104 protein-coding genes and 4 tRNA genes (1 of these 108 only partly in view) are annotated in these 115343 nt (G+C 57.3%); 41 read left to right on the forward strand and 67 right to left on the reverse strand.

Translation table 11 applies throughout. The annotated features are described in order from the left end of the window. Positions 1 to 31 precede the first annotated feature (31 nt). On the forward strand, positions 32 to 1447 hold the full coding sequence (locus M3P88_RS09520; protein WP_249615815.1) for a cryptochrome/photolyase family protein: 1416 nt from the start codon (positions 32 to 34) through the stop codon (positions 1445 to 1447). A 15-nt stretch (positions 1448 to 1462) separates the two neighbouring features. On the opposite strand, the gene M3P88_RS09525 is transcribed toward M3P88_RS09520, so the two are convergent. Beyond that, complete coding sequence (locus M3P88_RS09525; protein ID WP_249615816.1) at positions 1463 to 2308, reverse strand: cytochrome C assembly family protein; 846 nt, start codon at positions 2306 to 2308, stop codon at positions 1463 to 1465. Positions 2309 to 2391: 83 nt separating this feature from the next. Here M3P88_RS09525 and ffh point away from each other — a divergent pair, with 83 nt between their 5' ends. The 4 genes from ffh (at position 2392) to M3P88_RS09545 (ending at position 7629) form a co-directional block, all read left to right on the forward strand. After that, entirely contained in the window at positions 2392 to 3744 is a 1353-nt protein-coding gene (gene ffh / locus M3P88_RS09530) for a signal recognition particle protein (RefSeq protein ID WP_249615817.1), read from the forward strand. A 203-nt stretch (positions 3745 to 3947) separates the two neighbouring features. Then, positions 3948 to 5318 carry an adenylosuccinate lyase gene (gene purB, locus M3P88_RS09535; RefSeq protein ID WP_249615818.1) on the forward strand — a complete coding sequence of 457 codons (1371 nt, stop codon included), beginning with the start codon at positions 3948 to 3950 and terminating at the stop codon, positions 5316 to 5318. 225 nt (positions 5319 to 5543) lie between these two features. Beyond that, entirely contained in the window at positions 5544 to 6695 is a 1152-nt protein-coding gene (locus M3P88_RS09540; protein ID WP_249615819.1) for an aromatic ring-hydroxylating oxygenase subunit alpha, read from the forward strand. Beyond that, positions 6682 to 7629 carry a PDR/VanB family oxidoreductase gene (locus M3P88_RS09545; protein WP_249615820.1) on the forward strand — a complete coding sequence of 316 codons (948 nt, stop codon included), beginning with the start codon at positions 6682 to 6684 and terminating at the stop codon, positions 7627 to 7629. The genes M3P88_RS09540 and M3P88_RS09545 overlap by 14 nt, the downstream gene beginning before the upstream one ends. Positions 7630 to 7632: 3 nt before the next feature. Here the strand turns inward: M3P88_RS09545 and M3P88_RS09550 are convergent, their stop codons facing one another. Further along, positions 7633 to 9063, reverse strand: coding sequence for a sigma-54 interaction domain-containing protein (locus M3P88_RS09550; RefSeq protein WP_249615821.1), 1431 nt, complete (start codon positions 9061 to 9063; stop codon positions 7633 to 7635). 273 nt (positions 9064 to 9336) lie between these two features. Between M3P88_RS09550 and M3P88_RS09555 the strand changes: the two genes are divergently transcribed. From M3P88_RS09555 to M3P88_RS09580, 6 genes are all read left to right on the forward strand, one after another. After that, positions 9337 to 10140 carry an ABC transporter ATP-binding protein gene (locus tag M3P88_RS09555; RefSeq protein ID WP_283773163.1) on the forward strand — a complete coding sequence of 268 codons (804 nt, stop codon included), beginning with the start codon at positions 9337 to 9339 and terminating at the stop codon, positions 10138 to 10140. 72 nt (positions 10141 to 10212) lie between these two features. After that, a complete protein-coding gene (locus M3P88_RS09560) occupies positions 10213 to 10992 on the forward strand; it encodes a transporter substrate-binding domain-containing protein (RefSeq protein WP_249615822.1) in 780 nt (259 codons plus the stop codon). 64 nt (positions 10993 to 11056) lie between these two features. Continuing rightward, positions 11057 to 11767 carry an ABC transporter permease gene (locus M3P88_RS09565; protein ID WP_249615823.1) on the forward strand — a complete coding sequence of 237 codons (711 nt, stop codon included), beginning with the start codon at positions 11057 to 11059 and terminating at the stop codon, positions 11765 to 11767. A gap of 19 nt (positions 11768 to 11786) precedes the next feature. Continuing rightward, entirely contained in the window at positions 11787 to 12482 is a 696-nt protein-coding gene (locus tag M3P88_RS09570; protein WP_249615824.1) for an ABC transporter permease, read from the forward strand. A 21-nt stretch (positions 12483 to 12503) separates the two neighbouring features. Then, the gene (locus M3P88_RS09575) at positions 12504 to 13709 is read left to right on the forward strand and encodes a pyridoxal phosphate-dependent aminotransferase (RefSeq protein ID WP_249615825.1); all 1206 of its coding nucleotides are present in this window, start codon (positions 12504 to 12506) and stop codon (positions 13707 to 13709) included. Continuing rightward, entirely contained in the window at positions 13706 to 15298 is a 1593-nt protein-coding gene (locus M3P88_RS09580; protein WP_249615826.1) for a 5-guanidino-2-oxopentanoate decarboxylase, read from the forward strand. Before M3P88_RS09575 ends, M3P88_RS09580 begins: the two co-directional genes overlap by 4 nt. A 111-nt stretch (positions 15299 to 15409) precedes the next feature. Here M3P88_RS09580 and M3P88_RS09585 read toward each other — a convergent pair whose 3' ends face one another. Together M3P88_RS09585 and M3P88_RS09590 are read right to left on the reverse strand one after the other, a co-directional pair. Beyond that, positions 15410 to 16438 (reverse strand): zinc-binding alcohol dehydrogenase family protein, encoded by a 1029-nt coding sequence (locus tag M3P88_RS09585; protein ID WP_249615951.1) that lies wholly within the window; start codon positions 16436 to 16438, stop codon positions 15410 to 15412. A gap of 18 nt (positions 16439 to 16456) precedes the next feature. Further along, on the reverse strand, positions 16457 to 16741 hold the full coding sequence (locus tag M3P88_RS09590) for a putative quinol monooxygenase (protein ID WP_249615827.1): 285 nt from the start codon (positions 16739 to 16741) through the stop codon (positions 16457 to 16459). Between the two features lie 106 nt (positions 16742 to 16847). Between M3P88_RS09590 and M3P88_RS09595 the strand changes: the two genes are divergently transcribed. Beyond that, a complete protein-coding gene (locus M3P88_RS09595; RefSeq protein WP_249615828.1) occupies positions 16848 to 17753 on the forward strand; it encodes a LysR family transcriptional regulator in 906 nt (301 codons plus the stop codon). A gap of 202 nt (positions 17754 to 17955) precedes the next feature. Here the strand turns inward: M3P88_RS09595 and M3P88_RS09600 are convergent. The 9 genes from M3P88_RS09600 to M3P88_RS09640 all read right to left on the reverse strand — a co-directional run bounded on the left by M3P88_RS09600 (position 17956) and on the right by M3P88_RS09640 (position 22551). Further along, positions 17956 to 18032, reverse strand: a tRNA-Met gene (locus M3P88_RS09600). Between the two features lie 45 nt (positions 18033 to 18077). Beyond that, positions 18078 to 18154 (reverse strand) — tRNA-Met (locus tag M3P88_RS09605). 45 nt (positions 18155 to 18199) lie between these two features. Continuing rightward, a tRNA-Met gene (locus M3P88_RS09610) sits at positions 18200 to 18276 on the reverse strand. Positions 18277 to 18318: 42 nt separating this feature from the next. After that, positions 18319 to 18395: transfer RNA gene (locus tag M3P88_RS09615), tRNA-Met, on the reverse strand. Between the two features lie 80 nt (positions 18396 to 18475). Then, the gene (locus M3P88_RS09620; protein ID WP_249615829.1) at positions 18476 to 19306 is read right to left on the reverse strand and encodes an undecaprenyl-diphosphate phosphatase; all 831 of its coding nucleotides are present in this window, start codon (positions 19304 to 19306) and stop codon (positions 18476 to 18478) included. An 84-nt stretch (positions 19307 to 19390) separates the two neighbouring features. After that, the gene (locus M3P88_RS09625) at positions 19391 to 19999 is read right to left on the reverse strand and encodes a thiol:disulfide interchange protein DsbA/DsbL (protein WP_249615830.1); all 609 of its coding nucleotides are present in this window, start codon (positions 19997 to 19999) and stop codon (positions 19391 to 19393) included. Positions 20000 to 20030: 31 nt separating this feature from the next. Next, complete coding sequence (locus M3P88_RS09630) at positions 20031 to 20648, reverse strand: SPOR domain-containing protein (protein ID WP_249615831.1); 618 nt, start codon at positions 20646 to 20648, stop codon at positions 20031 to 20033. 111 nt (positions 20649 to 20759) lie between these two features. Beyond that, a complete protein-coding gene (locus M3P88_RS09635; RefSeq protein WP_249615832.1) occupies positions 20760 to 22265 on the reverse strand; it encodes a YifB family Mg chelatase-like AAA ATPase in 1506 nt (501 codons plus the stop codon). A gap of 4 nt (positions 22266 to 22269) precedes the next feature. Beyond that, positions 22270 to 22551 carry an accessory factor UbiK family protein gene (locus M3P88_RS09640; RefSeq protein ID WP_249615833.1) on the reverse strand — a complete coding sequence of 94 codons (282 nt, stop codon included), beginning with the start codon at positions 22549 to 22551 and terminating at the stop codon, positions 22270 to 22272. A gap of 279 nt (positions 22552 to 22830) precedes the next feature. Here M3P88_RS09640 and glnK point away from each other — a divergent pair, with 279 nt between their 5' ends. Both glnK and M3P88_RS09650 read left to right on the forward strand, forming a co-directional pair. Then, positions 22831 to 23169, forward strand: a complete 339-nt coding sequence (gene glnK / locus M3P88_RS09645; protein ID WP_249615834.1) for a P-II family nitrogen regulator — start codon at positions 22831 to 22833, stop codon at positions 23167 to 23169. A gap of 26 nt (positions 23170 to 23195) precedes the next feature. Further along, positions 23196 to 24497, forward strand: coding sequence for an ammonium transporter (locus tag M3P88_RS09650; RefSeq protein ID WP_249615835.1), 1302 nt, complete (start codon positions 23196 to 23198; stop codon positions 24495 to 24497). Positions 24498 to 24628: 131 nt separating this feature from the next. Here M3P88_RS09650 and M3P88_RS09655 read toward each other — a convergent pair whose 3' ends face one another. The 8 genes from M3P88_RS09655 to groES form a co-directional block, all read right to left on the reverse strand. Beyond that, entirely contained in the window at positions 24629 to 25060 is a 432-nt protein-coding gene (locus M3P88_RS09655; RefSeq protein WP_249615836.1) for a ClpXP protease specificity-enhancing factor, read from the reverse strand. Between the two features lie 10 nt (positions 25061 to 25070). Beyond that, positions 25071 to 25673 carry a glutathione S-transferase N-terminal domain-containing protein gene (locus M3P88_RS09660; RefSeq protein WP_249615837.1) on the reverse strand — a complete coding sequence of 201 codons (603 nt, stop codon included), beginning with the start codon at positions 25671 to 25673 and terminating at the stop codon, positions 25071 to 25073. A gap of 151 nt (positions 25674 to 25824) precedes the next feature. Then, positions 25825 to 26583 carry a cytochrome c1 gene (locus M3P88_RS09665; RefSeq protein ID WP_249615838.1) on the reverse strand — a complete coding sequence of 253 codons (759 nt, stop codon included), beginning with the start codon at positions 26581 to 26583 and terminating at the stop codon, positions 25825 to 25827. A gap of 14 nt (positions 26584 to 26597) precedes the next feature. Next, complete coding sequence (locus M3P88_RS09670) at positions 26598 to 27917, reverse strand: cytochrome b (protein ID WP_249615839.1); 1320 nt, start codon at positions 27915 to 27917, stop codon at positions 26598 to 26600. A gap of 17 nt (positions 27918 to 27934) precedes the next feature. Then, complete coding sequence (gene petA, locus M3P88_RS09675; protein WP_249615840.1) at positions 27935 to 28519, reverse strand: ubiquinol-cytochrome c reductase iron-sulfur subunit; 585 nt, start codon at positions 28517 to 28519, stop codon at positions 27935 to 27937. A gap of 117 nt (positions 28520 to 28636) precedes the next feature. Beyond that, positions 28637 to 29383, reverse strand: coding sequence for a Nif3-like dinuclear metal center hexameric protein (locus tag M3P88_RS09680; protein ID WP_249615841.1), 747 nt, complete (start codon positions 29381 to 29383; stop codon positions 28637 to 28639). Positions 29384 to 29541: 158 nt separating this feature from the next. Beyond that, on the reverse strand, positions 29542 to 31185 hold the full coding sequence (gene groL, locus M3P88_RS09685; protein ID WP_124735213.1) for a chaperonin GroEL: 1644 nt from the start codon (positions 31183 to 31185) through the stop codon (positions 29542 to 29544). Between the two features lie 60 nt (positions 31186 to 31245). Beyond that, complete coding sequence (gene groES, locus M3P88_RS09690; protein ID WP_249615842.1) at positions 31246 to 31533, reverse strand: co-chaperone GroES; 288 nt, start codon at positions 31531 to 31533, stop codon at positions 31246 to 31248. Between the two features lie 422 nt (positions 31534 to 31955). Here groES and M3P88_RS09695 point away from each other — a divergent pair, with 422 nt between their 5' ends. The 19 genes from M3P88_RS09695 to galU all read left to right on the forward strand — a co-directional run bounded on the left by M3P88_RS09695 (position 31956) and on the right by galU (position 54797). Then, positions 31956 to 32186, forward strand: coding sequence for a hypothetical protein (locus tag M3P88_RS09695; protein WP_249615843.1), 231 nt, complete (start codon positions 31956 to 31958; stop codon positions 32184 to 32186). A gap of 75 nt (positions 32187 to 32261) precedes the next feature. Beyond that, the gene (locus tag M3P88_RS09700; RefSeq protein ID WP_249615844.1) at positions 32262 to 35087 is read left to right on the forward strand and encodes a YjbH domain-containing protein; all 2826 of its coding nucleotides are present in this window, start codon (positions 32262 to 32264) and stop codon (positions 35085 to 35087) included. 64 nt (positions 35088 to 35151) lie between these two features. Beyond that, entirely contained in the window at positions 35152 to 37674 is a 2523-nt protein-coding gene (locus M3P88_RS09705) for an SLBB domain-containing protein (RefSeq protein WP_249615845.1), read from the forward strand. Next, on the forward strand, positions 37671 to 38633 hold the full coding sequence (locus M3P88_RS09710) for a Wzz/FepE/Etk N-terminal domain-containing protein (RefSeq protein WP_249615846.1): 963 nt from the start codon (positions 37671 to 37673) through the stop codon (positions 38631 to 38633). Before M3P88_RS09705 ends, M3P88_RS09710 begins: the two co-directional genes overlap by 4 nt. Positions 38634 to 38691: 58 nt before the next feature. Continuing rightward, positions 38692 to 39696, forward strand: coding sequence for a UDP-glucose 4-epimerase GalE (gene galE, locus M3P88_RS09715; RefSeq protein WP_249615847.1), 1005 nt, complete (start codon positions 38692 to 38694; stop codon positions 39694 to 39696). Between the two features lie 389 nt (positions 39697 to 40085). Next, positions 40086 to 41201 (forward strand): dTDP-glucose 4,6-dehydratase, encoded by a 1116-nt coding sequence (gene rfbB, locus M3P88_RS09720; RefSeq protein WP_249615848.1) that lies wholly within the window; start codon positions 40086 to 40088, stop codon positions 41199 to 41201. Positions 41202 to 41278: 77 nt separating this feature from the next. Beyond that, positions 41279 to 42154, forward strand: a complete 876-nt coding sequence (gene rfbA, locus M3P88_RS09725) for a glucose-1-phosphate thymidylyltransferase RfbA (protein WP_249615849.1) — start codon at positions 41279 to 41281, stop codon at positions 42152 to 42154. A 257-nt stretch (positions 42155 to 42411) separates the two neighbouring features. Next, positions 42412 to 42927 carry a transcription/translation regulatory transformer protein RfaH gene (gene rfaH / locus M3P88_RS09730; protein ID WP_249615850.1) on the forward strand — a complete coding sequence of 172 codons (516 nt, stop codon included), beginning with the start codon at positions 42412 to 42414 and terminating at the stop codon, positions 42925 to 42927. Positions 42928 to 43147: 220 nt separating this feature from the next. Next, entirely contained in the window at positions 43148 to 43507 is a 360-nt protein-coding gene (locus M3P88_RS09735) for a MarR family EPS-associated transcriptional regulator (RefSeq protein ID WP_249615851.1), read from the forward strand. 232 nt (positions 43508 to 43739) lie between these two features. Then, the gene (gene rfbC, locus M3P88_RS09740; RefSeq protein WP_249615852.1) at positions 43740 to 44282 is read left to right on the forward strand and encodes a dTDP-4-dehydrorhamnose 3,5-epimerase; all 543 of its coding nucleotides are present in this window, start codon (positions 43740 to 43742) and stop codon (positions 44280 to 44282) included. 575 nt (positions 44283 to 44857) lie between these two features. Beyond that, complete coding sequence (locus M3P88_RS16085; protein ID WP_502798955.1) at positions 44858 to 46054, forward strand: oligosaccharide flippase family protein; 1197 nt, start codon at positions 44858 to 44860, stop codon at positions 46052 to 46054. Beyond that, complete coding sequence (locus tag M3P88_RS09750) at positions 46041 to 47072, forward strand: glycosyltransferase family 2 protein (protein WP_249615854.1); 1032 nt, start codon at positions 46041 to 46043, stop codon at positions 47070 to 47072. Before M3P88_RS16085 ends, M3P88_RS09750 begins: the two co-directional genes overlap by 14 nt. A 31-nt stretch (positions 47073 to 47103) precedes the next feature. Further along, on the forward strand, positions 47104 to 48189 hold the full coding sequence (locus M3P88_RS09755) for a glycosyltransferase family 4 protein (protein WP_249615855.1): 1086 nt from the start codon (positions 47104 to 47106) through the stop codon (positions 48187 to 48189). A 2-nt stretch (positions 48190 to 48191) separates the two neighbouring features. After that, positions 48192 to 49334 (forward strand): EpsG family protein, encoded by a 1143-nt coding sequence (locus M3P88_RS09760; protein ID WP_283773164.1) that lies wholly within the window; start codon positions 48192 to 48194, stop codon positions 49332 to 49334. A gap of 4 nt (positions 49335 to 49338) precedes the next feature. Next, positions 49339 to 50439, forward strand: a complete 1101-nt coding sequence (locus M3P88_RS09765) for a glycosyltransferase (protein ID WP_249615857.1) — start codon at positions 49339 to 49341, stop codon at positions 50437 to 50439. A gap of 13 nt (positions 50440 to 50452) precedes the next feature. Beyond that, positions 50453 to 51616, forward strand: coding sequence for a glycosyltransferase family 4 protein (locus M3P88_RS09770; RefSeq protein ID WP_249615858.1), 1164 nt, complete (start codon positions 50453 to 50455; stop codon positions 51614 to 51616). Further along, on the forward strand, positions 51600 to 52931 hold the full coding sequence (locus tag M3P88_RS09775) for a UDP-glucose dehydrogenase family protein (RefSeq protein ID WP_249615859.1): 1332 nt from the start codon (positions 51600 to 51602) through the stop codon (positions 52929 to 52931). Before M3P88_RS09770 ends, M3P88_RS09775 begins: the two co-directional genes overlap by 17 nt. A gap of 16 nt (positions 52932 to 52947) precedes the next feature. Beyond that, entirely contained in the window at positions 52948 to 53916 is a 969-nt protein-coding gene (locus tag M3P88_RS09780) for an NAD-dependent epimerase (protein WP_249615860.1), read from the forward strand. A 2-nt stretch (positions 53917 to 53918) separates the two neighbouring features. Then, positions 53919 to 54797, forward strand: coding sequence for a UTP--glucose-1-phosphate uridylyltransferase GalU (gene galU, locus M3P88_RS09785; RefSeq protein WP_249615861.1), 879 nt, complete (start codon positions 53919 to 53921; stop codon positions 54795 to 54797). A 162-nt stretch (positions 54798 to 54959) separates the two neighbouring features. Here galU and M3P88_RS09790 read toward each other — a convergent pair whose 3' ends face one another. From M3P88_RS09790 to M3P88_RS09880, 19 genes are all read right to left on the reverse strand, one after another. Beyond that, positions 54960 to 55199 (reverse strand): DUF2442 domain-containing protein, encoded by a 240-nt coding sequence (locus tag M3P88_RS09790; RefSeq protein WP_249615862.1) that lies wholly within the window; start codon positions 55197 to 55199, stop codon positions 54960 to 54962. 7 nt (positions 55200 to 55206) lie between these two features. Next, positions 55207 to 55644 (reverse strand): DUF4160 domain-containing protein, encoded by a 438-nt coding sequence (locus tag M3P88_RS16005; protein ID WP_249615863.1) that lies wholly within the window; start codon positions 55642 to 55644, stop codon positions 55207 to 55209. Between the two features lie 169 nt (positions 55645 to 55813). After that, the gene (locus M3P88_RS09800; protein WP_249615864.1) at positions 55814 to 56962 is read right to left on the reverse strand and encodes an MraY family glycosyltransferase; all 1149 of its coding nucleotides are present in this window, start codon (positions 56960 to 56962) and stop codon (positions 55814 to 55816) included. A 229-nt stretch (positions 56963 to 57191) separates the two neighbouring features. Then, positions 57192 to 58517: a glycosyltransferase family 61 protein gene (locus M3P88_RS09805; protein WP_249615865.1), complete on the reverse strand. Its 1326-nt coding sequence runs from the start codon at positions 58515 to 58517 to the stop codon at positions 57192 to 57194. 3 nt (positions 58518 to 58520) lie between these two features. Continuing rightward, positions 58521 to 59273 (reverse strand): ABC transporter ATP-binding protein, encoded by a 753-nt coding sequence (locus tag M3P88_RS09810; RefSeq protein WP_249615866.1) that lies wholly within the window; start codon positions 59271 to 59273, stop codon positions 58521 to 58523. A gap of 8 nt (positions 59274 to 59281) precedes the next feature. Then, complete coding sequence (locus M3P88_RS09815) at positions 59282 to 60232, reverse strand: glycosyltransferase family 2 protein (RefSeq protein WP_249615867.1); 951 nt, start codon at positions 60230 to 60232, stop codon at positions 59282 to 59284. A 5-nt stretch (positions 60233 to 60237) separates the two neighbouring features. After that, a complete protein-coding gene (locus M3P88_RS09820) occupies positions 60238 to 61077 on the reverse strand; it encodes an ABC transporter permease (RefSeq protein ID WP_249615868.1) in 840 nt (279 codons plus the stop codon). Beyond that, positions 61074 to 61904 carry a glycosyltransferase gene (locus M3P88_RS09825; protein ID WP_249615869.1) on the reverse strand — a complete coding sequence of 277 codons (831 nt, stop codon included), beginning with the start codon at positions 61902 to 61904 and terminating at the stop codon, positions 61074 to 61076. Before M3P88_RS09825 ends, M3P88_RS09820 begins: the two co-directional genes overlap by 4 nt. A gap of 88 nt (positions 61905 to 61992) precedes the next feature. After that, positions 61993 to 63096, reverse strand: coding sequence for a DegT/DnrJ/EryC1/StrS family aminotransferase (locus M3P88_RS09830; RefSeq protein ID WP_249615870.1), 1104 nt, complete (start codon positions 63094 to 63096; stop codon positions 61993 to 61995). 52 nt (positions 63097 to 63148) lie between these two features. Next, positions 63149 to 63550: a MaoC family dehydratase gene (locus M3P88_RS09835; RefSeq protein WP_502798954.1), complete on the reverse strand. Its 402-nt coding sequence runs from the start codon at positions 63548 to 63550 to the stop codon at positions 63149 to 63151. Then, positions 63547 to 64284 (reverse strand): N-acetyltransferase, encoded by a 738-nt coding sequence (locus M3P88_RS09840; RefSeq protein ID WP_249615872.1) that lies wholly within the window; start codon positions 64282 to 64284, stop codon positions 63547 to 63549. The genes M3P88_RS09835 and M3P88_RS09840 overlap by 4 nt, the downstream gene beginning before the upstream one ends. Continuing rightward, positions 64281 to 64676, reverse strand: a complete 396-nt coding sequence (locus tag M3P88_RS09845; RefSeq protein WP_249615873.1) for a sugar 3,4-ketoisomerase — start codon at positions 64674 to 64676, stop codon at positions 64281 to 64283. Before M3P88_RS09845 ends, M3P88_RS09840 begins: the two co-directional genes overlap by 4 nt. 17 nt (positions 64677 to 64693) lie before the next feature. Beyond that, positions 64694 to 65242 (reverse strand): dTDP-4-dehydrorhamnose 3,5-epimerase, encoded by a 549-nt coding sequence (gene rfbC, locus M3P88_RS09850; RefSeq protein WP_249615874.1) that lies wholly within the window; start codon positions 65240 to 65242, stop codon positions 64694 to 64696. Next, complete coding sequence (rfbA, locus tag M3P88_RS09855) at positions 65239 to 66135, reverse strand: glucose-1-phosphate thymidylyltransferase RfbA (RefSeq protein ID WP_249615875.1); 897 nt, start codon at positions 66133 to 66135, stop codon at positions 65239 to 65241. The genes rfbC (M3P88_RS09850) and rfbA (M3P88_RS09855) overlap by 4 nt, the downstream gene beginning before the upstream one ends. Positions 66136 to 66158: 23 nt before the next feature. Further along, positions 66159 to 67076: a dTDP-4-dehydrorhamnose reductase gene (rfbD, locus tag M3P88_RS09860; protein WP_249615876.1), complete on the reverse strand. Its 918-nt coding sequence runs from the start codon at positions 67074 to 67076 to the stop codon at positions 66159 to 66161. Between the two features lie 76 nt (positions 67077 to 67152). After that, positions 67153 to 68211, reverse strand: coding sequence for a dTDP-glucose 4,6-dehydratase (gene rfbB / locus M3P88_RS09865; RefSeq protein WP_249615877.1), 1059 nt, complete (start codon positions 68209 to 68211; stop codon positions 67153 to 67155). Between the two features lie 16 nt (positions 68212 to 68227). After that, complete coding sequence (locus M3P88_RS09870) at positions 68228 to 69157, reverse strand: glycosyltransferase family 2 protein (protein ID WP_249615878.1); 930 nt, start codon at positions 69155 to 69157, stop codon at positions 68228 to 68230. A 43-nt stretch (positions 69158 to 69200) separates the two neighbouring features. Beyond that, positions 69201 to 69821, reverse strand: coding sequence for a glycosyl transferase family 4 (locus M3P88_RS09875; protein WP_249615879.1), 621 nt, complete (start codon positions 69819 to 69821; stop codon positions 69201 to 69203). Beyond that, entirely contained in the window at positions 69812 to 70123 is a 312-nt protein-coding gene (locus M3P88_RS09880) for an MraY family glycosyltransferase (RefSeq protein ID WP_249615880.1), read from the reverse strand. Before M3P88_RS09880 ends, M3P88_RS09875 begins: the two co-directional genes overlap by 10 nt. 135 nt (positions 70124 to 70258) lie before the next feature. On the opposite strand from M3P88_RS09880, the gene M3P88_RS09885 reads away from it, so the two are divergent. Next, the gene (locus tag M3P88_RS09885; RefSeq protein WP_249615881.1) at positions 70259 to 72139 is read left to right on the forward strand and encodes a polysaccharide biosynthesis protein; all 1881 of its coding nucleotides are present in this window, start codon (positions 70259 to 70261) and stop codon (positions 72137 to 72139) included. A gap of 240 nt (positions 72140 to 72379) precedes the next feature. Here M3P88_RS09885 and M3P88_RS09890 read toward each other — a convergent pair whose 3' ends face one another. From M3P88_RS09890 to gltB, 4 genes are all read right to left on the reverse strand, one after another. Further along, complete coding sequence (locus M3P88_RS09890; protein ID WP_249615882.1) at positions 72380 to 72745, reverse strand: ComEA family DNA-binding protein; 366 nt, start codon at positions 72743 to 72745, stop codon at positions 72380 to 72382. 171 nt (positions 72746 to 72916) lie between these two features. Next, positions 72917 to 74335, reverse strand: a complete 1419-nt coding sequence (locus tag M3P88_RS09895; protein WP_249615883.1) for a glutamate synthase small subunit GltD family protein — start codon at positions 74333 to 74335, stop codon at positions 72917 to 72919. A 103-nt stretch (positions 74336 to 74438) separates the two neighbouring features. Next, complete coding sequence (locus M3P88_RS09900) at positions 74439 to 74819, reverse strand: four helix bundle protein (protein WP_249615884.1); 381 nt, start codon at positions 74817 to 74819, stop codon at positions 74439 to 74441. A gap of 28 nt (positions 74820 to 74847) precedes the next feature. Then, positions 74848 to 79296, reverse strand: a complete 4449-nt coding sequence (gene gltB / locus M3P88_RS09905) for a glutamate synthase large subunit (protein ID WP_249615885.1) — start codon at positions 79294 to 79296, stop codon at positions 74848 to 74850. Positions 79297 to 79532: 236 nt separating this feature from the next. Here gltB and M3P88_RS09910 point away from each other — a divergent pair, with 236 nt between their 5' ends. Beyond that, positions 79533 to 80999 (forward strand): phospholipase D-like domain-containing protein, encoded by a 1467-nt coding sequence (locus M3P88_RS09910; RefSeq protein ID WP_249615886.1) that lies wholly within the window; start codon positions 79533 to 79535, stop codon positions 80997 to 80999. 526 nt (positions 81000 to 81525) lie between these two features. After that, a complete protein-coding gene (locus M3P88_RS09915; protein WP_249615887.1) occupies positions 81526 to 83781 on the forward strand; it encodes an arginine/lysine/ornithine decarboxylase in 2256 nt (751 codons plus the stop codon). A gap of 125 nt (positions 83782 to 83906) precedes the next feature. Here the strand turns inward: M3P88_RS09915 and M3P88_RS09920 are convergent, their stop codons facing one another. Beyond that, positions 83907 to 85667: an AMP-dependent synthetase/ligase gene (locus tag M3P88_RS09920; protein ID WP_249615888.1), complete on the reverse strand. Its 1761-nt coding sequence runs from the start codon at positions 85665 to 85667 to the stop codon at positions 83907 to 83909. Positions 85668 to 85880: 213 nt separating this feature from the next. Here M3P88_RS09920 and M3P88_RS09925 point away from each other — a divergent pair, with 213 nt between their 5' ends. Next, entirely contained in the window at positions 85881 to 87023 is a 1143-nt protein-coding gene (locus tag M3P88_RS09925) for a trans-sulfuration enzyme family protein (protein WP_249615889.1), read from the forward strand. A 145-nt stretch (positions 87024 to 87168) separates the two neighbouring features. Further along, positions 87169 to 87345 (forward strand): hypothetical protein, encoded by a 177-nt coding sequence (locus M3P88_RS09930; RefSeq protein WP_249615890.1) that lies wholly within the window; start codon positions 87169 to 87171, stop codon positions 87343 to 87345. Between the two features lie 57 nt (positions 87346 to 87402). Here M3P88_RS09930 and M3P88_RS09935 read toward each other — a convergent pair whose 3' ends face one another. After that, positions 87403 to 90234: an FAD-binding and (Fe-S)-binding domain-containing protein gene (locus M3P88_RS09935; protein ID WP_249615891.1), complete on the reverse strand. Its 2832-nt coding sequence runs from the start codon at positions 90232 to 90234 to the stop codon at positions 87403 to 87405. Positions 90235 to 90366: 132 nt separating this feature from the next. Here M3P88_RS09935 and M3P88_RS09940 point away from each other — a divergent pair, with 132 nt between their 5' ends. Further along, positions 90367 to 90918 (forward strand): hydrolase, encoded by a 552-nt coding sequence (locus M3P88_RS09940; protein ID WP_249615892.1) that lies wholly within the window; start codon positions 90367 to 90369, stop codon positions 90916 to 90918. A gap of 219 nt (positions 90919 to 91137) precedes the next feature. On the opposite strand, the gene M3P88_RS09945 is transcribed toward M3P88_RS09940, so the two are convergent. From M3P88_RS09945 to M3P88_RS09970, 6 genes are all read right to left on the reverse strand, one after another. Continuing rightward, positions 91138 to 91464, reverse strand: coding sequence for a hypothetical protein (locus M3P88_RS09945; RefSeq protein WP_249615893.1), 327 nt, complete (start codon positions 91462 to 91464; stop codon positions 91138 to 91140). Positions 91465 to 91611: 147 nt separating this feature from the next. Then, positions 91612 to 91902: an ATP-binding cassette domain-containing protein gene (locus tag M3P88_RS09950; protein ID WP_349629054.1), complete on the reverse strand. Its 291-nt coding sequence runs from the start codon at positions 91900 to 91902 to the stop codon at positions 91612 to 91614. A gap of 82 nt (positions 91903 to 91984) precedes the next feature. Next, a complete protein-coding gene (locus tag M3P88_RS09955) occupies positions 91985 to 94765 on the reverse strand; it encodes a hypothetical protein (RefSeq protein ID WP_249615895.1) in 2781 nt (926 codons plus the stop codon). 316 nt (positions 94766 to 95081) lie between these two features. Next, positions 95082 to 95762 (reverse strand): ABC transporter ATP-binding protein, encoded by a 681-nt coding sequence (locus M3P88_RS09960; RefSeq protein ID WP_249615896.1) that lies wholly within the window; start codon positions 95760 to 95762, stop codon positions 95082 to 95084. After that, positions 95755 to 96969 (reverse strand): ABC transporter permease, encoded by a 1215-nt coding sequence (locus M3P88_RS09965; protein WP_249615897.1) that lies wholly within the window; start codon positions 96967 to 96969, stop codon positions 95755 to 95757. The genes M3P88_RS09960 and M3P88_RS09965 overlap by 8 nt, the downstream gene beginning before the upstream one ends. Further along, entirely contained in the window at positions 96969 to 98036 is a 1068-nt protein-coding gene (locus M3P88_RS09970) for an efflux RND transporter periplasmic adaptor subunit (RefSeq protein WP_249615898.1), read from the reverse strand. Before M3P88_RS09970 ends, M3P88_RS09965 begins: the two co-directional genes overlap by 1 nt. A 63-nt stretch (positions 98037 to 98099) precedes the next feature. Between M3P88_RS09970 and M3P88_RS09975 the strand changes: the two genes are divergently transcribed. Continuing rightward, a complete protein-coding gene (locus M3P88_RS09975; protein WP_249615899.1) occupies positions 98100 to 98441 on the forward strand; it encodes a DUF2322 family protein in 342 nt (113 codons plus the stop codon). A gap of 70 nt (positions 98442 to 98511) precedes the next feature. Here M3P88_RS09975 and dcuC read toward each other — a convergent pair whose 3' ends face one another. The 7 genes from dcuC to flgA form a co-directional block, all read right to left on the reverse strand. Next, entirely contained in the window at positions 98512 to 99888 is a 1377-nt protein-coding gene (gene dcuC, locus M3P88_RS09980) for a C4-dicarboxylate transporter DcuC (protein WP_249615900.1), read from the reverse strand. Between the two features lie 101 nt (positions 99889 to 99989). Then, positions 99990 to 100511, reverse strand: coding sequence for a GNAT family N-acetyltransferase (locus M3P88_RS09985; RefSeq protein ID WP_249615901.1), 522 nt, complete (start codon positions 100509 to 100511; stop codon positions 99990 to 99992). Between the two features lie 72 nt (positions 100512 to 100583). Next, positions 100584 to 102107, reverse strand: coding sequence for a DEAD/DEAH box helicase (locus M3P88_RS09990; RefSeq protein ID WP_249615902.1), 1524 nt, complete (start codon positions 102105 to 102107; stop codon positions 100584 to 100586). Positions 102108 to 102216: 109 nt separating this feature from the next. Next, positions 102217 to 103137 carry a CobD/CbiB family protein gene (locus M3P88_RS09995; RefSeq protein WP_160798287.1) on the reverse strand — a complete coding sequence of 307 codons (921 nt, stop codon included), beginning with the start codon at positions 103135 to 103137 and terminating at the stop codon, positions 102217 to 102219. An 82-nt stretch (positions 103138 to 103219) separates the two neighbouring features. Then, positions 103220 to 103681, reverse strand: coding sequence for a flagella synthesis protein FlgN (locus tag M3P88_RS10000; RefSeq protein ID WP_249615903.1), 462 nt, complete (start codon positions 103679 to 103681; stop codon positions 103220 to 103222). A gap of 10 nt (positions 103682 to 103691) precedes the next feature. Then, a complete protein-coding gene (flgM, locus tag M3P88_RS10005; protein WP_249615904.1) occupies positions 103692 to 103991 on the reverse strand; it encodes a flagellar biosynthesis anti-sigma factor FlgM in 300 nt (99 codons plus the stop codon). Between the two features lie 67 nt (positions 103992 to 104058). After that, on the reverse strand, positions 104059 to 104736 hold the full coding sequence (gene flgA / locus M3P88_RS10010) for a flagellar basal body P-ring formation chaperone FlgA (RefSeq protein WP_249615905.1): 678 nt from the start codon (positions 104734 to 104736) through the stop codon (positions 104059 to 104061). Positions 104737 to 104860: 124 nt separating this feature from the next. On the opposite strand from flgA, the gene M3P88_RS10015 reads away from it, so the two are divergent. Next, positions 104861 to 107146 carry an autotransporter domain-containing protein gene (locus M3P88_RS10015; RefSeq protein ID WP_249615906.1) on the forward strand — a complete coding sequence of 762 codons (2286 nt, stop codon included), beginning with the start codon at positions 104861 to 104863 and terminating at the stop codon, positions 107144 to 107146. 451 nt (positions 107147 to 107597) lie between these two features. On the opposite strand, the gene astB is transcribed toward M3P88_RS10015, so the two are convergent. From astB to M3P88_RS10055, 8 genes are all read right to left on the reverse strand, one after another. Continuing rightward, positions 107598 to 108941 (reverse strand): N-succinylarginine dihydrolase, encoded by a 1344-nt coding sequence (gene astB / locus M3P88_RS10020; RefSeq protein WP_249615907.1) that lies wholly within the window; start codon positions 108939 to 108941, stop codon positions 107598 to 107600. 37 nt (positions 108942 to 108978) lie between these two features. Further along, the gene (locus M3P88_RS10025) at positions 108979 to 109971 is read right to left on the reverse strand and encodes an arginine N-succinyltransferase (RefSeq protein WP_249615908.1); all 993 of its coding nucleotides are present in this window, start codon (positions 109969 to 109971) and stop codon (positions 108979 to 108981) included. Beyond that, positions 109971 to 111008 carry an arginine N-succinyltransferase gene (locus tag M3P88_RS10030; protein WP_249615909.1) on the reverse strand — a complete coding sequence of 346 codons (1038 nt, stop codon included), beginning with the start codon at positions 111006 to 111008 and terminating at the stop codon, positions 109971 to 109973. The genes M3P88_RS10025 and M3P88_RS10030 overlap by 1 nt, the downstream gene beginning before the upstream one ends. Positions 111009 to 111106: 98 nt before the next feature. Then, a complete protein-coding gene (locus tag M3P88_RS10035; protein ID WP_249615910.1) occupies positions 111107 to 112072 on the reverse strand; it encodes a GlxA family transcriptional regulator in 966 nt (321 codons plus the stop codon). Between the two features lie 8 nt (positions 112073 to 112080). Beyond that, entirely contained in the window at positions 112081 to 112926 is an 846-nt protein-coding gene (locus tag M3P88_RS10040) for an ABC transporter ATP-binding protein (RefSeq protein ID WP_249615911.1), read from the reverse strand. Positions 112927 to 112982: 56 nt separating this feature from the next. Further along, positions 112983 to 114101, reverse strand: a complete 1119-nt coding sequence (locus M3P88_RS10045; protein ID WP_249615912.1) for a succinylglutamate desuccinylase/aspartoacylase family protein — start codon at positions 114099 to 114101, stop codon at positions 112983 to 112985. An 8-nt stretch (positions 114102 to 114109) separates the two neighbouring features. Further along, a complete protein-coding gene (locus tag M3P88_RS10050; RefSeq protein ID WP_249615913.1) occupies positions 114110 to 114811 on the reverse strand; it encodes an ABC transporter permease in 702 nt (233 codons plus the stop codon). After that, on the reverse strand, positions 114811 to 115343 hold the 3' portion of the coding sequence (locus tag M3P88_RS10055) for an ABC transporter permease (RefSeq protein ID WP_249615914.1). The gene runs 154 nt beyond the window's last position; only the last 533 of its 687 coding nucleotides appear in the window; the start codon falls outside the window, past its right edge; it ends in the stop codon at positions 114811 to 114813. Before M3P88_RS10055 ends, M3P88_RS10050 begins: the two co-directional genes overlap by 1 nt.

The raw sequence follows: 115343 nt of genomic DNA on the forward strand, positions 1-115343 counted from the left end.
AAAAACACCAAAACTTCATGAAAGCCCCCGCATGAACCCATCCCCCGTACTGTGCTGGCTGCGCCGTGATTTACGCCTGAGCGACCATGCCGCCTTGTCCCGCGCACAACAATGCGGCCCGGTGCTGGCGGTGTTCGTGTTTGATCCGGCCTTGCTCGCCGGCCTGCCCCGGAACGACAAGCGTGTCACGTTTATCTGCGCCGCACTCGATGAAATCCGTGCCGGCTTGCGAGCCTTAGGTAGTGAACTGGTGGTGTGCTATGGCGACCCGTTGCAACAACTGCCACGCATCGCCCAGGATTGCGCGGCCCGCCAGCTGTTTTTTGCCCGCGACTACGAACCGATGGCGCTGGCGCGCGATGCGGCAGTCACTCAAGCACTACAAGCGCTGGGAGTGGAAGTGGAAGCAGTCAAGGATCAGGTGGTTTTCGAGCAGGATGAGCTACTGACCAAGGCCGGCCAGCCTTACTCCGTATTCACCCCCTACGCGCGCGCCTGGCGTGCGAGGCTCACGCCGGCAAGCTATGCGCCGTGGCAGGTGAAATTGGACAGCCGCCATTTTGCCGCGCGTAGCGGCCTACCGGCGCAGTGGCTAGGCGATGAAAAGCCGATTGGCGTAACGGGGTTTACCCGCGCCGATCTTGCCGCCCTGAATATCCAGAGCGGCGAGCGCGGTGCCCGGGTTTTGCTAAAAGACTTTGCCACGCGCATCGCGCGCTATAGCGAGCTACGCGATTATCCGGCGCGCAAAGGCGTGTCTTATCTGTCTGCCCATTTGCGCTTCGGTACGGTTTCGATCCGTGAGCTGGTACGCCTGGCGCTGGGGGACGGCAGCGCGGGCGCGATGGTGTGGCTGAACGAATTGATCTGGCGCGAGTTTTACCAGCAATGGCTGTGGCACTTCCCCACCGCAGCCCACACCAGCTTCAAGCCGGCTTATCGCACTTTGCGCTGGCCGGGCGAAGACAGCCATTTTGCAGCCTGGTGCGCCGGGCAAACCGGCTACCCGCTGGTGGATGCGGCCATGCGCCAGCTCAATGAGACCGGCTATATGCACAACCGGCTACGCATGGTGGCAGCAAGCTTTCTGGTCAAGGATCTGCTGATAGACTGGCAACGCGGCGAGCGCTACTTTGCCAGCCAATTGCTGGACTACGATATGGCGGCCAATTGCGGCGGCTGGCAATGGGCGGCTTCTACCGGCTGTGATGCGCAACCGTGGTTCCGCATCTTTAACCCGGTGACGCAATCACAAAAGTTCGACGCCGACGGCCAGTTTATCCGCCGCTATGTGCCCGAGCTGGCAATGCTCGACGCGCAAGCCATCCATGCACCGTGGCTGGCCAAGACGCTGCCGGCCAGTTTCCAGCTTGGCCGCGACTACCCTGCCCCCATTGTCGAGCATGCCAGCCAGCGCGAAAAAGCGCTGGCCTTGTTCGGGCGCTGAGCACACGGGCGCAAATCAGCGCCCGAGCAACAACTCCAGCACAATTTTGCTGCCGATATAGCCCACCAGCAGCAGGCCAAAGCCGGAGAGCGTCCAGCGCACCGCCAGACGGCCGCGCCAGCCGTGGCGGACACGCCCCAGCAGCAAGCCGCCGAACACCAGCCAGGCGGCACAGGCGAAGACTATCTTGTGGTTGAGGGTAAAGGGCGTCGCGAACATCTGCTCGGAAAACAGGATGCCGGTCAGCAAGGACACCGTCAGCAGCGCGAAGCCAACCGCAATCACCTGGAACATCATCGCTTCCAGCGACAGCAAAGGCGGCAGCTGGCGGGTAAAGGCGGTCGCGCGGCGCGCATGCAAGGCCCTGTCCAGCACCAGCATCAGCATGGCCAACAGCGCGGCAATGGCAAACAGGCTGTAAGCCAGCATGGACACCAATAAATGCAGTGCAAACAAGGGATTCGCCAGCTCATAACTTAAATGATGGCCCGGCAGCAGCAACTCGACGCCCAGCGCGACCACCGCCAGCGGCAACATCAGCAGCTGCAAGCCCTCGACGCGATAGAAGAAGCTGCTGGTCCAGTAAATCAGCAGCATCAGCCACACCACGGTCGACAGCGCACGCCCCAGACCCAAGTCCAGATGCGCGCCGGACAGCAGCGGCAATAGCACCAGCACGGCATGCGCCAGCAGCACCAGACCCAGCACGCCGTGCTCGATACGCGGCGCGCGGGGCAAGACCGCATGGCCTTTCCAATGCCCTATGTGGTGCCAGGACAGGGCGAAATAAGCCAGTAAAAGACATAAAGACAAAGCAAACAGGAAACCACTCATCGTCATCAGGCCGTCAATGCCGGGCATGTACCCGGCCTCTTGTGTAAAATAGGCAGTTTGAAAGTCTACACCAAAGCTGCATTGCCGTTGGCAGACATGAAGGATGGCCCATGCTTGACAACCTGACGACACGCCTGACGGGCGTGATCAAGACGCTGCGCGGAAACGCGCGCCTCTCCGAATCCAACATCCAGGACGCGATGCGCGAAGTACGCATGGCGCTCTTGGAAGCCGACGTGGCTCTGCCCGTGGTCAAGTCCTTTATCGCCCAGGTCAAAGAGCGCGCGCTCGGCCAGGACGTCATGGGCAGCCTGACCCCGGGGCAGGCGCTGGTCGGCGTGGTCAACGACGAGTTGACCCGCCTGATGGGCGAGAAAAACGACGCCCTGAATCTGGCGGCCCAGCCGCCGGCAGTGGTACTGATGGCCGGCCTGCAAGGTGCGGGTAAAACCACCACCGTTGGCAAACTGGCCAAGCTGCTGAAAGAAACACAGAAGAAAAAAGTCCTGGTGGTCTCGGCCGACGTTTACCGTCCGGCCGCCATTGAGCAGCTGAAACTGCTGGCCGAACAGGCCGGCGTCGAGTGGTTCCCGTCCGAGGGTTCGCAAAAACCGGTCGATATTGCCCTGGCTGCCATCGATTACGCCAAGCGTCATTTCTTCGATGTGCTGATGGTCGATACTGCCGGCCGTCTGGCCATCGACGAAGCGATGATGGCCGAGATCAAGGCGCTGCACGCTGCGGTCAAGCCGGTGGAAACGCTGTTTGTCGTGGATGCGATGCAGGGTCAGGATGCGGTCAATACCGCACAGGCCTTTGGCGAAGCATTACCGCTGACCGGCGTGATACTGACCAAGATGGATGGCGACTCGCGCGGCGGCGCAGCCTTGTCGGTACGCCACGTCACCGGCAAGCCGATCAAGTTTATCGGTGTCGGCGAGAAACTGACCGGCCTTGAGCCCTTCCACCCTGACCGTATCGCCAACCGCATCCTGGGCATGGGCGATGTACTGAGCCTGATCGAGGATGTGCAAAAAGGCATCGATCAGGACGAAGCGGCCAAGATCGCCAAGAAGCTCAAGTCGGGTAAGGGCTTCGACCTGGAAGACTTCCTCGGCCAGATGCAACAGATGAAAAAGATGGGCGGCGTCACCAGCATGCTGGAAAAGATGCCGGGCCAGATGGGCCAGATGGCCAAAGGCATCAAGGGGGATGAAGCCGAGAAGTCGATGCGCCGCATCGAAGGCATTATCTACTCGATGACACCGCTGGAACGGCGCAAGCCCGAGCTATTGAAAGCCAGCCGCAAGCGCCGCATCGCCACCGGTGCCGGCGTCTCGGTACAGGAAGTCAATAAGCTGCTCAAGCAGTTCGAGGAGATGCAGAAGATGATGAAGCAGTTCTCCAAGGGCGGCTTGTCCAAGATGATGCGCGGCATGAAGGGCATGTTGCCCGGCATGTAAAACCGCGAAACAAGGGCCCGCAGAGGCCTGGCGCGAACAACAAGGGAAGCCCATGCCGCCGGAGGCCGTATTTCTGCAGCAACGGCGCGCTGCGCTGCCCGCACCGCGACACCCCGAGCATTTTGCCGCCGGCTTGCGCCGCTGGCACTGATTGACCATGAAACGCCGGCACCGCAGCCGGCACCAGCCTGGAAATACGCGTTATGACTTTGAATGCACTCACCGCACTGTCCCCGCTTGATGGCCGCTACGCAGGTCAAGTCGAGCCTTTGCGCAATCTGTTCTCCGAATACGGCCTGATGAAGTTCCGCATCAAGGTGGAACTGGAATGGCTGAAAATGCTGGCGGCAGAGCCGGGCATCAGCGAAGTAAAGCCGTTCTCCGCCGCCACCTTGCACGAGATCGATGATGTCATCGCCCACTTCAGCGTGGCGCATGCCGAAGAAGTCAAAGCCATTGAGTCGCGCACCAACCACGATGTCAAAGCCATCGAGTACTGGCTGAAAGAGCGCCTGTCCGGCAACCCGGAAGTGATGGCAGCCAGCGAGTTCATCCACTTTGCCTGCACCAGCGAAGACATCAACAACCTCAGCCATGCGCTGATGCTGAAAACCGCGCGCAATACCGTAATCCTGCCGGCACTGAACGAAGTCATCGCCCGCCTGAGCGCACTGGCACACGAACTGGCCGCGGTTCCGATGATGAGCCGCACCCACGGCCAGCCGGCCACGCCGTCGACCCTGGGCAAGGAGTTGGCCAATGTGGTGTATCGCCTCAAGCGCCAGCATGAACAACTGGTGAAGCAGGAAATCCTCGGCAAGATCAATGGCGCCGTCGGCAACTACAACGCCCATCTGGCCGCCTACCCCGATGTGGACTGGGAAAGCCTGTGCGGCCGCTTTGTTTCGGGCCTGGGCATTACTTTCAACCCGTACACCATCCAGATCGAGCCGCACGACTATATGGCCGAGCTGTACCAGAACCTGTCGCGCGTCAACACCATCCTGATCGACCTGAACCGCGATGTCTGGGGCTATATCTCGCTGGGCTACTTCAAGCAGAAGGTCAAGGCCGGCGAAGTGGGCAGCTCGACCATGCCGCACAAGGTCAACCCGATCGACTTTGAAAACTCGGAAGGCAACCTCGGCCTCGCCAATGCCGTCATGGGCCACCTGGCCGACAAGCTGCCGCTCAGCCGCTGGCAGCGCGACCTGACCGACTCCACCGTACTGCGCAATATGGGCGTGGGCATGGGCTACTCCCTGCTGGGCTTCAAGTCCTGCCTCAAGGGTCTGAACAAGCTGGAAGTCAACCCGGCCATGCTCGCCGCCGATCTGGACGCGACCTGGGAACTGCTGGCCGAGCCTATCCAGACCGTGATGCGCCGTTACGCCATCGAGAACCCGTACGAGCAGCTGAAAGACCTGACCCGTGGCAAGGGCGGCGTGACCAAGGCGACACTGGCGGCCTTTATCAACACGCTGGCCATCCCCGAGCATGAAAAGACCCGTCTGCTGGACATGTCGCCGGCCAGCTACGTAGGCAAGGCCGAAGAGTTGGCACGCCGCATCTAAGCCGGTCCACTCTCCACAGAAACGCCACCCGATGGGTGGCGTTTTTTTACGCCCGCCGAAAAACCGGCATCCCAACCAAAAACCGGCGCACGGCCTGAAACCTCCCGCCCCGACCGGCCAGAATCCCCACCATTTCAGGCCTTTGCGGGTGATTTTACGCTGGCACGCCTCCTGCTAAGCCTTGCGTACTTTCCCGTTTCGCACCGACAGCACAGGAGTGCAGCCATGCAGCCCATACCATCTTTCACGCTCTCCCAAGACTTTGGCCGTAACCACGACAACGCCTACACGCTGCCGGCCAACTATTACACCAGCGAGGCGGTCTTCGAATACGAGAAGGAGCACATCTTCGCGCATGCCTGGTTGTGCCTGTGCCACACCAGCGAACTGGCCGAGATCAACGCCTATGTGACCCGGCGTATCGTCGGCGAAAATCTGGTGGCGCTACGTGACCGCGAGGGCACGCTGCGCGCGTTCTACAATGTCTGCCCGCACCGCGGCCACGAACTGCTCAAGGGTAGCGGCGTCGCCCGCAACACGATCAGCTGTCCCTACCACGCGTGGACGTTCAAGCTCGACGGCGAACTCGCCTTCGCGCGCAACTGCGAGAACGTCGAGCACTTCAACAAGGCCGACTACGGCCTGACCCCGCTGCGCGTCGCCGAGTACGCCGGCTTCGTATTCGTCAATATGGATATGGACGCACCGCCCATCGAACAGGCGCTCGCCGGGCTGGATGCCCACCTGAAGTCGGTCTGCCCGAACGTCGAACGTCTGCAGGTCGCCTCGCGCACCATTACCGACACCCCGGCCAACTGGAAGGTGATCGTCGACAACTATATGGAGTGCTACCACTGCGCACCCGCCCACCCCGGTTTCTCCAGCTCGGTGGACACCCGTGGATATACCCACACCTTCCATGGCAACTGGACGTTGCAGCATGGCCCGGGCCAGTCATCCGAACGGGGCTACAGCTTCGATACACAAGTCCGCAACCGGGCGTTCAGCGGCTACTGGGTCTGGCCTTGCGTGATGTTCAACGTGGTGCCCGGCGACGATACCATGACCGTCATCTACGAATACCCGGTTAGCGCCGGGCTGACCGTGCAGTACTACGAGGTACTGATGAAGAGCAAGGACGTCACCCCCGAACAGCGTGACTTCATCACCTGGGCCACGCAGACCTTCCGTCCGGAAGACCTGAGCCTGGTGGAAAGCGTGCAGCGCGGCCTGCAGTCGCGCGGCTACCGTGGCCAGGGTCGGATCATGGTCGATGCCGAGCGCAGCGGCATCAGCGAGCACGGCATCGCCTACTTCCACCGCAAGGTCGCCGATTATTACGAGCAACAGGCAGGCAAGTCCGATGAGCGCGCCTGAATGGCTGATGGCCACCCTAGGCGAGAGCAGGCCGCTCGCCCCGCGTATTCGCGAGCTCACCTTGCTGCCGGATGCTGCGTACCCGGCGTACGCTTCCGGCAGTCATCTGCTGGTACAGGTGGGCGAGCGCGCGGATAGCCCGGCCAACGCGTACTCGCTACTCGGCGCCCCCCGGGCGGATGGCCTGCGCATCGCGGTCGCGCAGGCCGAACCGTCCCGTGGCGGTTCGGCCTGGCTACACAGCCTCGCGCCGGGCGACCGCGTCCGCCTGACCCTACCACGCAATCTCTTTCCACTGCATGAGGGTGCCCGCCGCCACCTGTTTATTGCCGGCGGCATCGGCATCACGCCGTTTGTCTCGCACCTCGCCGCGCTGGACGCCGCGGGCGGTGACTACCACCTGCACTACGCCTTTCGCGGCGTGGAGGACGCGGCCTTCGTCGACGCGCTCGCCGGCCATTCGCGGGTCACCCTGTACGACAGCCGGCGAGGGCAGCGACTCGATGTCCCGGCTCTGCTCGCTGATGCCGCCCCCGCCGAACATGTCTACGCATGCGGCCCGCGCCGCCTGCTCGACGCCGTCTGGCAGGCGGGCAGCCGCCTGCGCGCGGATAACCGGCTGCATATCGAGGCGTTCGACGCGGCGCCTGAGGGCGCCAACGGGCAGGCGTTCTCGGTCCACCTGGTGCGCAGCGGCATGACCGTCGAGGTTGGCCGCGACGAATCCATCCTCGACGCCATCCAGCGGCAGACCCCGGTCAGGGTCGACAGCCTGTGCCGCGAGGGGTATTGCGGTACCTGCGAGACGCGTCTGCTCTCGGGTCTGGCCGATCACCGCGACCGCTACCTGAGCGACGCCGAGCGGCTGGCGCAGGACCGCATCCTGCCCTGCGTGTCGCGCGCAGCCTGCGAACGGCTGGAGCTCGACCTGTAAGCGCTAGCCGTCGATGACCTGCTGCGCCAGCCTGATCCCGTACTTCTTCATCTTGTACTGCAAGGTGGCGCGCGGCAGCCCGCTCCTGCGCGCCGCCTCGGACAGGTTGGGGTAGCGGCGCAGGTAGTCGACCAGCAGCCGGCGCTCGTAAGCGGCGACCTGCTCGTCCAGCGGGCAGTCGGTGTCGCCGGCCTCGGCTGGCGCTGCCGCCGCGGCTGCGGCCGCCGGCAGCGCACGCGGCACCTCCAGCGCCTGCTCGTCGTCCTCCAGCAGCACGAAGTCCAGCTCGTCGCCGTCCTCGCAGAAAATCAGGCTGCGCAGGATGACGTTCTCGAGCATGCGCACGTTGCCCGGCCAGCGGTGGCGCTGCAACCTCGCGAGCACGGCCGCGCTGATGCGTGCCACCCGGTGTCCGGTCAGCCTGCCGTGCCGTGCGAGGAAGTCCTGCGCCAACAGCGGGATGTCCTGCTTGCGCTCGCGCAGCGGCGGGATGGCCAGGTAGCCGACGTTCAGCCGGTACAGCAGGTCTTCGCGGATGCGCTGGCGGGCCAGCATCTCCTGCGGCGACTCGTTGGTGGCGGCGATGATGCGCACGTCGACCCGGATCTCCTTGCTCGCACCGACCCGCCGGAAGGTCTTTTCCTGCAGCGCCCGCAACAGCTTGGCCTGCACCGGCATCGGCATCGAGTTCAGCTCGTCAAGGAACAACGTCCCGCCGTGCGCGCTCTCCAGCAGGCCTGCCCTGTCCTCCGCCCCGGTAAACGCGCCCTTTACCGTGCCGAACAGTGCGCTCTCGAACAGCGGCTCGGGGATCGCCGCGCAGTTGAGCACCAGGTAGGGCTGGTCGGCGCGATCGCTTTGTCGATGTAACAGGCGGGCGAACAACTCCTTGCCCGTCCCGGTCTCACCGTAGATCAGCACTTGTACATCCGTCTTGGCCAAACGCAAGGCCTGCTGGAGCAGTTTTTGCATTGCAGGATCGCCGGTCAGAATGCCTTCGCTTTCGCGTGCCTGCCGTGCGTGCAATCGCTGCTGCAAGTCAACGAAACGTTCGTGCAGTTGGTTGGACTCGGAGAGGTCGCGCGCGATCTCGGCCGCACCGACCACCCGCCCCTGCGCATCGCTCAGCGGCAGCGTGGTATGCACCTGGTGCACCGGCTTGCCCTGCGAGTTATGGTAGAGCTGGTACTGGTTGTGGTAACGCTTGCCGTGGCGTACCGCCTGCAACAGGGTGCTGCTGTGCGGGCTCATACCGGGATAGACCTGCAACAGCGGCCCCCCCAGTGCACGCTCGGCCAGGCAGTCATCCTGGCGTGCACTCTCCGCGTTGTAATACACATAGTTGCCATCGGCGTCGACGATCGCGACTGCCAGCGGCAAGTTGTCCAGAAATTCCGTGAACAGGCCAATGGCGGCCTTGAGATGCGGGTCCATGCGGGTGTCTCTCCTCTGTCTACTTTTTATCCGCTATTCATATCACGCCCTTGCCGGCTGTGCATACAAACCGCAACGTCCTGCCGGATATCCGTCATTTGCGCAACATTCCGCAGGCCTGCCTGAAAATCACCATCTTCCCGCTTGATCCAAATCAATATTTTGCTTGCACATTCGGCGGCCTCAGCCAGTGGCACGCTTCATGCTTTTCTCAACAGGCACCAAAGAGCCAAGCAGTAGCTCGCTGCGGCCAAACCGACATGAGGAACAACCTTGCCGCTTACATCTGACGCTTTGCCCGCTGGGCAGCCCATCATTGAGATCCGCGACCTGCACAAGCGCTTTGGTCAGCAGCATGTGCTGCAGGGCGTGTCCTTCACGGCAAGTCAGGGCGAAGTGGTGTCGCTGATCGGTGCCAGCGGCTCCGGCAAGAGCACCCTGCTGCGTTGCATGAACTTGCTGGAAATCCCGGATAGCGGCCAAATCGCGATCGCGGGCGAACAGATTGGCCTCCAGCACAACCGCAAGGGACAGACCGTACTGGCCGATCTGCAACAGGTCGAGCGCATCCGCAATCGCTTGGGCATGGTGTTCCAAAACTTCAACCTGTGGCCACACATGACGGTGCTGGAAAATGTGATCGAGGTTCCCATACGCGTACAACACGTGCCGCGGGTACAGGCTATCGAACAGGGCGAAGCCCTGCTAGCCAAGGTCGGTATCGCCGACAAGCGCCATAGTTATCCGGCGTTTCTGTCCGGCGGACAGCAGCAGCGCGTGGCGATCGCCCGCGCACTGGCGACCCGTCCGGCAGTCATGCTGTTTGACGAGCCGACCTCCGCACTCGACCCCGAACTGGTCACCGAAGTGCTCAAGGTGATCCGCGAACTGGCCGAGGATGGCTGCACCATGGTGTTGGTTACTCACGAGATGGCCTTCGCCCGCGACGTTTCGAGCAAGGTGATGTTCCTGCACCAGGGCCGGATCGAGGAGGCGGGGACGCCGCGCGAGGTCTTCGTCAGCCCCAGCAGCGAGCGCTGCCGGCAGTTCATCAACGCCCAACTCTGCCGGGCCTGAGCACGGCGTGGCTGCACCGCTTTACACGCGACCCGACATTCGGCCGGGTCACACCATTAGGAGGTCAGGAAGATGAAATCCGGAATGCGCATACTCGGCGGCATGCTCGCCCTTGCCGTGCTGGCGAACACCAACGCACTGGCGGCTCCCGCGCTAAAGATCGGACTCGCAGCGGAGCCCTACCCGCCGTTTTCGATGAAGAGTAGCAGCGGCCAGTGGAGCGGCTTCGAAGTGGACCTGCTCAATAGCCTGTGCAAGGAAATGAAGGTGCAATGCCAGATCACCGAAGTGGCGTGGGACGGCATCATCCCTTCCTTGCAGGGCAAGAAGATCGACGTGATCTTCAACTCGCTATCAATCACCCCCGACCGGCAGAAGGTGATCAGCTTCAGCAAGCCCTACTACTACACCGACGCGATGTTCGTCGGCACCAAGGGGCAGAAACTCGACCCCAGCCCGGCCGGCCTGCGCGGAAAGATCCTCGGTGTGCAAGGGTCAACCTCCCACGCTAGCTTCATCGCCAAGCGCTATGCCCAGAGCGGTGCCAACGTTAAATATTACAACACCCAGGACGAACTGAATGCGGATACGGCCGCAGGCCGCGTCGACGTCATGCTGCTGGACGCACTGGCCGCCAGCGAGTTTATGGCCAGCAAGGCTGGCGCCAATCTGGAGTCCAAGGGACTGGCGCCACGCGACCCGATCTTCGGGCCCGGTGTCGGCGCCGGCCTGCGCAAGCAGGACGCTGCACTCAAGCAGCAGTTCGACACAGCCATCGACAAGCTGATCAAGTCGGGCCAGTACGACACTATCCAGAAAAAGTATTTCAAGGTCAGCGTCGCACCCAAGTAGCCCCCACCCACCCCGGCGCCCGACGGGCGCCGCCCCCTGACCCTGCCTGCAAGGGAGGCCCGTCATGCCGTGGCTGCAACAAGCGTTTGAAACTGTCATTCTCGAGTGGGGAACGCCCCTGTTCGAGGGCGCGCTGGTTACCCTGCAAATCTCGCTGGGCGCCTTTGTCGTCGGTCTGGCCATCGGTGTCACGGTCGCCATGGTCAAACTCTCCGGCCCGCGCGTACTGATCCACCTCGCCGATCTGTACACGACCCTGTGCCGCGCAATTCCCGAGTTGCTGCTGATCTTGCTGCTTTATTATGCCGGCGGCGATCTGATCAACCTTGCGCTGGCCCAGTTCGGGCTGGACCCGGCCCCCATCAACGGCTTCATGGCCGCGGTTGTGGTGCTCGGCATCGTGCAGGGCGCCTACGCCGGCGAAATCATCCGCGGCGCAATCCAGGCCATTCCACCCGGCCATATCGAGGCGGCCCGCGCCTTTGGCTGCCCACGTTTGCTCGTTCTCAGACGGATCATTCTGCCCGAGATGTTGCCGCACGCACTGGGCGGACTGTCCAACCTGTGGCTGGTGCTGATCAAGGACAGCGCACTGATCAGCGTCGTCGGCTACAGCGAACTGCTGTTCACTGCCAAGCAGGCGGCGGGCAGCAGCCGGGAGTACTTGCTGTTCTACCTGTCGGTCGCCGCGGTCTATCTGGTGATCACCCTGATCTCCAACCTCTTGTTCAGCCGGATCGATCGCCGCATCGCCCGCTGGATGCCCGCCCACTGAACGCGAAGGAGCACCGGACATGGATTTCTCCTGGTTCGCCGAATTCCGGCAGCCGCTCTGGCTGGCCCTGCTGACCACGCTGCAATTGCTGCTGATTTCCGCCAGCGCAGGCTTCCTCTTGGCGGTGCTGGTCGGCTTCGGACGGCTGTCGCGCCAGCCCTTCATCGCCTGGCTCAGCCTGTCGTACACCAACCTGATCCGCGGCACGCCGCTGCTGGTGCAGATCTACGTGATGTACTACGGGCTGGGCAGCCTGTTCCAGGACATGCCGGCCTTACGCGAGAGCTGGCTTTGGCCCTATTTGCGCGAAGGTTTCTGGTACGTCGCGTTAGCACTGACGCTCAGCGTCGGCGGCTATCTGGGCGAAGTCATCAGGGGCGGCCTGCGCGCGGTACCCAAAGGCGAACTCGAGGCGGCGCGCGCGCTGGGCATGCCGCACCGGCTGATCGTGCGCCGCATCTGGCTGCCGCGCACGCTTTACGCGCTGTTGCCCACTCTGTCCGGCGAGGCGGTGATGCTGCTCAAATCGACCGCACTAGCGTCGACCGTCGCCGTCATGGACGTGTTGGGCATCGCCAACCTGATCCGCAACCAGACCTTTCTGACCTACGAGCCGCTGCTCCTGATCGCCACGCTCTACCTTGTGCTGGCCATCCTGATCGAACGGGGCTTCAAGCGTCTGGAAAATCGTCTGCCCTTTCGCAATGCGCTTTGATTTACCAAACAAGGAGCCCGCATGCATTACTCGAGTCTGGTTGACCGTCTGGCCGGCAAGCGCACAGACGCCTGGTCCATCCACTACGCCGCACTGGATGCGCAAGCCGCCGGCCAGGAGGTGTTCATCCTCAGCGTAGGCGATCCCGACTTCGCCACACCGGCGGCCATCACAGAATGTGCAGCTGACGCCTTGCGCGCCGGCGACACGCACTACACCGAAGTCAACGGTCGCGCGGGCCTGCGCCGTGCGATCGCCGACATGCACACATCGCAAACCGGGCAAGCCGTCGACGCCGAACAGGTCACCGTCGTCGCCGGCGCACAGAACGGCCTGTTCGCGACGGCCCTGTGCCTGTGTGAGGCCGGCGACGAAGTATTGGTGCCAGAACCGATGTACCTCACCTACGAGGCCTGCATCCGGGCCAGCGGTGCCACACTGGTCGCGGTACCGGTCAGCGCTGACGATGGTTTCCATATCCGGCCGGAAGCCTTCGCCGCCGCCATCACCCCGCGCACCCGCGCTATTTTCCTGGCTACGCCGAACAACCCGACCGGAACGGTGATGCGCCACGACGAACTGGAGGCGATCGCCCGCCTGGCGCAAGAACACGGACTATGGGTCGTCGCCGACGAAGTCTACGCCGGCCTCACTTTCGAGCATCCGCACGTCAGCATGGCCAGCCTGCCGGGCATGAGTGAACGAACCGTCACCATCGGCAGCCTATCCAAGTCGCACGCGATGGCCGGCTGGCGTGTCGGCTGGGTCGTTTCCCCACCCAAACTGGCTACCCATCTGGAACATCTCGCACTGTGCATGCTGTACGGCCTGCCAGGCTTCGTGCAGGCGGCCGCCCAACTAGCCATCGAGCAACGCGCGTCGATAGTGGACACCATGCGCGAGGCCTACCGCCACCGCCGCGATGTCTGCCACCGCCTGCTATCGGAAGTGCCGGGCCTGAAGTGCGCACTGCCGGAGGCGGGCATGTTCATGCTGCTCGACGTGCGTGGTAGCGGACTGTCGGCGACCGACTTCGCCTGGCAGCTATTCCTGCAGACCGGCGTATCGGTGCTGGACGCCGGCGCCTTCGGCGACAGCGCCGCAGGGTTCGTCCGTCTGGGCTTCGTGCTGGACGAGACGCGGCTTGCCGAGGCGTGCCGGCGCATCGCCGACTTTGCTGCGAGCCTGCACCACCACACGTCCACCACCTGCCGGAGCATCGCATGAAAACCCTGGGTGTCTACCTCATGGAACTGCTGGCCGCCTACGGCGTCGAGACCGTATTCGGCATCCCCGGCGTGCACACCATCGAGCTTTACCGCGGACTGGCGCACAGCCCGATCCGCCATATCAGCGCCCGCCATGAGCAGAGTCTGGGCTTCATGGCCGACGGCTATGCCCGCGTCAGCGGCAAACCCGGCGTCTGTCTGGTCATTTCGGGGCCGGGGCTGACCAACATCCTCACCGCGATGGGGCAGGCATACGCCGATTCGGTGCCGATGCTGGTCATCTCGGGCGTCAACGCGCAGGGCAAGGCGGGTTCCGGCAACGGTCACCTGCACGAGTTACCCGACCAGCAGGCGCTGGCTCGTCAGGTCTCGGCATTCAGCCACAGCCTCGCGCGAGCCGAAGAGCTGCCACAGGTGCTCGCCCGCGCCTTCGCGGTGTTCGATGGCGAACGGCCAAGGCCGGTCCATATCGAAATCCCGCTTGACCTGATGGCCTGTCCGGCCGACCACCTGCCGCTGCCGACCCGACCCGCGCGACTGCGCCGCAGCAGCGCCGACACGCAGGGACTGCAACAGGCCGCCCGCTGGCTTGAAGAAGCGCGCCGCCCGCTGATCCTGGCCGGTGGCGGCGCCTGCCACGCTAGTACCGCCATCACCCGGTTGGCCGAGCAGCTGGACGCACCGGTGCTGATGACGATCAACGCACGCGGCCTGCTGCCCGCCGACCACCCGCTGGCGCTCTCGTGCAGCCCCTCGCTTCCGGCCGCGCGCACGCTGATCGAAGATAGCGACGTGGTGCTGGCACTGGGAACCGAACTGGGGCCAACCGACTACGACATGTACGCAAATGACGGTTTCAGGCTGCCCGGCCGGCTGATCCGCGTCGATATCGATCCCCAACAACTGTTCCGCAACCGCATGGCCGACCTGCCGCTACTGGGCGACACCGCCGTGACGGCCGAAGCGCTATGCACACGGCTCGCTGGCCATCAGGGCGACACCCATGGTGCGCAGCGCGCCGCCGGGGCACGCGCGGCATTCCAGCGCGAACTGGATCCGCAAAGCTGCACCGACCTCGCCTTGCTGCGACAGATCCGCGATGCGCTGCCCGCTGCGCGCTGGGTGGGTGACTCCACCCGCCTGGTCTACGCGGGCAACCTTGGCTTCGAAGCGCATGCCCCGCGCAGCTGGTTCAACGCATCGGTCGGCTTCGGATCGCTAGGTTACGGGCTACCGGCAGCAATCGGAGCAGCGCTGGCCGACCCTGCGCGACCGGTGATCTGCCTAGTCGGCGACGGTGGCCTGCAGTTCACCCTCGCCGAACTGGGCAGCGCAATGGAGCATGACATCCCCCTCATCGTCCTGCTGCTGAACAACCACAGTTACGGCGAGATCAAATCGGCGATGCAGGCAGCCAGCGTCGAGCCGGTCGGCGTCGACCTGTTTACGCCAGACTTCGTGTCCATCGCCCGGGCTTACGGCTGGCACGCTCAGATCGCGTGTAACGAAGCGGAGGTCGTGCAGGCGGTACTGGCCGCCTGCCGCCGCCATGGTCCCACGCTGCTCGAGATTCCGGCAGCCCTTTAGTTTCCAAGTCCCGGATGATCGCCAAACGCAAGAAACCCGGCGGCAGGGCGCCGGGTTCCTGATAGCGGGCCGGGGCAACTGCGCCATTGGAAATGGGCCCCCGGGCGATGGCTACGATGTCCAGTGATCGAACCCGGCCAGCACGACCTTGCCGATCACGGCATTGCCTTCCAGAAGCGCGTGCGCACGGCGCAGGTTCGCCGCATTGATGCTGCCCAACGGTACCGACACCGTGCTGCGAAGACGCCCAGCATCGACCATGTCAGCCACTTCCTGCAACAACCGGTGCTGCGCGATCATGTCGTCGGTAGCGAACAGCGCGCGGGTAAACATCAGCTCCCAGTGCAGCGATAGGCTCTTGCGCTTGAGCAGGCGCACGTCGATCAGTTCCGGATCGTCGATCAGCGCCAGTTTGCCCTGCGGCTTCAGCACTTTGACAATCTCCTCGAAATGACGGTCGGTCTGGTTCAGGCTGATCACGTAATCGACTGCCGGCACCCATAGCGCGTCAAGCCCGGCCGACAGCGGTTCGCGATGGTTGATCACCTGCTGCGCCCCCAGCTCGCGCACCCAGCCCTGGCTCTCCGGCCGCGAAGCGGTCGCGATCACCTGCAAGCCGGTCAACGTCCGCGCCAGCTGGATCAGGATGGAGCCCACCCCGCCGGCCGCGCCGACAATCAGCAAGCGTTCGCCATGATGCCCGCCTTGGCGCAGGCCAAGGCGGTCGAACAGCAGCTCCCACGCCGTGATGGCGGTCAGCGGCAAGGCGGCAGCCGCCGCAAAATCCAGCGACGCCGGCATGCGGCCAACCAGCCGCTCGTCTACCAGCTGGTACTCGCTGTTGCTGCCGTCGCGCTGGAGGGCGCCGGCGTACCAGACGCGATCGCCAGGGCGGAACAGCGTCACCTGCTCGCCGACGGCCTCCACCACTCCGGCCGCATCCCAGCCCAGCACGCGTGGCGTGTCCTGCGGCACGACCGGCAGGCCGCGGCGAATCTTGGTATCCACCGGATTGACCGACACCGCGTGCACGCGCACCAGCAGGTCCTGACCGCAGGCCTGCGGGGTGGGCAGCGTGATGTCCTGCAACGACTGCGGGTGGTCGGCAGGCAGGCCGGCAAAGGCGGCAATGGCTTTCATGGGTCTTCCTTTCAATGGTCAGTACGGTTGCAGCTGGCGGATTTCGAGGCAGGCCAGCAACGGCTCGGCCTGCACGCAAAAATGCCGGAAGTGGGCGCTGACAGTGTGGGACTCCAGCGACGGCTGGTCCTGCCAGGCCTCCACCATCACCACGCAGTCGGCGTCGGCCGGGTCGAGGTTGGGCATGTATTGCAGGCAGCCGGGCTCTTGCAAGGATGCTTGGCGAAGCGGCTCCAGCAGCGCCAACAGGCTGGCGCGTTGGCCTGGCTGGCTGTGCAGGGTGGCAATGACAGTGACGGACATGTCGTTTCCTCGGTGTTTTGGCGTGTCCGCAAGTGTGCCGCATTTGAATTGACCCGATTAGTCACTACAATCCGGAAAGACTATCTACCATGACAGACAATCAAGCATGAAACTGGACTCCATGGCGCTGTTTGCCCTAGTGGCACGCGAGGGCAGCTTCACCGCCGCCGCCCGTGTCAGCGGCTTGCCAAAATCCACGGTCAGCCAGCGGGTGGCCGAGCTGGAAGCCACGCTGGGCATGCGGCTACTACACCGCAGCACCCGCCGTCTGAGCCTCAGCGAGGCCGGCCGGGTTTATCTGCAGCACTGTCAGGAGATGGTGGATGCCGCCAACGCGGCAGACGCCGCCCTGTCGCGCCTGCGCGATGCACCGGCTGGCACCTTGCGCATTACCGCACCGGAGGCCTCCGGCACCCTGCTGCTGCCTGCCCTGCTGGCGGAGTTCAGCCGGCGCCACCCGGCGGTGACGGTGGAATGCCTGATCAGTGACGCGCAGTTGGACCTGATCGCCGAGCGCATCGACCTTGCCCTGCGCACGGGACAACTGGCCGATTCCAGCTTCGTGTCCCGACGCATCGGTCCGGTGGGGCGATTGTTGGCCGCCTCGCCCGAATACCTGGCACGAAAAGGCTGGCCGCAGCAGCCGGCGGATCTGGCCGGGCATAGCCTGCTTCTGCACGAAGCGCTGCCACAATGGCTGCTCAGGCAAGCGGGAGACAGGGTGCGGGTAGACGCCAGCCAGGCCAGCCTGCGGGCCAATAACCTGAATGTGCTGCGACAACTGGCACTGGCCGGCGCCGGCATTGCCTTGCTGCCACGCTTCATGGTGCGAGAGGCGCTGGCCAGCGGCGCCCTGCACGAGGTGCTGCCGGACAACCCACCGCCAGACAACCATTACTACGCAGTGTACCCGGGCCGCAGCCATCGGCCTGCGGCGCTGACTGCGTTGCTGGACTTCATCGACGAATACGGCCTGGCCGCACAACTGGATGGCACTACCAGAAATGCTTGACCACCGGCCCCGCCAGCGAAGCGGTAGCCATCCGCGATGACTCGGACATCGCGTGGGCGACTGGCTTGTACAAATCGGCGTAAGTCGCGCCTGACCCCGTCCCAACTGCTCGCGGCGCACCCAGCGCCGGGCCTGCACCCAATACGTGAAGAAGTAAAAGACAAAACCCCCGATGCAAATTCTCGCATCAGGGGTTTGTATTTGGTTGCGGGGGCAGGATTCGAACCTACGACCTTCGGGTTATGAGCCCGACGAGCTACCAGACTGCTCCACCCCGCGTCAGAGGTGTTCGGCATTGCTGCCACGGACATATCCGTTTGAAACTGGTTGCGGGGGCAGGATTCGAACCTACGACCTTCGGGTTATGAGCCCGACGAGCTACCAGACTGCTCCACCCCGCGACAGAAATTTTGGCACTAGACCCCGGCTTGTCTACCGGTTAAAACTGGTTGCGGGAGCAGGATTCGAACCTACGACCTTCGGGTTATGAGCCCGACGAGCTACCAGACTGCTCCATCCCGCGATTGACTCGCTGCATAACGGCGATTGGCCGATACACTAAAACTGGTTGCGGGGGCAGGATTCGAACCTACGACCTTCGGGTTATGAGCCCGACGAGCTACCAGACTGCTCCACCCCGCGACTGAGAAATGGATAATACTCATCGGACTGCCGCTTGTCAATTTAAATTAACAATTACCCGCCGCCAGCCCGACCCTTGCTTACACCGTCCAGGCCACCCAGCCCCAGTACCAGGAAGCCAGAATGATCAGGCCAAAGGCAATGCGGTACCAGGCAAATACATTGAAAGTATGGCCGGAAACGAAACGGATCAGCCAGCGCACCACGATAAAGGCGCTGATAAACGATGACACCATGCCGACCGCGAACACCGGGATATCGGCCGCGGTAAACAGATCACGATGCTTGAACACATCGTAAATGGTGGCGGCAAACATGGTTGGAACGGCCAGGAAGAAGGAGAACTCGGTCGCCACCTTGCGATCCAGCCCGAACAACATGCCGCCGATAATGGTGGCACCGGAGCGGGAAGTACCCGGCACCATGGCGAACACCTGCGCCACACCGACCTTGAGCGCATCTTTCCAGTTCATCGCATCCACGTCATGTACGCGCGGCGGAATATCGATCTGGCGACGCTCGGCCCACAAAATGATAAAGCCGCCGACCACCAGTGCCAGCGCGACGCAAACCGGGTTGAACAAATAATACTTGATCGCCCCGACCGCCAAAAAGCCTATCACTGCCGATGGCAAAAAGGCGACGATCAGATTAGAGACAAACTTGATCGATGCCGGCTCGCGCGCCAGCATGCCGCAGGCGACATGGCTAAAGCGGGCACGATACTCCCACACCACGGCCAGAATGGCGCCCAACTGGATCACCACCTCGAATACCTTGCCGGTATTGTTGCTAAAGCCAATCAGATCGCCAACCACAATCAGGTGGCCGGTACTGGACACTGGCAAGAATTCCGTCAGACCTTCAACGATACCAAGCAATAAAGCCTTGGCCAGGATAAGCCATTCCACAAGCACTTCACTTTCATCGAGTAAGAGGCATAAAAACACATGTCCGGCCAGGGGCCGGACATGAGGACACAAAAACAGCGGCGCTTACTTCTTCTCGGCGCGCACCTTGGCAACCAGCTCGTCCACCACCTGCACAATGCGCTGCGGCTCGGCCGGCGCAACGGCATACTTGCCGGCGACCACGACCAGCGGCGTGCCTTCCACCTGATAATCACGCGTCAGTTTGGCAGCACGATTGACGGCGGCCTGCATGCCGAAAGACTTGAAGGTCTCCATAAAACGCTTGGCATCCACGCCCGGCTGCTTGGCAACCCAGCCGGCCAGCACCGCCTCGTCACCCAGGTTGATACGCTGCTTCATCACCGCTTCAAAAGCAGGGCGATGCAACTTCTCCTCGGTGCCGGTCGCCTTCATCGTGGCCTGCAACTTGACGAAGCCTTCCATATTCTTGCCCCACATCACCTGCTCGCGGCTGACGGCGACATCGGCAGGCTGGGACTTCTTCCAGCTGGCCATGGCCGGTTCCAGGTTGTAGCAATGGATGCAGCTATAGGAGAAAAACTCCACCACCCCGATTTTACCCGGCGCCGTAGGCTGCGCCTTGGGCAGCACGTTGTAATCCTTGCCCGCCACAATCGCAGCTTGGGTGAAACCGCTTAATACCATTGCACCGAGTACCAGCCATTTTTTCATTATGTTTTCCTTGTCAGTGACGCGTTCTAGTTCAGGGTTTTAATAAATTGGTATCCACACCACCGGCTTTAAGCTGGCTGCGCACGCGCTCGGCATCTGCCTGACTGGAGAAAGGGCCAATACGCACACGGTGCAAAATGCCTTTTTCGGTGTCTGCGGTATGAATACTGGCCTCGACCCCCATCAGCGCCAGCTTGGCCTTCATATTGTCCGCCTCGCCTTCATTGGCAAAAGCACCCGCCTGCAGGTTGTAACGCTTGGGCACGGCCACCGTGCCTTGCGCCTCATCCGGCTTGCCCGGCAGGGCATCAATCTTGCCCGGCAATATCTTGTAGAAATCGAAACGCTCGCCATCCTGACTCACCGCAGCCTTGGGCGTCTCCGGTAACGACGCCGGTGGCGATGATGGCGCCGGCACCGACAGAGGCGGGAGGTTGTCAGATGGCGCGCTAGCCGGTGGTGTCGCTTCTTGCAAACCGGAACCGGGCGCAAGCAGCGTCACATCAGGCGTCGCCTCGCTGGCCGCCTGCTGGCGCTCCAGCTGTTTTTCCATATTGCTAAACGGCGTGGGTGCACGATTAAGATACATCATGGCACCTACCACCGCCCCGACACCGACAATCAGACCAATCAGAAGTCCGGTCAGCAAGCTCCCGCCTTTTTTAGGACCGGGCGCAGTGCTGCGCGAAGCGCGGGCACTGCTTTTATAATCGCGATTGCTCATTAAAATCCAAAACTTGATAAAAAATCATAGACGAAATCAAATCGCCCCATTCCCCAGCGCACGCCGCATCTGCAAAGCCAGCAATATATGAGCGCGCCCGATACCAACGGCGTCATCACGATCGGCCAGCGTACGCGCCACGCGCAAAATTCGGTGGTAGGCACGCGCCGATAACGCCATGCGGCTGCTCGCCATCGTCAGCACGGCAAGTGCTGCCGCATCCGGCAGGCAAAAGCTATCCACTTCTGCGGCACTTAGCGCAGCATTCACCTTGCCTTGACGCGCCATTTGTCGCAGCCGGGCTGAGCGTACCCTTGCGCTCACCGGCTCACTCCCCTCTTCCCGGACAGTGCTTTGCAACTCGGCCACCGCCAAAGGCGGCACTTCCAGCAGCAAATCGATGCGATCCAGCAGCGGGCCTGAGATTTTACCCCGATAGCGGGCAATTTGCTCGGGTGTACAACGACAAGCACGCTGTGGATGGCCAAGATAGCCACAGGGGCAAGGATTCATTGCAGCAATAAACTGGAAAGCCGCTGGAAATACGACTTGGCGCGCCGCACGCGAGATACGGATCTCGCCCGACTCCAGCGGTTCGCGCAAGGCCTCCAGTACACGCCGGTCAAACTCGGGTAACTCATCGAGAAACAGCACGCCACGATGGGCCAGGCTGATTTCGCCCGGACGCGGATCCGAACCGCCCCCTACCATCGCCACGGAAGAGGCCGAGTGGTGCGGAGCACGAAACGGATGCAAGCCCCAGCTTTCCGCCACAAAGCCCTGACTGGACAAGGATTGCAATGCCGCAACTTCCAGCGCTTCGCTCTCCGTCAAAGCAGGCAATAGGCCAGGCAGGCGCTGTGCCAGCATAGACTTGCCCGTTCCGGGCGGGCCAACCATCAGCAGGCTATGCCCGCCTGCCGCCGCCACTTCCAGCGCAAGGCGTGCTCCGGCCTGTCCCTTCACATCGGCCAGATCAGGGTAGCCGGTAATAGCCGGACAAGGCGCAACGGAAACAGGCGGCAATGGCGTCTGCCCCGCCAGATGGGCGCAGACTTCCCCCAGTGAAGTGGCGCCCAACACCCGCACCCCATCGACCAGCGCCGCCTCGGCTGCATTGGCTTGCGGCAGGATAAAACTACGCCCGGCCGCACGCGCGCCCAACGCCATAGGCAGCGCACCGCGCACCGGACGCAAGGCGCCGGTCAGCGCCAGCTCGCCAGCAAACTCATAAGAGGCCAGAGAGGCGAGAGGAATCTGGCCGGAAGCCCCCAATAGCGCCAGCGCAATCGGCAAATCAAAACGGCCGGATTCCTTGGGCAGGTCGGCCGGCGCCAGATTGACGGTGATACGCCGCGCCGGAAATTCAAAGCCCGCCATCAGCAAAGCCGCGCGCACCCGCTCGCGGCTTTCTTTAACCTCGGTGTCAGGCAAGCCGACCAAGGTAAACGATGGCAGGCCATTGGACAGATGCGCCTCAACCACGACCTCGGGCGCATCCACCCCGTTCAGCGCCCGGCTAATGGCGACCGCAAACGACATGCGTTCAGGACAGACCGAGGTTAGCCTGCTCTTCGTCCGAACCGGCTGCCGGGCCATTGGCCGACTCCAGCGCCGACAGGCGGGCTTCCAGCCCGGCCAGTTGCTCGCGGGTACGCGCCAACACCTCCTGCTGCACATCAAATTCTTCGCGCGTCACCAGATCCATTTTACTGAACGTCGCCGCCATCATGGCCTTGATGTTCTTCTCGATATCCTTGGCCGGGCTTGCGGCGATGGTCTCGTTAATTTTGGCGCTGATTTCATCGAACAGTTTTTGGCTCAACATCGCAACACTCCTTGATTTCGTCATGACTCAGCTCCCGAGTGTAGCAAAACCGGCCCTGTCGCGGACAACTGGCAAAGGGGCGGCGCACGCCAAGCGCCGCTCACGCACCAAACAGGTGCGAATGCACGTACGAGTTTGCACATTGCACCGAGCTGATGCCATGCCATCGCCTGCGAACCAGATAAAGCCTTGCCCCGCAGGCTGGCACGCTTTCTGCATAGAGAACCGTGAAAGCATGTCGTACCCGCCAAACACCTTACTGAACTGCAGGAGACGAAAATGAAACTGATTACCGCGATTATCAAGCCCTTCAAGCTGGATGAAGTCCGCGAAGCCCTGTCGGCTATCGGCGTGCAAGGCATCACCGTCACCGAGGTCAAGGGTTTTGGCCGGCAAAAGGGGCATACCGAGCTCTACCGTGGCGCCGAATATGTGGTCGACTTCTTGCCCAAGGTCAAACTGGAAATCGCCATTGAAGACGACATTCTGGATCAGGTGGTCGAGGCAATAGAAAACACGGCCCGCACCGGCAAGATTGGTGACGGCAAGATTTTTGTCATGAATCTGGAACAGGTCGTACGCATCCGTACCGGAGAAACCGGATCCGACGCCGTTTAATTTGCACCGCAAGGGGAGAATAAAACATGAAAAAATATTGCACATTGGCAGCCCTGCTTGCTGCCAGCGCAGTACCGGCCTTCGCCGGTGCCGCGCCAGAATTGGTTGAAGCCAGCAAGATCAGCGCCGGAGACACCGCATGGATGCTGACTTCGACCGCGCTGGTGCTGTTTATGACCATTCCCGGCCTGGCGCTGTTTTACGCCGGCATGGTGCGCAAGAAGAACGTGCTGTCGACACTGATGCAAAGCTTCGCCATCACGGCGCTCATGACCGTTATCTGGGTTGTAATCGGCTACAGTCTGGCCTTCACCCCGGGCAACAGCCTGATCGGCGGCTTTGACCGCATCATGCTGGAAGGCATTACCTTCCTCAAGGACGAAGGCAAGCTGACGGTACACCCGCTGGCCGGCACCATTCCCGAGGCGCTGTTCATGATGTTCCAGATGACCTTCGCCATTATCACGCCGGCGCTGATCACCGGCGCCTTCGCCGAGCGCATGAAATTCTCCGCCATGCTGGTCTTTATGACGCTATGGTCCTTACTGGTCTATGTGCCGGTTGCACACTGGGTCTGGGCGCCAGGCGGCTGGATGTTTGACCATGGCGTGCTCGACTTTGCCGGCGGCACCGTGGTGCATATCAATGCCGGTATTGCCGGTCTGGTTTGCTGTCTGGTACTGGGCAAGCGCGTAGGCTACGGCAAGGAACCGATGGCACCACACAATCTGGTCCTGACCCTGATTGGTGCCTCCATGCTGTGGGTGGGCTGGTTCGGCTTTAACGCCGGCTCGGCGGTGGCCGCCGACGGGCGTGCCGCCATGGCGATGATGACGACCCAGATCGCCACCGGCATCGCCGCGCTGGCCTGGATGTTTGCCGAATGGGCACTGAAGGGCAAGCCCTCGGTACTGGGCATCGCCTCCGGCGCGGTGGCAGGCCTGGTTGCCATCACCCCGGCTGCCGGCTTTGTCGATGCCAAGGGCGCGCTGATTATCGGCTTTGTCGCCGGCCTCGTCTGCTACTGGGGCGCCACCGGACTCAAGCACATGCTGAAGTACGATGACTCGCTCGACGCCTTCGGTGTACACGGCATCGGCGGTATCGTCGGCGCCCTGCTGACCGGCGTATTGGCGGTCAAGGAAATCGGCGGTGTAGAAGGCAGCCTCGCCACGCAAGCATTGGGTGCCGGCGTCACCATCGTCTACTGCGCCATCGTGTCCTTCATCCTGCTAAAAGGTATTGATCTGGTGATGGGCTTGCGCGTGACCGAGGAAGAAGAACGCGAAGGTCTGGACGTACGCCTGCATGGTGAACGTGTGGAATAAGACATGCTTGGAGTAAGGGACTTGGGGCGCTTCGGCGCCCGTTTTTTTGGCCATGTGCGGGCGCATGCAGCATACAAAAAGCCCCACGCCCGCCTGTTCCAGGCGCGCGCGGGGCTTTTGTCAGATCAAGCTTACTTAACGATACGCAGGTTTGGTCGGCCGCTTGGGCGTGGCGGCTCGTCATCCGGCCCCTCTGCTGCGGCATCCGGCAAGCCGCTGTGCGCCTCGTCAGGCACGGCATGGAGTTCGCCAGCGGGCTCGACTTCAAAGCCCATACCCTCCCCGCTCTCGCGGGCAAAGATAGACATCACATTACCGACCGGAATCCACAACTCGCGCGCTACACCGCCGAAACGGGCGGTAAACGAAATCCAGTCATTGTCTATCCTCAGCCCCTTGCAGGCCGATGCACTGATATTGAGCACGATTTCGTTATTCTTGACGAACTCGAGCGGCACGCTGGTCTTCTCGTCCACCCATACGACAATATGCGGCGTATAGCTGTTGTCATTGCACCATTCGTAAATGGCACGAACCATATAGGGTTTGGTGCTCGTACTCATCAGGCTTCCCTTACTTGCGCATCGCTTTTTCGGATGGGGTCAGCGAGTCGATAAAGGACTGGCGCTGGAAAATACGCTCGGCGTACTTGAGAATCGGCGCAGCATTGCGGCCCAGATCGATATTGTAATGCTCCAGACGCCACAGCAGCGGCGCAATGGCCACATCAATCATGGAGAACTCTTCACCCAGCACGAATTTCTGCTTGCTGAAGATAGGGGCAATCATGCTCAGACCTTCGCGGATGGCTTCGCGCGCCTTGGCCGCTTCTTTTGGTGTCGCGCCGGCTTCCAGCGTTTTCACATGACGGAACAGTTCCTGCTCGAAGCTGAACAGGAACAGGCGGGCACGGGCGCGCATGACCGGATCGGCCGGCATCAGCTGCGGATGCGGGAAACGCTCGTCGATGTATTCGTTGATGATATTGGATTCATGCAGAATCAGGTCACGCTCGACCAATACCGGCACTTCGTTATACGGGTTCATCACCGCCAGATCTTCCGGCTTGTTGTGCAGGTCCACGTCGATGATTTCGAAATCCATGCCCTTTTCGAACAGAACGATGCGGCAGCGCTGGCTGAATGGGCAGGTGGTGCCGGAATACAGAGTCATCATGGCGCGTGATCCTTGTCTTGGTCTAACTGAAACCAGACATTCTATCACCTGTCAACCATAAATAGCGAATTAAATAAGGCAAGTCATTGATACAAAAGAAAAAAGACGAAGGCAGCGCCCCCGTCTTTTCGGTTTCAAGCCTGAAAAGCGCTTAGTGCACGTCTTTCCAGTATTCCTTCTTCAGCAAGTAAGCCAGCGGTAGCATCACCACGATCAGGAACAGCAGGACGATATAGCCCAGCTGATGGCGCTTGACCTGGGTAGGCTCACCCATAAACACCAGATAGTTGGTCAGGTCAGCCATGCGGTGATCGTACTCGGCGGTATTGGCCTTGCCGTTCTCCAGCTTGGTCAGGGTACCGGCCTTCACCAGCTCCAGCTTGGGCACATCATGGCCTTCGTGCTTCTCGTGCTTCAGCACCTGCTCGCCCTGCCACTGAGCAAATACATGCGGCATGGCGGCCTTGTCGAACACCAGGTTGTTCCAGCCGGTTTCGCGGCTTGGATCCTTGTAGAAGCTGCGCATATAGCTGTACAGATAGTCAGCACCACGCGAGCGGGCAATCACCGACAGATCCGGCGGTGCGGCACCAAACCATGCGGCGGCATCCGCCTTGGTCATGGAGATCTTCATCGTATCGCCGATCTTGGCACCCGGCGGCAGGATGTTGGCCTTGACCTGCTCTTCGCTCAGACCGATGTCCAGCAAACGGTTGTAACGCATGGCGTTGGCCGAGTGACAGGACAAGCAGTAGTTGGTGAACATCTGGGCACCACGCTGCAAGCTTTCGGTGTCCTTCAGATTGATCGGCGCTTTGTCCAGAGGTACACCGCCACCGGCGGCTACGGCAGTAGCAACCGGCAACGCGAGGACGGCGGCGGCGATCAGTTGTCGTATCGTCTTTTTCATATCAGCCTCTCCCCTTACACGTACATCACAAACAACACCGAACCTGCCAGCGTCAGTGCCCACAGCAGCACGAAGCGCACCTGGCGTGCCGGTGTCGATTCGGTCACACGGTCCGGCACCGGAATGCTGCCCACATCGTTCTTGGTGTAGAACGGCATCGCCAGGAAGAACGCGAAGTAAATAAAGGACAGCACCTGAGCCACAATGGTGCGCACATCGGTAGACGGCAAAGCACCCAGAATACCCAGACCGATAAAGGAGATCACGAACAGCACCAGTGCGATCTTGAACTTCGGACCACGATAGCGTACCGACTTGACCGGGCTCTTATCCAGCCACGGCAGGAAGGCGATCAGCACCACGGCGGCGCCCATACCCAGCACACCCCAAACCTGGGTGCCGAGGAAAGACGGAATCGCACGCAAAATGGCGTAGAACGGGGTGAAGTACCAGACCGGCGCGATATGCGCAGGGGTCTTCAGCGGGTCGGCCGGATCGAAGTTAGGTGCTTCTAGGAAATAGCCGCCACCTTCGGGCGCAAAGAACAGAATGGCCGAGAATACGATCAGGAATACCACCACACCCAGCACATCCTTGACGGTGTAGTAAGGGTGGAACGGGATGCCATCCAGCGGGATACCGGTTTTCGGATCCTTGTTCTTCTTGATTTCCACGCCGTCAGGGTTGTTGGAACCCACTTCGTGCAGGGCGATCAGGTGAGCCACCACCAGCGCCAGCAGAATCAGCGGCACGGCAATCACGTGCAAGGCAAAAAAACGGTTGAGCGTGGCATCGGATACCACATAGTCACCACGAATCCACACCGACAGATCCGGACCGATCACCGGGATGGAGCCGAACAGGTTCACGATCACCTGTGCGCCCCAGAACGACATCTGGCCCCATGGCAGCAGGTAACCCATAAACGCTTCAGCCATCAGGCACAGGAAAATCAGCGTGCCGAACACCCATACCAGCTCGCGCGGCTGCTTGTACGAACCGTAGATCAGACCGCGGAACATATGCAGATAGACCACCACGAAGAACATGGAGGCACCTGTCGAGTGCATATAGCGAATGATCCAGCCACCGCCCACATCGCGCATGATGTATTCAACCGACATGAACGCCGAAGCCGCATCCGGCTTGTAGTTCATGGTCAGGAAAATACCGGTCACAATCTGAATCACCAACACCAGCATCGCCAGCGAACCGAAGAAGTACCAGAAGTTGAAGTTCTTCGGCGCATAATATTCGGTAACGTGCTCTTTCATCATCGACGACAGCGGGAAGCGCTCGTCGACCCAATTAAGGAGGGCTTTTCCTTTGCTCATTTTCTTGTCTTCCCCTGTTATTTGTCGTCGCCGACCAAGAGCCGGGTGTCGGTGAGGTATTTGTGCGGCGGAATTTCCAGATTGATTGGCGCCGGCACCCCCTTGTACACACGGGCAGCCAGGTCAAACTTCGAACCATGGCACGGGCAATAGAAACCGCCTACCCACTGCGGGCCCAAATCGGCAGGCGCGAGGTCAGGACGGTAGGTTGGCGAGCAACCCAGATGGGTACAAATACCGACAGCAACCAGAATTTCCGGCTTGATCGAGCGGAACTCGTTCTTGCAGTAGGCCGGCTGCTGGTTGGTGTCGGAATTCGGGTCGACCATCTGCCCGCTCAGGCCTGGCAAGGCCTTGAGCTGCTCCGGCGTGCGCGATAACACCCAAACCGGCTTACCGCGCCATTCGACGTTAATCTTCTGGCCAGGCTCTAACTTGCTGATATCGACCTCTACCGGTGCGCCTGCCGCTTTTGCCCGTTCAGATGGAAAAAAACTCATCAGGAATGGCGTAGCGACCCCTACTGCGGCCACGCCCCCAACAGCGCTGGTGGCGACCGTCAGGAAACGACGGCGCCCCGTATCGACTTGCTGCTCACTCATTACGTCGTCCTCAAACTATGGAAACCGAGCTTATTAACCTCGAGAGTTTACCTTATTCCATGCAGGGACTTGAAGCGATTATGCAAATAAATTGTGCGCCGCTTTTAAAAATTTTATTCATATAGGGTTGCTGATTTCGACATACTCCACCTCGAGCCCCGTCATCGCAGACAGATGGTCACCCAGCGCCTGTATGCCATAACGCTCGGAGGCATGATGTCCCGCCGCAATAAACGCCACCTTGCTCTCCCTTGCCTGATGGGTGTTTTGCTCGGATACTTCGCCAGTAACAAAGGCATCGACGCCCAGTGCAATCGCGTCACCAAACATGCCCTGCGCGCCGCCACTGCACCACGCCACCCGCTTAATCATCGCGCCCTCATCACCCAGCAACACCGCCTCGCGCCCAAGTGCGGCAGAAATGCTTTTTGCAAAATTAGCCGCACTTTGCGCCTCGGGCAGATGACCATGCCACAACAGGTTTTGCTCGCCCCCCTGCCCGTCGGCTACACACCCCAGCCGCGCGCCCAGTTGCGCGTTATTACCCAGCTCGGCATGACCGTCCAGCGGCAGATGGTAGGCAATCAGGCTGATATCATGCGCCAGCAAGCTGGCGATACGCGCGCGCTTGATGCCGGTAATACGACTGTCTTCGTTTTTCCAGAAATAACCGTGATGCACCAACACAGCATCCGCCTTGCGCTCGATGGCGGCATCGATCAGTGCCTGTGACGCGGTCACGCCGCATACCACGCGTTTCACCTCGGCCCGGCCTTCAACCTGCAAGCCGTTGGGTGCATAGTCCTTGAAGCGCCATGGTTCAAGCCAGCTGTCCAGCGTGCGTATCAGTTCGGTTAGTTGCATATCAGTTCTCCTCTGAAAAAACTGATTGTAAGGGAATAGGGAGTGGGGAGTGGAGAGTGGAGAGTGGAGAGTGGGGAGTCTACCCGGACAAGACAAAGCCCCCGCCGGTTTCCCGACGGGGGCTTTGATCTTTCAGGCTGGATTGCCCGAACGGCTGATTACATCATGCCGCCCATGCCACCCATGCCGCCCATGCCACCCATATCAGGTGCAGCAGGCTTGTCTTCTGGCAGCTCGGCCACCATGCAATCGGTCGTCAGCATCAGGCCGGCGATGGATGCGGCGTGTTGCAGAGCCGAACGGGTTACCTTGGCTGGATCCAGCACGCCCATTTCGATCATGTCGCCGTATTCACCGGAAGCAGCGTTGTAACCGAAGTTACCCTTGCCTTCCAGCACCTTGCTCACCACAACCGATGGCTCGTCGCCTGCGTTTTCGACGATCTGGCGCAGTGGCGCTTCGATAGCCTTCAGCACGATCTTCACGCCGGCTTCCTGATCGGCGTTGCTGGCCACAACATTGTCCAGCGAAGAGCGGGCACGCAGCAGCGCAACGCCACCGCCTGGCACCACGCCTTCTTCAACGGCAGCACGGGTCGCGTGCAGCGCGTCTTCAACGCGGGCCTTCTTCTCTTTCATTTCCACTTCGGTGGCTGCGCCAACCTTGATCACTGCCACACCGCCGGCCAGCTTGGCCACGCGCTCTTGCAGCTTCTCGCGGTCGTAGTCGGAGGAAGCTTCTTCGATCTGCTTGCGCACTTCGCCTACACGCGCCTGGATCACAGCGGCTTCGCCGACACCGTCGATAATGATGGTGTTTTCCTTGCCCACTTCGATACGCTTGGCCTGGCCCAGCATTTCCAGCGTGGTTTTTTCCAGCGTCAGGCCGATTTCTTCGGCAATCACGGTGCCGCCGGTCAGTACGGCGATATCCTGCAGCATGGCCTTGCGACGGTCGCCAAAGCCTGGTGCCTTCACGGCAACCACTTTCAGGATGCCGCGAATGGTGTTCACCACCAGCGTAGCCAGTGCTTCGCCTTCGACATCTTCAGCGATGATCAGCAGCGGACGGCCCGACTTGGCCACCTGTTCCAGCACCGGCAGCAGATCGCGGATGTTGGAGATTTTCTTGTCGAACAGCAACACGTACGGCATTTCCAGAATCGCAGCCTGCTTTTCCGGGGTGTTGATGAAGTACGGGGACAGGTAACCGCGGTCAAACTGCATGCCTTCAACCACGTCCAGCTCGTTGTTCAGGCTCTTGCCGTCTTCAACGGTGATCACGCCTTCCTTGCCGACTTTCTCCATCGCATTGGCGATGATTTCGCCGATGTCGCTGTCGGAGTTGGCGGAGATCGAACCCACTTGGGCGATTTCCTTGGTAGTGGCGCAAGGCTTGGAGATGTTGGCGATCTCATTCACCAGAGCGATCACCGCCTTGTCGATACCGCGCTTCAGATCCATCGGGTTCATGCCGGCGGTCACAAACTTCATGCCTTCCTTGACAATCGCCTGCGCCAGAACGGTCGCGGTGGTGGTGCCGTCACCGGCTACATCGGAAGTCTTGGAAGCGACTTCTTTCACCATCTGCGCGCCCATGTTTTCGAACTTGTCCTTCAGTTCGATTTCCTTGGCAACCGATACACCGTCTTTGGTGATGGTCGGTGCGCCGAAGGAGCGATCCAGTACAACGTTGCGGCCTTTAGGGCCCAGGGTCACTTTAACGGCGTCAGCCAGCACATTGACACCAACGACCATTTTTGCGCGGGCGGAATCGCCGAAGCGTACGTCTTTAGCAGCCATTCTCAATCTCCAGAATTCTTGAATACAGGTTTACGTAACGGGGTCGGGGCGCGAAGCGTCTTACTCGACGATGCCCATCACGTCTTCTTCACGCATCACCATCACTTCTTCGCCGTCGATCTTGACGGTCTGGCCGGCATACTTGCCGAACAGCACCTTGTCACCGACTTTCAGTTCCAGCGCACGGCGCTCGCCATTTTCCAGAATCTTGCCGTTGCCGACAGCGAGCACTTCGCCCATGTCCGGCTTTTCAACTGCGGAACTAGTCAGAACAATACCGGAAGCCGTTTTCTCTTCGGCTTCGAGACGCTTGATAACAACACGGTCATGCAGAGGGCGGATTGCCATTATTCACTCCTGAATTTGCAGTGGCGGAAGTGGGTTTAAAACCATGTAAAGCTGTACCAGAGACACCGGCATTAGCACTCGATGCCTACGAGTGCTAATGGTAAGGACGAGGTGGAGGGTTTTCAAGGGGGAAAGATGAGATTTAGCAAGATGCCGATGTCGGCACACGATTCAAGGCATGAAGAACACTCTCCGTAGGAATACGGATACCTCAAACAACCCTTAATGGTTTAGAATTAGTACCTGTCTAAAAAATAGACAAATGCATAGCTGTGTGAGCACTGCAGCAGCCTGCTTCTCCGGAATTCCCTGAGCCGCACCGGCCTGCCACATTCAACGGCTTTAAGCACACAAATTCCAAATGAATTACTATGTAACTGCTGCCATGCAGCCTAATCTTCACTTTTGATAGGTATTTTCACATGAAAAAGACTCTGACCTTGGCCTTGGTGGCTACCCTATTCTCTGCTTCCGCCATTGCAGCTGAACCTGCAGCGACAACAGCGGCCACAACAACCGCCGGCACGACCACCGCAGCAACCGCCACCACAGTGGCCGGCCTGAGCACCACCGCACTTGTAGCCATCGGCGCCACAGTTGCTGCCGTTGCCGTTGCTGCGTCCGACAACAACTCGTCGACCAGCCACCACTAAGCTGTCGCAATCCAGTCAGGCTGGGCGCAAGCAATGCGGCCCAGCCTTTTGCATGCCCGAAATTCGAAGTGCCTCGTGTCCAAAAATTACGCCCTTAGCAGCGCCACCCTCCTGTGTTCCACCCTGGCCATGGCCGCACCCAATATGGGCGGGCAAGATGGCTATATCAACATGCCCAGCGCCTATACCGGGCAGGATGGCACCTGGAGCATAGGCTACAGCCAGGACAAGCCTTACAGCACGCTATGGACCTCGGTCACCCTGTTTCCGGCACTACAGATGACCGGGCGTTACGTCAGCATCGCCGGCATCAGCGGCTTTGAAGAAGGTCATGCCGGGCATAACAGCTATGGCGACTACAAGGACAAGGTGTTCGATGCCAAGCTGCAGCTCTGGCCCGAAGGCGAATTCAGCCCCGCCATTGCGCTTGGGCGCACCGATCTGTTCGGCACCGGCCTGTTTCGCAGCAACTACCTCGCCCTGAGCAAGCGCTTCGACACCCTGGAAACCAGTATCGGCTACGGCGATGGCCGTATTGACGGCGCTTTTGCCGGGCTGCGCTGGACCCCGCGCGACTACGCCAACTGGGCACTGGTCGCCGAATACGATGCCCGCGACTATCAGGGCGATCACCGCGCCAGCGAAACCTTCGCCAGCGAACGCAGCAAGGGCATCAAGGCCGGCATCGAGTATCGCTGGGGCTGGCTGTCACTACAGGCGGCACACCAGAACAGCCACGCCGCACTCAACGCCATGGTCAATATTCCGCTGAACGAGCGTGAATTTGTCCCTCATGTTTACGAGCCGCCCATCTTCGCGCCCAAAGCATTGCCGCAACGCCCTAGCGCCGCGCAGTGGCGCAGCGACCCCGCGTATGCCCAGGCATTGCAACGCGTGCTGCACCAGCAGCACTATACCCTGGTCAGCCTGTCCTACCGTAACGGCACGCTGCACATGAATTTGTCCAACAGCCGTATCTCGGACATGGGACGTGCCGTCGGGCGGGCCGTGCGTACCGCGCTGTATTACATGCCGCAGCAAACCCGCAACATCAAGGTCACCTACACCGAACTCGACCTACCACTTGGCCATTACGAATTTTTCGATATCGGCGCATTAAACGACTATCTGGCCGGACGCATAGACCGCCAGCGCTTTCGCGACTTTGTTCTGGTACGCCCGGGCAAGCCCCAGGACAAAATCGACCACAGCACAGATGGCGACGCTTTGCAGGCAGGTCTGTCCGACGATAACGGGCTAGCGGTACTGATGTCGGAAGATGGCGATATGGTGCAACTGCGCAAGCAGGACAGCCTGCTTAACCGCTTCAAGATCGCGCCCCGCCTGGGCTTTTACTTCAATGACCCTAGCGGAGCGCTCAAATATGATCTCTCTGCCGCCGCCAGTTTCGACCGGCGCCTGACACAGGGCATGTATTTCAACAGCACCCTGTCGGCCACCCTGCTCGAAGACGTCAGCGATGTGACGCAGGCGTCCAATAGCACGCTGCCCCATGTGCGCAGCGATATTGCCGAGTACAAAAAAGGTGGACGCATCAAGCTGCAAAAGGCGGTACTCAACCAGTATTTCAAGCCGGCCGGCGAATGGTATGGCCGCGTTTCCGGCGGCCTGTACGAGGAAATGTTTGCCGGCGCAGGCGGCCAGTTGCTGTATGCCCCGTTTGATAAGCGCTGGGCCGCCGATATCGCGGTCGATGCATTGCGCCAGCGCGACTATCAGGGCTGGCTAGGGATGCGCGACTACGATACGGTCACCGCCATCGGCTCGCTGCATTACCGCCTGCCTTACGAAACGACGGCCACCTTGCGCGCCGGACGTTTTCTGGCCAAAGACCTGGGCGCACGTTTCGAAATCAAACGCCGCTTCCGCTCCGGCTTTGAAGTTGGGGCCTGGTATACCCGCACCGACGGCGAAGACATCACCAGCCCCGGCACGCCCAGTTCGCCCTATTTCGACAAGGGCATCTTCTTCCGCATGCCGCTGGATGCGCTGCTGCCGCAAGACAACCGCTCGCGCGCCAACTTCGCCATCTCGCCGTGGACACGCGATGTCGGCCAGATGGTAAGCAGCCCGGGCGATCTCTACCCCATGGTCGAGTCCGGCGAACTGACGCTACATAGCGCCGACGGCTTGGGTAATTTTTCCGAGCGTGTCGACGAACTGGGTCATCCTGCCGTTGCCCGGCCAATCGAACGCATCACGCCATGGCCAAACGTGAAGCTGCGGCTGGACGACTCGGGCAGCGCCTTTCCGCGCCTGTCCGAATTGGGCAACACCGTATTCTGGTCCGGCGTCACCATCGGCCTGGCTTCGCTAGCCGATGAGCGCTGGCGCGACAAACTGGCCGGCCATGAAAACAATGGCGGCATCAAAGCCTGGGACAAACTGGGTAAAGCCGCCCCCTTGCTGGCGGTCGGTGGCGCCGGCATGGCGCTGGTGCTAGGCGACAGCAAACTGCAAAACACCGGCTTTATCGCGCTGCAATCGGCGGCCGTTGCCGCAGGCGGCAGTATGCTGCTGAAGCAAGCCTTCAACCGCGCCCGTCCCGATCAGGGCCAAGGCCATTGGAGCCGGCAAGACGCCGGCTTGTCACGCAGCGACAGCAGCTTTCCATCCAACCATGCCGCCGTCACTTTCGGGGCGATCACGCCGTTTGCTGCCGAATACCGCGCACCCTGGCTATATGGCGTAGCCGGCATCGCCTCGCTCGGGCGCACAGCCAAAGGCAAACACTGGCTATCCGATGTCGCCGCCGGTAGCTTGCTGGGCTACGCCAGCGGCAAATGGCTATGGAGCGCACAGCGCGAGCGCGGCCGCTACCAACCTATCTTCGACTTCGGCCCGGGTTACGCCGGCGTCAAAATCGATGCCCGTTACTAAGCAGCCTTACAGATGCCACATGGCCCACTTAATTTTTGAATCGTTTTTGAAGGGTTTTATTTAGATGCAAAACAAGCGACTCGCCGTCCTGGCCGTCACGCTCGCCATGTCCTCAGCCCATGCGCTGACACCGGAGCAAATTGCTCTGGCACGCCAGTATGGTGCCAGCGAAGCGCAGATACAGTCAGCCACGCAATCGGCGGCCAACGCAACTTCGCCCTCCCCGGCCGCCCCCGTTCTGGCGCCGACCATCCAGCCCCGCGCTATCGATGTGGCAGCAAGCAAGGCCGGCGAGCCGTTCGGTTACAGCCTGTTTGCCGGCATGCCAACCAGCAATACCCCGCTGGCAGACTTGCCGGTACCAGACGACTACCTGATCGGCCCCGGCGATGAACTGAAAATCCAGTTGTACGGCAAGGAAAATGCCCTGCATACACTGCGCGTCGGCCGTCAGGGCAATATCGACTTCCCCGGCCTGGGCCCGATCTATGTAGCCGGCAATAGCTACCAGCAAGTGGCGGTCGACCTGATCAGCCGCATCAAGTCGCAAATGCTGGGGGTGGATGTATTCGTCACCATGGGTGCTTTGCGCATGATGCAGATCACCGTGACTGGCGAAGCCTTCAAGCCGGGCGCCTACAACGTCAACGCCCTCACCACCATCACCCAGGCCTTGCAAGCAGCAGGCGGCCTCAATACCGGCGGCAGCCTGCGCAAGATCCAGGTCAAGCGCAATGGCCGCGTGGTGCAGGAAATGGACCTGTATCAACTACTACTTAAAGGCGACAACAAGGCCGACATCCGCCTGCGCGCCGGCGATGTCGTATTCATTCCGGCCAAAGGGCCAAGCGTGTCTATAGACGGGCTGGTGCGCCGCCCCGCCATTTACGAGTTGCGCGGCAGAACCTCGCTCAACGAAATGATCGCCCTGGGCGGCGGGCTGAAGCCGGAGGCGCAAAACGAAGTACGCATTACGCGCCAGAGCGAAACCGGCCCGCAACTATTCAACCTCAAGACCGGTAGCACACAGGCGGCCACCTTTACCATCCGCGATGGTGACCGGGTGTCCGCGCTGCGCGTCTCCGATGCCTACAATAATGCGGTCGTGCTCAAGGGGGCCGTTCTGCACGCTGGGCCGGCCAGCTTCAAGCCGAACATGCGCATCAACCAGCTGATCAGCAGTCCGGAAAAAGACCTGCTGACCAGCACCGATCTGGATTACGGTATTGTGGTGCGGGAAATCGATGCTTCCCGCCGCATTCAGGTGCTGCAGTTCAAGCCGGGCGAAGCCATGCGCAACCCGGGCAGTCGCCATAACCTGACCCTGCAAAAACGAGACCAGGTCATTCTGTTTAACAGCAATACCGACAGCTTTGACAAGAACCTGAGTGGAAATGTAGCGATTAAGCCACCCAAGCTAGAACAAAAAAATATCGACAATGCTGCCGCACAAGCCGATATCACGCTAAAAACACTGGCACAGGAGAGTGCGACAGAAAAAGTCATTGATAACAGTCGCGAAGCCCTGCTGGCCGACGTCATCTCCCAGCTCAAACTGCAAGCAGGTCCCGAGCAGGCGGTGCAAATCGCCGAAATCCGCGGTGAAGTGCGCTTTCCCGGCATCTACCCGCTGCCGCGCAACGGTGTATTTGCCGACCTGATCACTGCCGCAGGGGGACGTACCGAGGCAGCCGACCGCGTCGAGCTTAGCCGTTACCTGGCCAATGGCCGCGAACTCAAGCTGACGCATAACAGCTTCGATATTCCGCTGAATGAAACGGAGGCCGAGCGCCTGCTGGCCCAGCCACTGCAATCCAAAGACCGGCTGAATGTACTGGCTCAGCCCGAATGGCGCGAAGAAATCACGGTCAAACTGGAAGGCGAAGTGCGCTATCCGGGCAGCTATGTGGTCAAGCGCGGCGAGATGCTCAGCCAGCTGATCCGCCGCGCAGGTGGGCTGACGGCCTTCGGCAATGCGCAAGGTGCGGTATTCACCCGTGAAAGCCTGCGCCAACAGGAGCAGGAAAACCTGCGTCGCCTGAATGAAGAACTGCGCGCCGAGATGTCTTACGCCCAGTTGCGCAGTCAAGGCAACCCGCTAGCGCAAAAAGCCGACCCCAATAGTGGCATGAAGCTGGCCGAGCAACTGGAAAACACCCAGGCGCTAGGCCGACTGGTCATCAATGGCCCGGCGGTACTGGCTGGCGACAAAGCCTTCGACATCTTGCTGGAAAACCAGGATCGCCTGTTTATTCCGCAACAGCGCAATAGCGTCAGCATCATCGGCGAAGTGCAATTCCCGTCCAACCACACCTACCAGTCCAGCCTGGATATGCAGGACTATCTGGAGCGGGCCGGCGGAGCCAAAAAGCGGGCCGACACCGGACGCACCTATGTGGTTAAGGCCGACGGTTCGGTGCGCATGCCAAGTGGCAACTGGGTATATCGCAGCACCCCGCGCGTCGAAGCCGGCGACACCATCGTGGTGCCGGTTGATGTCGAGAGCCGCGACGCGCTGGCCACCTGGACCGCAGTCACCCAGATCATGTATCAGCTTGGCGTAGCTTGGGCGGCGATCAAACCATGACCAATATGCAAAACGAAATGAATCAGCCAATGACACATGAGCAGGATGACGAGATCGATCTGCTCGAACTGCTCAAGACCCTGTGGCAGGGGAAATGGCTGATTATCGCCAGCACCTTGCTGTCCGCCGCCATCGCCGTGGCGGTGGCACTTAATATGCCCAATATCTACCAGTCCAAAGTGTTGCTGGCACCGGCAGATGCCGGCTCGGCAGGCGGTTTATCCGCCATGGCAGCCCAAATGGGGGGGCTTGCCAGCCTGGCCGGTATCAGCTTAGGGGGCGGCAGCGCAGACAAAAGCGATATTGCCATCGAAATTGGCAAATCGCGCCAGTTCGTCACCGGTTTTATCCGCAGTCACCAACTGGAAGTGCCCTTGATGGCGGCGACCAAGTGGGACAAGCAAAGCGGGCAACTCGTAATAGACAGCAATCTGTACGATGTGCAACAGAAGAAATGGGTGCGCGAAGTCAAGGAAGGTGCATCAGTTGAGCCTACGGACTGGGAACTGTATAAGGCCTTTAGCGAACTGATGGCGCTGGACAAGGACAAAAAGTCGGGCCTGGCCACGCTGAGCATAGACTTTTACTCGCCGCTGCTGACCAAACAGTGGGCCGACTGGTTTGTCCATGACCTGAACCAGGCGGTACGCGAGCGCGACCAGGTGGAGGCGCGCAAGAATATCGACTATCTGCACAAACAGCAGGCGCAAACCGCGCTGGCCTCAATGCAGACCGTATTCTCGCAGCTGGTCGAACAGCAGACCAAGACGCTGATGCTGGCCGAAGTACAGCAAGAGTATGCCTTCAAAACCATAGACCCAGCTGTCGTGCCGGAAGAGAAGCTCAAACCCAAGCGCGCGCTGATCGTGGCACTGGGCACGCTGGCCGGTGGATTTATCGGCATATTGCTGGTATTGGTGCGCAGCCAGTTGCGCCAGCGCAAACAAGCGCAGGCTTAAACCCACGCCGGCAGCCGCGGATACAAACGTAAAACTTTTACGAATACAGGAGACACGCATGATCCTCGTCACCGGCGGCGCCGGCTATATCGGCAGCCATACCTGCGTCCAGCTATTGCAAGCCGGGCAGCAGCTGGTGGTGCTCGACAATCTGAGCAATAGCAAGCCCGAGGCACTGCGTCGGGTGGAGAAAATCACCGGCAAACAGGTGCTGTTTGTCGAAGGCGACATTCTCGACCGCGAAAAGCTGGATCTGGTGTTCCGCTACCCGATCAAGGCGGTGATCCACTTTGCCGGCCTGAAGGCAGTGGGCGAGTCGGTAGCGCAACCGTTGGCGTATTACAACAACAATGTCTGCGGCACGCTCAAGCTGTTGCAGGCGATGCAGCACCACGGTGTGAAAAATCTGGTGTTTTCCTCCAGCGCCACCGTATACGGTGACCCGGCTAGCGTACCGATCCGCGAAGATTTTCCGCTCGCCGCCACCAACCCGTACGGGCGCAGCAAGCTGATGGTGGAAGACATGTTGCGCGACCTGAGCAAGGCTGAACCAGGATGGAATATCGCCATTCTGCGCTACTTCAACCCGGTAGGCGCCCACGCCTCCGGCCTGATTGGCGAAGACCCGAGCGGCATCCCCAACAACCTGATGCCTTTTGTCAGCCAGGTGGCCATCGGCCAGCGCGAACGGCTATCGGTATTCGGCAACGACTACCCGACACCGGACGGCACTGGCGTGCGCGACTATATCCATGTGGAAGATCTGGCACGCGGCCACCTTGCCGCGCTGGATGCACTGCGGCACACCGGCGGCCTGATCACCGTCAACCTCGGTACCGGCCACGGCTACTCGGTGCTGGACATGGTCAAGGCCTTTGAAGTCGCCAGCGGCCGCACCGTGCCCTATCAGATTGTGCCGCGCCGTCCCGGTGATATTGCCACCTGCTGGGCTGACCCTGCCAGCGCGCGCACCCTGCTCGGCTGGCAGGCCGAAAAGACCTTGCAAGATATGTGTACCGACAGCTGGCGCTGGCAAAGCCTCAACCCCAAGGGGTATGCCTGAGCATGGGGGGTGGGGAGCGGGGACTTGGGACTTGGGACTTGGGACTCGGGACTTGGGACTCGGCTCCCGGCTCCCAGATCCCGGCTCCCGCAGCCCCCCATGCCGCTCCAACCTGCATTTATCCCGATTTTATGCAGCCACTCAGTAGTTCTACGGATAGGCAAGCCCCCTACCCCGCCGTAAAATAGCCACAAATTTTGGAGGCAGTACCCCGCAACGCTTGCGTTGCACACCTTTTGGGCAGGATGGGCAAGGGCGGCACCAGCTTGGCAACAAGCTGCTGTCGCCCTTCCTTTTTCCCAGACGACAAAGACAGCGATGGCTTTACCTGTATAAAATCAGCAAAAAACCCAAACTATTTAACTGAACTTAAACGAAACGGACACAGCATGATTCTGGTCACCGGCGGTGCCGGCTTTATTGGCGGCAACTTTGTTCTCGACTGGCTCGCAGGCTGCGATGAGGCCGTTATCAACCTCGATGCACTGACCTATGCCGGCAACCTCGACACGCTGGTGACACTCAAGAATGACCCGCGTCATCTGTTCGTGCGCGGTGACATAGGCGACCGCGAGCTGGTCGGCAAGCTATTAGCCGAACACCAGCCGCGCGCGGTGATCAACTTTGCCGCCGAGAGCCATGTCGATCGCTCCATCCACGGCCCGGGCGACTTTATCCAGACCAATATTGTCGGCACCTTCAATCTGCTGGAATCGGTGCGCGGCTACTGGAACGAGCTGCCAGCAGCACAAAAGCAAGCCTTTCGCTTTTTGCACGTGTCCACCGATGAGGTGTACGGCACGCTGAGCCCCGACGATGCACCATTTAGCGAAACCCACCGTGTCGAGCCCAATAGCCCATACTCGGCATCCAAAGCCGCCTCCGACCATCTGGTGCGCGCCTGGCACCACACTTACGGCTTGCCGGTGATCACCACCAATTGCAGCAATAACTATGGCCCTTATCACTTCCCCGAGAAGCTGATTCCGCTGGTCATCCTCAATGCGCTCGCCGGCAAACCGCTGCCCATCTACGGCGACGGACAGCAGATACGCGACTGGCTGTATGTCAAAGACCACTGCAGCGCCATCCGCCGCGTGCTCGAAGCCGGCCGTTTGGGCGAGACCTATAACGTCGGCGGCTGGAACGAAAAACCCAACCTCGACGTTGTGCACACCATCTGCGCGATACTGGATGAACTAAGACCGAAGCAGAATGCAGGGAAGCGGGAGCCGGGAGCCGTTCACTCCGAATCCCGAATCCCGGACTCCGGGTCCCTGGCAAGCTACGCCAGCCAGATCACCTACGTCACCGACCGCCCCGGCCACGATCGCCGCTATGCCATTGATGCACGCAAACTCGAACAGGAACTGGGCTGGAAGCCAGCGGAAACCTTCGAAACCGGCATTCGCAAGACGGTTGAGTGGTACTTGAACAACCCTGACTGGGTAGACAACGTCACCAGCGGCCACTACCGCGACTGGGTGGAAAAACAGTACGGCTAAGCAAGACGGGATCGTCCAAGCAACAAGGCGATCCCGCCAGGCCACTCTTTCACTCAATATCAGGAACAGACCACATCATGACCCAGCAACGCAAAGGCATTATCCTCGCCGGCGGCTCCGGCACCCGCCTCTACCCGGCCACAATCGCACTCAGCAAGCAGCTGTTGCCGATCTACGACAAGCCGATGATCTACTACCCGCTGTCGACCCTGCTACTGGCCGGCATTCGCGAAATTTTAATCATCTCTACCCCGCAAGACACACCGCGCTTCAAACAACTGCTGGGCGATGGCAGCCAGTGGGGCATCCAGCTGCAATATGCGGTGCAAGAAAGCCCGGATGGCTTGGCGCAAGCCTTTATCATCGGCGAAGACTTCCTCGCCGGCGCACCTTCGGCACTGGTGCTGGGCGACAATATCTATTACGGCCATAGCTTCGCCAGCCTGCTGAAAGACGCCAGCGCCAAAACTGAAGGCGCCAGCGTATTTGCCTACCATGTACACGACCCCGAGCGCTACGGTGTGGTCGAGTTCGACTCCAGCGGCAAGGCCTTGTCGATCGAGGAAAAGCCCAAACTGCCAAAAAGCAATTACGCGGTCACCGGCCTCTATTTCTACGATGCGCAAGTGGTGGAAATCGCCAAAACGATCAAACCCTCGCCCCGCGGCGAACTGGAAATCACCGACGTCAACAATGTTTACCTGCAACAAGGCCAACTTGATGTGCAGACCATGGGCCGCGGCTACGCCTGGCTGGACACCGGCACCCACGAATCGATGCTGGAAGCCAGCCAGTTCATCGCCACCATCGAAAGCCGTCAGGGCCTTAAAGTCGCCTGCCCGGAAGAAATTGCCTATCAAGCCGGCTGGATTGACGCCGCCCAGATAGAAAAACTTGCGGCACCGCTCAAGAAAAACGCCTACGGCCAGTATCTGCTGCGGCTGCTGGGCTAACACCCTCCCCCCGGCCCTCTCCCGCCTGTGGTTTACGAGCAGCAGATGGCAGCAAAACAACCTATCGATGTGTCCGTAAATACTTGACCACTACACCCTCCCTTCTCCCCAGCGGGGAGAAGGTGGCGCAAAGCGCCGGATGAGGGGGAGCGCGCAGCCACCCTCACCCCAACCCTCTCCCGCCAGCGGGAGAGGGAAAACATCAACACCATAAACTTGCTACACCAAGCCGAAACCATTAATTAGCCGCAAACCTCATGCCCTTACCCCCTCCCCCCCAGCAAGCCTGGTATCTCATCCACACCAAGCCGCGCCAGGAAGACAAAGCGCTACTCAATCTAGAGCAGCAGGGCTATCAGTGTTATCTGCCGCGCTGTGATATCGAGAAAATCCACCGCGGCAAAACGCTTGTCGTCAGCGAGGCACTATTTCCGCGCTACCTGTTTATCCGCTTGGGCAGCGGCCATGAAGGTAAAAGCTGGGCGCCGATCCGCTCCACCCTCGGTGTCAGCACACTGGTGCAGTTTGGCGGGCAGCCGGCCAAAGTAGACGATGCCCTGATCGAAGCACTACACCAACACGAACAAGCCAGCCCCCACACCGCGCTGTTCAGCCCCGGCGAAATCGTGCGCATCACCGATGGCCCGTTTATCGGCTTGGATGCCATCTATCAATGCTGCGATGCCGAGCAGCGCTCGCTCATTCTGTTGGAACTCCTGCATAAGCAGGTACGCATGCAGATCGAAACCGCCCGACTAGGCAAGATCGGCTGACATGATGCATCTGCCGCTGCAATGCAACACATATCTATCTACTATTTTGCCTTACACATCCATTCACATGGACTAGGCCGCTCTAGCCCTGTAAACTTGTTCAAGTTTGAACAGTGGCCGCTCGCGGCCACTTTACTTATCGACTTCAGCGCGCTTGCCGAACGTGACACGGTAGGGCGGTAGCGTGCCCAAAACAGCCTAAATCACCCACAAGCGCCCCATGGCCAGCCGCCAAAGCAAACAGCAACAAGACACCTATTACCGCGTAATGCGCCTGCTGCAGGACAACCCGGATCTGACCCAGCGCGAACTGGCCGAGCAACTCGGCATCAGCGTGGGCGGGCTCAACTACTGCCTGAAGGCACTGGCGGAAAAGGGCTGGGTCAAGATGCAGAACTTCGCCCGCGCCAAAAACAAGTTCGGCTATATCTATGTGCTGACCCCAAGCGGCGTCGCCGAGAAAGCAGCGCTGACCAAGCACTTTTTGCAGCGCAAACTGGACGAATACGAAGCCCTGACCCAAGAAATAGAAACCCTGCGTCAGGAAGTGAAGGCCATCAACAGCCAGCCGCCGGAATAGAGCCGCAGGCCATCTCTTCTCGCCACCAGGGGAAAGGTGGCGCACAGCGCCGGATGAGAGGCCACAGCGCCACCCTCACCCCAACCCTCTCCCGCCAGCGGGAGAGGGTGCATATCAGCACAGCACAATCCGCCCTTCTCCCCGCCGGGGAGAAGGTGGCGCATAGCGCCGGATGAGGGGCCGCAGCCAAACTACTTAGCGCATCAACAAGCAGAACGCCAAGGAAAGCCGGATGAAAATCACGCCTCTATCTATCCCCGATGTACTCATGATCGAACCGCAAGTGTTTCACGACAACCGGGGCTACTTCCTTGAGAGCTTCAATCAGGCCAAGTTCGAGCAACACCTCAAGCGCCCGGTACATTTCGTACAGGACAACCACTCGCACTCGGTTCACCATGTCCTGCGCGGTCTGCACTATCAGGTAGTCAAGCCGCAAGGCAAACTGGTACGCGTCACGCACGGTGAAGTATTCGACGTAGCGGTAGATTTGAGGATCAACTCCGCGACCTTCGGCCAATGGGCCGGCTGCATTCTGTCGGCAGAGAACCATCGCCAGGTATGGATACCGGAAGGCTTCGCCCATGGTTTTTATGTACTGTCGCCAACGGCAGATCTCAGTTACAAAGCAACCGACTACTGGTATCCGCAAGGCGAGCGCACTATTTTGTGGGACGATGCAGATATCGGCATTCAGTGGCCATTAACCATGCCACCGATTATTGCCAACAAAGACGCACAAGGCGTCAGTTTCGCTAGCGCAGAGAAATTTTGAATAACCGATTTTTGACACAAAAAAATTATCACGCGGTGAGTCGTTATCTGCGCCTCTTATCTCAGGGCCTACACATTTGCACAGCATGAAAATTACAAGCCTGCATGAATGGCTTACTGCAACTGGCTAATTGGCATTTACTGCACCGCTTTTTCCCGCCGAAACATGAATACCGCCAGATTAAGTCTAATGCAAGCCATTAAAGATATTAAATATTCACGTAAACCCAGCGATGGAATCAAGTATGATTTGAGCGAAATTTTAGCAATCGTAATTTGTGCAACGCTGTCAGATGTAAGCTCCTCCGAAGACAAGGAGCCATGAAGGCAACACAAGCTGGACTAGCTGTGACACTTCCCGCTGCTCAAGCATAGCATCCGGTCGGAAGACACTTTTTGCGTGTATTACGTGCGATGGATCCCATGCAATTTCAAAGAGTTTTTCATACCTAAAATAGGTATTCTACAATATTTACGTGAAGAAATTTCATCACATAAAAATCTAACTTACTCAACAAAAAAACACCAAAAATCATTTTGAAAAACCTAAGAAAAAATATTGCTCTGCTAATATGCATGCAAGGGGCAAACTACATCATCCCATTAGTTGTATTCCCACATTTAACAAGAACATTAGGCATTGAATCATTTGGAGTTTACAGCCTGATACTAACAATTGGACAATACCTAGTATTATTCATAGATTTTGGATTCAACCTCACGGCAAGCCAGAAAATAGCGCAAGCCTGTGGAGACAGGGATATAATTAGCAGAATATTTTGGGAAACACTCACAGCAAAATTATTTCTCGCTCTCCTCTGCACACTATTCATCATTTTTTTTTACATCTCGCAAATAAAAAATAGCACAGAGATAATTTTTTTATACCCACTAATAATTGGAACAACACTAACACCAGTTTGGTTTTTTCAAGGAACTGAACAAATATCAAGACTTACCATAATAAACATTATAGCCAGAGGATCAACGATACCACTCATATTAGCTACAGTACACTCCCCTAGTGACATAGGCAAGGCAATTGCAATACAAGGGATAGCCAGTACAATCTCCGCAATTTTATCGATAGCACAAATAAAAAGCAGAAAATTAATTAAAAAACCCAAACTTAGAATAAAGGAAATACTTAACTGCATTGCAGAGTCATCTCCATTTTTTATATCATCTATAGCCATCAGCCTATACACACTAAGCACACCAATCATATTAAGCATCACCAATACAGAAGACCAAGTTGCATTTTTTTCAGCAGCCGACAAAATAAAAACAGCAGCCCTTGGTTTATTTCTAATAACAGGCACAGCACTATACCCAAGAATCAACGCACTATTCATAACTAATAAGGAGCTAATGTATACACTATTAAAAAAAATAATTAGTACCACCTTGACACTAACCACACTGGTTGCGATTACAATAATATCGCTATCAGAAGAAATATCCACACTAATTTTAGGCAGTGCCTTCAAAGAAACGTCGACTACATTAGCCATAATGGCTCCGCAAATCGTTTTCGTAATGCTATCTGTCTCATTAGCCAATTATATTTTAATTCCAAACGGACATAAAAAAGCATACACAGCCATCCCCATCTTCGCTTCAATCATACATATACTAAGCTGCTACATCCTTTCAAAAAAGTTTGGGGCTGCCGGCGGAGCGCTATCTATCACTTTAATAGAACTGGGCACAACCATTACCCTCGCTGCGTTCTGCCTTAAGAAAGGGCTCCTTCAAAATGTATTCCGATAAGAACTTTTTAATATCTATTATCATCCCTGCTTATAACGTCGAAAATCTAATCGCACAAACACTTATCAGTGTTTGCAAACAAATAAAGAAAAATGAAACCGAGATTATTATAATTAATGACGGTTCGACAGACAAAACAGAATTAAAAATTAAAGAATATATAGAAAAGCACAGCGATACAACCATTCGATACTTAAACCAAATTAACCAAGGGTTATCTGCCGCAAGAAATACAGGTCTAGCCATCGCCACTGGAAAATATTTAACATTTCTAGACAGCGATGACATGTGGGCGGACAACTATATGCAAGTGATACGCCCACTATTGGATACTGATTTTGACATCATAGACTACAACTGCACAAAATTTACACAACACAGCGATGGAGAGATAAAAAACAGAGTTGAGGAATACATCAATGGAACACGAAAAGAGATAAGCAGAGGAGACGTTGCAAATATATTCAAAAACTCTAAATGGTATTCTTGGGCACGGGTTTACAAAAGGGAACTTTGGAAAAATATAAGATTTCCAATAGGCCGGCGATTTGAAGACTTAGCAACCACACCTCTTCTATACTTCAAGGCAAATCCAAAAAAAATATTAAGCATCGGAGATGCCATTTATCTCTATAGAATAAACCCAAATGGCATAACTCATAATTTGCGCGACAGCGACCTACAGGATATAGAGCATGCACTCAAAACAATATTTAATGCGGCAGGGAAATATAGTCATATACATCTAATAAATACAACAGAATCATGTATGCGCACAGCTAAGTATATAAAATATTGCATGCAAACACTAAACACAAAAGAGGCATACGCAAACGGCAAAAAGTGCTTAGCGGTGATAAGAAGCAATATTTCAAAAGAGTCAATAAATTCGAAAAATATAAAATACATCCCATATCTATACACCCCAAAACTAATTATCATTATATCTACTACAAATATTTACCTAAGAAAATTTCTAAGAAAAATAAAATCTACATTGAAAAATTTAATGATGTAAAATAATTTTTGAAAATACACTAAAGGCAATCATGAAAAAAATTTGTTTTTTTATTGGGAATCTAGACCAAGCCGGTGGAACAGAGCGAGTATCCTCAGTAATAGCCAATGCAATTGGCCAGAAAGGCTACGAAATCCACATGCTAAGTTTGCAGTGTGGTCAAATTCCTTTTTTCAAACTAGATACCAACATAAAATACAGTCAGCTATTTAAAAACCCAGGACGCGGCATCATACGTCTTCCAGTTGCCATTAGAAAACTAAGGGCTTATTTAAAAAAAAATCATATTGATGTTTTAATTGACGTTGAGTCAATGCTCGCACTTTACGCCATACCAGCCATAGTCGGTATGAATATACGGCATATCTGTTGGGAGCACTTTAATTACAATGTCGACTTAGGAAAAGCGACACGCAGTTGGGCACGCAAGTTAGCCGCTCGCTTTGCCGATGATGTGGTTACCTTGACCGAAGCGGATAAAAAACTATGGCAAGATAATACAACTTGCAATGCAAATATAACAACTATACCAAACCCTATTACCATCGAAATATCGACAGATATTAAAATTAAAAAAGAAAAATTACTATTAGCTATAGGCCGACTAGAGCATGAAAAAGGGTTTGACCTATTGCTTGAAGCATGGTCAAAAATTTCGACAAGGCATCCAGATTGGCGCTTGAGAATAGTGGGTAGTGGGCAAGAACATACGTCTCTAGAAAAAATACGCAACGAATTGAAGATTCAAGAAAGCACCGAGTTAGTCCCCACAACTAAGAATATCGCAGAGCACTATAATCAAGCTACATTTTTCGTCGTTAGTTCTCGTTTCGAGGGTTTTGGACTGGTAATAATTGAGGCATTAGCCTTTGGAATTCCAGTGATATCTTTCGATTGCCCATTTGGACCAAAAGAAATAATCAAAGAAGGAAAACATGGGTGGCTATGCTCAAACGGCAATACAGATCACCTATCCGACAGGATAGACCAAGAGTTAAAAAGCACCGAGAAAAACCCGGACAGATATAATAATATTTCTGAAAATTGCAAATTAAGATCCAAGGAATTTAGCATAGATCACATATCAAGATCATGGATTGAATTACTGGAGAAATAAAATTGCCTTGGCTTATACCAATATTATTATTATTAACACTTTCATTATTCGACAAATCAACAAATAAAATAAAACCTCTATTACCAATTACCCTTAGCCTCCTAATCTTAATCTACTCCATTACATTTTCAAATGGAGTAGACTGGGTGAACTATCACAACGCCTATCAAGACCAGCCGATCGAATCAATAAGTACTCGATACGAGCCGTTGTTTCATACACTATTTCAATCATTCAACTTATTATTAAATAATTACTATATCTCAAGCGTATTGTATTTTCTAACATGCATTGCTACGCTTTTTTTAATCATAAAAAGCAAAAAAAACATAGAGCACAAGTTGACTTTTTTGCTATTTATGATATGCCTGAGTGGATTAGATTTATTTATCGACCAAATACGGCAATTAATGGCTACCATAATAATAATTCAAGCAACATACACAAAAGTGTACACAGATAAAAAAAGTTGGATTCTATACGTTCTCGCTGCATCAGCCTTTCATGCTAGCGCAATCATTGCCATGCTGTTTTTATTTATAAAAGACAACAAAAAAACAAACATTATTTTTTCTACAGCAATATCGCTTATAATCGCTATTGGATTACTAAATATAGAACAAATTGCAGCCGAACTAGCAAGTCAACTTGATGTATTTATTTTTAGCAAAGTAATATACTATACAAGTCAATTCGATGTGAAATTAAGGTTTGGCGTTGTAATGGCAATAGATCTAATTATTATTGCCACACTAGTTTTTACCCCATCAAAAAAACTCACACAGCCCGACAGGAGGATTACTGGGCTGATTTTTTTAGCATCATGCTTACATATTACATTCTATCTATTCCCTATTTTACAAAGAAACATGTCCTATCTATACATCCCACATGCCTTATACGCAGCCAATCATTTTAAAGAGTTAACATCTGGGAAAACGACAACATGGAGTTTATTTCTCCTGACAGGAACAATTGCCATATCATTAATTTCTCTAACAAATACATTAACAGGGGAGCTAAGGCCTAAAATTACAGAGTGGAACATAGACTCTCCTTTTGATTTGAGCAACAAAAATAAACTACTGATACTAAAAGAACAAAGATGTAACACAACAAATCGCATCAGTCCTGGGTTTTGCTAAAATAATGAAGATTATTTTTATTATTACCGGCCTCGGCATAGGTGGTGCTGAGCGACAAGTCTGCGACTTAGCCGATAAGTTTTCCGAATTAGGTCACCAAGTATTATTAATATCAATGACTGGCGATATCATCAACCGGCCCCGCTCATCCGCAGTGGAAATTGTGGCACTAAAGATGAGTAAAAAAATACATGGATTTATCCATGCCTATTTTAAATCGCGCAAACTTATCCACAAGTTCAAACCGGATGTAGTGCACAGTCATATGGTGCACGCCAATTTATTTTCGCGTTTGCTACGTTTGACAACCTCAATACCACGATTAATTTGCACGGCTCACAGCTCCAATGAAGGTGGAGCTGTGAGAATGCTAGCTTATCGTCTGACAGATAGGCTCTGTGAGCTAAGCACCAATGTAAGTCAAGAAGCGGTCGATGTTTCCATCCAGCGCAAGGCAGCCCCCCCCCATCGCATTGTCGCCGTCTATAACGGCATCGATACTGAACGCTTTAGGTTTAATCCCGCCAGTCGGCTTCGCTTGCGAAATGAACTAGGTGTATCAGATCAAACACCATTATTGCTGGCCGTTGGGCGACTCACTGCGGCCAAGGACTATCCTAATCTATTAGCCGCTTTTGCCCAATTACCAATAACCTATACCCATGTACAACTGGTTATTATCGGTACAGGTGAAGAGGAAGGCGCCTTAAAAGAAATTGTTCACAGCCTAGAATTGACTGGGCGAGTCCATTTTCTTGGATTACGGCAAGACGTGAACGACTGGATGAGTACGGCAGATGTCTTTGTGTTGTCCTCCGCTTGGGAAGGGTTTGGTTTAGTGGTGGCGGAGGCCATGGCATGTGAGCGAGTGGTGGTAGCGACCGATTGTGGTGGTGTAAAAGAGGTGATGGGAAATTTTGGTATTTTAGTAGCGCCGCATCTACATCAGCAATTAGCAGATGGATTAACTACTGCACTTAGGCTTACTAATGATGAATATATCAAACTAGGTAAGGCAGCAAGATTACACATAAATTCAAATTTTTCCTTATCAGCTGCTGCTGGCATCTGGCTAAAACTATATAATCAAATGCAACATAAATAATGTTGGTATTATTTTGAAAAAAATCATTATCTCGTCAAATACCAGTTGGAGCATTTACAATTTCCGACTGGAGCTTATCCGTCACCTTGCAAATGGGAATTGCATTGAGGTGATCGCCCCCAAAGACAAATACACTGCCGAACTGCGTCAGCTTGGGTTTACCGTACATGAAATTGAAATGGCAAGTAGCAGTATAGCGCCCTTACAAGATCTGATTACAATATCAAGATATGCTGCATTGCTCGATAAAATAAGGCCTGATTATTATCTTGGGTTTACCGCCAAACCTAATATTTATGGTGGGTTTATAGCTGCAAAATATAGATGTAAAGTCATCAATAATATTGCAGGCCTTGGTCGCACCTTTTCTAAGCCTGGTTTTTTACAGCAATTGATGCACTTACTATATCGCATCGGACTAAGAAAAAGTCATCATGTATTTTTTCAAAATAACGATGATCTTGCCTTGTTTGAGCAGCATGGCTTACTTAAGCAATCCACACGTTCAGTACTACCGGGATCGGGGGTAAACATTAAACGCTTTAGCAGTAAAAACTATCACAATCTACAAAAAGAAATCACACACTCCTCCGCCACCACTAGAGTCAGCACAAATAACGCGGACAGTCAACCTGCCAGTTCATTTGTTTTCCTTTTCTCCGCCCGCCTTCTACTAGAAAAAGGTATTCGCGAATATATTGCAGCGGCGTACCGGATAAAAGATTTACATCCCCACGCTATATTTAAGGTATTAGGAAAGCATTCAAACACTTCGGCTGAGTTACCACAAGTAGAACTGCACAATGCGTGCGCAGATGGAACAATTGAATACCTAGGCACTACCGACAATGTTGTAGAAATACTGCACCAAGCTAACTGTTTTGTTTTGCCAAGCTTTTACCGTGAAGGCGTACCGCGTTCTTTACTTGAGGCCGCAAGCTGCGGACTTCCTCTTATTACAACGAACTCTGTAGGCTGCAAAGAAACCGTGACAGACAAATTAAACGGCTTTTTGGTTAATCCACGAGATGAGGAATCGCTTTTCCTTGCGATGAGAGCCATGATAGAGCAGCCCATTGAGGCTTACTTACAAATGGGAAAGGAAAGCAGAAAAATGGCTATCCATAAGTTTTCAGAAACTATCATTTTTGAAAGATACAATGCACTTATCAAATAAAATCACTGTTATCGGATCCGGCTATGTTGGTTTGGTTACCGGCACCTGTCTGGCAGAAATGGGCAACCATGTACTGTGTCTGGATGTCGATCCCACCAAGATCGAGTTGCTACAACAAGGTGGTATCCCGATTTACGAGCCGGGGCTGGACGAGATGGTCAGGCGTAACGCTGCGGCAGGTCGGCTGTCGTTCACGACCGACGTCGCCGAATCGGTGGCGTTCGGCGAGATCCAGTTCATCGCGGTCGGCACGCCACCGGACGAGGACGGCTCGGCCGACTTGCAATATGTACTCGCCGCTGCGCGCAATATCGCGCACCATATGGACGGCTACCGGGTAGTGGTCGACAAGTCGACGGTGCCGGTGGGGACGGCGGACAAGGTCAAGACGGCCATGCTGGAGGTGCTGGCCGAGCGCGGCGCGGCGTTGCCGTTCAGCGTGGTGTCGAACCCGGAGTTCCTGAAGGAAGGCGCGGCGATCGAGGACTTCATGAAACCCGACCGCATCATTGTGGGGGCCGAGGACGAGCAGGCCATCGCGACGATGCGCCGTCTGTACGCGCCGTTCCAGCGCAACCACGAGCGCATCCTGTGCATGGACGTACGCAGCGCGGAATTGACCAAGTACGCGGCTAACGCGATGCTGGCCACCCGCATTTCATTCATGAACGAGTTGGCGAACCTGGCAGAGACGCTGGGCGCCGATATCGAATGGGTACGCAAGGGCATCGGAGCAGACCCTCGTATCGGCTACCACTTCCTCTATCCGGGCACTGGCTACGGTGGCTCGTGCTTTCCGAAGGACGTCAAGGCGCTGGTGGCGAGCGGCCGCGAGCACGGCCATGCGATGCGCGTGCTCAACGCGGTCGAGGCAGCCAACGATGCACAGAAATTGCGTCTGGTCAACAAGGTGGTCGCCCGCTTTGGCGAAGACTTATCCGGGCGGCGTTTCGCGCTGTGGGGACTGGCGTTCAAGCCAAATACCGACGATATGCGCGAAGCGCCGAGCCGGGTCATCGTCGATGAACTGACCCGCCGCGGCGCAGAAGTGGTCGCCTTTGATCCGGCCGCCACCGATGAGGCGCGGCGGGTGATGGGGAGCAACCCCAAACTCGCGTTCGCGGCGGACATGGACAGTGCATTGCTCGGAGCGGACGCCCTGCTGATCGTGACCGAGTGGAAGGCGTTCCGGGCACCGGACTTCGAGCGTATCCGTACTTCGCTCAAGCAGCCCCTGATCTTTGACGGTCGCAACCTGTACGACCCGGCTTGGTTGCGTGGCGAAGGGTTTGAGTATCTGGCGATCGGCCGCTGAGTTGGAGGGTTTTGCCATGAAAATATTGGTCACCGGTGCCGCCGGGTTTATCGGCCGCGCGGTTTGCGAGCGGTTGCTGGAGCGCGGCGGAGCCGAGGTGGTCGGGATCGACAACCTGAACGACTACTACGCGGTCGAACTCAAGCATGCCCGCCTGGCCACGCTGCGGGGACGGGCCGGGTTTTCTTTCCGCAAGCTGGACATTGCCGACTGGGCGGCCATGGACTCGCTGTTTGCAGATGAAGGATTTGATTATGTGATCCATCTGGCCGCTCAGGCCGGCGTGCGCTATTCGATCCAGAACCCGCACGCTTACGCTGAGAGCAACCTGACCGGCTTTACCAACGTGCTGGAGGCGTGTCGCCGTTACCCGGTCAGGCATCTGGTATTTGCCAGCTCAAGCAGCGTCTACGGCCGCAATGCCAAGATGCCGTTCAGCGAGGACGACCGCGTCGACCTACCGGTCAGTTTCTACGCGGCGACCAAGAAGGCGAACGAGGTGATGGCGGCCAGCTACGCCCACCTCTATGGCCTGCCTGTGACCGGCTTGCGCTTCTTTACCGTATACGGGCCCTGGGGGCGGCCGGACATGGCACCGTGGCTGTTCACCGACGCCATCTTGGCCGGCCGTCCGGTCAAGGTGTACAACCACGGCAAGATGCAGCGAGACTTCACCTATATCGACGATATCGTCGAAGGCGTGCTGCGGGTAATGGCGCATGTACCGATAGGCGAGCTGCCTTATACGCTGTTCAATATCGGCAATCATGACCCGGTCGAGCTGATGGCCTTCATCGGGGCGACCGAGGCGGCATGCGAGTGTGAGGCGCTCAAGGAGTACCTGCCAATGCAGGATGGCGACGTGCCCATCACCTACGCCGATACCGCGCACCTGCGCGCAGCGGTGGGTTTTTCGCCGGACACCCCGTTGCGGGTGGGCATGCAGCGTTTCGTCGACTGGTTCAGGGATTATCACAAGGTTTAATCATGCAAAATATCACTAAAGCCGTCTTCCCCGTCGCCGGGATGGGCACCCGTTTTCTGCCCGCTACCAAGGCCAGCCCGAAGGAGATGCTGCCCATTGTCGACAAGCCGCTGATCCAGTACGCAGTGGAAGAGGCGGTCGCAGCCGGTATCACCGAGCTGATCTTCGTCACCGGCCGCAACAAACGGGCGATCGAAGACCATTTCGACAAGGCGTATGAGCTGGAAACCGAATTGGAATACCGTAACAAGAAGGCGCTACTCGAATCGGTGCAGGGCATCCTGCCGCCGAATGTCAGCTGCCAGTACATCCGCCAGTCTGAAGCACTGGGTTTAGGGCACGCGGTGTTGTGTGCACGCCCGGCAGTGGGCAATGCACCGTTTGCGGTGATCCTGGCGGACGATTTGATGGACAGCGAGCCGGGGGCGATTGCACAGATGGTTGATGTCTATCAGGCCACCGGCGCTTCGGTACTGGGGGTGGAAGATGTACCGCGTGCACAGACGGGCGCTTACGGGATTGTCGAGGTGGCGGCAGAGGCCGGCCAGCAGCGAGTGACCAGCATCGTCGAGAAGCCGCACCCGGATGTGGCGCCCTCTACGCTGGCGGTGATCGGCCGCTACATCCTCAGTCCACGCATCTTCGACAAGCTCTTGATCACCCAACCTGGGGCGGGCGGCGAGATTCAGCTCACCGATGGCATCGCGGCGCTACTGAAGGAAGAGCCGGTGCTGGCGCTGCCACTCGCAGGGCGGCGCTATGATTGCGGCTCCAAGCTTGGCTATCTGCAGGCGACGGTGGATTTTGCACTCAAGCACCATGAAGTTGGCGCCGGGTTCAAGGATTATCTGGCTAAGCGTTGCGTGGCGCTGGTTAAGTAAGCGCCCCTCATCCGGCGCTTTCGCGCCACCTTCTCCCGCTTGCGGGAGAAGGAATAACAAACTCCGTCATGGAGGGATACGCCGCCTGTCGGCGGCTATCCCACCCTACCGGGCTAGCTGGTCAAGCATCCGGCCCATCACGATGGGGGGTACACCGCAATTTCAGGCTGGCATCTCCTGCAGATAGAGCGTGTCGGGCGACAAGTCGATGTCTTCGTTCCAGACCACCGTTCCATATTCGACATACGCCCGCCTGAACAGCCCGGGCTCATTGAGCGCGGCATATGCGGGGAAATGGAGGTAAGGCCGCATGTCGAAGCGACGGACTTCGCCCGTCGTAAACTCGGCCTCAATGAAGTAATCATCGCCGGCCACCACCTTGACCACATCGGGCGTCATCATTGCCCCCTCAGCGCAGTGGGTCAATCTTGAACGGGGACTGGCCAGTACTCGCCAGATACCAATCCGCCATCAGTTCGTCCTGATGCAGCTCGATCCATGCTTGCACCAGTTTCATCTGCCGCTTCGGCAGATCCCCTTCCAGCAACTCGTCATCCGGGATTTTCAGTGCAGCCTTACTGTCGTTGTACCTGATGTGGATATGCGGATGGTGATGCTTTACCGTATCCAACACATACATCGCCACCAAAATCCCGTAAAGCATGCTGATCGTTGGCATGACAAGGCTTCTGTTCTTTGAGGGCAAATCATAGCATGCGAATATCTTTTCCAGTGCGGCAGGGGCTTTATCGCGCAGCGCCAGGATTGCGGCTCCAAGCTTGGCAATCTGCAGGCGACGGTGGGTTTTGCACTCAAGCCCCACCCTCATCCGGCACTGACGCGCCACCTTCTCCCCAAGGGGAGAAGGAATGGGTTGCGCTGCGGACGTGCGCCCTGGCTCGTTTGCGGGGCATGGTGGCGGCTTCGGCGGGTGGGCTCCACGATGATTGCCATAGCGGGCGACGCTGCCGCGATGCCACCCTCGCCCGTTTACAGGGGAGGGTTGGGGTGAGGGTTCAGGCTGCTTTTTTGTGTTTGATCAGTGCAGGTTTGCCATGCGGCTTTACCTTGCGTAGCACCAGACGGCGCGGGGCGCGGAAAGTGACTAGGCGGCGATAGGCCCAGATGTAAGCGGTAACAAACAGCAGCGCACACAGTTGCAGAGCCCAGGCATGGCGCCAGAACAGCAGCGCAGGGATCACCGAGCACAGCGCCACGCCCCATAGATAAGGTGCGGTCAGGCTGTTGCGGCGGGTCATGTGTTTGGCTTCCTTGCTACCCACCATCCAGCGCACCAGCCGTTTGTAAATCATCTGATGAAAATGCATGCTGTCCGGCAAGCCGGCAGCGGCCTGGCGCTTTTTGCGGCGCCAGATAGAAAACAGCGTTTCAAATACCGGGTAAATCAGCAATAGCAGCGGGAACCATGGCGATACCACGCCAGGATGGCGCGCCACCAGCAACACCGCCAGTTCGGCCAGAATAAAGCCCGCAAGATAAGCCCCCGCATCCCCGGCGAAAATCAAGCCGCGCGGAAAATTCCACACCAGAAAGCCCAGCATGGTGCCAACCATGGCCAGACTCAGCGCCAGCAAGGGAATATCCCCCACCGCCAGCGAGACAATGGCGATGGCACCCGCCACCAGCACCACCACCCCACCCATCAAGCCGTTGTAGCCGTCGATAATATTGACGGAGTGGCATACGCCCCCCACCGCAAACACGGTGAGCAGCATGGCAGCGGCCGGATACAGCGCAAGCACGGTATCCACCCCGGCGATCCCCAGCGATGGCAGCACACCGCCTACGCTAAACATGGCGATGGCGGCCGAGATAAATGCTGCGAGCAAGCGCACAAGCGGGCTGACTTTTTTGGTCAGGTCTTCTACCAGCCCGGCGATAAACACCGGCACACCGGCGAGCAATACCCCCCAAAACAGGTCATTTTCAGACGGTTGCGCCCAAAGCATCACGATGCCGCCTGCTAGCAGCCCGGCCAGCATAGGCACACCGCCGATACGCGGCGTGGGGGTAGCGTGGAATTTCTGTACCCCGCCCAGATCATGATCCATGGTGAGGCGGGCATGCAGGTTTTGGGTGCGGATCAGCACAATGCCGACCGCGAGCGAAGCAAGTAAGGCACAAAACAAAACAGTTAATAGCATGACAAATCTTCCAAAATTCAAAGCCTTCCAAAATTATGGCATAAAGTGCTACAAAAATTCTACTTGCTGCAGCGCTTATGCAGCCCTTATACCTTATATTAAAGTAGCTAATTAAATTCAGCTAATGTATCGATCCTACTGCAAACATGTTCTTCAACAAACAGATCCATATCTCGCAGCTTAATTAAACGATCGTGCGGCGACATCAAGACATCGCAGATATTAGTACTTATCTATTCGAGCTGACTATAGCGGGCTTTGAAATATTCAACAGATGAATCAGTAGCTTTTCATCAATCAGAAAGTCACTGTGAGCACCTGCATTTGATACCACCTCCCCTAACAGATATGCCACTTCAACTCCGACAGCGTAGGCTATATTTTGCCAATACAGATATGCAGACTCTTCAACCTCAGGAAATAAAATTATCATTTTACTTCCCTCAGGCGCAAATAGAGAATTAGCAAACGCAGCGCCAGTAGCACCAACAACTACACTAGCTTGAGAAAAGCATGCTACTTGTTCAGAAAAACTCATCTTCTCAGGCTGCACAACACTAAAGCCATGAGAAATTAAGAAAGCCTCTAATACATCATTATTTAAAACATTTCTGAAGCCTGAATTGCGACGAATGTAGATTTTATTAAGTAGGCAAGGGGAAATTTTTAGCCTATCAAAAATAGTTCTTCGCAACAACTTCAAACTATCATTCGAGAAAACACCATGTTTAAGAAGACTATCTCTTTTTACACGCTTATCAAATGGAATATAACCCGAAGGCGAGGCCACAAACAAAGAGGAGATTTCAGCCCACTCACCTTTATTCAGGTAAACAATATCTCGCCCTTCATCTGATACAGCACGTAGTGACGATATAATATTTCCATGAAGACCAGCATCTACCACAAGAGGAACATCTTTGTATTCAGGTAAGGAACAAAAATAGCAAATCCTTGGCAAAACCTCCGTAACCCAATGTGCGTAATTTGAAGAACATGCATCAGTAAATAGCGCCCCTCTTTTTAAAAAAATTTCAACATCAAATCTCTTCAACCTGGCAACTTTAATTAAAGGATACAAAATCAATCTAGAATGCAGTTCTTCAGATGTATAATCAGTTTTAAAGTCATACAAATCATGAACAATAAGATCCCTATTGCTTACAAATGCATTAGATCCACCAACAACATAAGAACCACTATAATTTGAAACAAAAAAATCAAGCGAAAAACTTTCTCTAACACCTGATGCGACAAGCCCTGACTTACACTCAGGAAGAACAGTTGGAGGACAAATAGAAAATGAACCTCCACGACAAAAATAGGATCTCGACAAATAATCACTTAAAGTGGATGGTTTAACATAGTAAACACCCCCTCCAAAAACAATACCCACTTTGTTTTTAAATCTAACTACAAAAGGTATAATATTATTCCAAAATAACAATGATAAAAATCGAAAAATAAAAAACCTTCTTAAATTTCGATCATAAAAACCCCAAAAAAAAGAAGATTTTGACTTATTTAAATAATAATGTTCATCTCTATACTTCATGCCTTACCCTATCTTTTCTACAAAATTCTTATTGTAATGATCAATTACAAAGTCCACGCTCCCCTCTAGTTTTATTTCACCATGCTCCAAATAAATTGCTCTATTGCACATTGAGCGCAGATGCTCTTCAGAATGGGAGACAAATACTAATATTTTACAATTATCTATCAACCCTTCCATTCGCCTCCTAGCTTTGGAAATAAACCTAGCATCGCCAGCCGCAAAAACCTCATCCAAAATCAATATATCTGGTTGAACAGCAGTAGCAATACTAAAAGCTATTCTACTTTTCATTCCAGAAGAAAGTGTCGCAACAGGAGCATCAATAAAATCTTCCATCTCGGCAAAATCCAATATTTCACCGATTTTCATAGTCATTTCACTTTTTGAGTATCCCAGAGTTGCACCACACAAATAGATATTTTCTCGAACCGTTCTTGTAACATCAAAACCCGTACCAAGTTCTAGTAGAGGAATTAATTTGCCCTCACCTCTAATCTCTCCCTCACAAGGTGGATATATTCCACACATCACACGCAACAAAGTTGATTTTCCTGCACCGTTTCCTCCAACGATAGCCAACCGATCACCATCAGAAAGATGTAGCGAAACTCTTTTTAGGGCCTCAAATGTCTCATGTTCTTCCTCTCCAAATCGTCCATTTAGCATCCCAACAATTTTCTGTTTAAGTGTAGGGTTTGAATTCCTATAAGATCTAAATGACAAAGAAACACTATCCATACTAATAAAACTCATACCTACCCTCAATAGATCAAAATCCTACACCAAAGCAAAGCCGTGCTAATAAAGCCACGCCGACGAACCTTATATTTTACAACAAAAGCCAATCGACGCAAAAAACCCATTTCGGAAAGACATGACAACTCATCCAAAAACGGGAAACATTTTGAAGAAGGAGAAACTACGTCACGCAGGGATTTAGCCTGACTTAAAACTCGACTAAAAAAAATTTTATTCGCCTTACGTGAACCTTTACCTAACTTTGAAATAAAAAACCTTGAAAGCGTTAACTCATTCACTCCTATCTGATTTCTTTCATGCTGCCTGTAATTAACACCCACATACGAGTCAAACTTAACCACTCCTTCTGCTGCTGCAAGCAGCGTAAACCACCAGTCATGCATTATCACGCCAGATACACAACTACCTAGTGACTTTTCTAAAAGTGCGCGATTCACTAGTAAAGCACAACCTGTTGTTGAGTTTTCAAAAATAAGATTTTTTACCTCTGACAACAGATTATAATTAATTTTTTTCACCCCCATATATGAAGGATGCAAAATCTTTAATTGTTGATCTACTACAGCCAAATCACAATACACTGCTACAGGCACTGGATCTAAAAAATAATTCTCCGACTGCCTCATAAAACATATTTGATTTGAAATTTTATTCAAATTCCAAACATCGTCTTGATCCGCAAAAAAAACATAATCAGCCCCCAAACCATAGGCGTGCTGACTGAGTAAAAAAAATGAAGCGGCCGTACCTAATTGGCCATAATTATCCTCGACAAATTTTATTCGGCAATCTGTTTTTACATAATTATCAATAATCGAAAGAGTGGAGTCTGAAGACCCATCATCTCTAATTAACAAAACCCACTCACGAAAATACTGCGAAATAATACTATCTAACTGCTGCGAAATAAAAAACTCTCCATTATAAGCAGCAAGCACGATATAAACTTTCATTCCAGTCAAACCCTAAAAACAATCGACTTAGAAAACTTTACATTACAAATAACCCCCAGCAGAAAAATAGAAAAACTACTTACTATAGGAAGTAAAAAATCGACAGTACTCACCCCCCCTCCATAAATGGAAATCTGAAATAAATTAATGAAATGGTGAAAAACATTAAAATACATCATAAATTGATACTGTTCAGGAAGTGCACTTACCGGATAAATAATTGCACTCAAATAAAACAAAGACTGCAGAGCAACACCGACAATGTGCTGCACATCCCTAAAGTACGTAACTACTATTGACATAATCAACGCCATGCCCAATCCAAAAACATAAACCAGTAAAACAGACAAACCAAGTAAAAAAATATTAATATGCATCACCAAACCAAAAACAGCACAAAGTAGTAAGACAGCTGCAACCGAAAAAAACAGACCCACCAATTCTGCAGAAACAAAAACAAAAGGAATAAGCAAACTAGGCATATGAATGCTTTTAACTAAGCCTCGACTATGGATAAAGCACTCCCCTCCCATCGCCAAACTATTAGAAATGAATGACCAGCAGACTATTCCAGACAAAAGATATACCGTATAATTTGGTATGGAGAATCTTGCTATCAAAGGAAATATCAACACCAAACCAAGCATGGTAAGCAATGGGTTTAATAACGACCATGCAACTCCAATAACAGAGCCATGATAGCGGTCTGTCACCCTATTTTTCACCATGAGCGAAAACAAAAATCTTGCCTTCCAAAAATTAACCAATGCATTTTTAGCCGCATACAACAGATTATCTGGGCGTGCGGAATAAGACCATTCCGTAGAAATATTTAAATCCTTCATATTTTTTTTCCAAAATAGCTCATAAGCAAAATATACAAGATAACAAGAGTTTTTTTGATCAGTAAAAAACGTAACTCTCCGCTAAAATAGCTGAGATTAGCGAATGCAGTTTTGAGCAACTCAAAATGTATCCTCCGCACTCTTGACTCATTATTTTTAGATGCATTAAATGAATGTAGCCTATAATAAGAAACAACCTCATCCAAATAAGCTACTCGGCCATCGGCCACCATTCTCAAATATATATCCCAGTCTTCTACTTTTCTTTTATTATTAAACCCGCCCAACGAGCACAAGTAACTCTTTCTATAAATAACGACGGGGCCTGGAACAGCCCAACGCCAAATGATCTCCTTAGCAAGCTGATGACTTGATTGCAAATATCCCCCCTTCCGAACACCATGCATTTCAAATATACCGCTAGAAAATATCTTGGAACCCACGTTATCTACAACCATGCAGTCTCCAAAAACTGCACCATATTCATGATGAGCATTCAAAAAATTTACTCTAGAGGCAATTCCTCCCGATATTAAACCATCATCACTTGCCAATGGCAAAATATACTCCCCCCTGGCTAGCGCAATACATCTATTTAATACCTTAGAAACTCCTGAATTTTCTTGGCTAATAAATTTAATTGGTATTTCATGATCATGATCTTTGATCCAACGCTCAATCTGCTCAGCGGTACCATCTTGAGAACCATCATCAATGATAACTATTTCAATATTCGGATAGCCCTCATTTAACACACTATCCAAACACTCTTTAACAAAGGATGCATGATTATAGGCGGGAATGATCACACTAACTAACGGTTCCATGTGGCACCTACTGAATTAGCTTGAATTACAAGCCATGCCAAGATTATATAAAAAATCAAATCATTCCAAACCTATAAAAAACACTACTCTATTTAGTAAAAAAATTCTTGATAGATTCAATCACAAAATCCACTTCGCGATCTGTCATTCTCGGTGAGATAGGAAGACTAATTACTTGATCCTGCATAATTTCAGCAACAGAAAAATCACCTTTTTTATAGCCAAGGCTAGAATAAGCTTTTTGTAAATGTGGAGCAATCGGATAATGAATCATAGTGGCGATACCGATTTCAGCGAGTGCGCTTTGAAGCTGTTGGCGTTCGTGAGTACGCACCACATACAAATGCCATACAGATTTTACATCAGCAGGCATAAAGGGCAAAGTCACAGGACAACCTTTAAGCCCTTCAGAATATTTGGTTGCAATTTCACACCTTCGTTGAGTTTCATCATCCAGATATTTTAACTTTACTCGTAAAAATGCAGCTTGCATTTCATCCAGGCGGCAATTAAATCCTTGTTCTTCATGCACATATTTTTTCTGAGATCCATAATTTGTCAGCATGTGTAACTTGTGTGCAAGGCATGTATCATTAGTGGTCACCGCACCTCCATCACCCAGCGCTCCAAGATTTTTACCTGGATAAAAGCTGAAACCTGCAGCATGGCCAAGACTGCCTACTTTACGGCCTTTATACAAGGCTCCATGTGCTTGTGCAGCATCTTCTATTACTTTCAAACCATGCTTGGTCGCAATGGCCATAATTGCATCCATATCGGCTGGTTGCCCATACAAATGAACAGCAATAATGGCACGAGTACGTGGTGTAATAGCGGCCTCTATACGTGCTGGGTCAATATTACAAGTAGCGTCACAAGGTTCAATCGGTACCGGCGTAGCGCCCGCATAAGTAGCTGCGAGCCAAGTTGCTATATAGGTATTAGAAGGAACAATGACTTCATCACCTTCACCTATACCATAGGCACGCAGGATAAGATGTAATGCATCCAACCCATTACTGACACCAATGGCATGAGTCGTTTCACAATAATTTGCGAACTCTTGCTCGAATGATTTGACTTCCTGACCTAAGATGTACCAGCCGGAATTTAACACTCGGTCAAATGCTACTTTTAGCTCCGTCTCATGAGCGATATTTATAGATTTTAGATCTAAAAATTGAATATTCATTTTGCGCTATACTTAAATTTTTAAAAAAATGCACTGGCATCAATGCATTACTCTACGGGCAATAGATCTCAGCATTCCCATCTATTACAATCTTCCCATTTACCTCACATGTTGTTTCAAAAAAAACACGTCTCTTAACCATATCTATTCTTGTCACTACAACTATAGCTGTTACTGTATCATTAATATAAACAGGCCTTTTAAATTTAAGATTTTGAGAAACATATACGCACCCATACCCAGGTATTTTTGTTCCAAATAGAGCAGAAAAAAACCCAGCACTCAACAGCCCATGAGCTATTCTTTTTTTAAATCTTGAATTTTCCGCATGCGTATCACTCATATGCACGGGATTATTATCACCAGACAACCCCGCGAATGATTTCACATCGGAATCTGTTATAGTTTGAGAGTATGACGCACTCATTCCTACTTTTATATCTTCAATATTCACATGCATCTCCATTCATTTGTTACTTCCTCAGGATATCCACGGTGAAAATGTTTTACCCAAGGGTACGCAGGCTCATTAGAGCCATCTTGTAGTTTTATCTTAGAAGCAAGGCATATTTTTTTGGCTGGTGATCCAACATATACACAACCGGATTCAGCATTGCCTTTTATGCTAGAGTGAGCACCAACAAGAACGTTTTCTCCAATTGTTGCCCCTGGTAAGATTACGCTCATTGTTGCGACTACTGAATAATTTCCTATGGTAACACCTAGCAGTGTATTGCTTGGTGGGTGCGGGTCATTTGTTAAAACAACATAAGGAAAAATCCAGACAAAATCGCCAATTTTACTTTTCTGACCAATATGCACATTACTATGAAACCTTACAAAGTCACCAATTATACAATGCCCTTGTATATCGCTTAACGTACCTATCTGTAGATTCTTTCCTGCTATTGTTTTCTCTCTCACTGTTACTCTATGACCTGTTGCAAGGCCATCAGCAAACGTTGAACCTTCATAAAAAATACTATGTGATCTAATTAATGAATCTTTCCCTATAGATAACTCTTCACCATCTGAAAGATGGTTTGGTATTCCAATTTCGCAGTGAGACCCAATAACGGTATTGTCACCTATTTTTACGTTATCATGAATGATCGTGTATGGGCCAATTTCCACCCCTCTCCCAATTTTAGCTTTTTCTGAAACAATTGCCGTCCCATGTATTTTCATCTCTTACTCTCCATAAATTGCTCATGGGATCTAATATAGTCAGACTCATCATAATGCGCATCTGCCAAGACCATCAGCACACAATCTTCAGAAAAGTCATACATCTCTCGCCACATCATGGACTCAATCAAGAGTCCTTGTGCCGGATTATCTAAAAAAATCTCAATGTGCTCATTGCCATCATCCAAAAGAAAACGACATGATCCCCTAACCACAATTACCAACTGCCTAAGGTTCTTATGTGCATGCAGTCCACGACGGACATTAGGCTGAGTTCCAAATAGGTAATAGACCCTTCGTATTGTAAATGGTACATTTTTTTGATCTTCTAAAGAGACAAGGGATCCGCGTGCATCTCCATGCTTCTGAAGCTGAATTAACTTTATATCCATACAAATCACCTTATTTATTAGAGACCACTACCAAACCAAGAAAAGTCATGCCCTTGTTTATCTCTTGCAGAGACTATTGGTTTATTTTCTAATGGCCAATCAATTGCCAAATTTACATCACTCCAATTAATACAGCTTTCACTTTGTGGCATGTAATAGCTTGTTGCCTTGTAAAGCAATTCTGCCGAATCACTCAAAGTTAGAAATCCATGTGCAAAACCCTCAGGAATCCATAACTGTCTTTTATTATCTGCAGATAAGACGGCGCTGACCCATCGGCCAAATGTAGGTGACTCCTGTCGGATATCTACAGCCACATCGAAGACAGCACCGACAACACAGCGAACAAGCTTTCCTTGGGAGTATGGCAATGACTGATAATGCAGGCCACGCAGCACATTTTTGACGCTATGGCTGTGATTATCCTGTACGAAAGAGACTGGCCGACCGATAGCCTGCTCGAACTGGGCATGGTTGAAGCTTTCGAAGAAGAAGCCACGCTCGTCGCCAAACACCCGAGGCTCGATCAGCTTGACGTCGGCAATTGCCAGAGAAGTCACTTTCATCCTGCCACCTTCTCTTCCAGGATGCGTAGCAAATACTGACCGTAGCCATTTTTGGCCAAAGGCTGTGCCAGCGCTTCAAGTTGAGTCGCGTCGATCCAGCCTTTGCGATACGCGATTTCCTCCGGGCAGGCCACCTTAAGCCCCTGCCGGTTTTCCAGCGTGGCAATAAACTGGCTCGCCTCCAGCAACGACTCATGGGTACCGGTATCCAGCCAGGCGTAGCCGCGACCCATGATTTCTACATTCAGGCGGCCCTGCTCGAGGTAGAGACGATTCAGGTCGGTAATCTCCAGCTCACCGCGTGGCGATGGCTGCAAAGACTTGGCCAGTTCAACCACGTGCTGGTCGTAGAAATACAGGCCGGTGACCGCATAACTGGATTTTGGCTGCAGCGGCTTTTCCTCCAGCGACAAAACCTTGCCTTGCTCGTCAAACTCGGCCACGCCGTAGCGCTCCGGATCGTGTACGTGATAGGCAAAAACGCTGGCGCCTTCGCCCCGCGCCATGGCGTTGGCAAGCAGTTGGTGAAAGTCGTGGCCATAGAAGATATTGTCGCCCAGCACCAAGGCGGAAGGCGCACCCGCCAGAAAATCTTCTCCAATCAAAAAAGCCTGCGCCAGACCATCCGGGCTCGGCTGTACCGCGTAACTAAGCGAAAGCCCCCACTGACTACCGTCGCCTAGCAGTTGCTCGAAGCGTGGCGTGTCCTGCGGGGTGGAGATAATCAGGATCTCGCGGATGCCGGCGAGCATCAGCGTGCTCAGCGGGTAGTAGATCATCGGCTTATCGTAGATCGGCAGCAGTTGCTTGCTGACGGCACGCGTGGCTGGATACAGGCGGGTGCCGGAACCGCCAGCCAAGATGATACCTTTGCGTTGTGCTGTGTTCTGCATCGGATGGGTCCGTTTATCTGTGATTAACAAGTTGCTAAAGCGGATTGCTGGGCGCTGTAGAGTTGGTCGACCACGAGGTCAACCCCATCTTGCCAACGCGGCAAGGACAAGCCGAAGTTACGCATCAGCTTGCTGCAATCCAGCCTGGAATAGGCAGGCCTAGCGGCCGGCAACGGGTAGTCGTTACTGGTAATCGGCTTGATAGCTTCCGGCGTCAATTTGAGCGGATAGCCTTGCGCAATGGCCCGACGCACCACACGCTGGGCGTAAGCATGCCAGCTGGTTTCGCCTTGCGCGGTCAGATGGTAAGTGCCGTATTTAAACTTCTCGGTCGGGCGGTCATAACTTGAAATAATCTGCGCAGTCACATCTGCGATCAGCGCGGCGCTGGTTGGCGCGCCGATCTGGTCGGCCACCACATTCAACTGATCACGCTCATGCGCGAGGCGCAACATGGTCTTGAGGAAGTTCGCACCATGCACACCGAACACCCAACCGGTACGCAAGATTAAGTGGTGGCCGGTTGCCTCGCGGACGGCCTGCTCGCCTAGCCACTTGCTTTGCCCGTACACCGACTTCGGCGCAGGCACATCATCTTCCAGCCAAGGGAGGTCACCCTCGCCACTGAAGACGTAATCTGTTGAGTAATGAATGAGCAAGGCATCATGCGCAGCAGCCCACTTGGCCAATACGCCGGGGGCTGCTGCGTTCACCGCCATCGCGGCAGCGGCATCCCCTTCCGCCTTGTCTACCGCGGTGTAAGCCGCCGGGTTGACAATGATCCTCGGCTGCACCTGATCGAGCACACGCTCTATTGCTGCAGGGTCAGCCAAGTCCAGCGTCTCACGCGTATACGCACACACTCTGCCCAGCGGAGCCAAAGCCCGCCGCAACTCAAAACCTAGCTGCCCATTGGTGCCGGTAATTAATATCTTGTTCATTTAAATTCTCATGGCCAATTGCTTAACAACCTGGCTCTAGTCGGTTTGGTTGATAAGAAATACCCAAAATATCCGTTCAACCGTACTGCTTTTGCACCCATGTGCGATACGCACCGCTGGTGACATTACCCACCCAGCCAGAGTTGGCCAAATACCACTGCACCGTCTTGCGAATGCCGGTTTCAAAGGTCTCGGCGGGCTTCCAGCCCAACTCGCGCTCAAGCTTGCGGGCATCAATCGCGTAGCGGCGATCGTGCCCAGGGCGATCAGCAACGTAGGTCATCTGTGTGCTGTAACTCGTACCGTCGGCACGCGGAGAAAGCTCGTCGAGCAGTGCGCAGAGGGTGTGAACCACTTCAAGATTGGGCTTTTCGTTCCAGCCGCCGACGTTATAGGTTTCGCCCAAACGGCCGGCTTCGAGCACGCGGCGGATGGCGCTGCAGTGGTCTTTGACATACAGCCAGTCGCGTATCTGCTGTCCGTCGCCGTAGATGGGCAGCGGTTTGCCGGCGAGCGCATTGAGGATGACCAGCGGAATCAGCTTCTCGGGGAAGTGGTAAGGTCCGTAGTTATTGCTGCAGTTGGTGGTCAGCACCGGCAAGCCGTAAGTGTGGTGCCAGGCGCGCACCAGATGGTCGGAGGCGGCTTTGGATGCCGAGTACGGACTATTGGGCTCGACGCGGTGGGTTTCACTAAACGGCGCATCGTCGAGGGCTAGTGTGCCGTACACCTCGTCGGTGGAAACGTGCAAAAAGCGGAAGGCTTGCTTCTGTGTCGTCGGCAGCTCGTTCCAGTAGCCGCGCACCGATTCCAGCAGATTGAAGGTGCCGACGATATTGGTCTGGATAAAGTCGCCCGGGCCGTGGATGGAGCGATCGACATGGCTCTCAGCGGCAAAGTTGATCACCGCACGCGGCTGATGTTCGGCCAATAGTTTGCCGACCAGTTCGCGGTCACCGATGTCGCCGCGAACGAAAATGTGGCTCAAATCGCCATCCAGCGATTTGAGCGTATCGAGGTTGCCAGCGTAGGTGAGGGCATCAAGATTAACCACCGGCTCTTCACATTGTGCGAGCCAGTCGAGTACAAAATTAGCGCCGATAAAACCGGCACCGCCGGTGACGAGAATAGTCATTTCAAAAATCCAATGTCTAAATTTTGTTGAATAGCGCCGCAGCCAGCAAGCCGGCATTTCCAAGCCTGGTCTGTCGGTAAAAATTACCATCACGGAAGGCAGCTAACCTGCTTAATAAATTTCCGTGATGTACACGCTCAAATTCTGTAAGTACAGCCTGATTGCGCTCTGGCATCAACGGCACGATGGATTGCAGTGCCCGCAAATGTTGTGCACCCCATTGTTTGAAGCGTCCGCGTTTCAGCATCTTTACTCGCTCCAAGCGGGCTTGCCAGCTCATATTCGAACCGACAATATTGTTGCCATGCTGGCGGTAATCCAGGCTCGGTTGCGCATCATAATAAACGCGCCCGCCTACCGCTGCCGTCGCGATATACACCCACCAGTCGTGGCTGACCACATCGACACACCCTGCCTGCTGGCAAACCTCTCTGGCGGCGCGATTCATCACCATGGTGTTTCCCCCGCCAATACTCTGCACCAGGGCATTCGAAAAGGAAGGCGCGCGGGTGAAAAGCGGTGAAAATCCAAGCGAATTGCCGCCATCATCCACCAGATGCGTCCGGCTACAATACAAAGCCGGTACGTTCGCAGGCTGAGTGCGCAACCAGCTCAAGGCACGACTGAGCTTATCCGCATGCCAGACATCGTCCTGGTCCGAAAAACAAAAATAATCCGCCTCTATTTCAGCAGAGCACAGCAGCGAAAGAAAATTATGGCAAAACCCTCGCTGCGGGCCATCAACTACTTTCACGGGCCGGTCATTTTCATTTTGGAAATCTTGCAACAGTAGTTGCGTCCCATCCGAAGAACCATCATCTGAAACATGTAATGACCAGTTTTCATAGGACTGTGCTAAAAATGACTGTAATTGAGCCGTTAGGTATCGTTCACCGTTATATGCCCCCATTAAAATGGCGACATGACCCATACGCTCTTTATTCATTACGAAGCATCTTTTCTATATGAAAAAAATTTAATACCTTGCCTTACAAAATATCTCTTGAACTATCCGATTGGTAGCCAGGATCGCTACTCAATAAGACCAATTTTTTAGGCACCCTGAACCTAACTAATCTACGATATGCCCACACATAAGCGATCACAAACAATATGGTACAAAGCTGCAGTGCCCATTGAACCCTCCAGAACAGCAAGGCGGGCATGATTGAACACAGCGCACCCCCCCATAAATAAGGCGCAGTCTGACTATTTCTGCGCGTGAGGTGCTTCGCTTCTTTACTGCCCACCATCCAGCGCACCAGCCTTTTGTACACCATCTGATGAAAATGCAGGCTATCCGGCAAGCCGGCAGCGCTCTTCCGCCATTTACGCCGCCAGATAGAAAACAGCGTTTCAAATACCGGGTAAATCAGCAATAGCAGCGGAAACCATGGCGACACCACGCCAAGGTGGCGTGCTACCAGCAACACCGCCAGCTCAGCCAAAATAAAGCCCGCTAGATAAGCCCCCGCATCCCCCGCGAAAATCAAACCGCGCGGAAAATTCCATACTAAAAAGCCCAACATGCTGCCGACCATGGCCAGGCTTAGCGCCAGCAAAGGCATATCGCCCACCGCCAGCGAGACGATGGCACCGGCTACCAGCACCTAACCTTTTTGGTCAGGTCTTCCACCAGCCCGGCGATAAACACCGGCGCACCGGCGAGCAATACCCCCCAAAACAGGTGGTTTTCAGACGGTTGCGCCCACAGCATCACGATGCCGCCTGCCAGCAGGCCGGCCAGCATAGGCACACCCCCAATACGCGGCGTGGGGGTGGCGTGGAATTTTTGCACCCCGCCCAGATCATGATCCATGGTGAGGCGGGCGTGCAGGTGTTGGGTACGGATCAGCACAATGCCGACCGCGAGCGAAGCAAGTAAGGCGCAAAACAAAACGGTCAGTAGCATGACAAATCTTCCAAAATTCAAAGCCTTCCAAAAAGGGCGCATAAAACGCTGCGGCGAATTCTACCCGCTGCGCCCCCTTTATTGAAGCCGCGGGTTAAAATCACTGCTGCTTTTCTGCCTCTGCCGGTTTATTTCATGTTCGAATCGCTGTTGTCGTTCTCCCGCCATCACAAGATGGCGCTATTGATGTTGCTGGATGCGCTATTGCTGCCGCTGGCGCTGGTCTCGGCGGTGCTGCTGCGCCTGGGCGGTAGCTGGGACCCTAAACTCACGCCGTTTTGGTGGCTGTTTATGGTGGCGCCATTGTGGGTGGTGCCCATTTTTATCAAGCTGGGCTTGTATCGCGCCGCACTCAAATATGTGGACGACAAGATCGTGCTCACCATCTTCAGCGGCGTGTCGCTGACGGTGCTGGTGCTGATGGCGGTGATTGTGATGGCCGGCATTACGCCGTTTCCGCGCACCTCCATCATCATCTTCTGGGTGTTTGCCATGGCGTATATCGGTGCCAGCCGCTTCTTGCTGCGCGGGCTGGTGCGGCGCATCGATGCGGTGGATGCACCACGCGAGCCAGTGATCATCTATGGTGCCGGCCATGCCGGCATCCAGCTGATGCTGGCGCTGCAAGCCGGACGCGAATACCGCCCGATGGCCTTTATCGACGACCAGCCGCAACTATGGCGCCACACCTTCCGCGGTCTGGCCGTGCATGCACCGGCCGAGCTGGCGCTTTTGGTGCAAGAGCTTTCCCCCAAAGCCATTTTGCTGGCCATGCCTTCGGTCAGCCGCGCCCGCCAGCGTGAAATCCTGCAGCAACTGGAGCGCTATCGCGTACCGATCAAGCAACTGCCCGGCATGGCCGAGCTGGTTAGCGGTGAAGTTCGGGTGGATGCATTGCGTGAAGTCGAGGTGGAAGACCTGCTCGGGCGCGAGCCGGTGCCGCCGCGCGCCGAATTGCTGGCCGCCAATATCAGCGGCAAGGTGGTGCTGGTGACCGGCGCCGGCGGCTCGATCGGCTCCGAGCTGTGCCGCCAGATTCTAATGCTGGCACCGCGCCAGTTGCTGCTGTTCGAACAGTCCGAGTTTGCGCTGTATGCCATCCATCAGGAGCTGAGCCAGGCCGCGCCGGCCCTGATCGTTACTCCGCTGTTGGGCTCGGTCACCGACTATGAGCGCCTGCTGTCGGTGATGACGTGCTTTAAGGTCAACACGGTCTATCACGCTGCCGCTTACAAGCATGTGCCCATGGTCGAACACAACCCGGTGGCCGGCATCCTCAACAATGCCTTCGGCACCCAGACCTGCGCGCAGGCGGCCGAGGCAGCCGGGGTTGATACTTTTGTCTTGATCTCGACCGACAAGGCGGTACGCCCGACCAATGTTATGGGCGCGACCAAGCGTCTGGCCGAGCTGACGCTGCAGGCCAAGAGCCATGCCGGCAGCCGCACGCGCTTTGTGATGGTGCGCTTCGGTAATGTACTGGGCAGCTCGGGCTCGGTGGTGCCACTGTTCAAACGCCAGATAGCCGGCGGCGGGCCGATCACCCTCACCCACCCCGATATTACCCGTTACTTTATGACCATCCCCGAAGCCGCCCAGCTGGTGATCCAGGCCGGCGCCATGGGCGAAGGCGGTGATGTGTTTGTGCTGGATATGGGCGAGCCGGTCAAGATCATTGATCTGGCGCGGCGCATGGTGCATCTGTCGGGGCTGGAGCTTAAAGACGAGGCGCACCCGCACGGCGATATCGAAATCCGCTGCACCGGCCTCAGACCCGGCGAAAAGCTGTACGAGGAGCTGTTGATCGGCGACAACACCCTGCCGACCCATCACCCGCGCATTCTGCGCGCAGAGGAACACCTGCTGCCCGAGGCCGAGCTGCAAGCCCATATGAGCAAACTCAAGCGGGCCTGCGACGAGCTGGATGCCGAAACGGCATTTAGCCTGATGCAGCAGGTGGTGGCGGAATTCAATGCTGCCCCCAAGACCGTAGACTGGGTCGCGCAGCAAGGCTAGCGGCAGACGCCCCCCCCTCATCCGGCGCTTGCGCGCCACCTTCTCCCCCCGGGAGAAGGCATGCTGGCGGCTTTGGCGCAGGGTCTGCGGCTGATGGGTTTTCCGACTCCTGCCATAGCCGGCGACGTTGCCACGATGCCTCCCTCGCCCGCTTGCCGGGAGAAGGTCGGGGTGAGGGCTTGATGCTGCCCCCCTCCCCACAAAAAATCCCCGGCACGTTCCGGGGATTTTTGCGTCTGCTCAGTATTTAGGCTTGGCCGCCGCATCAGCCGGTGCCGGCGCTGGCGGTTTACTGCCAGGCATGGCAGGTTTAGCCGGAGAGGTGGTTTTGGCCGCTGGCATCGCGGGTTTGCCCGGGCCGACGCTTAAGTCTTTGCGCAACATGTCCATGGTTTTATCGCCGATGCCCGGCACATTATTCAGATCTTCCACCGTTTTGAACGGGCCGTTCTTGGTACGGAAATCGATGATCGCCTTGGCTTTAGCCGGGCCAATACCATTAAGCGCTTCCAGTTCGGCCTGGCTTGCACTATTAAGATTGACCGCTGCCAGCGCGGTAGAGGACAGCAACAGGGCGCCGAGCAACCCGGCAAACAGTTTCTTCATTGCACCGACTCCTTCATGATCAAGCAGCCCGAATGGCTGCCAAAGCACTATAGGATTATTCGTACAGAATTTCAGGAGGCAAAAAATATCGCGGCTGAAGCCGCTCCTACACCGGTCTAGCCTGTAGGAGCGGCTTCAGCCGCGAGCAGTCACTTCAGCCGCGATGGCGGCTTACCAGACTTTCAGGTATCCCAGCATGCCTTCCGCGGCCTGGCGGCCTTCGAATACCGCGCGCACGACCAGATCGGCACCGCGCACCATATCGCCACCGGCAAAGACCTTGGGGTTGCTGGTCTGGTGCTTGAAGGCGGCGTGTTCAGGGGCGATGGTGCGGCCACGCTCGTCGCTGAGAATGTTTGCGCTATCGAACCAGGGGGCCGCTTCTGCCTGAAAGCCGAAAGCGATGATGACATGATCGCAAGCGATGGTTTCTTCGCTGCCGGCCACCACTTCGGCATTGCGCCGGCCCTTGGCGTCCGGCGCACCCAGGCGCGTTTCGGCCAGCGTCAGCAGCAAGCTGCCATCTTCGGCCTTGGCAATGGCCAGCGGCTGGCGATTCCACTGAAACTCGACGCCCTCTTCGCGCGCGTTGCCCACTTCCCGTTTGGAGCCCGGCATATTCGCCTCGTCGCGGCGATAGGCGCAAATCACGCGCTTTGCGCCCTGGCGGATGGCGGTGCGGTTGCAATCCATGGCGGTGTCGCCACCGCCCAGCACCACCACGCGCTTGCCGGCCATGGTGACGGCGGCTTCGTCCGGTCCCAGTGTGCCCATGCTCTGGCGCACATTGTTAATCAGGAACGGCAGCGCCTCCATCACGCCGGACAGGCTTTCACCCTCAAAGCCGCCCTTCATATACTTGTAGGCGCCCATACCCATGAATACCGCGTCGTAATCGGCCAGCAGCGTATCCATGCTGATGTCGCGACCGATCTCGGTGTTCAGGCGGAATTCGACGCCCATGCCTTCCATGATTTCGCGCCGGCGCGCCACCACGCTCTTTTCCAGCTTGAACTCGGGAATGCCGAAAGTCAGCAGGCCGCCGATTTCTTCGTAGCGGTCAAACACCACCGGCCGCACGCCGTTACGCACCAGCACATCGGCGCAAGCAAGGCCGGCCGGGCCGGCGCCGATCACTGCGACCTTTTTATCGGTCCACACCACCTTGGACATATCCGGACGCCAGCCGGCCTTATAGGCTTCGTCGGTGATGTATTTCTCGATACTGCCGATGGTGACCGCACCGAAATTACCCTGCTCCAGCGTACACGCGCCTTCGCACAATCGGTCTTGCGGGCAGACGCGACCACAAATTTCGGGCAGGGAGTTGGTCTGGTGCGACATTTCGGCCGCTTCGAATAAACGTCCTTCCTTCACCAGCTTGAGCCAGTTCGGGATGTAGTTGTGCACCGGGCACTCCCACTCGCAATACGGGTTGCCGCAGGACAGGCAACGCCCGGCCTGGTCTACCGCATCCACCGGGTGCAGCGGGGTATAGATTTCCTTGAACTCGATTTTACGCACCGCGGCCTCGACCTTGTCGCCGGGGTTGCGGGAGAGCTTCATAAACTGGAATACGTCGTTGGGCATTTTGTGTTCCCTCGTGCAGCAAGGAGTGGGGAGTAGGAAGAGGAGAGTCAAATCGTCCCATCCCTACACCGCTCACTCACCGAATTTTTCCACAGCCTAGCCTTTAAGCCGGCCCTGACTGGTCGTTTTTCAATTTGTATCGCAGCCGGTTGATCAACGCTGACAATAAGCGCCCGCAACTGGCAAGCAAGGAAAAAACAGGGTGCTCGGGCAGTAGAAAGTTCAAGCGTACGGATAGCTCCAACTGAGTATCCAGCTCGCTCAAAGAGCCGCGGGCTATCACCAGAAAGTGCAGATAATCCCGCGTTGTCGCTCGGGCAGCACCCTCGGCAATATTCGAGGGAATAGACACCGCCGCCCGGCGCATCTGGCCACTCAGACCGAAACGCTCGTCAACCGGGAAAGTACTCGTCAACGGGTAGACCATTTCAACCAGTACCATACCCTGTTGCCAGACATCCAACTGCTTGTGCGGCTTCTCCACGCCCTACTCCCTACTCCCCACTCCCGCCTTAATCCTTCAACAGCGATTCCAACTTCGCCGCCTTGGGCTTCACCAGCCAGAAGTAATCGACATAGTCGTCGAAGTTTTCCAGCATGGCGCGGCCGGTTTCCGAACCGGTCAGTTCGACATGCTTGGCAATCTTCTCCAACAGATAGGCGCGGTACATGCCCATCGCTTCGCCGTTGATCAGATTGATGTCGATCAGCTCGTTGTTGTAGCGATAAGGGAAGCGTTCGTTCTTGTCGTAGACGAAGGCAAAGCCGCCAGTCATGCCGGCACCGAAGTTGTAGCCGGTTTCACCCAGTACGATCACCGTGCCGCCGGTCATGTATTCGCAGCAATGGTCACCTGCGCCCTCGATCACCGCCAGTGCGCCCGAGTTCCTCACCCCGAAGCGCTCGCCGGCCACGCCAGCCGCGAACAGCTGGCCGCCGGTTGCACCATACAAGCAGGTGTTGCCCACGATGATGGACTCGCTGGCGCGATAACTTGCATTCTTGGGTGGATAGATGGTCACGCGGCCACCGGCCATGCCCTTGCCGACATAGTCGTTGGCGTCGCCTTCCAGCTCCAGATGCAGGCCTGGCGCATTCCATACGCCGAAGCTTTGTCCGGCCGAGCCGTTGAACTTGACCTTGAGGCAGCCAAACGGCAGGCCGGCAGCGCCGTGTACGCGGGCAATTTCACCCGACAGGCGCGCACCGATGGAGCGGTGGATGTTTTCGATCGGATACTCGAGCTGCAACATCTGCGTATTGTGGATGGCGCTGCGCGCATCATTCAGGATGGCCTCGGCCAGCTCGCCCTTATCAAACGAAGGGTTGGAAGCCTCCAGACAGAAGCGCGGTTCGCTGTCTGGCACAGTGCCCTGGCTGAGCAAAGGCGATAGATCCAGCTTGTGCTGTTTATCGCCGCTACCGGATTGCAGCTCCAACAACTCCATGCGGCCGATCAGCTCTTCCATGGTGCGCACGCCCAGCTTGGCCATCCACTCGCGGGTTTCGCGCGCGATGAACAGGAAGTAGTTCATCACCATTTCCGGCAGGCCGATAAAGTACTTGGAGCGCAGCTTGATTTCCTGCGTGGCCACGCCGGTCGCACAGTTGTTCAGATGGCAGATGCGCAGGTATTTGCAACCCAGCGCCACCATCGGGCCAGTGCCAAAGCCAAAGCTTTCCGCGCCCATGATCGCGGCCTTGACTACATCGAGGCCGGTCTTGAGGCCGCCATCGGTCTGTACCCGCACCCGGCCGCGCAGGCCGTTGGCGCGCAGCACTTGCTGCGCCTCGGTCAGGCCCAGCTCCCACGGGGTGCCGGCATATTTCACCGAGGTCAGGGGGGAAGCGCCCGTGCCACCATCGTAACCGGAGATGGTGATCAGGTCGGCATAGGCCTTGGCCACGCCGGCGGCAATGGTGCCCACGCCCGGCTCAGCCACCAACTTGACCGACACCAGCGCCGTCGGGTTGACCTGTTTCAAGTCAAAAATCAGCTGGGCCAAGTCTTCGATCGAATAAATATCATGGTGCGGTGGCGGTGAAATCAGGCTCACACCTTCCTTGGCGTGGCGCAGGCGCGCGATCAGGCCGGACACCTTGTCGCCCGGCAGCTGGCCGCCCTCGCCCGGCTTGGCGCCTTGCGCAACCTTGATCTGCAGCACTTCGGCATTGACCAGATAATGCGGGGTGACGCCGAAACGACCGGAAGCCACCTGCTTGATCTTGGACATTTTCTCGGTGCCGTAGCGCGCCGCGTCTTCGCCGCCCTCGCCCGAGTTGGAACGCCCGCCCAGACGGTTCATCGCGATGGCCAGCGCCTCGTGTGCCTCGGGGCTTAAGGCGCCCAGCGACATACCGGCCGAATCGAAACGCTTGAGGATGGCCTCGATCGGTTCGACCTCATCCAGCGGAATCGGCGTCGCAGCCAGCTTGAGCTCCATCAGGTCGCGGAACATGGCGACCGGACGGCTGTTCACCAGATGGGCATAGGTCTGGTAGGCATCGTAGTCGTCGTTCTGCACGGCTTTTTGCAGCTGCGTCACCACGTCCGGGTTGTAGGCGTGATATTCCTCGCCATGCACATACTTGAGCAGGCCGCCATGACTGATCGGGCGCATCGGGTTGAAGGCGAAGCGCGCCAGCTTTTTCTGGTCCTCTTCAAACTCGTCAAAACCAGCACCCGACAGGCGCGACACCGTGCCCTTGAGGCACAGCTCCACCACTTCTTCGTGGATACCGATTGCCTCGAACAACTGGCCGCCGCGATAGCTGGCGATGGTCGACACCCCCATCTTGGACAGTACCTTGAGCAAGCCCTTATTGATGCCCTTGCGGTAGTGCTGCAGCGCTTCGTTGATCTTGCACTTCACATCCCCGGCATTCACCAGACCGATAATGCTCTGATAGGCCAGGTAAGGATAAACCGCGGTCGCGCCATAGCCGATCAGGCAGGCCATCTGGTGCGCATCCCGCACAGTACCGGTCTCAAGCACGATATTGGTCTTGCAACGCAGGCCGGCGTCGATCAGCGCGTGATGTACGGCACCGGTCGCGAACAGGGCATGGATAGGCAGGCGGGTCGCGCTCAGATTGCGGTCGGACAACACCACCACTACCGTGCCTTCGCGCACGGCCGCCAGCACATGCTGGCACAGCTTTTCCAGCGCGCCTTGCAGGCCGGATTCAGTCGGGTCGTAGCACAGATCAAAGCGGGTCGATTTGAGATGCGCCTCGGGGCGCGTCGTCACGCGCACGAATTTTTCGTGGCTGAGCACCGGGCTGCGGACTTCCAGCCGCTTGGCGTGCTCGGCACTTTCCTCGAACATATTGCGCTCGGGGCCGAACACCGAGTTCAGCGACATCACCACCGCTTCGCGTATCGGGTCGATAGGCGGGTTGGTCACCTGGGCAAACTGCTGACGCAGATAATCGAACGGCGAACGCACTTTTTGCGACAGCACCGCCATCGGCGTGTCGTCGCCCATGGAGCCCACCGCCTCCTGACCGTCTTCGGCCAGTACGCGCAGAATCTGGTCGCGCTCTTCAAAGCTGAGGTTGAACTGCTTCTGATAGGTCAGGAGCTGGTCCGCACTCATCGCCTCGAGGCTGGAGTCGTCTTCTATCGACAGCTCCAGATACTGCGCCGAATCCTTGATCCACTGGCGGTAAGGCTTGGCGCTCTTAAGCTGGGCATCGATTTCTTCCGGCAGCAACAGCTCGCCGGTGCACAGATCGGCAGCAAACAACTGCCCCGGCTTGACGCGGCCCTTCTTCGCCACATCCTCGGGACGGTAATCCCACACCCCGACTTCCGAGGCGATGGTCAGCACATTATCTTTAGTCAGCACCCAGCGCGCCGGACGCAAGCCGTTACGATCCAGCATACAGGCGGCGTAGCGGCCGTCGGTCAGCACAATGCCGGCCGGGCCATCCCATGGCTCCATATGCATGGAGTTGAATTCGTAAAAAGCGCGCAGATCCTTGTCGGTGGAGTCCACATTCTGCCAGGCCGGCGGCACCAACAGGCGCAAGGCGCGGAACAGCGGAATGCCGCCCATCAGCAGGCCTTCGAGCATATTGTCCAGACTCATGGAGTCGGAGCCGTCGGTCTGCACGATGGGGCGTACCGCATCCATGTCCAGATGTTCGGATGCCATGATCTGCTCGCGCGCACGCGCCCAATGGCGGTTGCCCGATACGGTATTGATCTCGCCGTTGTGGGCGAGGAAACGGAAGGGCTGGGCCAGCTTCCACTGCGGCCAGGTATTGGTCGAGAAGCGCTGGTGGAAGACCGAGAGGCTGGATTCGAAACGCTCATCCTGCAAGTCGAGGAAGAAACGGGACAGATTGTCCGGTGTCACCAGACCCTTGTACGACAAGGTATGCGGCGACAGGGTAGGCAGATAGAAATAAGGATCGTCAGCCTTGTTGGCCTTCTCGGCCAGACGGCGTGCCATATACAGGCGGCGCTGGAAAGTCGGCTCGTCCATGCCGAACGGGCAATTGACAAACACCTGCACGATGGCCGGCAGGCTGGCGAGTGCGGCTTCGCCGCAAGCGCTGTCATCGGTCGGCACCTCGCGAAAACCGGCGACTTCCAGACCTTGCTCTTCCAGATGCTCCTTCAGCCGGCGCAGGCTTTTCTGGCCAAGTGTCGCGTCAGGGTGGTGAAATACCAGACCGGCAGCGTACACTGGCTTGAGCGTGATGCCGGCAGCTTGCGCGACCTGACGTAAAAAACCGTCCGGCTTACGGAACAGCAAGCCGCAACCGTCACCCGATTTGCCATCGGCGGCAACGGCGCCGCGATGAGTCAGTTTGGCGAGCGAGGAAATGGCCGTTTTGACCAGCCAGTGGCTGGGTTTATCGTCCATCTGGGCGATCAGACCGAAACCGCAACTATCCTGTTCGAAATCCGGGCGGTACAAAGTACCTTCCAACCAGCGCTGTCTATCCATATTGTTGCCTGCTGATAATGTAAAACGAATGATTCGATTCTAAGGTCAAGTGAGGCAGAATCGCAACCCGAATTTGTGCGACGCGATAATTCATTACTATCAAGCACTTACCTGAAAATTCATGGTTTTTAATACGGGAAAACCCCTGCTTTATTTTCAGTTTTGTGACGTTAAATTTAAATTTAGCGACCAAAATAAGAGCATAAACAATATTGAAAATACCAACCAACAGCATAATGTCGGACAAAAGTGTGATTCATATCCCGGAAAAAACGCCCGCTTCCCGTGAGGCCGTACGCGGCTTCGCCGACCAGGCCTTTGCCCGCGCGGCGGGCGCACCGCTGATTGCCGGCAATCACGCCCACCTGCTGTACGACAGCGCCGAAAATTTTCCGGCATGGGAAGCGGCGATTGCCGCTGCGCAGGAAAGCATCCTGATCGAGATGTATATGTTCAGCAATGACGACTTCGGCCGTCATCTATGCGCCCTGCTCGCCGAGCGGGCGCGCAGCAAGGTGCGCGTACTGTTGCTGCTGGACTGGTTCGGCTGCTGGCAGGAAATTTTGTCCGGCTTTTTCAAGCCGCTGCTCGCGGCCGGCGCCGAAATCCGCTACTACAATCCGCCCAGCCTGTCCGCCGGGCTCGCGCTTTTGGGGCGCAACCACCGCAAGCAAATCATCGTCGACCAGGAGCAGGTCTTTGTCGCCGGCCTGTGCGCCAGCGCGCGCTGGGAGGGCGACAGCAAAGCCGGCATCGCGCCGTGGCGCGACACCGGCGTCCAACTGACCGGCCCGGTACTACAGGACGCCATTGCGGCCTTTGCCGATAGCTGGGCCAGTTGCGGCAGCCCGCTGGCACTGGCGCCACACACCGCTCCCTCCCCCATACCCGGCGATGTCGCGGCGCGCCTGATTGCCACCACCCCCAGCAGCGCCAACATGATGCGGCTGGATCTGATGATTGCCGCCTTCGCCCGCGAAACGCTATGGATTACCGATGCCTATTTCATGGGCACCGGTACCTATCTCACCGCCTTGAAAAATGCGGCTCGCGACGGGGTCGATGTGCGCTTGCTGGTGCCGCGCGCCAGCGATATTGCCTGGATCGCAACCGTGTCGCGTACCCAGTACCGCCCCCTACTGGAAGCCGGCGTGCGCGTGTTCGAATGGAACGGCTCGATGATCCATGCCAAAACCGCCGTGGCCGATGGACGCTGGGCGCGCATCGGTTCATCCAATCTCAATGTGTCCAGCTGGCTGGCCAATCGGGAACTGGATGTCTCCATCGAGGACGAAACGCTGGCGGGCGAGTTGGCCGAGCGCTTTTACCGTGATCTGGATAATGCGACCGAAGTCATCCTGCAAGGCCAGCGCCGCCGCCCGGCCCTGTCACGCCCACGCCTGCCCTATCACCCCCCCCTGCTCAGCGCAGGCGCCAATGCCGCCCGTGCCCGCGCCACCGCCCGTGCGGCAGCCAGACAAGCGGCACGCATCGGCGACACCATCGAAGCCGTGGTGCGCGGCACGCGCGAAGTCGAGCGCAGCGAAGCTTCCGCGCTGTTAAGCATAGGCTGCACCCTCTTGCTGCTGGCGCTGGCCATCGCCTTTTTCCCATGGCTGATCGCCGCGCCGCTGGTGCTGCTACTGGGCACAGGCAGCGCGGCACTGATCCTGAAGGCGTGGCAGCTGCGTAAGAGGGGATAGGGCGTGGGGGTCTGGGGTCTGGGGTCTGGGGTCTGGGGTCTGGGGTCTGGGGTCTGGGAGCCGGGATCTGGGAGCCGACGCCGTTACTCCCTACTCCCTACTCCCTACTCCCTACTCTCCACTCCCTCCCCCTGCCTCTTTACAAAAAATTCAATGTGGATATAATGCGCGCCGAACAGGGTATTCGAAGGTGGGCTGCTATCAGCCTGCCCTAAGCCGGCAGACGTGAGGATGGACCCCATCCAGTGCGGACCGCGGTGCAAAGCACCCAAATGACCCGGCGCCCAGGTGCCGGAATTTGATGTGAATCGCGCCTCAAGGCCAGCCACGGCGTGCGCTACTTCTCTGTACCGCACAGCAACTGCGCCCTAACGCGCACCGAGTGACATCTTTGGCCTCGCCAAAGGCCGCAAGGCGTTACAGGTGCCCGGCCCCGACCCTGTGTCATGACAGGGCACGACCCTATCCCACGCTTGCGCCCTTTTGACGGTGCCCTTGATGTCCGAGTTTCAACAAGGACTCAGGCATGCGTTTTCGTTTTCCCATCGTCATCATCGACGAAGATTTTCGTACTGAAAATACCAGCGGCTCCGGTATCCGCGAGCTGGCCAGCGCCATTGAAAGCCAGGGCATCGAAGTGGTGGGCTACACCAGCTATGGCGACCTGACTGCCTTTGCACAGCAGCAAAGCCGCGCTGCCGGTTTTATCCTGTCTATCGATGACGAGGAATTCCACACCCAGGACAGCACCGATACCGCGCTGGGCAAGCTGTATGGCTTTATCGCCGAACTGCGCCGCCGCAACCCCGATATTCCGGTTTATCTCTATGGCGAGACGCGTACCGCGCGCCATATCCCGAACGATATCCTGCGCGAGCTGCATGGCTTTATTCACATGCACGAGGACACGCCGGACTTCGTGGCACGCCACATCATCCGCGAAACCAAGTCCTACCTCGACAGTCTGGCACCACCGTTTTTCCGTGCGCTGGTCGACTACGCCAACGATGGCTCCTATTCCTGGCACTGCCCGGGCCACTCCGGTGGCGTCGCCTTTTTGAAGAGCCCGGTCGGCCAGATGTTCCACCAGTTCTTCGGCGAAAACATGCTGCGCGCCGACGTGTGCAATGCCGTGGATGAGCTGGGCCAGTTGCTGGACCATACTGGCCCGGTAGCGGCCTCCGAGCGCAACGCCGCGCGCATCTTCAGCGCCGACCATCTGTTTTTTGTCACCAACGGTACCTCGACCAGCAACAAGATCGTGTGGCATAGCACGGTTGCCGCCGGCGACATCGTACTGGTGGACCGCAACTGCCATAAGTCCAATCTGCACGCGATCATTATGACCGGCGCCATTCCGGTGTTCCTGATGCCGACGCGCAACCACTACGGCATTATCGGTCCGATCCCCAAGGCCGAGTTCTCGCTGGAAAACATCCGTCAAAAGATAATGGCCAATCCGTTTGCCCGCGCCGCGCTGGAAAAGAACCCGGGTGCCAAGCCACGCATTCTGACGCTAACCCAGTCCACCTACGACGGCATTCTGTACAACGTCGAGGAGATCAAGGGCCTGCTCGATGGCGAAGTCGACAGCCTGCACTTTGACGAAGCCTGGCTGCCGCACGCCAGCTTCCACGATTTTTATGGCGACTTCCACGCCATTGGCGATGACAGGCCGCGCTGCAAGGAGTCGATGATTTTCTCCACCCAGTCCACCCACAAGCTGCTGGCAGGCATCTCGCAGGCCTCGCAGATTCTGGTGCAGGACCCGATCAACCGCAAACTGGATGTGTCCCTGTTCAACGAGGCGTATCTGATGCATACCTCGACCAGCCCGCAGTACGCGATTATCGCCAGCTGCGATGTGGCGGCGGCGATGATGGAGCAGCCGGGCGGCAAGGCGCTGGTGGAAGAATCGCTGGTCGAGGCACTGGACTTCCGCCGCGCCATGCGCAAGGTGGATGAAGAGTACGGCCATGACTGGTGGTTCAAGGTGTGGGGGCCGCAAGCGCTGTCGGACGACGGCATCTGCGATCCGGCCGAATGGCAACTCAAGCCGGAAGACCGCTGGCACGGCTTTGCCGGCATTGAAGAAGGCTTCAACCTGCTCGACCCGATCAAGGCCACCATTCTCACCCCAGGGCTGGATGTAGACGGCAACCCGGACGAAATGGGCATACCGGCCGCCATCGTCACCAAGTATCTGACCGAACACGGTGTGGTGGTGGAAAAGACCGGCCTGTACAGTTTCTTCATCATGTTCACCATCGGCATTACCAAGGGCCGCTGGAACACGCTGATTTCGCTGTTGCAGCAGTTCAAGGACGACTACGACAAGAACCAGCCGATGTGGCGCATCATGCCGGAGTTTGTTGCCAAGTATCCGCAATACGAGCGTGTCGGCCTGCGCGATTTGTGCCAGAAGATTCACGAACTGTATGCGCGCCATAATATTGCGCGCCTGACGACCGAGATCTATCTGTCGGAAATGGAGCCTGCGATGCGTCCGGCCGATGCCTTCGCCAAGACTGCGCACCGCGAAATCGAGCGGGTACCGGTTAACGAACTGGAAGGCCGCATCACTGCCGGCCTGCTCACGCCTTACCCGCCGGGGATTCCGCTGCTGATTCCGGGCGAGCGCTTCAACCGCACCATTGTCGGCTATCTGAAGTTTGTACAGGACTTCAACCTCGAACTGCCGGGCTTTGAAACGGATGTGCACGGCCTGGTGGCGGTGGAAAAAGACGGCAAGCGGGTGTACTGCGTGGATTGCGTGAAATAGGGAGTGGGGAACCGGGAACCGGGAGTCGGTAACCGGGAGCCGGGAGCCGCAGGGTTCCCCGCCTTGGCCATACGACAAAGCCCCGCGATTCATCGCGGGGCTTTGTCACATCCGGCAAACCGGTATCAGGCTGGGTGATGCTGATACAGGCTGTCGATCAGATCACGGCAATGCTGGCTAATCACCTTGCGGCGCAGCTTAAGCGTCGGCGCCAGTTCACCCTTGTCCACACACCAGGGCTTCTCCAGCAGCGCGAATTTCTTCACATGCTCCCAATTGCCGAAATAGCGGTTGAAGCGTTTGACCTCGCGGTCGATCAGCGCCTGCACCTTGGGGTTGTGCGCCATTTCGGCATCGCTGGTATAGGCGATGCCCTGCTGCGCACACCACTCCTTGAGCTTGTCGAATAGCGGCACGATCAGTGCACCGGCAAACTTCTGCCCGTCGCCCACCACCATCACCTGATCGATAAAGGCCGATTCCTTGAGCTTGTTCTCGATCACCTGCGGCGCGATATATTTGCCGTTGGAGGTCTTGAACATTTCCTTCTTGCGGTCGGTAATGGTCAGCACGCCATCGGCCATCTTGCCGATGTCGCCGGTATGCAGCCAGCCATCGATAATGGTTTCTGCGGTCTGCTCGGCATCCTTGTAGTAACCGACCATCACATTGGGGCCACGCACCAGGATTTCGCCATCGTCGGCAATCTTCACTTCGACATGCGGCAGCGGTATGCCCACCGAGCCGATGCGCACCTTGGCGGGATCAAACAGGTTGGCCGAAATCACCGGCGAGCATTCGGTCATGCCATAGCCTTCGGCCACCATGATGCCGCAGGCCCACATCAGACGCGCCAAACGCGGTTGCAGCGCGGCCGAACCGACATTAATCCATTTGAGTTCGCCACCCAGCGCCGTGCGCCACTTGCTGAAGATCAACTTGTCGGCCAGCGCGAACTGCGCCTTTTGCCACAGGCCCATCTTGGCATTGGGGTCGAAATTTTCGGCCATATCCAGCGCCCACAGATACAGCTTTTTCTTGTTGCCAGACAGCTCGGAGGCCTTGCCCGCCAGCTTTTCATACAGCTTTTCCAGCACGCGCGGCACGGCACTGAAGGTGTGCGGATGCACTTCCTGCAGCGCATTGGACAGCTGCTCGACACCGGCAAAATAAATGCCGGTACTGGAAGACATATAGTAGTAAACCCCGGTACGCTCGAAAATATGCGATAGCGGCAAAAAGGACAGGGCGCGCAACTGGCCTTGCGGCAAGCCGGTATGTTCGGCCGTTGCCGTTGCGGTACTCACCACATTACGGTGCGACAGCATCACGCCCTTGGAGCGGCCGGTCGTACCCGAGGTGTAGATAATGGTAAACACCTCGTCGGCGCGGATGCTGTCACGCAAGGCGGCGAGCATGATATCGTCACCATCGGCCCCCAGCGCTTCGACTTCGCGCCACGAAGGCACGCCTTCGATATCGGCAAAGGAATAGATAGGACAGCTCAGTTTGCCCAGCGCATCATGTACCTTGCGCTGCATGGCGGCCGTGCCGGCAAAGGCCATTTTGACCCCGGCATGCATCAGGATATAGGTTGCATCTTCGACGGTAATCGTCGGGTACAGCGGCACGCTGATGGCGCCGATCTGCTGCAAGGCCAGATCGACCAGCACCCATTCGGTCGAGTTGTCGGCCACGATGGCGACACGGTCGCCACGGTTGATGCCCAGTTTGATAAAGCCATGGCTGACGCGGTTGACGGTTTCTACAACTTCAGGCGTCGAAAGGGTATGCCACTGCTTGCCTTTGCGTGTGCTCAGGCAATCGTGGCGTGGTTGCGTTTCTAGCTGGTGATACAGAAAGTCAAATGCACGTTCAAGCTTCATCGCTTTATGTGGACCGAAATCGAAAGAGCGCACCTTATCCCCAATCGGCGAAGGTGTAAAGTATTGAACTTAGACGGCTTTGTCCGATATCAAACTGGAATTGGCAAAGACCCTGCAATAAAACAATAGCAATCAGTCTCCAATTTACCGCATGCCACATGCTCGTGTTTCTTAACATGTTCATACGTTTTACTTAAAAATCCGAGGCTTAAGATGAAGTTTTCTACTCGCGCCATCCATGCTGGCTATCAGGCAAAAGCCCATCAGGGCGCCGTGATGCCGCCTATTTATCAAACCTCGGTGTTTGCCTTCGAACAGATCGGCGCCGACATGGAATTTTCCTATGCCCGCTCCGGCACACCGACCCGCGCGGCGCTGGAAGGCTGCTTTGCCAGCCTGGAAAATGCCCGCCACGGCATGGCTTTTGCCAGCGGCATGGCGGCCATCGATGGGGTATTGCGTGCCTTTTTGCAGCCGGGCGATGAGGTCATCGCGGTGGCCGATCTGTATGGCGGCGCCTGGCGCTTATTGTCCAAGGTCATGGCGCCCCTGGGGATCAAGGTCAGCTTTGTCGACTTGACCGACCCGGCCAATCTGGAAGCGGCCATCCATCCTGCGGTCAAGCTGGTATGGCTGGAGTCGCCCACCAACCCGCTGTTGAATCTGGTCGATATTGCTGCGCTGTCGGCGATTGCCCACGCCCATGGCGCGCATGTCGCCATCGACAACACCTTTGCCACGCCTTATTTGCAGAATCCGCTCGATCTGGGCGCCGATATTGTGGTGCACTCGGCCACCAAATATCTGGGCGGGCACTCCGATGTATTGCTGGGTCTGGTTGCGCTGAACGACGATGCGTTGCAACAGAAGATCCGCTTTATCCAGAATTCGGCCGGCAATGTGCCCGGGCCACAGGACTGCTTCCTGGTGCTACGCGGCATCAAGACGCTGGCGCTCAGAATGGAGCGTCATTGCGACAATGCCGAAAAGGTCGCCGCTTTTCTGCTCGGGCATCCGGCCATTGAAAAGGTGTTCTTCCCCGGCCTCGCCGACCATCCGCAACATGCGCTGGCCAAGACACAGATGCGCCGTTTCGGCGGCATTATTTCGATCTATCTAAAGGATGACACGCGCGAAGCCGCCAACCGCGTCGCCACCCGCCTGCAATTGTTCGCGCTGGCCGAGTCGCTGGGCGGGGTCGAGTCGCTGGTTAACCATAGCTGGACCATGTCACACGGCTCGCTACCCCCTGAACAAAAGCGCGCGCTGGGACTGCGCGAAGGCGGCTTGCGTCTCTCTATCGGGATAGAAGATATCGACGATATTCTGGCCGATCTGGCACAGGCGCTCGCCTGATTTCCCGCACATCGATTGCGGCGCCGCCCAGACTGGCTCATAGAAATGACGGTCATGTCGCGGCGCTGGCTATCGATGTCCGGGAAACGAAAGACAAACAACTGTTTTAAAACGGATAATTGTCTCCAAACATTGGAGAACAAACATGACAATCATACTAAGCGTCGTATTGATTTATTTCTTTGCGCTACCGATTATCGGCGGTGCCTTTTCCCTGGTCAGCGGCATGCTCAAACCGCGCTTTCGCCGCCCCCAGGAAGAAGTGCAACGCAACTCGCCATTCAATCCGTTTTACCAGCAGTCGCCATTCAACCTGGGCTGAACACCAGCAGATCACGCTCAAGGGCAAGGCGTAAGCCTTGCCCTTGAGCGTTTTGCATTAGAGCGCGCGCGTCACCTTATCCACCAGCACCATCAGATGCTGGTAATCGAGACCCGAGTGTTCAGACAGGCCGATTTCGCAGGTCGCACTATTGGCATAGCCGCCGCTGCAATGCGCCACCTGCGGGCGCAAGTCTTTCAGCGCCGAGGCATTCAACTCGGGGAAGGTAAAGCCTTTATCACCGGCAAAACCACAGCAGGTGACCCCACCGGGCACGGTCACCCGATTCGCACAACGCCGTGCCAGCGCTTCCAGCATCCCCGCCTGACCGCTTTTACGCATCGAACACACCACATGCAGCGCCACATCCTCATCGACCGGGCTGAACTGCAGATAGTCGGCAGCCACTTCATGCACAAAGCGCGTCACGTCGTAAATCTGTAGCGGCGTATCCTGCAAGCCCTCCAACAGCGCCACCGTACAGACCCCGTTGTCGACAATCACCGGCCAGCGGCCATTGTCACTGGCCAGCAATAGCGCCGCCTCCACTTCCATGCGTTTGGCTTGGGCGGCATCCATCGCGCCTTTGGAGTGAAAAGGCGTGCCGCAACACAGATTGCCCAGATCCGCCGGATAGAGCAGCGCATAACCGGCTTTTTCCAGCACCGATGCGACCACCTGGTTGACCGGGCGCGCATCCGGCGCGGCGCTTGAGGGCACAAAGGTTCGCGTCAGGCAGGATGACAGATACACCACTTTACGCACACTATCCGCCTTGCCCGGCAGCGCGGAAAAACGCCCGGCACCACGCGGAAAATGGCGTGACCAGTGCGGCACGCGCGCGCCCAATACGCGGCGCAAACCCTGCATCAAGGCTGCCGTACCGCCCTCGCCCGCCACCCGCTCAAAGCCGGCCAAGAGGCGCAAACCGGTGCGGGCCGCACTGCTCGCGAGGCCGTAATGCCGTGCCAGCGTCGCGGCCCCCTTGCGCGCGCGCTCGCCGAGTGCCGCCTCGCGCAGCCCCAGCGTAAGCGCTCCGGTATTGATGCCGACCGGACACGCCGTTTCACACAGACCGCAGGCGACACAGGTTTGCTCGCCGGCATAGACATAAGCCGCTTCCATCTGCTGCAAGGCGGCAGGCTCGGTGCCGCTGGCAAGGAGCGCCGCGATTTCACGCCGAGCCACAATGCGCTGGCGCGGCGTCAGCGTCAGTGCGCGGCTGGGGCATTGCGCCTCGCAAAAACCGCACTCGATACATTTATCGATAATGGGGTTGGCCGCCGGCATGGGCTTGAGATGCTTGACGTGCAGCAACTTGTCCTGCGACAGGATCACATCGGGGTTGAGCATGCCCTCAGGGTCGAACAGCAGCTTGATTTCCTGCATCACGCGGTAGGCATCCGCCCCCCACTCCAGCTCGACAAAGGGTGCCATATTGCGCCCGGTGCCATGCTCGGCCTTGACCGCGCCCTCGTACTCGACCGCCACCAGCTGGCACACGTCTTCCAGAAAAGCCTGATAGCGCCCGATTTCGGCCGCGCCGGAAAAATCAGGGGTAAACACGAAGTGCAGATTGCCCTCCAGCGCATGGCCGAAAATGATGGCCTCGTGATAGCCGTGGCACTGGAACAAGGCCTGCAGCTTAAGCGTCCCCTGAGCCAGATGCTCGATCGGAAACACCACATCCTCGATAATCACCGTCGTTCCGCTGGCGCGCATCGCCCCGACGCTGGGGAACATGCCCTTGCGGATATTCCATAGCCGGGTCGTTTCGGCGGCATCGCTACTAAACACCAGCGGCGACAAGGCCGTAAACGGGGCAAGAAAATCGCTGATGGCCGCGCTCTGGCGCTGCAAATCCGCCGCGGACTCGGCGCGGGTTTCAATCAGAATGGCCGCCGCGCTATCGGGCAGACTGCGTATCAGAGCCGGTACGCCGGCCTTGTCTTGCACCGAGCGCAGACTCGCCCTATCCAGCAGTTCGGCTGCCGCCACCTGATCCTTATGCTGTGCCAGCAGCGCGATAGCCTGACAGGCCGTGCCGATGTCGGGATAAAACACCAGCGCCGATGCCTTGTGCGCCCAGTCGGGCACGGTGTGATACACCACCTCGGACACAAAGGCCAGCGTGCCTTCGCTGCCCACCATCAGATGCAGCAAGATGGCCAGCGGATCGGTGTAGTCCACCAGCGCATTCAGGCTATAGCCGGTGGTGTTTTTCATCTTGTACTTGCGCCGGATGCGTTCCGCGAGCGTCTCGTCCTCCTGCACGCGCTGCGCCAAAGCTGACAAGGCCGACAGCAAGCCGGCATGGCTCTGGCGAAATGCCGCCACACTGGCCTCGTCCGCGGTATCGAGCAAGGTGCCATCCGCCAGAATCAGGCGCAGGCTGCGCACGGTGCGGTAACTGTTCTGCGCGGTGCCGCAGCACATCCCGCTGGCGTTGTTATTGACGATGCCGCCTATCATTGCCGCATTCAGCGTCGCCGGGTCCGGGCCTATCTTGCGCCCGTAAGGCAAGAGAGCGGCATTGGCCGCCGCCCCCAGTACCCCCGGCTGCAAACGGATGGCTGCACCCTCTTCCAGCACCTCCAGGCGGTTCCACGCATCGCCGGCCACCAACAAAATCGAATCGCTGACCGCCTGCCCCGACAAGGACGTGCCCGCCGCGCGAAAAGTCACCGGCAAAGCCAGCGCCGCCGCCTCGGCCAGCAACAGCCTGACTTCATCCTCATTATGCGTTTTCACCACCACCTTGGGTCTTAGCTGGTAGCAGGAAGCATCGGTGCCATACGTCAGCGTGGACAAGGGATCGGTATAGATGCGCCGGCTGTCGATACGGCCGCTAATACGCCGGACAAAGCTTTGGTAGGCGGCAGGCAACATGCAATGGCTCCAGGATTCAGGTCATCAATAGGACAAAGTTTGCCACAGTCCGCGCGCTTACCCCATGCGGGGATGCCCCTATTCATGACTATGGATTATCCTGACATGAAAACCATAAGCGGGAGTACACACATGCTGATGCACAAAGACAAGGCCACCTTGCTGGTGGTCGATATACAAGAAAAACTCATCCCCGCCATTGCCGGCGCGCAAAACCTGATCGCGCGCGCGCGCTGGCTGATCGCCGCCGCCCATGATTGTGCCCTGCCGGTGGTGTTTTCCGAGCAGTATCCGCAAGGTCTGGGCCACACCCTGCCCGAACTGCTGGCGGCGGCCCCCGCCGCCCAAGTGGTAGAGAAACTGCACTTCTCCTGCGTCAGCGCAGGCTGCCTGCCGCGCAGCCTGCTGGAACGCGAACAGGTCATCGTGTGCGGCATGGAAACCCATGTCTGCGTGTTACAAACGGTATTGGGGCTGCTGCAATTGGGTAAACAGGTATTTGTCGTCGCCGATGTCGTCGGCAGCCGCAGCGACCGCGATAAGGAATTGGGACTGCAAAGAATGCAGGGCGCCGGTGCCGTGCTGGTCAGCCGCGAGATGGTGCTGTTCGAGATGCTGGAAAAATCGGGCAGCGAACAGTTCAAGGCAATGAGCAAGAAGTATCTGGTCGGTGAGCAGCCATGAGACAAGCCCCCTAAGAGCGTGTTCACGATCTCGCGAGCGAGGGCGAGACAAGGCGAAAACGGCTGAGAAAGCGGAATGTACAGGTGGTACATGAGCATTTCGAAGCTGTTTTTAACGCCGTATCGCCGATGCGCAGCAGATCGTGAACAGGTTCTAAAGCAAAACTTGCCGTAGGGGGCTAATCGATAGACGCATGCAGCTCAGGCAAAGCCAGCCGGCCTACCAGCGATCCTGACGGTACTCGCGGCGGATTTCGCGCCTTGCTTCGCGCTTTTCCTTCTTTACATCGACGTAGGCACGCGTCTTGGCCTGGCGCACCTCGCGGATACCATTACGGATCGCACGGCGTTTTTCCCACGGCGTATCCGCCTGATAATAGTCGCGTGCCGCCTCGCGCCGCTCGGCGATCACTTCGCGCGCACCCTCGCGCTTGGCTTTTCCTACTTCATAAATCCCCTCACGGATCTCGCTTTTTACACCCCAGCTGCTGGCAAAGGCGCTTGAGCAGGCAAGACCCAGCAGTAGCGTCATCAATACTTTTTTCATGTCGCATGTCCTTGTTGTCCATTGGCGGCAGGCCGCCTTGCAATGGACCAACTATGAACTCGAACACTACCTAAAGTAAGCGATTGTGCATTTGTTCACATGCACTTAGCCACACGACTTCGCCTATCACCGCCAGCCCAAACGCCTCTAAACCAGCCCCCCATCCACCAGCCGGATCTGCCGGTCGCAGGTGTCCGCTAGCCGCGCGTCGTGGGTAACCAGGAGAAAGGTGACGCCGTCTTCGCGGTTGATTTCGCGCATCAGCGCAAAGGCGTCGGCAGCGGTCTGGGTGTCGAGGTTGCCGGTGGGTTCATCGGCCAGCACCAGACGCGGGCGCGCCATCAGCGCGCGTACGATGGCGACGCGCTGCTGCTGGCCGCCGGACAGTTGCACCGGCATTTTATAGCTGTGTTCAGCTAGGCCGACCCGCTCCAGCAGCTAGATGGCTACGCCCGTAAAGGCACACTCAGCACAAAAAAGGGTGCCCGATCCGGGCACCCCTGCTACCTGCCAGCCAAGCTCAATCGAGCACGGCCAGGCGGGCGGTACGGAAGTAAATAAAGCGGTCGTACGACAGCGGGAGCGTATTCGCGTACAAGTACATCCCCACCGACCAGTTGTAAGGGTAGATCGCTGCAGCCTGCGCGGTGGCCATTGGCTGGTCAAATAGCACCTGACCGTTGACCGTGATCTTCAGGAAACCACGGCCGCCTTGTGCTGCCGTGCGCTCATCAAGATAGGTCTCAATCCGCACATCCTGCTCGGCGTTCGGATCGATATTGCCGACCTGCGTAATACGCTTGCCGCCCTGCGATGGATCAACGCGCTCGTCGAAGCTCAGCTGAACTTTACCCGGATTGTTCGGGTCGGTATCCACAGCCATCAATAGTACGGGGCCAAAGCCCTGCGTCTTGACCTGCCAGACAGTCGCCGGAGACTCGCCGACCGGCGCCATATGCCACGGCAGACCAGAACGACGACCGCCCAAACGGAACTGCAGCTGCCACTCATAGTGCTTACGGGTCGAGAACTGGAACGCATTGACCTGCGTGCGCAGCTTCTCCTCCACGATGCCATCGCCCGACACCACACCAATTGCGGTGAAGTCGCCGTCCTTGAACACGCGATCCTTGACGCCTTCGTTGGTCAGACTGTGCCCCATCACGTTCTGTGATGACTGAGTCTGCGGGTTCCATACGTTAATGGTCACGATGTCCGAGCGGCCGATTTCCGGATTAAAGAACGGTACGCTACCGCTAAAGTCGTGCGTGATTTTGCTCGCACCCAAATCAACCGGTACTTGAGTATTGCCGATGGTCGCCTTGTACGGTGCGTAAGCCACATAGGCACTGCCGCTTAGCGGTGGCGGGATAATCTCGCCACCACCATCGCCACCATCACCGCCATCACCACCGCTGTCATCGCCAAGATCGATCAGGCGGGCAGTACGGAAGTAAATAAAGCGGTCGTACGACAGCGGGAGCGTATTCGCGTACAAGTACATCCCCACCGACCAGTTGTAAGGGTAAATCGCTGCAGCCTGCGCGGTAGCCATTGGCTGGTCGAATAGCACCTGACCGTTGACCGTGATCTTCAGGAAACCACGGCCGCCTTGTGCTGCCGTGCGCTCATCAAGATAGGTCTCAATCCGCACATCCTGCTCGGCGTTCGGATCGATATTGCCGACCTGCGTGATACGCTTGCCACCCTGCGATGGATCGACGCGCTCATCGAAGCTCAGCTGAACTTTACCCGGATTGTTCGGGTCGGTATCCACCGCCATCAACAGCGCGGGACCAAAGCCCTGCGTCTTGACCTGCCAGACAGTCGCCGGAGACTCGCCGACCGGCGCCATATGCCACGGCAGACCGGAACGACGACCACCCAAGCGGAACTGCAGCTGCCACTCATAGTGCTTACGGGTCGAGAACTGGAACGCATTGACCTGCGTGCGCAGCTTCTCCTCCACGATACCATCACCCGCCACCACACCTATTGCGGTGAAGTCGCCGTCCTTGAACACGCGATCCTTGACGCCTTCGTTGGTCAGACTGTGCCCCATCACGTTCTGTGCCGACTGAGTCTGCGGGTTCCATACGTTAATGGTCACAATGTCCGAACGGCCGATTTCCGGGTTAAAGAACGGTACGCTACCGCCAAAGTCGTGCGTGATTTTGCTCGCACCCAAATCAACCGGCACTTGACTATTGCCGACGGTCGCCAGATATGGCGCATGTGCAACGTAGGCATCACCGCTAGGTGGCACTAGCCCACCTTCACCGGAGTCACCGCCGGAGTCCCCGCCGGAGTCCCCGCCGCCGCTGGATTCAAGCTTCATCAGGCGGGCGGTCTTGAAGTACGCAAAGCGGTCGCCCTTGCGCGCCAGCGTATTCATACCAATAGCCCAACCATATGGCTGGTACGCACCCGCTTGCACGGTTGGCCCTTGCTGCTCATGCACTACGCGGCCGTTGACACTGATCCGAAGAAAGCCTTGGCCGCCCTGCTCGGCAGTCCGCTCATCGAGGAAAGCTTCAATACGTACATCATGTTCTGCCGCAGGATCCAGCCCCCCTGCATCCACGATACGCTTGGCATTTTGGGCCGGATCAATGCGCGCATCGAAATTCAGGCTCAGGCGATTGCCATTATTCCGGTCAGTATCAACCCCCATGATCAGCGAGGGCGCGAAGCCTGCGCTCTGTAAGCGCCACAAGACAGCCGGTGCTTCGCCTGGGCGGCTCAGCTTCCATGGCTGCGACAAGCTGCTGCCGGCCAGACGGAATTTCAGTTGCCATTCGAAGTGGTTGCGCGTTGGGATCTGGAAGGCATTGACTTGGGTATACTGGGTGCCGTCGACTAGACCATCCTGTCTGCGTACACCGATCGCAGTGTAACCATCCTTCTTGAAGACATAGCGTGGAACCCCGGCATCCGTCAGGCTATGCCCAACCACGTTCTGCTGGCTGTTGGTCTGCGGATTCCAGGCGTTAACGGTCAAGATGTCAGAGCGGCCAATCTGCTGGTTATAAAACGGAACATTGCCGCTGAAATCGTGGGTAATTTTTTCCGCACCAAGGTCGATAGGTACACTGTTTTCCCCGATCGTCGGTGCGTAAGGTGCCGTCGCAACGAACACCGCGCGCGAGGTACTGGCAGAGCGCATCATACGAGCCGTAGATACCTCCCCTTGCGACGCCATCGCGTCTTCTCCCTCGCTGGCCGCACTGGTTCCGCCACCGATACAAGCGGTAAGCACGACCCCAAGCAGCGCTGGAAGGATAAGTTTCAATTTATTCATCAAAGCACCAACAAAAATCCACAAAAAATTAATGCCCTCCACCGGCCATAGAGAAATCAGCTAGGTGAAAAGCAAGCAGGCACGCACTATCCTACAAACATGGATGCCTGTAAATTATTGATTTGATTGATATTTTTATATTAAACGCTTAATAAGCGACTTTCCACGGGCTGGATAGCACGCCAGTCAAGGCGGCAAAACATCAGCATGCAAAATGGCCGAATTTATTCAACGCAAAGGGAATTGTGATCGGAACGTTAAAAACCAATAGGCATTTAACATTCCGAGAAAGAAGTCACTACAGAGGTAGAGAAACTCAGCGCAGCAGGATGCCATCCACCAGCCGGATCTGCCGGTCGCAGGTGTCCGCCAGCCGCGCGTCGTGGGTGACCAGGAGAAAGGTGACGCCGTCTTCGCGGTTGATTTCGCGCATCAGCGCAAAGGCGTCGGCAGCGGTCTGGGTGTCGAGGTTGCCGGTGGGTTCATCGGCCAGCACCAGACGCGGGCGCGCCATCAGCGCGCGTACGATGGCGACGCGCTGCTGCTGGCCGCCGGACAGTTGCACCGGCATTTTATAGCTGTGTTCAGCCAGGCCGACACGCTCCAGCAGCATGGCGGCTCTGGCCTTGTCATCCGGCCCTACCCGGCCCTTGCCGGCAAACACCGGCATCATGACATTCTCCAAGGCGGAAAACGCCGGCAGCAGATGATGGAACTGGAAGATAAAACCAAGGTAAAGATTGCGTAACCGGGTACGCGCGGCATCACTCAGCCCCACTGCCGTTTCGCCGGCGATCAACAGTTCGCCTGAACTTGGCTGTTCCAAGAGGCCCATGATATTGAGCAAAGTAGACTTGCCCGAACCGGACGGGCCAGTCAGCGCGGAAAACTCGCCCTCGACAAGGGCCAGATTAATGCCGTGCAGCACCTCGACCAGCGGTGCCCTGCCGCCGCCATAGCTGCGGCGAATGTCTTTCAGTTGTAAGACCTCAGCCACGGATCGCCTCCACCGGGTCCAGCATCGCAGCGCGCCGCGCCGGAGCCCACGCCGCCAGCACGCCGGCCAGGGTTGCGATGACGGCGGTAATGATAAACAGCGATGGCGTCACCACCACCGGAAACAGCGGTGTGCCATCGCTATTGAGCGCCAGCCGGGTAAAGCCCTTGGCCAGCAAGGCGCCCAGTGCCGAGCCGCCGAGCGAACCGACCAGCCCGTAAATGGCGCCCTGCAGCAAAAACACGGCGCGAATGCGGCTGGCCGGCGTACCCATGGCGCGCAAAATGCCGATTTCGCGCTGCTTTTGTACCACCGACACCACCAGCACACTGGCAATGCCCAGTGCCACCGCCAGCGTCACGAACACCTTGATCATATTGCTGGAGGCGCTCTGGCTTCTCAGTGCGGTCACCAGCTGGGTATTGGTTTCCTGCCAGCTGTCGGCATCCAGACCGGTACGGGCAGAGGCCACATCGGCAATGGTGTTGGCCTGAAACAGATCGAAAGTCTTGATATAGATTTCGCTGACGTCACGCCGGTAGCCCAAGAGCGATTGCGCACCCCGCAGCGGCAGCAGCACCCAGCGCCGCGACAAGTCTTTCAGGCCGAAGTCCAGTACCGCCGTCACCAGAAAACTGTCGGCCGTGCCGGTAGCGGCCACCAGGCGCAAGCGGTCGCCCGGCTTGAGTCCCAGCTCGCGCGCAAGCTCCGAGCCTATCATCACCGAGCCTGCATCCAGGCGCAGCCGGCCGGCCTTAAGCTTGCTCTCCAGTGCGACAATCTTGAGGTAGTCCTCCAGCTCCACCCCCATCAGCACCACCGATTTTTTCACCCCGCCCTTGAGCGCAAAGCCCGGGCCGCTGGCCATCACTGCTGCGGCTTCCACCTCGGGCAAGGTGCGCACCGCCGCGAGCGAGCCGGCCCAGTTTTCTATGGTGTTTTCGCGCTGGGTGCGCGTTTCGACCGCGCTCATCACCTCGCCCTCGGGTAGCGAAAGCAGGCGCCGGTTCACGTCTTCGCGCGGCTTGAGTACGATATGCGCCTGAGTCGACAGCGTCTTGTCGATGATATTGCCCTGCAGGCCGTTGACGATGGCGGTGATATACACCACCACCGCTACGCCTATGGTGACGCCTGCCAAAATCAGCACCGTCTGGAAGCGCCCTTCCCGCATCAGGCGCCAGGCCACCGTCCAGATAAAGGCCATCAGCCTTGCTCCTTCGCGCGTACCTTCTCGCCAGCCTGTAGCTGCGGCGCGCCGGGCAAGACCACCAGATCCCCGGCTTGCAGGCCGCTTTTCACCTCGGCCATGCCATCGGCCACCATGCCGGTCACCACCGCGGCCTGCTCAGCCTTGCCATCGGCCACACGCCACACCCAAGACTTGCCGGCGCGCTCGCTCACGGCGGCCGCCGGGATGGTTAACGCACTTGCCCGTTCTCCGACCACGATCTCGGCCGACACGGTCATATTGTGTGTCAGAAAAGGCGGCAGGCTGACCGGCTGCAAAATCGCTTCCAGCGTGCCGCGCTCCAGATCCACCTGCGGCGCAATGCGCGAAAGATGCGCATCAAACGGCGCATCCGGATAAGCATCGGCCGCCACGCGCGCGCGCTGCCCGGGTTTCAGGCTGGCCAGATAACGCTCATCCACATCCAGCCGGATCTCGGTCTTGCCGGCGGCGGCAAAACTCAGCACCGGCTTGCCGGCACTGACCACATCACCCACCTCGACTTCACGTGCGATCAGCCGCCCGGCGGCCGGAGCACGTATCAGCAATTGCGCAATCCGGGCTTCAGACGCGGCCAGTTGCCCTTGCGCGACCGTCAGGCGCGCACGCGCCAGCCTGACCTTTTTGTCTTCGGCGTCCAGCGCCGCGCGGCTGATAAAGCCCTGTGCCAGCAGGCTTTGCTGACGGCCAAACTGGCGTACGGCTTCGGCCAGCGTGGCATCGGCCTCCCTGACATTACCCTGCGCCTGCGCCAGTTGCGCCTGCGCCTCGTCCGACTCCAGCACCAGCAACACACTGCCCGCCGCCACCGCCGCACCCTCGGCGACCGGCGTAGCCTGCACGCGTGCGGTCAGGGTGGCACCCAGCCGGCTTTCCTCGGCACTGCTGACATGGCCGGTGGTGACGATGGTTTGCGTCAGCGGATGGGGTTCAAGCCTGAGTACGGCAACTTCAGGCCCATACAGCAGACGCGGCAGCCACCACCAGGCCACCCCGAGGGCGATCAGCACGACAACAAACAAAAAACGGAAGCGTGGCAACATGGCGATCCATATGCGCTTAGAATGATGACTTCTTTTTACCACAGAGCACGGATCCACACTGCCATGAGTCGCGCGACCTTTACCGAGAATCTTGCCTCTTTGCCCGAAGTGAGCCATCTGGCCGGGTTGAACTTGCTGGATAGCACAGGCCATACCGTTGCCACCTTGCTCAACCAACCGGGCACTGCCGGCTCGGTACGGGTCTACGCGGCACTGGCCGCACGCTTTGGCGTACTGAATAGCGAAGCGGCACAAGCCGGTATTGCGCTCTATGCCGAACACGGCACCGATGCTGCAGCCAACCCCGGCAAACACCCGAATATCGACCGCCTGTTTGCCGTAGTGCAAGGCAAACAAGGCCCGCTGGATGTGATGCTGCTGCCAATCACACCCACCGCCCCATAAGCAAAAAGCCGCCCACCGTTCAAAGGTGGGCGGCTTGAGCCTGAAGCCGCAAGCGATGCGGCTTGTTCACTTACATAAAGAAGGCGTAGTTCAGCGACAGCGCGGTCAGCAGCGCCCCGCCCATCGGCACACTGGTACGCTTGATGATTTCAAATGGCGAAATCTTGGCAATGCCGGCACAGGCAATCACCACCGCCGCAATCGGCGACACCGAACGGCCGATACTGGAGGCCAGCTGCATAGGCAGCAACATGGTCACCGCAGGCACGCCGAACTTGGTCGCCACTTCCGGCGCCAGCGTAGCGAAGCTGAGGAAGGAAGCGTTACCCGAGCCCATCACCACAGCGGCACCCATAATCAGCGCCACCAGCACCAGCGTCATAAATCCGCTACCCAGACCGGCGCCATCCGCCGAGTGCAACAGGGCGGAAATCGCGCCAATGGCCTTGAGCGATTCGGCAAACAGCTCGGCGCAGACAATCAGCGCCACCACCGGGCCGAACACTTTGCCCATGCCATCCAGGAAGCTGGACAAGCCGGCAAACGATGTGCGGATGGAGCGGGTACGCACCAGTTCACACGCCATACCGATAAACACGGTCAGCAGCATGCTGACTTCCACGCTGACCTTGATGTCGTTAATCACCAGCTTGGAGAAGATCATCATCAGCGCAAACGGAATCACCGGCAACAGCGCATACCAGGAAGGGGCCTGAATGGCATCGCTACCCTGCTCGTCCAGTTCTGCATGTTCACCACGGTGCTCCTGCGGATCGTAACCGGCTTTGCGGTCGCAATGGCGCTGCCAGAAGAAGTGCAGCAGCGTGGTCACGATCAGCATCGGCACAATCAGCCAGATCTGGTAGTCGACAAAGTAGGTGGTCGGATCCAGCAGGGACTGGCCGGCAGCGAAGATCGCATTGGCCTGGGTGGGCCCGATCTCGAATGCCTGCGTGGTCACGATCACGCCACAGGCCGAAGCCGGGCTGATACCCAGATTGCGCATAATCGGATACATGGTCACCATCAGCAGCAAGCCCAGACCGGTGGCCGAACTGACGAATAGCGACACGAATACGCCGACCAGATAGCAGATGACCAGCATCAGATAGCTGGACTTGATATTCGCCACCGGCTTGACCGCGACCTTCACCAGCGCCTGCGAAGCACCGATATGCGACATATAAGTCGCAAAACCGGCGACCGCCATAATGGTCAGGCCCAGACCGGCCGCACGCTTGGAGAAGATGCCGTTAAAGACCTCGAACAGGTCAAACAGGGCAAAACCGGTGCTTTTATCCGCGGCCAGGATGGGGTGTATCCCCATCCAGTAAGCCACGGCAAAGATGGCCATACCGGCCAGCGCCAGCACTGCCTGCGGGTTGTAGTCCTTGATGATGGCGTAGATCACCAGACCCAGCACGAGGAGTACAAACAGTAATTCCACCAGTGGCTCCCTAAATAATCAGAATTTAATAAAATACTGATTATAAAGGTTTGCGGCCAATCAATACAGGCTTAAGCCGCAGCCGCGCCTCTGGCCTCGCCTCACGCCACCTTGGGTTGCGCCAGCGCATAGACGCGCAAGGGCGGCTCGCCTTCATACAGCGCCGCATAATGGGTAAAACTCAGACCCAGTTTTTCCAGCAGGGCTTTTGATGCGAGGTTGGCATCATCGGTGATGCCCAGCACGCGCGGCAAGCCCAGCACCTCGAAAGCATGGTCGCGACAGGCGCGCGCGGCTTCATAACCATAACCTTGCCCGGCATAAGCCGGCAGCAGGGCAAAACCGATATCCGGTGCCGGCAACACATCGCGCCGGACCAGACCGCAAATGCCGATTGCCGTATCGTCCTTTTTCAAAGCTACGCGCCATAGGCCATAGCCATGCAAGGCATAGCTCGCCGCCGGCCCTTCGGCCAGATAGCGCAAGGCGTCGTCTACGCTACGCACTTTTTTGTCCCCGATATGCTGCAAAAAAGTCGGGCTATTCAATAATTCGACCAAAAAGCCGGCATCGCTCGCGCCAAGCTCGGTCAGTCGCAAATGGGGGGTTTCCAGCAGGAACATGGCTTTACTCTCAAAATGGAAAAGCACCAATGCAAACGCCGCCCGAAGGCGGCGCGAGCAAGGGCAACAAGCTTATTTGTAACGCGGTGGCAGCAACAGTGCCGGCACTTCGCGCTTGGCGTGCGGCTTGCGGTCGTTGCGTCCGGCAATACGCGGCGAATCCGGCTGGCCGGCGTAGTCGGCCTCGTCAAACACCTCCTGACGCGGCGGATGAACCAGACGCACCAGCTTGCGCGCGGTGAACTCGGTACGGTCGCTGCTGCGGTCGTTGCGGTCCGCGCGTTCGTGACGCTCGCTGCGGCGCACCACTTCCTTGCGCTCGGGACGCTGGCCGGCACGGGCTTCGGCCGGACGGCTTTCCTGCGGCTTGCGTTCCAGCGGACGACGCTCGGGCGCACGCGGCGCATCGGTATGATGGGCCGCTGGCTTGGCCAGGGTTTGCGCCTGCAGCCACGAAGGCTGGAAGCCCTCCACCGTCTTGGGGGTAAACTTCTGCCGCGTCAGCTTCTCGATGCCTTCAAGCTGGCGCTCTTCGCCCTGCGCCATAAAGGTGATGGCGACACCGCTGGCGCCGGCACGGCCGGTACGGCCGATACGGTGTACATAATCCTCCGGCGCATTCGGCATCTCGTAGTTGACCACATAAGGCAACTCGTTGATGTCCAGACCGCGTGCCGCCACATCCGTCGCCACCAGTACCTTGACTTCGCCGGCCTTGAACTGGTTCAGCGTTTCCTGGCGTGCGCTTTGCGCCTTGTCGCCATGAATGGCTTCGGCGGCATGACCGTCACGCTTCAAATCACGCGCCAGCTGATCGGCCGAAATCTTGGTACGGCAGAACACGATAGCCTGCCCCATCTGGCGCTCGCGAATCAGATAGGACAGCAGATGGCGCTTGCGGTAGCTGTCGACCTGATACACCAGCTGCTCGACGTCTTCATTGGTCGAGTTCTGGCGCGCCACCTCAATGGTCTGCGGGCTCTTCATAAAGTCGGCAGCCAGGCGCTTGATCTCGGGCGAGAAGGTGGCCGAGAACAACATGGTCTGGCGCTCTTTGGGCAATAGCGCGAGGATCTTGCGGATATCCTGGATAAAGCCCATGTCCAGCATGCGGTCGGCTTCGTCCAGCACCAGCACGTCGACGCGGTTCAGCATCACCGTTTTCTGGCCGACATGGTCCAGCAGGCGACCCGGCGTCGCGATCAGGATTTCCACGCCACGACGCAACTCGGCGACTTGCGGGTCCATATTGATGCCGCCGTAAACCGTCGTGGTACGCAGCGGCAGATACTTGGTATACAGGCGCGCATTCTCGCCCACTTGGTCGGCCAACTCGCGTGTCGGCGTCAGAATCAGCGCGCGCACCGGGTGCATGGCTGGCGACGCACTGGAGCTGGCGAATTTTTTCAGGCGCTCCAGCAAGGGCAACACAAAAGCGGCAGTCTTGCCGGTACCGGTCTGGGCGGCAGCCATCAGGTCACATCCGCTCATTACCAGCGGAATGGCCTTGGCCTGAATCGGCGTGGGCTCGGTATAGCCCAGCTCGTCGATGGCCCTCTGGATTTCCGGCGAGAGGCCAAGCTCGGCAAATGTCATGTTCAGCTCCGGCAGCCCCGCCCATGGCAAGGCCGCAATGAATAATCAGAAAACAGCAACGCCGCTCCCTATGGGGCGGCGTCAGTCAGCGGGACATCCCGCTTTCGCGTCAGGCAAACAAGCCGGCAATAGTCAGCAGCAGCAACAAGGCCAGCCACAGCAATACGGCACGCCAGATCAAGCCCACCGCGCTTTTCAGATACTGCGGATCGGCTTCGTCTCCGGTGCCCAATTCCGGGCGGATCTTCAGCAAATAGTCCTGTCTGAGCGGATCGCCCAGACGCACACCGATGGCACCGGCGGCAGAAGCAAGCAAAATGCCTGCCGTATAGTTGCCCCAGGTGCGAGCTTGCGAGCGCCAGCAGTAAATCGCATCTTCGAAATTGCCCATCACGGCAAAGCTGGCCGCCGCCAGACGCGCCGGCAGCCAGTCCAGCCACAGGCCAAAACGGGCGGCAAAACGGCCGAACGGATCTTCATCGAAATTGCGCTCGCCCCACTTCTGGGTCAGCATCGCCGAGAGCCGGTACAGCAAGGCACCGCTAGGGCCCGGCAACAGCACAAACCAGAACATGGTGCCGAACACATGGCGGTAACTGTCGAGTACGCCCTGCTCTATCGCCAGGCGCGACACCTCATTCACCGACATATCCGAGGTCGGCTGACCTATCCAGCCGGACAAAGCCAGCCGGGCATCGTGGTCGCGCCCTTCGGACAAGGCCAGCGAAATCTCGGAAAACGCACTGGAAAAATGGCGAAAGCCCATGGTCAGATACAGCACCAGCACATTCCACGCCAGCGCCAGCGCCGGGTTCAGCGCATACAGGCCATAGTAGATCGCCAGCGACAACAGCACCGGCGGCAAAATCGCCACCAGCCAGGCAACGACGCCATGGCGTTCGGAGCCGGCATTGAAATTGCGCTCGAGGTGGTTGGCATAGCGGATAAACAGCAGCCACACCCTGTTTCGGTTACCCAAGGGCCGGATCTGCTCCAGAGCCAGCGCAGCAATCAAGGAAAGCAGAATCATGAGTTCAAGGCGAGTGGTTGAGGGTTCTAGACGCGACTAGAAGATACCACAAAGCGGCAGCGCCGTGGCATGCGAGGCAGATTCAGGCCGAACCCAAAGAGCGCGAGCCGGACAAGGTGGCAGGCACCATGCCTTTGCGGCCATAGCCTTCGGCCTGACGCACCGCGCTGGACAAGGTATCCAGCAGCGCCTCGGCCATCAGGCCGCGTTCGCCAGCCAGTGTGGCATTCATGTCGTTGTAGACGCGGGCACGGGCAAGTTCGCCCTCCAGCGCAAGCCAGGCCGAGCGGGCAGACTCATCGTGCGCGAGCCAGCCATTGAGTGCCTCGGGTGTATCCAGAGCGGCAGCGCGCTGCATGGATAAACGCGGTGCGGCCAAGGCTGCCAGTTCGCTCAGCGACGCTTCTTTTTGCATCGCCAGCCGCTGCAAGGCATGGCCATCCAGCGCCAGCAAGGCGCGCTGTTCTTCGGCCAGCAAGGCCGACAACTGCTGCATCAGCGATAGTTCGGCCTGACAACTGGCAACAAATTCGGGGCTATTCATCATCGTTGGTTTAGGCACGGCCCAGCAATTCGCGCGCCGAGCTGATCAGACTGTCGGCAATCGCTTCGGGCTTGACCTGATACTGGCCGGAGGCAATCGCATGACGGATCGCATCCACCTTGGCCGCATCAAATGCCGGCTCGGATTGCGCGGCTTTTTCCGCAGCCTGCATACGGCTGGCCAGCGGATTGATGGCGACATTTTCGCCTGCGGCCTGAGTCTTGGCCTCAGGTGCCCCGGCATCGCGCTTAAGCGCGCGCGGCTGGCTCGCGTAAGCGGCCAGCGCCTTGCTTGAGGAGTCGATTTTCATACTGCATCCTTGCTACTACGGGCTATGGGTTCAATATCGGCAGCTTGCGCCATTTCTTGAAGCTTTTTTACTGCATTTCCACGCGTACACTGCCATCGGCTTCGGCGATGCCGCTCACCACCCGGCCACCAGGCATACGCACCCTGACCGGCTCGCCGGCGGCGGCATTATTATTGGCCACACCTTCGGCCGAGACCCTGAGCCCGTCCTGGCTCACCATGGCACGCACCGTCTGGCGCATCCGCACCACAAAAGGCGCACGCAAGGCGGTCACCCGGATCACCGCCCCCGGCGGAATCTGGGTACGCGCCGCACGTCCGACAAGTTGGCGGCTATCGCTGACACCTTGTCGCGCCAATGCCGGGTTGGCCACCGCCGCCAGACGGATATCACCGATACCCACCGTTTGCCCGGCAGCAATCAGGCTGGCCGCCACATACACGCTGGCTACACCGCGCGCCTTTAGCGGCAGGGCAATGCTCCAGCCCAAGACCGGGCAGCGCACCGCCACCGATTCGGCCGGCACGCCGGCAGGCCAGGCAACGGCCAGATCGGGGCAGGCCGGCAGAAACAGGCGCGCATCCGGCGGCGAAACATCACGCACCGGGCCACGCCCGCTGGCGCTTTGCTGGTCGACAAAACGCTGCGCCTCAAGCTGCAGCCGCGCCAGATCCTGACCGCCATTAGCCCACGCCGGCGCTACACCCAGCAAAAAAAGAATTGTCGCAAAAATACGTCGAAACATGGCGCCATTGTACCTGCAACAACCGATAAGCCGACAAACGTTTGACCTAATGCCTACGACTTTAGGATATTTGCTCAATGCAGAACATTTGATCTGCATCAAAAAATAATAGAGGGGATCACACATGCAAGTACAACTAAAAAAAACCGCCTGCGCCGTCACGCTGGCACTGAGCTTGGGCGCAGCACAAGCAGGGGCGATCAATGGCATCTGGTTCTTCGGCGACAGCCTGACGGATGGCGGTGCCTATAGCGGCATCGGTGGCTTACCCACCGGTTCGCGCTGGACCACCGATAACGCGCCCAACCACGCCGATGTACTGGCCGCTGCGCTAGGGTTGAAATCAGCTGCCACCAATACCGGCTACAACCCGAGCGGCAACAACTACGCCCAAGGCGGTGCGCAGTCCTCCGAAACAAATAACACAGGCCCCTTCTCGCCCATCAGCGATGAAGAACGGGCAAAACAGTACAATGTCTCGCTACAAGATTTACCAGATCAAGTTAAAGCCTATACCGACACCTTAAAAAGCAAACCAGCCAACCCGAATGCACTCTACTTTGTATGGTCGGGCGGCAATGACATCCCGGTTGCCGCTGCCATCGGCGCTGCGCAAGGCAGTGCAGCCGCACAAGCGAGCATCGCCGGCTCGGCTACATCGCTGGCAAGGCAACTGGGCACACTCAAGGCCGCCGGTGCCAAGCTGATGATGGCACCCAACCTGCCCGCTTTCGGCAATACCCCGGCAGCCTTGCTCGCCGTACTGCAAACCGCCACCGGCTACCGCAGCGATATTCCCGAGTCCCAGCAGGATGCTCAGGTCGTCGGCTTTTACAAACAGTTGGAGGCTGCTGCCAAACAAGGACTCAGCGCCAGCGCCACACCAAACGCGGCCGCTCAGAAAGCAGTGACCGATGCCGTACTGGCACAACTGGCACCGGCGTTGGCCAAGGCAGGTATTGCCAAGAAAGTCACAGAAGACGTCACCAAAGAAATCACAAAGCAGGTAACGGCTGCCATGCCGGCAGGTACGCCGGAAGATGTTATTAAGGCGCAAATCGCAGCCACACTCAAAGCCAGCCTAGCCACACAAGTCAATACTCTGCTCCCCGGCGCTATTACCGCCAATCTACCCGCGGCAACACAAACGGCTCAGCAGCAACTAACAGAAGGCTACGCCACCGCCCAGACCCAGCTTAACCAGCTGACCCAGCTATTCAATATGTCGGTCGATACCGGCATCGCAGCCAGCGGCGCCAATGTCATCCGCCCCGATGTCGCCGGCCTGTTTGCCGCAGCACTAGCCAACCCCAAGGCTTTCGGCGTCGACAACGTCACCGGCAGCCAGTGCGCCAACTCTTCACTGACCTGTAGCAGCAATCCCAAAGCGCGCGATGCAGCACCGGCTTTGACCTATCTGTTCGCCGATGACCGTCATCCTTCCCCGCTGACCCATCAGGTGATCGGCGACTACTTCGCCACCATCGTGCAGGCCCCGGCGCTGGCCGATGCACTGGGTCAGGTGCCGCTGTCGGCACGACGCACCGTACGCGAGACGCTGTCGGCACACGCCCGTGCGCTGGATGCGGCACCACGCGCCGTCGGCACGGTGGGCGCGCTGGCCAGCGCCGGCTTCGGTCGTGACAATATTGCCGAGGGTGAAATCAAGCCCGAAGCCATCGCCACGCTGGGCTTTGATTATCAGGCCACGCCTGAGCTTGCACTGGGTGTGGCCTTTAGCGGCGGCAAGGTGAAGTCCGATATCGGCGCCATCGGCAGCTACGACGGCGACTACCGTTCACTGTCGGCACTGGCCAATTTACGCCGTGGCCCGCTATGGCTGGATGGCGACGTCTTCCTCGGCAACACCGACATCGACACCAAGCGCAATATCAAACTGGGGCCGGTCTATCAGGCCACGCAAACCGGCTCGACCCGCGCCATCCAGATGGGGCTGGCAGTGGAAGGCGGCTACCGCATGCAGCTGGGTGCGGTCAATACCGGCCCGCAAGCCGGCTTGCGCTACGAGCACATCAAAGTCGGCGCGCTAATCGAAGACAAGCTGGATTTCAGCGCCATGCGCTTTGGTGAACAGAAGATCAAGTCACTGGTCGGCAGCATAGGCTGGGGCATCTCGGCACCACTGGGTCGGGCCACGCCTTACGCCAGCGTCAGCTACAACCACGAGTTCAAGGGCGACGCCCGTGATATCGAGGCGGGTCTGCTCACCACCTCCGGCAATTTTGTCACCCAGAGTCTGGCGCTCGCCAAAAACTGGACCGATCTGTCAGCCGGCGTCAGCGTGGCGCTGGCGAAAGACCTCACCGCTTTCGTGCAGGCCAACGGCACGGCAGGACGCGATGACGGCAATAGCTGGGGCGGCAATATCGGCCTGAACATGAATTTCTAAGCCGGGTGCCAACAAAAACGGCCTGCAGCGTTTGCCTGCAGGCCGTTTGGTTTGGCGACATTCATATTAAAAACCGTGCGTTATCGTATGCGATACATCCTATTCATGCGCCAGCCATCCATCCCCGTTAGGCTCGCGCCAGCGCAAAAGCGGCGAACGAGGTTTTAAGCTGGCCTCTGTTTGAGCGATTCGACGGTAGCGAATCGCGAGTTGGCCAGCGCCTCGTTAGCGGATTTTACGCTGGGGTTTCGCGAGACTTCGAGGGCGCCGGGGATGCAAGGGGCCGGGCGCGTCCGGCCCCTGCCCGCATGCCGCGCGGAAGTGGCAAGCAAAAATGCGTCCGCGCAGCGGACACAAAACCTATCTGTGCCAGCCCGGAACGGGGATATAACCTAAAAAAAACGGCCTGCAGCGTTTGCCTGCAGGCCGTTTTGTTTTCCGTGCATCCAACTTAACGCTGGAACGGGTACACCGCCCCCAGGCCCAGAATGACCGACAACTCGTCCAGCGCCGTACGGCACTCGATCAGGAGGGTCGGGTCGGCCAGATCGGCGGCGCTCAGGCGGTCGCGGTAATGGCGCGCCACCCAGTCATTCAACGTGGCAAACAGACTGTCGTTCATCCACACCTTGGGGTTGACCGCCGCCACTTCGGCCTCGGTCAGCGCCACGCGCAAGCGCAGGCAGGCCGGGCCGCCGCCGTTTTGCATCGACTGCTTAAGATCGAAAACCTTGAGTTCGGCAATCACGCCATCGCTCGCCAGCAGCTTTTCCAGGTACGCCCATACCCGTGGCGTGTTCTGGCACTCCTGCGGCACCACCAGAATCATGCGCCCGTCGGCGCGGGTCAGCAGCTGGCTGTTAAACAGATAGGACTTCACCGCTTCGGCCACGCTGACCTCGCTGTCCGGCACCTCGATCGACTGGAAGCGCCCACCCAGCGCCGAGAGCTTGTCCGACAGTTCGGCCAAGACCTGTGCCTGATCGAGAAAAGCGTGCTCATGATGGAACAGCACTTCGCCATTACCGACCGCAATCACATCATTGTGGAACACGCCGGCATCGATGGTAGCGGGGAGCTGCTGTGCATACACCACGCGCGCCTCCGACAAGCCATGCAGGCGGGCGACCGCCTGGCAGGCTTCCCGCGTCTGGCGGGCAGGAAAACGCTCAGGTTTGGGGCGACTGGCATCAAACGCCGCCTGACCGTAGACAAAAAATTCCACCCCGGCAGCGCCATAGTCGCGACAGAAGCGGGTGTGATTGGCCGCGCCTTCATCACCGAAATGCATCTGCGCCGGCAAGGCCGGATGATGGGCAAAGTGTGCCTCGTCGGCAAACATCGCGCCTAAGATTCGGCCGGTGACCGGATGCTCGATGGCGCGGTGAAACTTGTTATTAAGGTTGGCCGGGGTGAAATGCACGCGCCGGTCCACAGTGTCGCCCGAAGGGCTGACGGTCGCAGCGTTGGCAGTCCACATCGGCGAAGCCGAACACACCGCTGCCAGAATGGCCGGAGCCTCTTTGCCGGCTTGTGCAATCACCTCGGCATCGCTGCCGGCAAAGCCCAGGCGGCGCAAGCTGGCCACATCCGGGCGCTCGTGTGGAGCCAGTACGCCCTGTTTGAAGCCCAGGTCGGCCAGCGCCTTCATCTTGGCCAGCCCCTGCTGTGCGGCCAGGCGCGGATTGGAAACGGCGCTGCCATTACGGGTTGAGGCCACATTGCCATGCGACAGGCCGGCATAGTTGTGGGTCGGGCCGACCAGCCCGTCAAAATTGGCTTCAAATGCTTGCATGGTTCTTCACTTTCTTGTCAACGTGACCGCTCGCGGGTCAGTTCAATGCCAGTGCGCGCACGCTGTCGTGCGCGTCCAGCTGTAATTTCGCCAGCGTGGCGGCGCTGATACGCAGCGCCCCATCCACCCGCTCGGCATCGGCGACCAGTACGACAAAATCCTCTGCGCGCCGGTTGGACAACATAAAACGCGTGCCGCTACGAACCTCGCCCACGCACAGCGCCAGCACCTGGCTCTGGCTGACCGTCCGCAGCTGCGCTATGTCCCCGCGCAAAACCGGCCCGCCATCGAACAGGTCGATGTAACCGCTGGCATGCAGGCCTTCCTCGTTCAGCAGGCGTACCGCCCCCATCGAGTCGGGATGAACCTGCCCGATTGCCGCACGGGCGGCGGGCGGCAACATATCGGTAAACAGTGTCTGCTGCGGCATCAGCGCCGCAATGGCGGCACAAGCTCCGGTGCCGCGCAAATAATCGGCACGGGCAAACTCGACCCGGAAAAACTGCCGCCCCAAACCATTCCAGAACGGCGAGACCCCGCTTTCATCGTTGATGCCACGAATTTCGGCCGTCAGCTGCGCAGCAAAAAGCTCGGGAAAGTCGGCAATAAACATCAACCGGGAGCGCGACAGCAAGGCGCCACGCCCCATGGAGCGCCATGCTGGCGCCAGAAACAGCGTACACAGGGCACTGGCCCCCGTCAGATCATTGCCCAGCGTCAGCGTAGCCAGGCGCCGCGCGATGCCGGCCTCACGCGCCATGCGCACGGTCAGCCCCTGGCGGTAGTAATAGCTGGGCTCCTTCAGGCCAATCGCCCCCTCCAGCCCCGACACACCGATCAACTCGCCCGCTTGCTCCAGCACAAACAGCCAGCTGCGATCTTCTGAGGCAGGTCCCGAGCTCAGCGATGCTTCGATACGGCGCGCGAGCACCTCCTCATGGTGCGGCAACGTGGTCAGACCGATCCCGCAATTGCTAGCCAGCGCCATCAGCGCGGGCAAATCCTCGCGGCGAATAGAACGTACCCGCATCAGGCGCTCCTTTCAGGTGTCTGCCACAGGGGCACCGCACGCACGCACTCGCCGGTGCGCACGCCCAGCGCCGCTGCCGCCTCGCTATCCAGTTGCAAGCCGCCAGCGACAAGCACGCCCGGCGCCACGAGAGCCCGAAACCCCTGCAAACGCTGGTTGGCAAGCAAAAACAACTCTCCGTCACCGACAAGCGGCACAACTTCTACCGCTAATACGCAACTGGCGGCCACGGTATAGAGCGCAGAGAGGCGGCCAAGCAAAATAGGCCCGCCATCGAAAATATCGATATAGTTTTCAGTCTCGAAGCCTTCACGCGACAGGATGTCGTAAGGCAGCAAAGAGTCATCCCCCACCTCCCCCATCACCGCTTGTGCCTCATCCGACAACAGCGGTACATAGACCGGCTGCTGCGGCATCAACTCGCCCAGAAACTTGCGCCCGCGCGCGCCGCACAGCGCCTCGGCTTCGTGGTAGTCCAGCCCGAAGTAAACGCGACCGACCGAGTCCCAGAACGGCGAGCCTTGTTCCTGATCCCACACCCCCAGCATGGCGGACACCACGGTGTCGGCAAAACGTGCCGGCCAATTGGCGGCAAACAATAAGCGCGCACGCGACAGCAGTTCGGACTCGGCGGTGCCGGCCAGATCCGGGCGGATATAAAAAGACACCATCAGCGAGTGTGCGGTCAGGTCGTGACACAGGGACAGGACATGAATGTGATTGACGATGCCCAGCTCGCTGGAGGCATGCACCAGCGACTCATTGCGGAAACTGTAAAAAGGCTCGTTAAAGCCGGCAACCGCATTCAGCCCGCACACCCCGGCCAACTCACCGCTTTGGCCATCCTCCAGCACGAAGAAATAACGCTCTTCACCGCGAAAGCCCACCTCGGCGGCCAGCGAGTTTTCGCTGGCCAGGATGCGCGCCAGCAAAACCTGCCGGTCCGCCGGCAAAGAGGTCACGCCAACCGGACTGGCCGCAGCCAGCCGCTCGATTGCCGGCAAATCATGTACACAGGCGGGGCGTAGCACAAACATGATCAATCTCGCTAAAACAGGCCGCTTCAGCCCGGTGGGATATCTACGATTCTAAATCAGCAAAGCAGCCAACAATTGTCCGCTGGCGACAGCTTGTTTCAGCTGGCGCGCTGGGCACTGCGCCGCTCGTCGCGCGGGGTATGGCCGAAGTGATTGCGATAGGCACTGGAAAAGTGCGGGCCGGAAGAAAAACCGCAGGACAGACCGATCTGGATAATCGATTGGCTGCTTTGCCTGAGCAACTGGCGCGCGCGCTCCAGCCTGAGCTCCAGATAATACTGCGAGGGCACACGGTCCAGAAACTGGCGAAACAGGCGCTCGAGTTGGCGACGCGAAATGCACACCAGTTGCGCAATCTCGTCGGTCGTCAGCAGTTCCTCCAGATTCGCTTCCATCAACTGCACCGCGCTGACCAGCTTGGGATCGGCGGCTCCGATGCTGGCCATCAAGGGCACGCGCTGGCGCTCGTCGCCACGGCGCTGGCGCTCCATCAGCAAGTTTTCAGCCACGACGCCGGTTGGCGGCGCTTCCGGCAAACGGCTGATCAGGTGCAACAGGCAATCGGCCAGCGCGAGGCCTCCGGCACAACTGGCGTGGCCGTGTTCCAGTGCATAGAGCTGGCCGGACTGCGCGACGGCGGGATAATACTCGGCAAAGCCTTCAGATAGCGTCCAGTGCACCGCCACCCGGCTGGCCGCATATAAGCCGGCGGCCGCCAAGCTGAACACGCCGGCGCGCACGCCGCACAATATGCTCCCCGCACGCGCACATGCGGCCAGCCGGGTCACCAGCGGCGACGCTGGCGTCATTTTTTCCGGCATGTCACCGGCCAATACCAGCAACAAAGCGGCAGCAGGCAAGGCGCTGTCAAAAGCGGCATCCACCGCCCATGCGCGCCCGGCGGCCGCCTTGACCGGCTGGCCATCGACCGAGACCCAGTGCAGGACAAAACGCGCGCGCCGGGCATTAAAGCTTGCCACGCAGTCGGACACGATACCGGCTTCGGTTTCGCTAAACCCCGGCAATAGCAGAACGCGAATCAGGGTGGCAGGCGTATCAGCCATCGCTGCAATCAGCGCGTTTTGCTCAGAAACTGCTGCAGGCGCTCGCTTTGCGGGTTGGCCAGAATCGCTTTCGGACAGCCCTCCTCCTCGACCCGGCCCTGATGCAGAAACATCACATGGTTGGCCACATCACGGGCGAAACCCATCTCGTGGGTGACCACCACCATGGTGCGCCCTTCTTCCGCCAGCGTACGCATCACCTTGAGCACCTCCCCCACCAGCTCCGGGTCCAGCGCCGATGTCGGCTCGTCAAACAGCATCACCTCGGGTTCGACGGCCAGGGCACGGGCAATCGCTACGCGCTGCTGCTGGCCGCCGGACATATGCGCCGGGTACTTGTCCTCGACACCGGACAGGCCGACCTTGGCCAGATAAGCGCGCGCACGCGCCACTGCCTCGTCCTTGTTCACACCCAGTACATGCACCGGCGCTTCGATAATGTTTTCCAGTACCGTCATATGCGCCCACAGATTGAAGTGCTGGAACACCATAGCCAGACGCGAACGCATCTTTTGCAACTGCGCCTCGCGTGCCGCCTTGAGCATACCGTCCTTGGCCTTGACCAGTTCCAGCTCTTCGCCGGCCACAACGATGCGGCCGGTATGCGGGCGCTCCAGCATATTAATGCAGCGCAAAAAGGTACTCTTGCCCGAGCCGCTGGAACCGATGATGCTGATCACGTCACCGGCGTGGGCCGTCAACGACAGGCCCTTAAGCACCTCATGGCTGCCGTAACTCTTGTGCAGGTTTTCTACCTGCAGTTTCAGCGCCCGGCCAGCTGGTGACTGCCCCGCAGGGGAAGACAGGGTTGCGGTGGCTTCGCTGTGGAACTGGCTGCTTTGTACTTCCATCATGGTTGTCTCCTGGCGAGCTCTTGCTGGCTCTTGTATGAAAGGGTAAGCGGGATGACTCAGGCACTGAGCAGGTAACCGCTACGAAACGGTATGCTACCTGCAATCTTGCCAAGGTTCATCCCGGCAATTGCATAACGGCGACTCTCACGGGCATAAAACACCCCGCTCACCGTAGACTTCAACAACACCACGGCGCCGGATAGCGGATTAAGCAACTCGCACACGGTTTGCCCCGCCTCAATCCACTCGCCAACGCGGGCACGGTAAACGATCACACCGGGTAGCGGCGCGATCAGCGTCTCGGAACCGGTCAGCGGTGTAGCCTGGCAACGCGCAGCAGGCAGCGCCGGTTTTTCGCCGGCGATCACGCCGCGGTAAACCAGAAAATCAAACAGCCGGTCGGCATCCTGTTCGGCCAGTTGATGGCAAACCTCGGCCTCGCCGCGCAACTCGACGGTGACGGCAAGACAAGCCAGCGCCAGCGGAATATCACGGGGCAGATGCTCGGCCAGTTTCCACCAGATCTGGCTCATGGCTTCATCAAAAGACTGGCCGCCGCTGCCTTTGGCATGCAGCACCGCTTCGGCTTCCATCAAACGCGACAACGGTTCCAGCTGTTCAAGATACGGGGTTTCGCTATACAGATGCAGCACCGCCTCGAAGTCGGCATGCAGATCCAGCACCACATCGGCGTCAAAAGCCAGCGACACCAGCGTGTGGCGCAAGCCGGCCAGCTCGGTAGCCGGAGCCTGCGCCGCCAGAAACGCGCGCATGGCCGCGCGCACCAGGCGCGTATTGGCGTCTGCGTCGCTGCCCAGTTGCGGTCGTAGCGTTGCGCCAAGTTCGGCGTAAAAGTCGGGGTAGTGGCGGTTGAAGTTCTCACCGCTGGCAAAATCGAAACGCCCCATGGCATCGTGCATCAGGCTTTGTTCAAGTCCGACGGGGTTGGCGACCGGCACCAGCACGACCTCGCCTTGCAAGCGCCCATCCGCTTCTGCCTGAGCCAGGCGGGCTTTCAAGTGATGGCAAACCAGCAAGCCCGGAATCTCGTCGGCATGCAGGCCGGCCTGGATATACACCTTCTGGCCTTGGCCGGGCTCGCCAAAATGAAAACTCTCGATGCGGCGCTGGCTGCCAAGGCTCTTGGCCGGCAAAGGGTGATGCTGAATATGCATGACGGGCCTCAATGACTGCGTGGCGCAAGATAAGCCAGATAGCGGCCTTCCAGTTGGCGGAACACCCGCACCAAACCCCATGTCAGCAACAGGTAGACCAGTGCAGCCGCGAGGAAGGGCTCGAACGGCATGTAGTAAGTCGAGTACAGACGGTCTGCCGCGCCGGTGATATCAAGCAGGGTGACGGTACTGGCCAGGCTGGTAGCGTGCAGCATCATCACCACCTCGTTGCTGTACGCAGGCAGGCTGCGGCGTAAGGCCGAGGGCAACAGGATGCGGCGGTACAGGGTGGCGCGGCTCATGCCCACACTCTTGGCGGCCTCGACTTCGCCATGGCTGGTGGCTCGGATGGCACCGGCCAGCATTTCGGTCGTGTAGGCGCAGGTATTGATCGCCAGCGCCAGCATGGCGCAAAAGCTGGCGTCGGACAGCAAGGGCCAGGCCAGGCTGTCGCGCACCACGGCGAATTGCGACAAGCCGTAATAGATCAGATAAAGCTGCAACAGCATCGGCGTGCCGCGTATCACATAGGTGTACAGCCAGACCGGACCGTACAGCAGCGGACTCTTGGCCACGCGCAATACCGACAGCGGCACGGATACCGCCAAGCCACAAGCCAGCGATACCAGCAACAGCTTGAGGGTTGTCAGCAAGCCGTCGGCGTAGAGCTTGAGATTGTCAGGCTCGATCAACATCGCGAAGTCCAGCATCAGATCTCTCCCATACGCACGCCGGCCGAATAGCGCTTTTCCGCCCACTTCAGCAACAGCAAGGATACCGAGGTAATCGCCAGATAAACCGCACCGACCACCAGCAGATAGGTAAACGGTTCGCGGGTAGCGGCACCGGCTTCGCGGGCGCGGAACATCATGTCCTGCAGGCCGATAACCGACACCAAGGCGGTCGCCTTGGTCAGTACCAGCCAGTTATTGGTGTAACCGGGAATGGCAAAACGTATCATCTGCGGCAGGATGATGCGCAAAAACACGCGGCTGCGTCCCATGCCGTAAGCCCAACCGGCTTCCCACTGTCCTTTGGGCACCGCCATGATCGCGCCACGGAAGGTTTCCGACAGATAGGCGCCATAGATGAAACCCAGCGTCAGCACCCCGGCCATAAACTGGTTGAAATCCATGGCAGGCAAACCCAATGCCTCAAGCAGGGCATTGGCGGCAATCTGGCCACCGTAAAACACCAACAGCATCAACACCAGATCAGGCACCCCGCGTACCAGCGTAGAGT

It is taken from the genome of Craterilacuibacter sp. RT1T (assembly GCF_023502145.1).
In the GTDB taxonomy this organism is placed as follows: Bacteria; Pseudomonadota; Gammaproteobacteria; order Burkholderiales; family Chromobacteriaceae; genus Craterilacuibacter.

Excerpts from the sequence above, each read along its gene's own strand:
- M3P88_RS09520 (WP_249615815.1), top strand. The coding sequence starts at position 32 with ATGAACCCATCCCCCGTACTGTGCTGGCTGCGCCGTGATTTACGCCTG.
- M3P88_RS09525 (WP_249615816.1), bottom strand. The coding sequence starts at position 2,308 with ATGCCCGGCATTGACGGCCTGATGACGATGAGTGGTTTCCTGTTTGCT.
- ffh (WP_249615817.1), top strand. The coding sequence starts at position 2,392 with ATGCTTGACAACCTGACGACACGCCTGACGGGCGTGATCAAGACGCTG.
- purB (WP_249615818.1), top strand. The coding sequence starts at position 3,948 with ATGACTTTGAATGCACTCACCGCACTGTCCCCGCTTGATGGCCGCTAC.
- M3P88_RS09540 (WP_249615819.1), top strand. The coding sequence starts at position 5,544 with ATGCAGCCCATACCATCTTTCACGCTCTCCCAAGACTTTGGCCGTAAC.
- M3P88_RS09545 (WP_249615820.1), top strand. The coding sequence starts at position 6,682 with ATGAGCGCGCCTGAATGGCTGATGGCCACCCTAGGCGAGAGCAGGCCG.
- M3P88_RS09550 (WP_249615821.1), bottom strand. The coding sequence starts at position 9,063 with ATGGACCCGCATCTCAAGGCCGCCATTGGCCTGTTCACGGAATTTCTG.
- M3P88_RS09560 (WP_249615822.1), top strand. The coding sequence starts at position 10,213 with ATGAAATCCGGAATGCGCATACTCGGCGGCATGCTCGCCCTTGCCGTG.
- M3P88_RS09565 (WP_249615823.1), top strand. The coding sequence starts at position 11,057 with ATGCCGTGGCTGCAACAAGCGTTTGAAACTGTCATTCTCGAGTGGGGA.
- M3P88_RS09570 (WP_249615824.1), top strand. The coding sequence starts at position 11,787 with ATGGATTTCTCCTGGTTCGCCGAATTCCGGCAGCCGCTCTGGCTGGCC.
- M3P88_RS09575 (WP_249615825.1), top strand. The coding sequence starts at position 12,504 with ATGCATTACTCGAGTCTGGTTGACCGTCTGGCCGGCAAGCGCACAGAC.
- M3P88_RS09580 (WP_249615826.1), top strand. The coding sequence starts at position 13,706 with ATGAAAACCCTGGGTGTCTACCTCATGGAACTGCTGGCCGCCTACGGC.
- M3P88_RS09585 (WP_249615951.1), bottom strand. The coding sequence starts at position 16,438 with ATGAAAGCCATTGCCGCCTTTGCCGGCCTGCCTGCCGACCACCCGCAG.
- M3P88_RS09590 (WP_249615827.1), bottom strand. The coding sequence starts at position 16,741 with ATGTCCGTCACTGTCATTGCCACCCTGCACAGCCAGCCAGGCCAACGC.
- M3P88_RS09595 (WP_249615828.1), top strand. The coding sequence starts at position 16,848 with ATGAAACTGGACTCCATGGCGCTGTTTGCCCTAGTGGCACGCGAGGGC.
- M3P88_RS09625 (WP_249615830.1), bottom strand. The coding sequence starts at position 19,999 with ATGAAAAAATGGCTGGTACTCGGTGCAATGGTATTAAGCGGTTTCACC.
- M3P88_RS09635 (WP_249615832.1), bottom strand. The coding sequence starts at position 22,265 with ATGTCGTTTGCGGTCGCCATTAGCCGGGCGCTGAACGGGGTGGATGCG.
- M3P88_RS09640 (WP_249615833.1), bottom strand. The coding sequence starts at position 22,551 with ATGTTGAGCCAAAAACTGTTCGATGAAATCAGCGCCAAAATTAACGAG.
- glnK (WP_249615834.1), top strand. The coding sequence starts at position 22,831 with ATGAAACTGATTACCGCGATTATCAAGCCCTTCAAGCTGGATGAAGTC.
- M3P88_RS09650 (WP_249615835.1), top strand. The coding sequence starts at position 23,196 with ATGAAAAAATATTGCACATTGGCAGCCCTGCTTGCTGCCAGCGCAGTA.
- M3P88_RS09655 (WP_249615836.1), bottom strand. The coding sequence starts at position 25,060 with ATGAGTACGAGCACCAAACCCTATATGGTTCGTGCCATTTACGAATGG.
- M3P88_RS09660 (WP_249615837.1), bottom strand. The coding sequence starts at position 25,673 with ATGATGACTCTGTATTCCGGCACCACCTGCCCATTCAGCCAGCGCTGC.
- M3P88_RS09665 (WP_249615838.1), bottom strand. The coding sequence starts at position 26,583 with ATGAAAAAGACGATACGACAACTGATCGCCGCCGCCGTCCTCGCGTTG.
- M3P88_RS09670 (WP_249615839.1), bottom strand. The coding sequence starts at position 27,917 with ATGAGCAAAGGAAAAGCCCTCCTTAATTGGGTCGACGAGCGCTTCCCG.
- petA (WP_249615840.1), bottom strand. The coding sequence starts at position 28,519 with ATGAGTGAGCAGCAAGTCGATACGGGGCGCCGTCGTTTCCTGACGGTC.
- M3P88_RS09680 (WP_249615841.1), bottom strand. The coding sequence starts at position 29,383 with ATGCAACTAACCGAACTGATACGCACGCTGGACAGCTGGCTTGAACCA.
- groL (WP_124735213.1), bottom strand. The coding sequence starts at position 31,185 with ATGGCTGCTAAAGACGTACGCTTCGGCGATTCCGCCCGCGCAAAAATG.
- groES (WP_249615842.1), bottom strand. The coding sequence starts at position 31,533 with ATGGCAATCCGCCCTCTGCATGACCGTGTTGTTATCAAGCGTCTCGAA.
- M3P88_RS09695 (WP_249615843.1), top strand. The coding sequence starts at position 31,956 with ATGAAAAAGACTCTGACCTTGGCCTTGGTGGCTACCCTATTCTCTGCT.
- M3P88_RS09705 (WP_249615845.1), top strand. The coding sequence starts at position 35,152 with ATGCAAAACAAGCGACTCGCCGTCCTGGCCGTCACGCTCGCCATGTCC.
- M3P88_RS09710 (WP_249615846.1), top strand. The coding sequence starts at position 37,671 with ATGACCAATATGCAAAACGAAATGAATCAGCCAATGACACATGAGCAG.
- galE (WP_249615847.1), top strand. The coding sequence starts at position 38,692 with ATGATCCTCGTCACCGGCGGCGCCGGCTATATCGGCAGCCATACCTGC.
- rfbB (WP_249615848.1), top strand. The coding sequence starts at position 40,086 with ATGATTCTGGTCACCGGCGGTGCCGGCTTTATTGGCGGCAACTTTGTT.
- rfbA (WP_249615849.1), top strand. The coding sequence starts at position 41,279 with ATGACCCAGCAACGCAAAGGCATTATCCTCGCCGGCGGCTCCGGCACC.
- rfaH (WP_249615850.1), top strand. The coding sequence starts at position 42,412 with ATGCCCTTACCCCCTCCCCCCCAGCAAGCCTGGTATCTCATCCACACC.
- M3P88_RS09735 (WP_249615851.1), top strand. The coding sequence starts at position 43,148 with ATGGCCAGCCGCCAAAGCAAACAGCAACAAGACACCTATTACCGCGTA.
- rfbC (WP_249615852.1), top strand. The coding sequence starts at position 43,740 with ATGAAAATCACGCCTCTATCTATCCCCGATGTACTCATGATCGAACCG.
- M3P88_RS16085 (WP_502798955.1), top strand. The coding sequence starts at position 44,858 with ATGCAAGGGGCAAACTACATCATCCCATTAGTTGTATTCCCACATTTA.
- M3P88_RS09750 (WP_249615854.1), top strand. The coding sequence starts at position 46,041 with ATGTATTCCGATAAGAACTTTTTAATATCTATTATCATCCCTGCTTAT.
- M3P88_RS09755 (WP_249615855.1), top strand. The coding sequence starts at position 47,104 with ATGAAAAAAATTTGTTTTTTTATTGGGAATCTAGACCAAGCCGGTGGA.
- M3P88_RS09765 (WP_249615857.1), top strand. The coding sequence starts at position 49,339 with ATGAAGATTATTTTTATTATTACCGGCCTCGGCATAGGTGGTGCTGAG.
- M3P88_RS09775 (WP_249615859.1), top strand. The coding sequence starts at position 51,600 with ATGCACTTATCAAATAAAATCACTGTTATCGGATCCGGCTATGTTGGT.
- M3P88_RS09780 (WP_249615860.1), top strand. The coding sequence starts at position 52,948 with ATGAAAATATTGGTCACCGGTGCCGCCGGGTTTATCGGCCGCGCGGTT.
- galU (WP_249615861.1), top strand. The coding sequence starts at position 53,919 with ATGCAAAATATCACTAAAGCCGTCTTCCCCGTCGCCGGGATGGGCACC.
- M3P88_RS09790 (WP_249615862.1), bottom strand. The coding sequence starts at position 55,199 with ATGATGACGCCCGATGTGGTCAAGGTGGTGGCCGGCGATGATTACTTC.
- M3P88_RS09800 (WP_249615864.1), bottom strand. The coding sequence starts at position 56,962 with ATGCTATTAACTGTTTTGTTTTGTGCCTTACTTGCTTCGCTCGCGGTC.
- M3P88_RS09805 (WP_249615865.1), bottom strand. The coding sequence starts at position 58,517 with ATGAAGTATAGAGATGAACATTATTATTTAAATAAGTCAAAATCTTCT.
- M3P88_RS09810 (WP_249615866.1), bottom strand. The coding sequence starts at position 59,273 with ATGAGTTTTATTAGTATGGATAGTGTTTCTTTGTCATTTAGATCTTAT.
- M3P88_RS09815 (WP_249615867.1), bottom strand. The coding sequence starts at position 60,232 with ATGAAAGTTTATATCGTGCTTGCTGCTTATAATGGAGAGTTTTTTATT.
- M3P88_RS09820 (WP_249615868.1), bottom strand. The coding sequence starts at position 61,077 with ATGAAGGATTTAAATATTTCTACGGAATGGTCTTATTCCGCACGCCCA.
- M3P88_RS09825 (WP_249615869.1), bottom strand. The coding sequence starts at position 61,904 with ATGGAACCGTTAGTTAGTGTGATCATTCCCGCCTATAATCATGCATCC.
- M3P88_RS09830 (WP_249615870.1), bottom strand. The coding sequence starts at position 63,096 with ATGAATATTCAATTTTTAGATCTAAAATCTATAAATATCGCTCATGAG.
- M3P88_RS09840 (WP_249615872.1), bottom strand. The coding sequence starts at position 64,284 with ATGAAAATACATGGGACGGCAATTGTTTCAGAAAAAGCTAAAATTGGG.
- M3P88_RS09845 (WP_249615873.1), bottom strand. The coding sequence starts at position 64,676 with ATGGATATAAAGTTAATTCAGCTTCAGAAGCATGGAGATGCACGCGGA.
- rfbC (WP_249615874.1), bottom strand. The coding sequence starts at position 65,242 with ATGAAAGTGACTTCTCTGGCAATTGCCGACGTCAAGCTGATCGAGCCT.
- rfbA (WP_249615875.1), bottom strand. The coding sequence starts at position 66,135 with ATGCAGAACACAGCACAACGCAAAGGTATCATCTTGGCTGGCGGTTCC.
- rfbD (WP_249615876.1), bottom strand. The coding sequence starts at position 67,076 with ATGAACAAGATATTAATTACCGGCACCAATGGGCAGCTAGGTTTTGAG.
- rfbB (WP_249615877.1), bottom strand. The coding sequence starts at position 68,211 with ATGACTATTCTCGTCACCGGCGGTGCCGGTTTTATCGGCGCTAATTTT.
- M3P88_RS09870 (WP_249615878.1), bottom strand. The coding sequence starts at position 69,157 with ATGAATAAAGAGCGTATGGGTCATGTCGCCATTTTAATGGGGGCATAT.
- M3P88_RS09880 (WP_249615880.1), bottom strand. The coding sequence starts at position 70,123 with ATGCTACTGACCGTTTTGTTTTGCGCCTTACTTGCTTCGCTCGCGGTC.
- M3P88_RS09885 (WP_249615881.1), top strand. The coding sequence starts at position 70,259 with ATGTTCGAATCGCTGTTGTCGTTCTCCCGCCATCACAAGATGGCGCTA.
- M3P88_RS09890 (WP_249615882.1), bottom strand. The coding sequence starts at position 72,745 with ATGAAGAAACTGTTTGCCGGGTTGCTCGGCGCCCTGTTGCTGTCCTCT.
- M3P88_RS09895 (WP_249615883.1), bottom strand. The coding sequence starts at position 74,335 with ATGCCCAACGACGTATTCCAGTTTATGAAGCTCTCCCGCAACCCCGGC.
- gltB (WP_249615885.1), bottom strand. The coding sequence starts at position 79,296 with ATGGATAGACAGCGCTGGTTGGAAGGTACTTTGTACCGCCCGGATTTC.
- M3P88_RS09910 (WP_249615886.1), top strand. The coding sequence starts at position 79,533 with ATGTCGGACAAAAGTGTGATTCATATCCCGGAAAAAACGCCCGCTTCC.
- M3P88_RS09915 (WP_249615887.1), top strand. The coding sequence starts at position 81,526 with ATGCGTTTTCGTTTTCCCATCGTCATCATCGACGAAGATTTTCGTACT.
- M3P88_RS09920 (WP_249615888.1), bottom strand. The coding sequence starts at position 85,667 with ATGAAGCTTGAACGTGCATTTGACTTTCTGTATCACCAGCTAGAAACG.
- M3P88_RS09925 (WP_249615889.1), top strand. The coding sequence starts at position 85,881 with ATGAAGTTTTCTACTCGCGCCATCCATGCTGGCTATCAGGCAAAAGCC.
- M3P88_RS09930 (WP_249615890.1), top strand. The coding sequence starts at position 87,169 with ATGACAATCATACTAAGCGTCGTATTGATTTATTTCTTTGCGCTACCG.
- M3P88_RS09935 (WP_249615891.1), bottom strand. The coding sequence starts at position 90,234 with ATGTTGCCTGCCGCCTACCAAAGCTTTGTCCGGCGTATTAGCGGCCGT.
- M3P88_RS09940 (WP_249615892.1), top strand. The coding sequence starts at position 90,367 with ATGCTGATGCACAAAGACAAGGCCACCTTGCTGGTGGTCGATATACAA.
- M3P88_RS09945 (WP_249615893.1), bottom strand. The coding sequence starts at position 91,464 with ATGAAAAAAGTATTGATGACGCTACTGCTGGGTCTTGCCTGCTCAAGC.
- M3P88_RS09955 (WP_249615895.1), bottom strand. The coding sequence starts at position 94,765 with ATGAATAAATTGAAACTTATCCTTCCAGCGCTGCTTGGGGTCGTGCTT.
- M3P88_RS09965 (WP_249615897.1), bottom strand. The coding sequence starts at position 96,969 with ATGGCCTTTATCTGGACGGTGGCCTGGCGCCTGATGCGGGAAGGGCGC.
- M3P88_RS09970 (WP_249615898.1), bottom strand. The coding sequence starts at position 98,036 with ATGTTGCCACGCTTCCGTTTTTTGTTTGTTGTCGTGCTGATCGCCCTC.
- M3P88_RS09975 (WP_249615899.1), top strand. The coding sequence starts at position 98,100 with ATGAGTCGCGCGACCTTTACCGAGAATCTTGCCTCTTTGCCCGAAGTG.
- M3P88_RS09985 (WP_249615901.1), bottom strand. The coding sequence starts at position 100,511 with ATGTTCCTGCTGGAAACCCCCCATTTGCGACTGACCGAGCTTGGCGCG.
- M3P88_RS09990 (WP_249615902.1), bottom strand. The coding sequence starts at position 102,107 with ATGACATTTGCCGAGCTTGGCCTCTCGCCGGAAATCCAGAGGGCCATC.
- M3P88_RS09995 (WP_160798287.1), bottom strand. The coding sequence starts at position 103,137 with ATGATTCTGCTTTCCTTGATTGCTGCGCTGGCTCTGGAGCAGATCCGG.
- M3P88_RS10000 (WP_249615903.1), bottom strand. The coding sequence starts at position 103,681 with ATGAATAGCCCCGAATTTGTTGCCAGTTGTCAGGCCGAACTATCGCTG.
- flgM (WP_249615904.1), bottom strand. The coding sequence starts at position 103,991 with ATGAAAATCGACTCCTCAAGCAAGGCGCTGGCCGCTTACGCGAGCCAG.
- flgA (WP_249615905.1), bottom strand. The coding sequence starts at position 104,736 with ATGTTTCGACGTATTTTTGCGACAATTCTTTTTTTGCTGGGTGTAGCG.
- M3P88_RS10015 (WP_249615906.1), top strand. The coding sequence starts at position 104,861 with ATGCAAGTACAACTAAAAAAAACCGCCTGCGCCGTCACGCTGGCACTG.
- astB (WP_249615907.1), bottom strand. The coding sequence starts at position 108,941 with ATGCAAGCATTTGAAGCCAATTTTGACGGGCTGGTCGGCCCGACCCAC.
- M3P88_RS10025 (WP_249615908.1), bottom strand. The coding sequence starts at position 109,971 with ATGCGGGTACGTTCTATTCGCCGCGAGGATTTGCCCGCGCTGATGGCG.
- M3P88_RS10030 (WP_249615909.1), bottom strand. The coding sequence starts at position 111,008 with ATGTTTGTGCTACGCCCCGCCTGTGTACATGATTTGCCGGCAATCGAG.
- M3P88_RS10035 (WP_249615910.1), bottom strand. The coding sequence starts at position 112,072 with ATGGCTGATACGCCTGCCACCCTGATTCGCGTTCTGCTATTGCCGGGG.
- M3P88_RS10040 (WP_249615911.1), bottom strand. The coding sequence starts at position 112,926 with ATGATGGAAGTACAAAGCAGCCAGTTCCACAGCGAAGCCACCGCAACC.
- M3P88_RS10045 (WP_249615912.1), bottom strand. The coding sequence starts at position 114,101 with ATGCATATTCAGCATCACCCTTTGCCGGCCAAGAGCCTTGGCAGCCAG.
- M3P88_RS10050 (WP_249615913.1), bottom strand. The coding sequence starts at position 114,811 with ATGCTGGACTTCGCGATGTTGATCGAGCCTGACAATCTCAAGCTCTAC.